Below are 115,343 nucleotides of genomic sequence, written 5' to 3'. Positions count from 1 at the left end.
TGAATGTTTCAAGTACTGGAGATGCCCGTGTCGCGTCAACTCACTCGGTGGTTGTCGGCCAAATTCACAGTGCCGATGGACATGAAAATGAACCGCTAAAAATATTCTACAAAAAATTCCCTGGTCATACCAAGGGCTCCGTATTCTGGAATTATGAAATCAATACCGCAGGTGATGATAATTCTAAAAGATGGGATTATTCCTATCCTATCTGGGGCTATGATATGTCGGTTGTTGGAGCGGATGAAAACACGTATCCACCAGAACCAGTAGATGGTATTGCCCTGGGTGAACAATTCAGCTATGAAGTGGAAATTAAGGATGGTATGATGTACTTGAAATTCACAAGTGAAGGGCACGAAACCAAAACATTTACCAAAAACCTGATTTCCTCCGAATATGCAAAACGATCAGATATACCTAAACAGACCCAACAGTTATTTTTTCCAATCGGGCAGGATGGTGTGGAACGCGACAGTGCGTACACCAAAGAAGGACTCTTTTTTAAATTGGGTACTTACAATCAAACCAACGGAAAAGACCCAAAAGTAAACAAAGTATGGTGCTCTGGTGCTGAAACCCATGGCGGTGATATTCAAAAACAATATGCTGATGGCAATTACGCTGAAGTTTGGTTCAAAACAGCGAGTATCGAGATTAGCGAAAATGCCTATTCCAATGCAGGGTATTTCGAAGCCAATGATGGCTTAAGCAAGAAAACAGTTTATCCCCATGAGGTGATTCCCTTCATGGATAAGTTTAAAATTCTATTGGGTAACGGAACGACTGTGGACGATCTTACCGAGTTTGAACATAAAGATTTTTTCTATACAGCAATTGATGGCACCAGGCGGTGGGTAGTATATAAAACACCAAACTTAGGAGTTACTTCAAAAAACTCCAGCAATACAAGAACAGAACTGCATGAAAAACGGGAATGGACCCCAGAACAAGGAGGCAAACTAACAGGCACCTGCAAGGTCATGCAGGTTTCCACTTCTGGTGATGCCAGAGTTGCCGCTTCTTATTCGGTAGTAGTAGGACAAATCCATAGCGGTGAAGGCCATGAAAATGAGCCTTTAAAAATATTCTACAAGAAATTCCCAGGCCACACTAAAGGCTCCGTTTTTTGGAATTATGAAATCAATACGGCCGGTGATGACAATTCCGGACGTTGGGATTTTTCGACCGCAGTATGGGGCCACGATATGTCAGTTGTAGGAACAGATAAGAACGACAATCCTGTAGAGCCTTCAGATGGTATAGAATTAGGTGAAGAGTTCAGCTTCGAAATAAATGTATATGATGGAATCATGTACCTCACATTCAAGAGTGATGGTCATGAAACAAGAAAATTCGTTAAAAACCTTGTCGCATCCGAATATGTGAATAAATCGGACTTACCAGAGCAGACAAAAAAACTATTCGTACCCATAGGAAGGGATGGTACAGAAAGGCCTACTGCCTATAAAGGAGAGCTAGGCTATTTTAAACAAGGTGCCTATAACCAAACCAATGGCAAAAGCCCAGAAACAAACAAGGTCTGGAGCGCCGGCGCAGAAACCTATGGTGGTGATATCGCCAAGCAATATGCCAATGGCAGTTACGCTGAGGTTTGGTTTAGGGAAGCTACTGTGGGCACAGGTACACCGCCGGAGTAAAAAGAATTAAGGAAAATATATAAACGACAAAATAATGAAACGATTCAGTGAGAAATACATCATGACAAAAGAAGTGGAATGGGAAAAACTTGGCGGAGGAGTATCAAGAAAATTCTTAGGTTACGATAATCAAATCATGATGGTAAAAGTGAAATTTGAAAAAGGAGCACTAGGTGCCCCACATCAACATTTTCACACGCAAGCTACCTATTGCATTTCTGGCAAATTTGAGTTTGAAATTGATGGCGAAAAGCAAATTGTGGAGGCAGGGGATGGTGTGTACATTGAACCGAATTTATTGCACAGTGCATTGTGTTTGGAGGAAGGGATGCTTATTGACACATTTAGTCCCGTAAGGGAAGATTTTTTAAGTGGTGATGGAGTGTCTTATTTTGGAGATAAAGAGGCATAGCAAAAAACTGGTCCAATTCGCGAAAATTTTATGGGCTAAAAGTGTTAAAATCAAGAAAATACTTTTTTTAACTAAAAATTAATATATATTTGGTAAACCAAATTGGTTGACCAGTTTGGAAAACCAATAAGCATACAACCTGGAACTAAATGAGACTTCATATGAGATGAAATTAGAAAAGGCATAAAAAAAGGACAGGTGCACGCCTATCCTTTTTAAGTAACAATACTTCTTATTGGAGGGAAGTAATTGTATGGCACATGATTTAATAACATGCTTCTTCAAAATTAAGAAAAATTCATTTGGAGGAAGCTAATGTGGGACTAAATCGAAATCCTAAAGAGTGATATTCTCGAGATATCCAAGGAAAGAGAAATTAAACTATTGAAATTAACTAAAGACAAATGAATTTAAAAACTAAACTTTTCATGGTTGCGATACTGCTGAGCAGTATCCAACTTTTTGCACAAGATGTTACTGTCACGGGTACAGTGACCGATGTAAGCGGTGTGCCTATCGTTGGAGCAAACGTATTGGTGGTGAACACGACCAATGGCACCCAAACCGATTTTGATGGTAATTATACCATTACTGTTGGGTCAGGGGCAACACTTCAGTTTTCTTACATTGGCTTTGCAACGCAAAGCTTAGCTGTAAGTGGTCAAAGTGTTATAAACGTAACCTTACAAGAGGATCTTGCTAAGTTAGATGAAGTGGTCGTTATTGGTTATGGTACCAGAAAAAAATCATCGCTGACAGGTGCTGTTGCCAAAGTCGACGGTGGCGAGATTGCTGCCATTCAGGCGCAACGTGTTGATGATGCATTGGGTGGTAAACTATCTGGTGTATTGATTCAACAACAAGATGGTGCACCAGGTGCAGACCCAAAGATTCAGATACGGGCGGCATCTTCTATTAATGGTGATGCAAGTCCACTGATTGTAGTCGACGGTTATCCCATTTCAGGAAGTTTGGCAACGGTAAATCCCAATGATATTCAAAGTTTGGAGGTATTGAAAGATGCTGCTTCAGCAGCTATTTATGGTTCTAGGGGTGCGAACGGTGTTATTTTGGTTACCACCAAAAAAGGAAGACAAGGCAAACCCAGTTTTTCCTATGACACTTTTTATAGCACATCAAACAGATACCTAAGGGATAATGAGATGCTCAAAACCGCTGGGGAATGGGCCGATATTTTAGAGGATGGTATAGCCAGTGGCAGGTTCGATGTTTCTGAATTGGACCCAGCGTTCGTTGACTATAAAATCAATGCATACAGAAATTCTCCTGGTGTTGTTGCAGTTGAAGATTGGCTTTTCCGGACGGGTTACACCATGAACCACAACTTTAGTATGAGCGGAGGTAGCGAAAACTCGAACTATTTTGCTTCAATTGGTTATCAAAATACCGAAGGCATTGCAATTACCCAAGGCTTTGAAAGGGTCAATGCACGTTTGAATGTCGATACCAAACTAGGAGATAAGTTCAATACGGGTTTGAGTTTTAATGGATTTGCCTCTAGAAGGGATATCGTAGGCCATGATATGAGAGATCTTTTGAGGGCCTATAGCATACACCCTATATATCACACGGAAGAATCCATTGCATTCGTACAACAATTGGATCAACAAGCACAGGCTTTGGGTCTTGCCCCTTTTGATAATGGTTACAGAGGCGGTGATGCACCATTTAACAATAGTATATATACTTTGGAACCTGGGGATACGGCGCAAGATTGGCATTACGGTAGGGTTGGTAACGGCATTGGGGGTTCTGGCGATGCTGGTCCCGCTACGAAGTTGGACAATACCGATGCATGGCAAAAAACCTACTTCGGTAATCTTTCGACCTATTTTCAATACAATATTTTGGATGGTTTGAATATAAAAACCGTTTTAGGTGCGGATTACAGAGATACCGAAGACTACGCCTACAGAGGATTGGAATTCGATTCCAGAGCCCGTGGCACACAGACATTTTTGGATAGGCAAAAGATTCGCCGCACTTCAATCTTGAGTGAGACCACATTAAATTATGCCAAAACCTTTGGAAAGCATGAAGTATCAGCAGTAGCCGGACTTGAATTCCAGAATTTCTTCATAACCGGTACCAGACAAGATGGAACAAACGTACCGTTCAGTGATATCATCAATTATAATTTGTTGGACCCGGCAGACATTACCGTCACCGAACGTGATGAGACCATAGCACGAAGAAGTGTTTTTGGTAGGATTAACTATGCCTATGATGATCGCTACTTACTCTCGGCATCCATAAGACGAGATGGTGATTCCCGTTTTGGAGCGAATAACAAGTATGCCACATTTCCAGCACTTTCCGTTGGTTGGAACATTCACAATGAAAAGTGGTACAATTCAGAATTTTTGAGCTTAATAAAACCAAGGTTCAGTACCGGTTCTTTGGGAACGACCTCTGATTTGGGAGCTTACAATTCGCTAAGTCTTTTAAATCCGCAAGCGACAATTTTCGGTACTGGGTTTTTAATTCCTTCAGATGTGGCCAACCCTGATTTGACATGGCAAACCAACACCGAGACCAACTACGGTATTGATTTGGGCTTTTTTAATAATCGTATTCGAATTGGTGCAGACTACTATACCTCGGACATCGAAGATATTTTGATAAACCAAAGTGTGTCTGAAGTTTTGGGAACAACATCGATAAGACTGAACGCAGGTGATGTAAGAAGTTCTGGTTTCGAATTTGAAATGTCTGCTTTGGTCTTTCAAAAAGATGATTTTAGCTGGGACTTTGGTGCCAACTTCTCCACAGTGGAAACGGAGATTACTGATTTACGTGATGTAGAATCATTGCCTGATGTGATTTATGGTCAGAGTGGTAGAGGACCTGTGTTCAGAAATTACGTCGGTGGTGAAATTGGCGAAATGTGGGGATTGGAGACCGCAGGCATAGTTGATGATGTCCACATAGCAGATCCGACAAGGGTTGTCGGTTTGAATAGTTCTGAATACTATGTAGTCGATCAGAATGGTGATGGTGTGATTGACAGAACAAGAACAGTTGAGGAAGGCGGTGATCTGGTCAAAATAGGTCAGAACACACCTGACTTTTACTATGGCCTGAACAGTTCAATTCGATATAAGGCTTTGGATATGTCATTCCAGTTTCAAGGGGCTCAAGGGGGTGATGTATTCAATATTGACCCTATTTATTGGCAATCGGAATTTGGCGGCAGGCTACGTGATAGTTTTGATGCCAACGATGATGGTATCGAAGATGCGACTGGTAGATTTTACACACAATCAAGAAATCAATTGGATGCCCAGATACAGGATGCTTCTTATCTAGCTTTACGTAACCTGACCATAGGGTATACCATAGACCCCGATGTAATTAGTAAAATGGGGTTGAACTCTGTTAGAATTTATGCTGCGGCTACAAACTTATTGTATCTGTGGGGAGATAACTATACCTCCTTTAACCCTGAAGGTGTCGAGATAACCAATGGGGGTTATTTAGGCCCTACAACTTATGGGGTTCAGGTAGGGGCGAGTCCTATCGTCAGAAGCTATACGTTGGGGTTAAATGTTAATTTTTAAAAGAAGAAAAATGAAAAGACTATATATCTTATTACTAGGGTCAATGTTGTTCATAGCGGCATGTGACAACGACTTGGATCAGGTTCCACCGAATATTGCAAGTTCAGATTCTTTGGAAGATTTTGATGGGGTTGTGAATGCTGCCTATTTCTACCAATTGGGTGCGGTTACCCCAATGGCGGTAATGGGCGATTTCAGAGCTGACAATGCGTTAATGGATGAAGAGCCATTTCCAGAATTTGATAGGTACGGTCCCGACTTGACCGTTATGGAAGATCAATTTTTTGGGCCTTTCTATACTGCTTTGTACAGAGCAATTTTAAGTGCAAATAATGTCATCGAAAATTCTACCGATGCCACTGATATTGGTGAGGCTAAATTTTTGAGGGCCTTGTCATATTTTAAGTTGGTATTGGTTTTTGGCGATGTACCTGTCAATTTAGTCGCCAATCCAGTTACTACAGACTTATCCATCTTTGAAAGGCAACCAGTTGCTGAGGTATATAATAATATTATAATTCCAGATTTTCAAGATGCCATTGCAGCTTTGGATAATTCAGATTTATCAGACGGTCGAGCTACTCAAATTGCTGCGCGTGCATTGCTTGGCAAGGTGTACGTTCACAGGGGTGAATTCGGAAATGCTGAACCTCTTTTGGCCGCGGTTGTCAATGGAGCTGCTGATGCCGGAATCACTTTACAGGAAAACTTTGCCGATATCTTTTTAGTTGATTTGAATCCAGAGGTCATCTTTGCAACTCAAGTATCCAGTTCGATAGTCGATGAATACGGTTTTTCTGAATTCTTTTCGTGGTTTGGAGGTCTAGATACAAAGTCCCTGATGCCTTTGGATCCTGATTTGATTGCAGCTTTTGATGCTAGCGAAGCAGGTGGTGACACTGATTTACGAAGAGTGGTAACCATTGATGAGACACTTATGGCTTCTCCAAAATACCCACAAACAGGCGGGGAAGACCTCGACTGGATTGAAATGCGATTGGCAGATGCCATTTTATTGTATGCTGAAACGTTGAATGAAAATGGGAATACAGCTGGCGCAATAACAGAATTGAATAAGATAAGAACTAGAGCAGGTTTACCAAATACAACAGCAACGGGGCAAACTGCGGTGAGACAGGCCATTCAAGACGAAAGAAGATTGGAGTTGGCTTTTGAGGGGCATAGATGGTTCGATTTGGTAAGAACAGGCACTGTGGAAGCTGAAATGGGTCAGACGATTGACAGTAATTTCTTTTTGTTCCCAGTTCCGATATCAGAGATTCTGGCCACCAACGGGGTGATTACACAAAACCCTGGCTATTAATATATAAAAGATTAAAAAGTTTCAATTGAGCATTGATCATTAACAGAGAGAGTAATTTGAGTTAGTTTAGTTAGATAAGAGAGACTATTGGTCGTCTCTGGCTTTGGCCAATAGTCCTCTTGACTAAAAACAACTTGCTTAATACGCGGATAATTTCATAAATTTAACAAACCAATCTGGTTAACCAATCTGGTTTAAAAAATGAATATGAAAGTCGAAATTCTTACCAAATCTGAAAATGGCGATATACAAAAGGGTATTATCTCAAATATTCGGGATTATATAGACTATAAGAACTTAGAACCTGGTGATAAGCTTCCATCCGAAAGAATGCTATCCGAAAAATTCGGGGTTAGCCGGAGCAACATAAGGGAAGCCATCCAAAAATTGGAGTTTTTTGGCATATTGAAATCCAGACCACAAAGTGGAACATTCATCGCCAATATTGGTCGGGTTGCCATGAGCGGAATGTTGGATGATATTTTGAGATTGGAAGATCCAGACTTTAAATCCTTAGTTGAGACCAGGATTTTACTGGAACTCAAAACGGTACGATTGGCAGCGCTAAGAAGAACAGACGATGATTTGGATAAAATGGAGCAAGCTCTTGAAGCCTATAAGACAAAAGTCTTGAATGGTAAAGATGCGGTCGAAGAAGATTTATTGTTTCATCTGGCCATAGCCAAAGCCAGTAAAAATGCAACCATGAATACATTTATGCTGGTCATTACGCCTGAGATTATCACAAATTTCAACAAGCACCATGTTTGTGATGCCAATCTTTCGTTCAAGGGAATCAAGGAGCATGAAGAAATTTTCGAGGCTATCAAGAAACAAGATCCACAGAAGGCCAAGCAGAAAATGAAAACACACTTTAGCGTATTGTACCAGTACTGTTACAATACTTAAGACGTTGATTTGCCAAGACAGAATTGCACGCTTCTGTTTTAGCTATTTGAAATAACATAGGAGGGAAGTAGCACTTACCGCATAGATTCCAAATCGGAATTTTTTAAGTCAGCTACCACTAATTGAGCTTGATTTTTTTTATTCAGGTGAACACATGATATTCCTAAACCTAACACAATTAAAAAACTATGAAGTTAAAAGGTTTACGGTGGTGGGTCATTGGGTTAATAGCGTTGGCAACCGTTATTAATTATATAGATAGACAGGCGTTACCGGTTTTATGGCCAGACATGGCAGAAGACCTGTACCCCAACAAGACCTCAGATGAAAGAAAAGGAATTTATGCGATTATCTCCACGATATTCATTTTTTCCTATGCATTCGGCCAAGCCATATTTGGGAAAATTTTTGACAAGGTGGGCACTAGAATCGGTTTTGCGTTGTCCATAGGATTTTGGTCGTTGGCAACCGCCTTGCACGCATTGGCAAAAGGGTTGGTCAGTCTGTCCATTTTTCGCTCCATATTGGGCATAGCAGAAGCTGGAAACTGGCCAGGTGCAGCAAAGGGAAACGCAGAGTGGTTTCCAACGAAAGAGCGGGCTTTTGCCCAAGGAATTTTCAACTCTGGCGCGGCCATTGGAGGCATCGTTGCCTTTCCGACGATAGGCCTATTATCCATCCACTTCAGCTGGCACTATATTTTCGTTTTGGTGGGCCTGGTGGGATTGCTTTGGCTAATTCCATGGTGGATTTTAGTAAAGGCTCCTCCATCAAAGCATCCATGGATTTCAGATAGCGAAAGAGAATATATTTTGACTGGTCAGCAAAACCAAGATTTAGATGGAGATGGAGTTCGGGACGAGGGATACAATCCACCAACTGGTAAAATGCTCTCCCACAAAGAAAGTTGGGGGGTCATCATAGCTTCGGCAGCAATTGACCCTATTTGGTGGTTGTTCATCTTTTGGATACCTATATATCTCAATGAGGTTTATGGCATGGATGTAAAGGCGATTGGGTTTTATGCATGGGTACCCTATGTTGGGGCAATGATAGGGGCTTGGTTTGGCGGTCTTTTGGCACAAAACCGCATTAAGGCGGGTTGGACGGTCAACAAAACCCGTAAACTGGTCATTACTTTAGGCTGCCTAATCATGTTGCCAACTTTGCTTGCCATGGCAAACCCAGGTGGGCCCGAAACTGCTGTAGTGCTCATGGCGATAATCTTGTTCGGTTTTCAAGTGGCTATTGGAAATGTGCAGACATTGCCAAGTGACTTTTTTGGTGGAAAATCGGTGGGCACGCTTGCCGGATTTGCTGGCATGGCTGCCAAGTTGGGAGCCTTTGGTTTGACCGCCCTCGTTCCATGGCTTACATCGGGAGGTAACTACACGCCGGCCTTTGTGATCGGTGCGGCATTGGCCATAATCACTATGGCAAGTGTATGGATATTGTGTCCAAAAATTGAACCATTAAGAGCGAAATAAATAGATTAAAAATTCAATCCAAATAATAAAATGAGTGATTCTAAAGAAAAAATAGCAGTAATAACCGGAGCAACCGGCGGTATAGGATTTCAAGTGGCCAAAAGACTAGGTAAGGATGGCTACACGGTCGTCTTGAATGGAATAGAGGATGATGCAGGAGCTGGCAGGGTCAAAGAACTCGAAGCAGAAGGTATAAAGGCCGAATATTATGGATTCGACGTAACGAACGAAGAAGCGGTCAATGCCAATATAAAGGCTATCGGAGATAAGTATGGAAAAATTGATGCATTGATCAACAATGCTGGTGGGCTTGGAGGTCGATCACGATTTGAAGAAATGACCACCGATTTTTACCGTAAGGTCATGGCGCTGAATTTAGATTCCACTTTTTTCTGTTCCAGAGCTGCTATTCCATACTTAAAGAAGGGAGATAATCCGTCGATAATCAATTATACCTCTATAGCTGGTTGGAATGCTGGCGGACCCGGAGCGGGAATTTATGGCACATCAAAAGCGGCTGTTCATGCTATAACACGTGCTTTGGCAAAAGATTTGGCAGAATATGGAGTACGGGTAAATGCTGTATCACCAGGCACTATTGACACTCCTTTTCATGCGCAAATTAAATCCACTAAACCAGAGGTTTTTCAATCTTGGAAAAACAACATTCTTTTGGGTAGGCTCGGTCAGCCCGAGGATGTGGCATCTGTTATCTCTTTCTTGGTCAGCGATAATGCTGCCTTTTTGACGGCAGAAACTATTCAAGTAGGCGGCGGACAAGGTTTGGGAATCTAAAAAACATCCAGAAAAATGGGTAATCTAAATGGAAAAATAGCAGTGGTAACCGGAGGCTCAAGGGATATCGGCCGTGCCATATCGATAAAACTTGCCAAGGAAGGTGCCAAGGTGGTTGTAAACTATTTTAATTCGGAATCAGCAGCTAAAGAAACCGTAGAAGAAATAAAATCTTTGGGACAGGAAGCTATCGCAGTCAAGGCAGATGTTTCCAACCTAAATGATATTGCAGCCTTAAAGGCAAAAGTTGTAGAGGTGGTTGGCGCTAAAATAGATATTCTTGTGAACAATGCAGGTGGACTTTTCGCCCGTAAAACGTTGGAAGAATTTGATGAAGCTTTTTATGAACTTGTCATGGGGGTAAACTTTAAGTCTATTGTGTTTGTTTCCCAGGCATTTGAACCTTTGATGCAAAAGGGTGCATCTATCATCAATATCTCGTCTCAAGCGGCAAGGGATGGCGGTGGAGGCGGTTCCGCATTGTACAGTTCGTCCAAAGGAGCGGTAACGACTTTTACACGGGCCATGGCCAAAGAATTGGGGCCAAAAGGCATTCGGGTGAACGCGGTTTGCCCCGGTTTGATAGGAACAAAGTTCCACGATGATTTCACTCAAGATGAAATCAGGGAAAAAGTAGCGGCAGGTACTCCTCTGAGAAGGGAAGGCAATGCTGAAGAAGTCGCTGATTTGGTTTCATATCTGGCCTCAGATGAGGCCTCTTTCATAAATGGAAACAATATTGACATAAATGGCGGTTTAGCTTTCAGCTAAAATCTAATCAACAATAAACAACAATTGAAGAATGAAGAAAGTAGTCACTTTTGGAGAGATAATGCTTCGACTGGCTCCTGAAGGATTTTTAAGGTTTTCACAAGCAAACAGTTTTGATGTCGTTTATGGCGGAGGTGAGTCCAACGTAGCGGTTTCATTGGCCAACTATGGTGTACCTGTGGATTTTGTCACTAGGCTCCCCGATAACGATATTGGCCATTGTGCTCTGATGGAGATGCGCAAAAGAGGAGTCGGTACTGATAAGATAATTTACGGTGGCAATAGGCTTGGTATTTATTTTCTGGAAACAGGTGCCGTAAGTCGTGGTAGCAAAGTGGTCTATGATCGAGCACATTCCGCTATGGCCGAAATTCAGGCGGGAATGGTCGATTGGAAATCGGTATTTGATGGTGTGGAATGGTTCCATTGGACGGGAATAACACCCGCAATCTCTCAAGGAGCTGCAGATGCCTGTTTGGAAGCGGTAAAAGTTGCCAGTGAACTCGGTGTGACCATTTCGACCGATTTGAATTACCGGGCAAAACTCTGGAAATATTGTAATGATGCGAAAAGGGAAGAGATTATGTCGGAGCTGACCTCTTACTGCGACATCGTTTTGGGCAATGAGGAAGATGCCGAAAAACATTTTGGTATCAAACCTGAAGGATTGGACATTACCACTCAAGGTGAACATGTAAAAGCCGAGGCTTTTCTATCTGTCTGCAAGCAGATGATGAAACGTTTTCCAAGGGCTAAAAAAGTAATCACCACTTTAAGAGGTTCATTATCCGCATCCCACAATACTTGGGCTGGGGTCTTGTATGATGGCAAGATAATGTATAAATCACCAGAGTATCAAATCACCCATATTGTTGACCGCGTAGGTGGCGGAGATTCTTTTATGGGTGGATTGATTTATGGATTGTTAAAATATCCAAAGGACGACCAAAATGCCTTGAACTTTGCAGTCGCAGCATCTTGTTTGAAACATACAATTAAAGGAGATGCTAATTTGGCGACGGTTTCAGAAGTGGAGAAATTAATGGGTGGTGATGCATCAGGTAGGGTAGCTAGATAAGTAGAATGACTTCAGAAAAATCCATATTGATCATTTGTGGTGGTGGCCCCGCCCCTGGTATCAATGCGGTAATCAGTACGGTTGCCAAGATTTTTTTGAAAGATGGCTATCGGGTACTAGGCCTTCATGAAGGTTTCAAGGGAATATTTTCTGAAAACCCTTCAATTAAGGAATTCGATTTTCCCCATGCCGACCGTATTTTCAGTCGAGGTGGCTCAACTCTTATTATGAGTCGGTTCAAGCCCAGTGATGAAAAGGTGAATACTGATTTGTTTAAGGACAACAACGTCAAGTTGCTCGTAAGCATCGGGGGTGATGACACCGCTTCCACGGCTAACAGAATAACCGATTATCTTTCAAAGGAGAACATTTCCATTTCAAATATTCATGTGCCCAAGACCATTGACAATGACCTTCCCTTGCCTGATCGCAATCCTACTTTTGGGTTTCATTCGGCAAAAGATGAAGGCGTTCGGATTGGAAACACCACTTATGAGGATGCACGAACCAGTAATAACTGGTTTGTCATGTCAACCATGGGGCGATCGGCGGGGCATTTGGCCTTTGGTATTGCTACCAGCTGCCATTTTCCGATGATGGTCATTCCTGAGATGTTTGATAAGACCAACATTACCTTCGATAAGGTGGTCCGCTTGGTGATTTCCTCAATGGTCAAAAGAAAAATAGAGAACATCCATTATGGAGTTGCCCTAATAAGTGAAGGAGTTTTTCATATTCTACCAGATTCTGAACTAAAGAATTGTGGCATTAACTTTACCTATGATGAACACGGTCATCCTGAATTGGGCAATGTAAGCAAGTCACACATTTTTAATGTACTTGTCCAGGCCCGTTTAAAGGAACTGGGTATTAAGATTAAGAGCAGACCAGTGGAGTTGGGCTATGAGCTACGTTGTTGTAGACCTATCGGTTTTGATTTGACACTGTGTACTTTATTGGGGCTAGGGGTAAAAAAACTGTTCGATGAAGGACTTAGTGGATGCATAGTCACGGCCAATTCGAGAGGCGAGGTAACACCACTTTTTTTGACCGATTTACAGGATAAGGAGGGCAAAATTGCCCCGCGGCTGGTGAATATCGATTCAGAATTTGCACGACTCTGTTTTCAGAACTTGAATTATTTGGGCGAAGCTGACTATGAACGCTCAAAAGCATACCTTAAGAACCCCGAAGCATACGATTTTAATAAAATCTTAAATAGAGCATAACGTACTATGGCACAATTTTCAAGAATTGAGGTAGCAAATACAATGAAAGAAACGGGTATGGTGTCCCTTTTTTACCATCCTGATATTGAACTGGGTAAGAAAGTCCTCAAGGCCTGTTATGATGGTGGCTCACGTTTGATGGAGTTTACCGCACGAGGTGATTTTGCTTTTGAGGTTTTTTCTGAATTGAACAAATATGCCATTTCCAAATTACCAGGAATGATAATGGGGGTGGGTTCTATTACTGATGCGGCAGCGGCCTCTCTGTTTATGCAAATGGGAGCAAATTTTATTGTTACCCCATCTTTAAGGGAAGATATTGCAATTGCCTGTAACCGCAGGAAAGTCCTTTGGTCTCCGGGGTGTGGTTCATTGGCTGAAATCAATAGGGCCGAAGAATTGGGTTGCGAAGTCATCAAACTTTTCCCTGGGTCAACCTATGGCCCTGGTTTTGTAAAGGCTATCAAAGGACCACAACCTTGGACGAGCATTATGCCTACGGGTGGCGTAAGTACTGAAAAGGAAAACCTTCAGGCGTGGTTTGATGCAGGGGTGATATGTGTCGGCATGGGATCCAAGCTAATTAGCAAGGAGATTCTGGCCAGTAAAGATTTTGAAGGACTAGAAAATTTGGTAAGAAACACATTGGGCACCATCATTAAGGTAAGAAACCGATGAAATGAGAAACCAGCAATCCTCAAAAGAATCGTTTTTTAAGAAATTGCTGGCATTGGTCTTGGCCTTTGGGCCAGGTATTTTTGCTATCGGGTATACCATTGGCACGGGAAGTGTCACCTCAATGATTGTTGCTGGTAGCACCTACGGAATGCAGCTGTTGTGGGTACTGTTATTGAGTTGCCTCTTTTCAGGCATTCTCATATATGTTTATGGTAACTATACATTGATAACGGGGGAAACAGCCTTATTCGCATTTAAGAAACACTTGAAATGGGGAAAGGTCATGGCGATTCTTATTATAATAGGCATCGCTTTCGGTCAGTGGAATTCCTTGATGGGCATTATGGGTATTTCTGCCAATATCATTTACGAGATGTTCGCCATTTATTTTCCACAGATTGCCCAGCACAAATATGAAACGGTGATAGGTATCGCCGTAGTGGTGACCGTTATTTTTTATGCTCTGCTTCTGGTTGGCAAATACACCTTTTTTGAAAAAATCCTAGTCATTTTTGTTACCATAATGGGATTGTCTTTTCTGATTTCCCTTTTTATGGTTTATCCACTACCATCTGATGTGTTAAAAGGACTTGTACCCAGTATTCCTGAAGTACAAGGCGGCAAAATGTTGGTTGCTGCTTTTGTGGGAACAACCATGGCGGCTGCTACCTTTCTATCACGCCCGCTTTTTGTTAAGGGCAAGGGTTGGAAAATCAGCGATTTGAACAAACAAAAGAAGGATGCCATTGTAGCTGCAATTTTGGTCTTTATTATTAGCGCCACTATCATGGCCGTGGCAACTGGGGCTCTCTTTTATGATGGTAAACCTGTGACTCAAGTGTTGGATATGGTTAACACCTTGGAGCCTGTGGCCGGCAAATTTGCCTTGACCCTTTTCTTTTTTGGAACACTTAGTGCTGGGCTCTCCTCTATTTTTCCCATATTGTTGATAGTGCCCATTTTGATTGCTGATTACCAATCTGGGGAGTTGGATACCAGTTCAAAACAGTTTAAGCGGATTACTGCTTTTGCCTGTCTATTTGCCTTAATTGTGCCAATCTTTGGTTCGAACCCGGTCGAGATGCAGATACTTTCACAAATCTTTAATGTATTTGTATTGCCCTTGGTCATTCTCGGAATTATTCTGCTGATCAATAACAAAAAATTGATGCTGGGTCATAAAACAGGTACCTGGGTAAATGTTGGGCTTATAGCCGCACTATTGTTTTCTTTGGTTATATCTTACAATGGGGTGCAAGCACTAATAAACTATCTTTAGATTAGATTCTCTTTAAAAAAATCCATTGTACGCTTCCATGCCAATTCAGCTGCATCTTTATCATATCGCGGTGTGCTGGTATTGTGAAATCCATGGTTGACATCGGGATAAGTATAGGCTATATAATCTTTTCCATGTTTTTTCAAAGCTTCTTCAAAAGCGGGCCATCCGCCATTCACACGTTCATCAAGTCCAGCGAACTGTAACATCAAAGGTGCATTGATTTGGTCGATATTCTCAGTAGGTTGGCCACCATAAAAGGGTACGGCTGCAGATAAATCAGGTACTTTTACAGCCATCATATTTGAAATCCATCCTCCAAAACAAAATCCAACAACTCCAATTTTGCCACTACAGCCTTCATGTGCTTTTAAGTATTCGAATGCTGCAATGAAATCTTGCAACATTTCATTTCGATCACGTTTGCGTTGCATGGCCCTACCATCGTCGTCGTTCCCTGGGTAACCGCCCAGAGGACTTAGGGCATCTGGAGCTAGAGTTATGAAGCCATCTAAAGCGGCCCTTCTGGCAGTGTCTTCAATATAGGGGTTAAGTCCGCGATTTTCGTGTACCACAACAAGACCTGGCAGTTTGCTCTCAATAGCTCTGGGCATTGAGAGCAATCCCTTGATTTCACCACCACCCTTAGGTGAACTATAGGTGATGTAATCTGAATTTAATCTGGGATTGTCACTAGCCACCAAAAAAGTGTTTTTGTAATTAGGCATCATGAAACTGAGCAATGATGTCACGGTGATGCCACCAACTGCATAAGCAGAGAGCTTTTCAACAAATTCTCGGCGTTGTAGCTTGTTGTGGGCATAGTCATCATATAAATCAAAGACCTCTTGTTTGATGTCTTCTTTCTGTAATTTTTTCATTGAATCTTATTTTAAGATAGACTTCATAAATTTTTCTTTGTAGGCCCTTCCGATAGGCAGCTTGATTCCTCCGAAAAGATATATTTGGTTGCCCACAATTTTTTCTATAGCCTCTATATTGACGATATGTGATTTGTGGATGCGGTAGAACAGTTTGCCTGGTAGCATCTCTGACCAAAAGCGCAAGGACTCGCTCGATAAATGCTTTTTGTTTTTGGTCGCTATTTGGGTATAGTCGGAATCTGCTGTAATGTGCAGGATGTCGTCAACATGAATTTTGATATGCTCGTAGCCCGACTTGATATAGATTTCCTTTCTCAACGATGTCGAATCGGTTTCATATTTGATTGGCAACCCCATTTTTTTTCTTTCAGATACTTTTGATATGGCCTTTACAAATCGTTGAAATGAAAAAGGTTTTAATAGATAGTCGACAACGTTGAACTCATAGCTTTCAAGTGCATATTCTGAGAATGCCGTGGTCAGGATGATACTGGGCGGGTTGGCCATGGTCTTCAAAAAATCAATCCCAGAAATTTTTGGTAGGTGAACGTCAAGAAAAAGTAAATCGACCGGTTCAGCTTCCAGAAATTCCATTGCCTGTATCGCATCTGAAAAGACCCCTTTTAGTTCTAAAGAGCCTACATCTTCAATATATTTCTTGAGGACGCGCTGCGCGGGAGGTTGATCTTCAACGATGATACAGTTCACGAGCTACTAATTTTACTTAATTCCACTGATAGTTTGACTTCATACCTCTTGTTATGTTCCTTGATTTCAAGATGATGCCTGTTGGGATAAAGGAGCTGTAAACGTTTTTGTACATTCTTCAGTCCGATTCCAGCATTCACTTTACTAAGACTTTCAGTAGCCTCGTAATTATTGCTACAGTTAAAATGCAATGTGTTGTTCTTCATGTGCAGCATGACGTCAATCTTGATGTTCTCACTTTGACCTGCTTGGCTGTGTTTGAATGCGTTTTCAATAAATACTATCAAAATCAGCGGGGCAATCTTGTACCTATTTTCAATATCATATGTGTCAAAAAGAACCGTACCTCTATTTTCAATTTGTAGTTTGCTCAGCTTAATAAAATTATGCAATTGCTCAATTTCTTTTTGAAGAGGCACAAACTTTTCTTTGCACTCATATAGCATATACCGCAGCAATCCGCTGATTTCCAGAATTATCTCAGGAGTTTTGGGCGAACCTTCAAGGGCATATGAGTATAAATTATTGAGATTGTTGAACAAAAAGTGTGGATTGATTTGAGACCTCAAAAATTGAAGCTCACTTTCTTGAACCGTACTTTTTAAAGCTTCTATCTGCTCTTGTTTTTGTAGGGCATCCCATCCAAACTTAAATCCAGAAAGAATCGTAATTACTGGTAATACTCCCAACAGTGAGAAAAATACTCCTGGAAACGACTTTGCTCTCTTGGTGCCCGCAAAGAAAATTTGTTCAAGCACCAATTCTTCCAATAAGATTACTATGGCAATAACTCCAAAGACAAATGCGAAAAATTTCCAATAGTTCCTTTTGTACAGAAAACGTGGCATGAGCCAATATCCTATAATAGCTGCAGCAAATACATAAGTACTGAAGAAAGCCAATTGGTGTATATGAAATCCTGGTTTTTCCCTATCAAATGAATAGAAAAGGAAAACCAGTACCAGAAGTACAAATTGAAAGACAAGTTCTCTTTTAGATATTGACATTTTTAAGGCATACTTCACTAAAGGTATCTGAACAGGGTAGCAAAAGAAAATAAATGTCGTCAACAACGGTTTTTAGGCCTTGAACAACATTTTCAATGATGGTTGTAAATACATTTGCTGGTTGGGGTAATAAGCATGTCGTTCACAGCAAATAATTTTAGGACCATTTTTATTTATTGGAGTTTTGAAAAAAATCAAAGAACCTTAAAATCAGCTATGAAAGGTCTATTGCTATCAAGTATCGCCCTGTTTCTTTTCACCACAATCGGATATGGTCAAAAAAACAGTACCACATTTATAGGCAAAGTGGTGGAAAAATCTTCTGGCCAACCCGTTGCTTTCGCTACAGTCATGGTCGCAGACAATGAAACAAAAAAGGCAATTGATGGAACCACTACTTTGGAGGACGGCACCTTTACTCTGGAAACCAATGCAAGTAACTATTACATCGAAATTAGTTTTATTGGTTTTGAAAAGAAAGTTTTGCAGGTTCCAACTTCGAAAAACAAAAAAACTGATTTGGGGACCATTGCAATTTCAGAAGATGCCCAGAAACTGGAAGAAGTGGTCGTTGAGGGTGAAGTCTCACAGACTGTTTTCAAATTGGATAAGCGCATATTCAATGTAGGAAAGGATTTGAGCACCACAGGTGCAAGCGCCCTTGAAGTATTGAACAACGTACCGTCTGTCAATGTGAATATTGAAGGGCAAATCAGTCTTCGGGGAAGTCAAGGTGTTCAAGTACTGATCAATGGAAAACCTTCCATATTGACTAGTGACGAGAACAATGCGCTTGGCACCATTACTGCAGATATGATAGATAGGGTTGAAGTGATTACCAACCCTTCTGCAAAATATGATGCAGAGGGCACTTCAGGTATTATCAACATTGTCATTAAAAAAGAAGAGCAAAGAGGGCTCAATGGCTCTATTTCTGTGAATACTGGTGCGCCCAATAATCACAGTATAGGGGTGAGCCTTAATCGAAGAACAGAAAAATTCAACCTGTTTACGCAGCTTGGAGCGGGCTATCGCGAATTGCCCAATGAAATCACCGTTCGAAATACAGATTTGACTACAGGTAATGTGATTCTATCCAATGGCGAAGAATTCAGAAACGAAGAATTTTACAACTTCATTCTGGGAACAGACTATTATTTTAGCCCGACCAGCGTACTTACACTTTCTGGAAATTTTGCCTTAGAGATTGAAAATCAACCCTCGACCACCGATTTTGTGGCATTAGATGGATCTGGAAACTTCACCTCAGAGTGGGAACGTACCGAGGTAACAGAAGCTCGAAACCCGAAGTTTCAATATGAATTACAGTATAAAAAGGATTTTGAAGACAATGAAGACCACGATTTGCTTTTCAGCGCATTGGGCAATTTCTTCGGCAAAGACCAAAGCTCCGAATTCTTGGATAATACCATTTCTGGGGAAGATCGTGATGCCGAACAAAATACCCGCACTGATTTTAAAGAATCTGTTTTTACATTCAAACTAGATTATACCAAGCCTTTTTCAGATAAATTTTCTGTAGAGACCGGGGCCCAGTACATTCTCAATGATGTCAGCAATGACTTTGAGGTACAAAACCTGGAAGATGGCATATTTGTTACAGACCCTGGTCTAACAAACATCTTCGAATTTGACCAAAATGTACTGGGTGTTTATGGAACTGCTGCGTACGAAGGTGAAAAATGGGGGTTGAAAGCGGGCATACGGGTTGAAAATACTGAAGTCGGAACTTTATTGGTAAATACGAGTGAGTCAAACGACCAAAACTACACCAATCTTTTCCCCAGCGTACACACCTCATACAAGTTTTCTGAAAAGATTTCCTTGCAGGCAGGATATTCCAAAAGGATATACAGACCAAGATTGTGGGATCTGAATCCATTTTTCAACATCCGAAACAATTTCAATATTCGACAGGGAAATCCGAATTTATTACCAGAGTTCACAGATTCCTATGAAGTGACGGGTATTTTCTTTGTAGGAAAGACACCTTTGAACTTGGGGGTCTACCATCGATATACTACCGATATTATCGAACGAATTTCTTTTTTTGAGGATAACGTGAATATTAGGAGGCCCGAGAATATCGGAACGAATAATGCATGGGGGGTGGAATTCAACACCAAGTACAGTCCAGCCAAATGGCTGACCTTTAATGTAGATTTCAACTATAATACGTTTTCCCGTCAAGGAAGTTTTGAGGAAACCGTATTCGATTTTAGTGCGAATCAGTGGTCATCAAAACTATTGACCAAAATAAAGATGCCCTGGGATATCGATTTTGAGGCTACTGGAAACTACCGATCAGCTTACCAGACCGTACAGGGTGAAATAAACGATATCGCATTCTTGGATTTGGGGTTGAGAAAGAAGATACTCAAAGGCAAGGCAGTTCTCAACCTAAGCGTTCGTGATGCCTTTGCATCGCGCATTCGTGAAAACCAAATTGCACAAAATGATTTTGAGGTTTTTAATCGAAGTTTTCGTGCCCGCTTTGTGTCCTTCGGTTTCAGTTATGGGTTCGGTAAAGGTGAAGCCATGCAGTACTCTGGGGGAAGGAGAAGATGATACTATAGATTTATCTCGAAAACTTCTATGCTCTTGACTATCTCTTAGCTATTTTCTGTATATCAATTAGTTTTATTAACGGCCCTTTTATAGGAGAAAAATTAATCCAATATTCATTTTTCCGACAAGTCCCATTCGCGGGCTTTTTTAGTTGTTTCGTCAATTTACCTTTTATGGGAAGTTTTGATGTAGGAAAACAGTCTTAAATACAAATGAATAATTGGAAGATAATGGAGCTTTTGAACCCGTATATTTAAAATACCTCATGCCCATTTTCAATTAAAATGGTTTCAATTGGAATCATTTCATATTTTTGCCCTCACGAAAGCCGGATGTTGTCGGTCAATATGCCCAATCCGTAGCCCTATTGGCAAAAAAATAGTGTAAGGGTTTTGTTTTCAGGGTAGTAGAATTCAAAATTGAATCCTGCCACCCCGACTACATAAAATCCCGATCCATTTGGATCGGGATTTTTTTTACCCCTCCTTTTATAACACTTGAAAAAGGCTGTGTATATTATAGTGACTTTCGGAGTGTTCCATTTTTTTCGTAATATTCTACCCTAACCATTACAAGATCTAGTGAAGCTTATTGATTTCATCAAAAAACTTGAAGGTATCAACTCCCTCTCCAAACATGAACAATTGGTCTTGGGAATAATGGATACCATTAATTCAGGCCATCTAAGGGTTGGTGATCAATTGCCATCAATCAATGTCATGGTTGATGAGGTTGGTTTTGCCAGAAAGACCATTGTCAAAGCTTACGAAGAATTGAAGGGTAGGGGACTTGTGGAATCGAAAAAAACCAAAGGATACTTCGTTGTCAGCAATAATACCGATCTCTACCTCAAAATTGCTTTGATCATGTATTCTTTTCAGCGATTTCAGCAAGAATTCTATAATACATTACGCAAGCAATTTGAAGACAGGGTTCAAATTGATGTTTTCTTCCACCATAATAACGAAGAGGTTTTTGAAACCATTTTTTCAAATATAAGTGGTAAATACGGCATGTATGTGGTGGCACCCATAGAAAGTGAAATCAGCAAAAAAGTATTGAAAACAGTTACACCTGAGAAGCTTTTGATTGTGGATAGATTTTTGAATTTAGGAGAGGGCTATACCTACATCGCACAAGAGTTTGAGAAAAGTACGTATTCGAATCTAAATACATTGCTGCCAAAAATTTCAAGGTATAAAAAGTGCATCTTATTTTTTAGAAACGATAGAGATTATCCTCAAGGAATATTAAAGTCTTTCAATGTGTTTTGTGACAAAAACAGTATTGCCTTTGAAGTACAAAAAAGCTACGAGCAAGACCATGTCGCCAAAGATAATTTGTATTTGACCATCAACGATGCCGACCTATGGCTATTATTAAGAGATTGTAGGAACAATGATTTTCGAATTGGCAAAGACGTTGGAGTACTTTCGTTCAATGATCATATCGTAAAAGAGATTATCTCTGGAGGTATTACCACGATATCAGCCGATTTTACACAAATGGCATTGATGACAGCAGAAAATATCCGTGAATTAGGATTCACAAATTTTGTAGTCCCCACAAGACTTATCGAACGCGATTCGCTATGATATGAAATCTTACCCCAATTGAAATATCCTTATCAGATTGGGTGTTCATTGTTAAATTCTAAAAATAGTTGTTATAAAAATTTTGCATTAACAATATTTTTGTATTTTTGAATAGTAGCATAGACTATCATAGTATACAAATCAATCTGAACTTTAAATCTATTCTTATGATGAAAAACCACTTCAAAGGGCTCTTGCTTACGATGGCCTTTTTATTCTCAGCTATAGTGGTAGGTCAAGAAACCACGATATCTGGTACGATTTCAGATTCTGAAGGCCCATTGCCGGGCGTGAACATTCTTGAAAAAGGTACAACCAACGGTGTCACTACAGATTTTGATGGCAATTACACAATTACTGTGGATTCCGATGCCGTTTTGGTATTCAGCTATATCGGATACCAAACCCAAGAAATGCCTGTGTCGGGCAGGTCGACTATAAACGTGACGCTACAAATTGACGCCCAGGCATTGGACGAAGTTGTTATCACTGGTTTTGGTTCACAGGCCAAAGTCGACGTTACCGGTGCCATAGCACAAATAAAACAAGAAGAAGTAAGGCAAATTGTTAATGCGGATCCGACCAATGCCCTCCAAGGGCGATTGGCTGGTGTTCAAGTTGAGAGTGGTGGTGGACAACCAGGTGCTCCAACAAATGTAATTGTCAGGGGTATCAGTTCATTGACCAATACATTTCCCCTTTATGTGGTCGATGGTACCATAGTTGATGATATTACCTTTCTAAATTCAAAAGACATTGTTGACATACAGGTGTTGAAAGATGCTGTTTCAGCTGCTATCTATGGTACTAGGGCCGCTAACGGTGTCATTATTATTTCTACCAATAGGGGCTCAATGAATACGGCTCCCAAAGTTACGGTTGATGTTAGAGCTGGCGTTAACACTGTAGGTAAAACGTTGGATTTTTTAGATGGTCCAGAATTTGTTGCCTTTCTTAACCAAAGAAGTATTAATGAAGGACAACCGGCGAACATTGTCGATCCTGGGGTAAACACCGATTTTCAAGATTTGACATTGAATTCTGGTTTTTTACAAGATTACGGTTTTAGTATAAGTGGTGGCGGGGAAGATGCTTCCTACTTTTTTTCAGCTAATTATTATGATGAGGAAGGCATCGTAACAAGTACTGGTTTTGAACGTACCAACGTTCGACTAAATACAAGGTTTAAAACGGGCAAATTTACTTTTGAGGAGTCATTGTCGTATAACCAAAGAGATTTGGATACCAATCCATTTTTTGGTAATGGCACTTTTACCGCACCAGTGGTACGCGCCTCTGCTCCTGAACGTTTGGGAGGTTTTGAAGCCATTGATTCTAATCTTTACAATGGGTCAGGTGGCACCAATAATTATGCATTGGCACAATTGTTAGATGACCAAACCACAGAACGAAACGTTTTGGGCAATCTTAAAGTAAATTACGAGATTATTGAAGGGCTGACCGCCAGCATCAATATCGGTGTGGATTATCGCAACACATATAGAAACTTTTTTCAGCCGACCTTTGATTTGAGTCCCACTGATCAACAAGACAATTTGAATGAGCTGAATGATTTAACAGAAGGGCGAGGTGAAATTATTTCAACCAATATCGAACCTACTATAAATTACAAAAGAACGTTCGGCAAACACAATCTAGATATTCTATTGGGTGGCGCACGTCAGCAAACTGATAACAATTCATTGGTCATTGCCGCAGAGGGCCTACCTTCTAATAACATTACCAATATTGCTGGTTTTGCCGATCAAATCGTAAACTCAGCCGGTGGACGGTTTTTGTCAAGAATATTCTCGGTCTTCGGTAGGGTCAACTATAAATTTGATAATAAGTACTTGTTTACGGCCATTGTGCGTCGAGATGCTTCTTCAAGATTTTCTCCTGAAAACGATTTTAACAATATTGTTCTTCCTGCGTTTTCTGCTGGTTGGGTGATCAGCAACGAAAGCTGGTGGCCAGAAGATTCACTGTTCAATACCTTGAAGTTACGTGCGGGGTATGGTGAACTGGCTTCGCAAAACATTGGTGATTACTTGTTTCAATCTGTTTTGAATTCAGCTTCAAATGTCAGTTTCAATAATGTGACCGCTGGTGGTTTTGCCATAACAGATTTGGTTGATCCCAATATTTCGTTTGAAACCGCCCAATCGACCAGCGTCGGTTTAGATGGTGCACTTTTGAATAATAGAATAACATTTGCCGCTGATTATTATGTCAGGGATAATGAAAATGTATTGGCACCTGTTGCAGTTCCTTCAACCACTGGTTCGGGTAATCCGGTTACCCAGAACGCGGCTTCCATCCGCAACTCAGGTTTTGAATTGCAGGCCAACTACAACCATAATTCCGGTGGTGACTTTGATTTTAATGTGGGTGTGACATTTGCAACGCTCAGCAATGAACTGACCGACCTTCCTAACCCATTGGTCGGCCCATCTATAGATGAAGAGGGCAATACACCAAATAGGTATGAAGTCGGTGAGGAAATCGGTTTCTTCTTTGGTTTTCAAAATGATGGTATTTACCGAAGCCAGGCTGATATTGATAGTGACCCGGGCGTAGCAAATGACCCAGAAAGACGTGCCATATTGCAACCTGGCGATTTTAGAAGGGTCGATTTAAATGGAGATGGTATAATTGACAATGATGATAGAACCAATCTCGGCTCTCCAATACCTGATTTTACTTATGGTATCAACTTCAATGCTACATATAAGAATTGGGATTTTGGGTTGAACCTAAATGGGGTACAGGGCAATGAAATATTCAATGCAACCCGCTTTACGGGTACCTTCTTTTTGGACGGCAACAAGTTCGGGTATGTTCGCGATTCGTTTGTTTTAGGGCAGAATGAAAACACGAATATTCCAAGAGCTTCGCTGCCCAATGCTGCTGGTAACCAATTGCCATCAGATTTTTACGTAGAAGACGGCTCATATCTCAGGTTACAAAGTTTTGAAGTAGGCTATGACCTTACCAACGCAGTAAACATGCCTTGGGTGAGCAGTGCAAGAATTTATTATAATATGCAAAACGTGTTTACCCTCACTGGGTATTCGGGTTACGATCCCGAAGTCGGTTCTACCCTTATAGGTACTGGTGGTGGATTCTTTGGAAATCCAAACAACACACCTCCAATTTTTGGTAGGGGTATCGATTTAGGTGCGCAACCAAGACCCAGAACTTTTATTCTGGGGTTACAGGTGGCTTTTTAAAATCGTTATGAATAAATGAAAATTATAAAGATGAAAATCAAGACTAACAAATTATTGATCTTATCGTTATGTGTGGCATTGCTTATGCCCCTTAACGGATGTGATGAGGATAAATTGGAGATTTCAAATCCGAATACCGTCTCTCAATTGGACTTTTTCAGAAATGAAGCTGATTTTAGAGTGGCCGTTAACGGAATGATTCACCCGATTACAGCCGTATTTTTCTGGGGTCGCGTTGTGCATACCGGGCCACTATTACGCTCTGATGCATTTAATGTGGTGCCCTTTGCCAACAATACCACAATGTCTACGCTTCAAGGGGTTCCTGGGGTAAGTCGTTGGGCAACGGATATGTTTCCCCAGCTATACCAGACTATATTTCGGGCGAATACAATTCTAGAAGAGGCCAATGAAGAAAATTTGCCTGCAGGCAGTGTGAGGGATGAAATATTGGGCCAAGCCTATTTTATGCGTGCATTCGCCAATTGGTATTTGGCTGCGTTTTGGGGCAATGTACCTTTAGTGCTCAATACACCTGAATCTGATGAAGATTTCTTTCCTTCCCAGGCAACACAAACAGAAGTTTTTAATTCGGTCATTGACGATTTAGGTATGGCAGCAAGCATGCTTCCCACTACTTGGTCCGATAATGATTTAGGAAGGCCAACAAGTGGGTCTGCTCTGGCCTTACGCGGAAAGACATATTTGTACATGCAAAACTATTCGGCGGCGGCTGCAGATTTTCAAGCGGTAGTTGATAGTGGGGTATATTCGTTACTGCCTGCAGAACAGTACAACGATAATTTTACAACGGAAAATGAGAATAATGCAGAGTCCGTTTTTGAGTTGCAATTTTCACCTCAAGACAATTTTGTCTGGGGTTCTGACACACCATTGACGGGTTCACAGAGCAACTTTTATATAGATTATTCACCACCAACGGTAAGTTTGGATCGTAGTCATTACATTAACCCCCATATTCTTCAAGTGTTTGAAGATAATGGTGATACCGTTAGGCGTAATGCTACCATTGCATTTGATTACCCAGGTGCAACAGGTTATGGGGGCGTTCCTTTTTTAGAAGATTTTGCTCCGGATATTGAGGCAGCCCAAGTTGCTGGTGTTGATCCTCTTTTTACCAGAAAATACGCCATGCTTTTTGCGGGAACAAGACAAGAGCTACCAGGATTTGGGCAAACAGTGGGCGTAAATTGGAGATTGGTACGCTATTCAGATGTACTGCTTATGTTGGCAGAAGCTGAGAATGAGTTGGGAAATACCGCAAATGCCATTTCATTGGTCAATCAAGTACGGCAAAGGGCCCAAATTGCTGATTTGGCAGCCGGCCTATCACAACAAGAAGTGTTTGATGCCATTGTTGACGAACGAATTATGGAGTTGACCGGAGAGGGCCATCGCTATTTTGATTTGGTGCGTTGGCAATTGGCTGATGATGTCATGGGTGAGGGCTCTACCATTGCGGGTGGAAGACATCCTAAATCATTGGCAGGTGAGTCTGCATTCTTTACGCCCGGACGTGATGAACTGCTTTGGATTCCCGTACCAGAATTGAATGCAAATCCGAATCTGGTTCAAAATCCTGGATATTGATAATACGTTTAGTTGTAAGTTTGAGTTAGTTTATTTTCACTAATCAAGAGAGAGCCAAGTAATGAATGTATTGCTTGGCTCTTAAGTTGAATCGAATAGTTTTTGAATGAGATGGTTCCTAATTTTCGGATCACTTTTTTTTCTTTTAATGACCTCTTGCAAGTCTAGGGGCGATGATTTTCTTTTTGAGTTGATGGATGTTTCAGAAACCGGAATCCATTTTCAAAACACCATTACGGTCAACGATAGTATCAACGTCATTGACTTTCAATATTGTTACAATGGCGGTGGGGTCGGTATTGGTGATTTTAATAGTGATGGCCTGCCAGATTTGGTCTTTACGGGCAACCAAGTAAGTGTTGCCATGTATTTGAACAGGGGTGGCTTCAAATTTGAAGAAATAACCAGACCCACAGGTATTCAAACAAAAAGGTGGATTACAGGTGTTTCTATAATCGATATCAACTCAGACGGTTTAGACGATGTGTATTTAAACGTTGGTGGTGCCGATTGCAATGATGATTGCGACAACCTACTTTTTATCAACCAAGGCCTGAACCCAAAGGGTATTCCTATCTTCATTGAAAATGCCAAGGACTATGGGTTGAATGAATCGGAATATGCCCAGCAGACTGTTTTTTTTGATTTTGACAACGATGGAGATCTAGATGCCTATATCTTAAGAAATGGTAATGTAAAATTTGATAAAAACGCTCCTATCCCCAAGCAATATTATCCAAGGCACCTGAAAGATGTACTGCTTGAAAATACACAGTCAGACAGTCTATCGCACCCCTATTTTATTGATGTGTCCAACAAATATGGAATTGACCATCCAGGTTTTGGGCTCGGGCTCGGTATCAACGATTTCAACCACGATGGTTTGGTAGATGTGTATGTGGGCAATGATTTTATAACTGATGATTTTTTGTACCTGAATCACAGCAATGATAGTATCAACCCGCATTTTGCTGAAGAAAGTGATGAATACTTTCCACACAACACCTACAACTCTATGGGGCTTGATATTGCGGATATCAACAATGACTCAAGGCCTGATTTGATGGTTTTAGATATGCTTCCGAATGAATACAAGAGACAGAAAACGATGCTAGGGGCTATGAATTATGACAAATATGAGTTGGCAACCCGTAATGGTTACTCACCTCAATACATGCGAAATACCCTTCATTTGAACTCTGGTTTTATTGATGGCAGCCCCATAAAATTTCAAGAGGTGGCCTTCATGACAAAGACAGCACAGACCGATTGGAGCTGGGCCCCTATAGTTGCTGACTTCGACAATGATGGTGACAGAGACATCTTTGTGACGAACGGCTACGGAAAAGACATCACCAACCTTGATTTTATTAATTACAACAATCAAAACAACATTTTTGGTACAGATGCGATTAGAGATAAACGCTTGAAAGAATTGGTGAAAGACCTTCCTGACGTGCCTATGTCAAACGTTTTCTTTGAGAACGAAAGCAGTTTGATTTTTAAAGATGTTTCCAAAAAGTGGAGCAACCAACCCAAATCAATATCCAACGGTGTTGCTTATGCAGATTTTGATTTGGATGGCGATCTCGATTTGGTAGTCAATAATATCGACCAAAAAGCCTTTATCCTAAAGAATAAATCATCTGAAAAAGAAGTATATAACTACTTGAATATCAAGATTAAAGGGCCAAAAGAAAATAATAAGGGCATTGGCGCCAAGATTTCTATTTGGAGCGATGGTTACGCACAGACACATTTTCAATCGGTCATTAGGGGATACCTCTCCTCTGTAGAACCGGGGGCATTTTTTGGCCTAAAGAAAAATTTAGTTGATTCGGTAGAGGTAGTTTGGCCGTCGGGCAAGGTTTCGACCCTAAAGAACGTATCGAGCAACCAAACCTTGACAATAGATTATGCTACGGCAGAAAAATCATCAAAAAAGAAGCCTTCTGAGATAGAATACCTGTTTCAAAAAGCTGATTCTGTCTTGAGGTATACCCATATTGAGAATCCTTCCAACGATTATTCATATCAACAATTACTGCTGACGCAACATTCAAAATCGGGTCCGTGTTTAACCACTTCAGAAAAAGACGGATTGCTTTTTATCGGGGGAAGCCATGGGCATTCTGGGCAACTATATCGATTTACAGAAAAAGGTGAATTTGAACTTTCACAAGAGTTTGAATCAAAACATGAAGATACAGCAGCCTCTTTTTTTGATATTGACGTTGATGGTGATGAAGACCTGTATGTGGCGAGCGGGGGCAACGAATACGAGCCAGGGTCCATTATGTATGCCGACCGTATTTATATCAACGATGGAGAGAATAATTTTTCAAAGACAGAAGAGATTCTGCCAAAACAGTATTCAAGTACAAGCTGTGTGCGCCCCTTTGATTATGATAAAGATGGAGATATGGATGTTTTTGTGGGCAGCAATATAATTCCATTAAATTACCCAAAACCCCCAGAAAGCATACTTTACGAAAATGAAAATGGAAGATTAAGAAAAGGTAATCATCCTTCTCTGAATAATCTCGGAATGGTTAAAGACGCCATCTGGGAAGATGTCAATAGCGACGGTTGGCAAGATTTGGTAGTTGTCGGTGATTGGATGCCGATAACCATTTTTATCAATGAAAAAGGAGAATTAAAGGATGCCGATACCTCTTTCATTGATGCGCTTTCAAACCAAGTGGAAACGGCAGGTTGGTGGAAAAGTATAGCTTCCGCAGATTTTGATGGCGATGGTGACCCAGATTTTTTGCTGGGCAACCAAGGTCTGAACAATTTTAAGAACCCATCCCAAGAACATCCTGTCTACATATACAAAGAAGATTTCGATGACAACGGCAGTATTGACCCACTGATTGGCACCTATTTTGAAATGGGTGAAAGAGCATCCTTAAAATTGATGCATTCAAGAGATGATATCATGAAACAACTGGTATCATTGAAAGATAGGTATACCACATACGAAGATTTTTCACAAGTTGATTTTAAAGACCTGCTACAGATAGATGACCTTGGCAATAAGACACTAAAAGTATCGATTTCAGAAAGTATGTATTTGGAAAATAAGGGAAATCTTCAGTTCAAGGTAAGAGAACTACCCAGATTGGCACAAATAGGCCCAATCAATGATATATTGGTGGATGATTTTGATGGAGATGGCTTTGAGGACGCTATTTTAGCGGGCAACGACCTTCATGCAGAAACCCACTATGGCGGCCACGATACCTTCAATGGGTTGTACTTACATGGCGATGGTCAAGGAGGTTTTGAGGTGCTGACAAGCTCAGAAAGCGGGTTTTATGCTTTTGGGCAATCAAGTGATTTGTTGAGTTTCAAGAGCGAGGACAAATTTTTTGTACTTGTAGCTCAAAATAATGATGTATTGAGAGTTTTTAATGTAAATCGATGAAATGGGCGCAATTGGCAAAGTTTTGAATAGCGCATACAGTGACGTTATCAAGGTAAAAAGAAACGAAAATTCGGTTGATTTTCATCTGGGTGTAGTTAGTGAAGATGATAATGTGTCCATCTATCGCTTTGAGATACAAAATGGTGAGGAATTCGTACCAAAACCCATTGTTCTCGAGTGGAAGATACCCGCCGTCAATATCAAAGGAGTCTGGAAGCCCACAGCAGATTTTTCAAAGCGTATTGAAGCTGATTGGGAACTCACAAATTTTGAATCACGTATTTCTATTGATGCCCCCGTTTTGTGTCTTTTTGGAAACAGCGACGAAAATGTTTTGTGTTTTTCATGTTCTAACCCTGTAAATCGTATAGAGTTAAGTGCCAAATATCGAGAAGAAGATGGTTTTTTCTATTGCCAGATCATTCTTTTTACAGAGTGCAAATATTCCATCAAGAATTTCAGTATTGATATACGCTTAGACTACAGAAAGATCCACTTTTCGGAAGCATTGAGGGGTACATCAAAATGGTGGGAAGACAGTGAAAACCTAAAGCCCATGGCCGTGCCTGACATTGCAAAGAAGCCCTTATATTCCACATGGTACCAGTTTCATCAAGACTTGGAAGAAGGCTTATTGTTGGCAGAATGTAGGTTGGCCAAAAGCATGGGCTTTGAATCCATCATCATTGACGATGGTTGGCAGACCAAAGACAATAATCGGGGATATGATTTTACGGGCGATTGGCATCCAGAACATTTTGCCGATTTTGGGAGCCTTGTCGCCGAGATTCAAAACATGGGCATGAAGGTGGGCATTTGGTATTCGGTCCCGTTTTGTGGCGTGAAATCAAATGCCTATCAAAAGTTTCGTGGTAAATTTTTAACTGAAAACCATCGATGGGCTCCCGTATTCGACCCTAGATATCCTGAGGTGCGACACTATTTGGTACAGACGTATGTAAATGCAGTCAAAAAATGGAATCTGGATGGCCTTAAACTCGATTTCATTGATGATTTTAAGAGCTATCCAGACACCAGTTTCGATATTGAGGGTAAAGATTTGCTGTCAATCAATGAAGCGGTAGATATATTGTTGGGTGAAATTAAGCATGAACTACAAAAGATAAAACCAGATATATTTATTGAGTTTCGTCAAAAATACACTGGCCCTGCGATACGTAAATACGGCAACATGTTGAGGGCTTTTGATTGCCCTGGGGATCATGTGATGAACCGTGTTCGTATTACAGATATCAAAATGTTGTCAGGTAACACAGCTGTGCATGCAGATATGGTCACATGGAATTTTGATGAGACCGTTGAAGTTGCGGCATTGCATTATATGAATACATTATTTGGTGTACCACAGATTTCAGTGATGTTGACCGAAGTGCCTACAGATCATTTAAGGATGGTTGAATTTTATACCCAGTATTGGCTACAAAATGCAAGCACTTTATTGAGTTCTGACTTTTTGCCGAAAGCCCCTCTTGAGAATTATCCTCTCTTGTGTGCAAAGAGTGGTACTAAATCTATTTTGGGTTTATTCGCTGACAACTATGTATTTCTCGATAAACCAGAACATCAAATTGATGTGCTCAACGCCAAGCTGAGTGAAGATGTAGTTGTTTTGTGTCAAAAAGATTTTGGGCAATACCACTACGGGGTTTTTGATTGCAAGGGCAATAGAATTGAACAAGATAGCTTGAGATTACAAAAAGGATGTAATCTAATAAAAGTTCCTGCCAGCGGTTTGCTACAATTAAAAAAGGCAACTGGCACCTAATTTGGCTGGGCCTTGTTCATTTAAATTCTTTTATCAATTCAATTCCTAATTTTCAAAATACAGGGTAATAATTGTATATTTGCACCCGCAAATTAAGGTCGCGTAGCTCAGCTGGATAGAGCATCTGCCTTCTAAGCAGACGGTCACAGGTTCGAATCCTGTCGCGATCACGACACTCAGCGAACCACGCCATTAGGCGTGGTTCTATTTTTCTAAGCGTGTTGAAAGTCGAAGACTATTGCAAGTGGTTAGAAAAATAGAGTTAGGGCGCCAGCCCGTAGTTTGCTGTTTGCAACATTGGGCTCAAAGGAAAATCGGAGATAATCCTGTCGCGATCACCAAAAAGAAAAAACCACCGAATTTTCGGTGGTCTCTTGTTTTAACTGTACACAGATCAGAAAAGTTTATCCTCCCTGTCTTGTTTTGGAATATTTGTTTGATGGCGTATCCGGAGGTAAAATATGCTTTTTACCATCATTGTTTGAAACATTTTGAGAGGATTTCATTGAACCACATCCAATAAAACAGCATCCTAAAATAATTAACAATATTGCTTTCATTTTTTACGATTTTATCTATTTGAAGTGTGATTTTCTACGAAATTAACAATTTTTATTAAATTTTGTGTTTAATGATTGTTAATCTTTTACTTCGTTTCAGAGAGAATTGGTTTTGGGATATTTGTAACCAATTTAACCTATTCGTAACACAAAAAGTGCCCACAGTAAGGGTTACAGCATCACTTTTGCAAAGTCTTTTTATTATTGTTGATGTTTAAACTTTACTTATGACCATTTTTGTTGATATGGATTAGGTCATCGCTGATGCCTATCAAGCCCATTTGGATATTTATGAAAAAGATTTTGGGGTCCGTTTCACAAAAGAAGATTGTCTGGGCAGAGAATTTTGGCACTGTGTGCCAGTGGATCATCAGGCCAGCGTTAAAGACCATGCATGGCAAGTTGGGTATTTCAGGAATTTGAAGGTGATTCCCGATAGTCAGGAAGTTTTGGCTGAGCTTTCATCAAGACATGATGTGTATATCGCATCAGCTGCGATGCAGTTTCCGAATTCTCTTCGTGAAAAATCTGATTGGCTCGATGAACATTTCCCCTTCATTCCTTGGCAGAAGAGGATTTTGTGTGGCCATAAACATGTTTTGAAAGGCGATGTATTGATTGACGATAGGGCCTATAATCTTGAAAAATTTGAGGGTCGCAGGCTTTTGTTCACCTCACCCCATAATACCGGCCTGACAGATTTTGAGAGGGTTTCCTCTTGGAAAGAAATTGCTTCGCTATTTTTATAGCATGCAAAAACTCATCTTGTTGGTTTTGGGGCTCGTTTTCATGCAAAGCTGCAATGCACAGGGCATGCTTGTTGAAGGTGAAGAAAAAACTGTGACCTCAGAAATCCTAAGATACTATTTATACTATCCTGAAGGGTATGATTCCAATAAAGATAAAGACTTCGGATTGTTACTTTTTTTACATGGTGGCGGCGAATCAGGCGGCACGCTTGATGAGGTAAAAAAACATGGGCCGCCCAAGATGATGGCCGAAGGTTATCCATTTCCTTTTTTGGTTTTGGCCCCGCAAAATCCCCATAAAAAGAAGTGGTGGAATGTACATGCGGTAAACCAGCTGTTAGATTCTGTCATCGCTGGAAATCGAGTGGATTCTGACCGAGTTTATGTAACGGGATTGAGCCGAGGCGGTAGCGCAGCATGGGACATGGCCGTGCAATATCCCCATAAATTTGCAGCTTTGGCCGTGGTCTGTGGCATGACCCCGACCCCTTATGCCCATTGGCTTGACAAAGAAATGCCGATTTGGGTGTTTCACGGTGCAGACGATGAAGTGATCCCTGTGTCAGAATCAGACCAAATGGTGGCAAAACTCAAAGAGATGGGCTACGATGTACAATACACCCGATATGATGGGGTAGGGCACAATTCATGGCTTAAGGCATATACCACCAAAGAACTCTACGATTGGATGAACCAACAAGAACGAAACTGATGCGACTGTCAATTATTCTCTTGCTGGCTATTTTTTGTTCCTGCAAACAAGCTTCAAAAAAACAAACGCGGCAATTGCCCGAGAAAAATATGGGGGTGATTCAAGATTCCCTAAAAATGGATATTCAGAAAACCCCCAAATTGAAATCTTTTGAAGGTCTTGCCGATACCACTTTTGTGCGACTGGCCGATTTCAGCGATGATTTTGAATATGATATGCGCTATGCCACCAAAAACAACTTTTTGAAGGCAAAAGTGTACGATTGTGCCGAATGTTACACCAGGGTCAAGACTGCCAAGGCTTTGATAGGGGCAAACAAAGAGTTTATGCAAAAAGGCTTTAAAATAAAGTTCTTTGACTGCTACCGGCCAAACTCGGTACAGTACAAAATGTGGGAGCTGGTACCGAACCCCCAGTATGTGGCAAATCCGGTGAAGGGCTCCATCCATAACAAAGGCGGTGCTGTGGATATTACTTTGGTGGATGTGGATGGAAATGAACTTGACATGGGTACTGACTTTGATTTCTTTGGAAGGAAGGCACACCATGATCACACCGATTTGCCCAAAAAAGTGCTTGACAATCGCAAAGTGCTTAAGGAAACCATGGAAAAACATGGGTTTTGGGGTATTCGCACCGAATGGTGGCACTACAACCTCTCCGCTGGCAGCAATGATAAGGTGGCCAATTTTAAATGGGATTGTGAGTAGCCTTACCGCAAACTACTACAATTAAATTGTTAGTGTAATCTGTGGTAAAAAAGAGATAATGATTGCCGCCATCCACGATTTTATGCTTCTTTTTGATAGTGGTCACTGCCTCTGGAAAATTACGTATGGCCACATTGGCTTTTTTAATGGGTAGCGTTTTCATGCTCTTTTTACTGTATGACCCCACTTTTTCGATTTTAAACACACGCCCAGGAAAATCAACCAAATCATCTGAAGTGTAGAGATGCGAGTGTTCGTGAAGTTTGTCGAGTCTGTATCGGTTGCCCACCAATTTAAATGCTCCAGCCTTTAAGATGGCGGCATTGGGCTCGTAAAGGTAATTTCTGGGTTCAGAAAGTTTGGGTCGGGCCGTTTTCTCATCCTCCAATAAAAAAGAAAATATATGTTGTTGGGTTTCCAGATTCACCGCGGTTATTTCAACAGCTTCCTTATACCCTTTTTCTAGTACCCAAAGCAATTCTTTGACCTCGTTTTTGACCGCCACCACATGAATTTTCTTCACCCAATTCAACTCTGAAATCCCTTGATGGATGTCAAGTAGGGGAGCGGTCTTTAAGAGTATATTGTCGGTCTTTTCAAAAATCAAGTTGAAATGTTCGGGAATATTCGGGGCACAATCTCTCAATCGAAACACACGACCCTTATCATCACGTCGGGAAGGGTCGGCATAGACCCAATCTAACTTTTCTTTATAATTATTTAGAAACGTAATACCATCTTGATTGACGATTTTCACGTTTGTGGCACCCAACATTTCAAAATTATGGGCTGCTATTTTTGAGAGTTCAGCATCGATTTCACAATGAAATATTTCTGCTAATTTTTTTGAAAAAAAGTAGGAGTCAACCCCAAAACCGCCGGTAAGGTCAACAAGTGATTTTCCGCTGACCAATTGTGCCTTGTAGGCCGCCGTTGTTTCTGATGAAGTTTGCTCAAGATTCAATTTTTTCGGATAGTAGATCCCTGATTTTTTGAACCAAGTGGGCAACTTCATTTTGCTCTTTTTTTTCCCTTCAAGCTGTTGGGCAAGCTCTGCTTGCGAAACATCGTCAAAAAAGGGTTTTTTGAGCGATACTGACACGATGTCAGTATTCCATTTTTTTTCTATAAAATTCTGTACACCAGTTTTTAATAGATTTTTATTCAAAGTAACACTATAAATTTTTTGTAAACTTTTTCACGAATGGGTTTTCGGCTAAAAACTCCTTCAAAATGACTTTTATTGCGGTATATCCTGGCACCGCGACGATCATTCCGACGATACCAAAAAGAAGTCCGGCAATGATGATGACCAAGAAGATTTCCAACGGGTGTGACTTGACGGAATTGGAGAAGATAAAGGGTTGTGAAAAAAAGTTGTCTATCAGTTGGCCGATGACCAAACCAATGAGCACATAAGCGGTCTTTGGCAAAATGACCGTACTGAAATCCATGCCCAAATGACTGGTCATGGTCAAGGTGATCATAATGGCCCCGCCGATGAGCGGCCCAACATAGGGAATGATGTTGAACAACGAGCATAAAAATGCAATGACGATGGCGTTTTCTACACCCACAATGAGCAGGGTAATCGTGTAAATGACAAAAAGGATGAAGAGTTGCAACAAAATACCGGCAAAATATCTTGAGAGCAAGCCATTGATTTTGTCAATCGACTTGATGGTATTTCCTTCTTTTTGGTCGGGAACAAATGTCATCAGCCCTTTTTGAAACAATTTACTATCCTTTAAAAAGAAAAAAGAAATAAAAAGCACCGAAAAAAGCCCGATACTGAAATTGCTCAGCGTGTTCACAAAAGAATTCAAAAAATTGGGGATGAAGTTCAGGTTGAGGCCCTTCAACACGTTTTTTTCAAGTTCGGTTTCTTGAATGACCTCGTTGATGTTGGCCGGGGTAGCGCCAAAATAGATTACGATTTGTTGGTACAGTTTATTGACGTCATCGCTGAGTTGGTCAATATCCAGCAGCGAGAGATTTCTGCTCTGTTCATTGATAAGCGGCACAAAAAGTGCAATGATGCCGACCACAAGGCCCAACATCAGCAGCATGGTAACAACGACACTCAAAGTGTTCGGAAACTTGAGTTTTCGTCTTAAAAAAAGTACGATAGGCCTGCCCAAAAGCGCGACAACGGCAGCGAAAGCGATGTAGGCAAGTACAGATTGAATCTTATACAGAAACAAGGCACCCAATACGATGGCCGCCAATATGCCCACGGCACGTAGAATGCCATTTGCGATCGTTTTTGAATCCATGGTCAGGTCTTGAAGGCGTAAGATACGATATTGGCCCCCATCTGCAACGCCTTTTCACGAACGTCTTGTGGGTCGTTATGTACAGATGGATCTTCCCAACCATCACCAAGATCACTCTCCAACGTGAACAATAACAACAGTCTGCCCTGGTGAAAGATACCGAGTGCCTGTGGCCGTTTGCCATCGTGCTCGTGTATCTTTGGCAAGCCTTCTGGAAATGGAAACTTTTGTTTGAAGACGGCATGGTCGCTTCCTACTTCTTCCAAATCCTTATCTGGGAATACTTTTTTCAATTCCCTGCGAAAATATTCTTCCATCCCATAATTGTCATCCACATGCAAAAATCCTCCAGACATGAGATAGGTGCGCAGGTTTTCGGCTTCCTCATCTGAAAAGAATACATTGCCGTGGCCCGTCATGTGCAGAAAGGGGTATTGAAAGATAGATGGGCTGCCGACTTCAACAGTTTCAGGTTTAGCATCGATTTTGGTATCGATGTTTGAGTTACAGAATTGAATGAGGTTGGGCAAGGCTGTGGGATTGGAATACCAATCACCACCACCGCCATATTTGAGCACCCCAATTTGTTGTGAGGCGACCGAGATTGTCATAAAAAGCGTTAAAATGGCCCAGATTTTGGTAAGGTAATGCATCAAACAGCGATTATAAAGTAAATCAAAGTTAAGGCATTCATGTATAAAAGAATCATAATACCAACAGTTGCATTTTTTCTAATGGGCTTTGTTTTCATGGCTTTCTATGGATTTGGCGATGCACAGAAACCAACCGAAACCAGCGAAACAACACCTGTTGATTTGTACGACCCCATTGTAGTTTTAGAACTGTTCACCTCGCAAGGATGCTCAAGTTGCCCGCCTGCGGACGCACTCTTGCGAAAAGTGCAGCAACAGCACCCCGAAAAGGTTTTTGCATTGTCGTACCATGTTGATTATTGGAATTATATCGGTTGGGAAGACCCCTTCAGCAATTCACGCTACACGCAAAAGCAAAGTTTTTACAACCGTAAATTGGGCTATCGGGGCAATTACACTCCAGAAGTCATTGTGAACGGACAAGAACATTTTGTAGGCTCGAGTGCATCGAAGATGAATGCCAAAATTTCGCACTACGGAAGCAAGAAAGCTGAGAATAAAATCAATCTCAGCAATGTAAATCGTAGTGATGGCGCCATTACCTTTGATTTTAATGTTCTGGGAAATCTTGAAAATAAAGTACTGCGAGCTGTTTTGGTGTTGGATGAGCGGACCACTTCTGTCAAGCGGGGCGAAAATCGTAATCGAACCTTGACAAATAGCAATATCGTAGTGGCAGAAAATTACGTTGACTTAAAGACTTCGGGAAGCGGAAAAGTTACCGTTCCAGCTTTGGTGGGTAAAAGTGATGGCATGACCCTAATGTTGATTGCCGAAACCGAGAATATGGATGTCACGGGAGCCACAAAGTCGAAAGTCTAACCATTCAGCATAGCGACCGTCGCCGCGGCAACGATGGCCGCGGTTTCTGTTCGCAATCTATTTTTTCCCAAAGATATGGGGGCAAAGCCCTGCGTTCTTGCAATTTTGATTTCGTCAGGTGAAAAATCACCTTCAGGGCCGATGAGAATGACGACATCTTTATCGGGCGCCACACGGCGTTTTAATTCTGCTTTTTCCTCATCCCCACAATGCGCAATAAATTTTAAGCCCTCATGGCCTTGTTCAACAAACTCCTTAAACGAAGTCAATGGATTCAACACCGGTAAAAAGGTCTGTAACGATTGCTTCATGGCCGATTGAATGACCTTTTCATAACGCTCGTGTTTGATGACTTTTCGCTCTGAGTGTTCACATAAAATGGGGGTGATGGTATTCACACCAATCTCGGTAGCCTTTTCCAATAGCCATTCGTATCGGTCGTTCATTTTTGTGGGAGCGACTGCTAAATGCAGTGAATGCAAGGGGGGAATAGACTTTTCTGTCGATATTACCTGTGCTTTGCAACTTTTGTTATCGGCCCGTAGTATTTTGGCGATGAAAAGATAGCCTTTGCCATTGGTGATATGCAACTCGTCATTGTCTCTTTTACGCAATACTTTGACAATATGGTGGCTCTCTTCTTTTGAGAAGGTAAACTGCTTGACACTGTTATCCAGCTTTGGGCTGTAGAAAAGTTGCATTTAAAAAAATTAGTCCAAAGATTCTCCGAAACAGATTCGATATCCATTGATATCCATTATCTCAAAATCTTTGTTATTGTATTCCGTAATGGTCAATTTTTTGGTGATTTCAACGCCGTTTTTTGTAAGCTGCCCGTACAATTCTTCAACATTATCAACCCAAATGTAGGCATCCCAAGCATCAACACCCTCTGTATGCCAACCAGATTTCAGAAAGGGTACTGCGTTTGGTCTCTTGAGGCTTGGCGTGCTCAGTTGCCGCATCATCAGGGTGACATTTCCTCTACTGATAATGGCAAACAAAGGGCCATCGCCCATAAAGTCTATTTTGAATCCCAATTTTTCGGAATAAAACGACGCCGTTTTATCCACGTTGTCAACAATCCATTGCGGGGCTATCCTATCCATTTTTGAGCTTTGATTTTGCATGCTCGACACCGAGTTCGATCCATTGTTGCAGTTGTTCTTCGGTTTGGCATCCATCCATAGCCACAAAGACAAATTCTTTCATGGGTTTGCCCGTGAAATCCATGGGCCTGACATGTTCTTGGTTCAGAACATTATTCATTTTAGTGCTAATTACCCTCACCATTAAATCATCATTGATGGCACCCACGGTCATTTTGCCCTCAAGCAAAAAAGCGATACCGCCAAACATTTTCTTTTCAGTAAATTTTTCAGGAAAAAGCGTCAATGCCCCACGTATTCTGTTTGCCAAAGTTTCATTATAGGCCATCTTTGATGTTTATGGGTTTGTACCACTCATAGCATATCGTGCCTTTGCAGCAATATTTTGGGCACTGAAATCACCTTCAAGATACTTCAAATACCCCACAATGCCTATCATGGCCGCATTATCGGTGCAGTACTCGAATTTTGGGATAAAGGTTTTCAACCCCAAGTTTGCCTCAGCATCTTTCAATCGTTGTCGAATGCCCGAATTTGCAGCCACACCCCCGCCGATGGCAATTTGTTTGATTCCGGTCTGATCTACGGCCATTTTTAGTTTGTCCATTAGAATTTCCAATATTGTGTATTGGATGGAAGCACAGATATCAGCGATATTTTCATCAACAAATGCGCCATTTTTTTTGGTTTCTTTTTGGAGGAAATACAGAATACTGGTTTTCAATCCACTGAAACTGAAATTGAGTCCATCTACCTTTGGTTTCGGAAAAGGGAAGGCTTTTTCATTGCCTTGCTGTGCATATTTGTCGACCAGTGGCCCACCGGGGTAGGGCAGTCCCAACAATTTGGCGCTCTTGTCAAAGGCCTCGCCCACGGCATCATCCAAGGTTTCGCCGAGCACTTCCAAATCAAAATAATTCTTGACCAAGACAATCTGGGTATGTCCGCCGCTGATGGTCATCGCCAGAAAAGGAAATCTTGGCATCGACCGCCCTTCATCAATAAAATGAGCCAGAATGTGGGCCTGCATGTGATTGACCTCAATCAACGGAATATCAAGACCCAGAGCCAGTGACTTTGCAAATGAAGTGCCGACGAGCAATGAGCCCATGAGACCGGGACCTCTGGTAAAGGCTATGGCGGCCAGTTGTTTTTTGTCGATATTTGCTATGGTCAACGCTTGGTGGACCACGGGAACGATATTTTGCTGATGCGCCCTAGAGGCCAATTCGGGCACAACGCCCCCGTATTCTTGATGCACTTTTTGTGAGGCCACAATATTGCTCAGTACTTTATTATTGCAAAGTACCGCGGCCGAAGTGTCGTCACAAGAAGACTCGATAGCAAGAATATATTTTTTTTCGTTTGCCAAGTGTGTTTTGGAATAAAAATTGGTCTTGCAAAGATAAATGCTATAGCCGTATCAGAAAACTTCGGAAAATACTACTTCGAATAGTGCTCACCATCTTGGTCATCGGGGTTTTGGGCACCATACTATTGTCTTTGCCGATGGTTCAGACCAGTATTGCCGATTATGCAACAAAGAGACTGAATGATGAATTTGGAACAAACATTCAAGTTGAACGGGTAAGTATTTCGCTGTTCACGCTGAACACGACGCTCAAAGATGTGTATGTAGAAGATTATCAGAAAGATACTTTGGCCTACATGCAAAAACTGTCCACTTCAATATTGAGCCTTCGCAATATGGCCAATGGCCGACTGGAGTTTGGCGACATAGAGGTCGACGGTTTGCTTTTCAATCTAAAGACCTACGAGGGTGAAAACGATACTAATCTTGATGTATTTGTGGCCAAGTTGGATGATGGTACGCCAAGAGATCCGAATGAACCTCCATTCTTTATGTCTGCCTCAGAAATTGAGATTTCAAACGGAAGGTTTCGATTGATAGATGAAAACCTTGAAAAGCAGGAAACCTTCGATTTCAAGGAAATGAACCTCGTGGCCGAAGATTTTCAAATAGTGGGCCCAGAGGTTTCGTTGAACATTGATGAACTTTCTTTAATAGGCAAACGCGGCATTGAATTGAGGTCACTATCTACCCAATTCAAGTACACCAAAGAAGAGATGCGTTTCAGGGAATTGAAAATTGAGACTGCAGAATCAAAAATAAATGGCAACCTCAGGTTTGATTATGATCGAGAGGATTTTCGATACTTTACCGACAGTGTCATCGTCAATGCCGATTTTAGGGAATCTGTTATCGCGTTCAACGAAATCAACCTTTTTTATGATGAGTTTGGCAGTGATAAGACCGCCGAGTTTTCAGGTGTCGTTTCAGGTAAGCTGAACAACTTACAGGTGAACGAATTGCTTTTGGTTTCAGAAGATACGGGCATACGGGGCAATTTTAATTTCCGAAATATCTTCAATGCGCAGGCTCCTTTTGTCATTGAGGGCGAAATTGACAACCTTACCTCAAGCTATTATCAACTCAGGGGATTATTGCCCAGTATTCTCGGTAAAAATATTCCATCATCCCTACAAAAATTGGGTCAATTTACCATTCGCGGCGATGCAGAGGTTACCGAAAGCTCACTTGATGTTCAAGTGAACTTGAACACGGCCATTGGCAGTAGCTATGCAGACCTTCAAATGACCAATATCAATAAAGCCGACAATGCAGCCTACATCGGGTTCATATCATTGATAGATTTTGATTTGGGAAGATTGATTGACAACCCTGATGTCGGCAAAACTACGTTGGATGTCAATGTTGAGGGAAAGGGTTTCGTGGCAAATTACCTGAACACAGAAGCCATAGGCGAAGTATATTCCATCAACTTCAATGATTATGAATACAATAATATCAAGGTGTCTGGCATTCTAAAAGAACAACTCTTTGATGGTTCGTTGACCATTGATGATGAAAATATTAAACTGAACTTCAAGGGCCTTGCCGATTTTTCAGAGGACCGTAGCGATTTCAATTTTTTGGCTTCCGTTGACTATGCCGATTTCAAGACATTGAACTTTATCAATGACAGCATATCCATTTTTAAGGGGGATGTAAATATGGATATCACTGGCAATAACCTTGATAATATTGTAGGCGACATCAAATTCTCGAACACGGTATACCAGAACAAAAACGATACCTATTCTTTTGATGATTTTGCGGTTTCGTCAACATTTGAAAGTGATTCCACAAGAACGATTCAGTTCATATCGCCAGATATCATTACGGGCTACATGAAAGGCGATTTCAAAGTGCGGGAACTTGGCAAACTGGTACAGAATTCCGTAGGAAGTATTTATACCAACTACAAGCCCTATGAAATTTCCGAGGGGCAGACCCTCAATTTCAATTTTAAGATTTACAACAAAATCGTGGATGTGTTTTTTCCTGAAGTAAACTTTGGGCCTGACACTTTTATCAGGGGCAATATCGTGGCCGATGAAGGCGATTTTAAACTGACCTTTAAATCCCCCGAAATAGAGGCGTTCAAAAATCATTTTGAAAATATTGAACTGAAGATTGATAACAAAAATCCGCTTTTCAACACCTTTCTTGCCGTAGAAAATATGGAGACGGTGTATTACGATGTTGAAGATTTCAGCCTCATCAACACTACCCTGAAAGATACCCTCTTCTTTAGAACCGAGTTTAAGGGGGGCAGTGATCTGAACGATAGTTACAACCTTAATTTTTACCACACGTTCAATCAAGAGAACAAGTCGGTGGTGGGCTTCAAACGATCTGAGGTGAGCTTCAAGGGCAACACTTGGGTGGTGAACCGTGCTGGTAATGCCCAGAATAAGGTGATCGTGAACAACACACTCGATAGTATCAGCATTCAAGAAATCGTGATGGACAATAACCGGAGCGAGCAAATACGGTTGCGTGGTGAACTGGCCGATTCAACCTATAAAGACTTACAGTTGCAGTTCAAATTGGTCTCATTGGATAAAATTACACCAGCCATAGACAGCCTTAAATTGAACGGTGAGGTTGATGGGTATCTCAATATTTTGCAAAAAGACGAGATTTATTTACCGTCGTCAAACTTGAACATCAAAGATTTCAGCGTCAATGAAATTCGATTGGGCGATTTGGAGATTGGCATTTTTGGCAACAATGACCTGACCGAGTTTGGCGTGACCACGTGGCTCAATGACAATGGTAAAGAGAAGATGAGCCTCAACGGTAAGATTTTGAACAGAAATGAGGTGCCGGTTCTGGATCTTATGGCCAATTTCAATGACTTTGATATGGCCCCTTTCAATCCACTGGGTGAAGATGTGGTCTCCAATATCAGGGGCTTGATCAATGGCAGCGTGCGTATTTCTGACGCAGCCCCAAACCCCAAAATAAATGGCCAACTCTTGCTTGAGAACGCGGGCATTGGTATTCCCTATTTGAATGTAGACTATGATTTTGGGCGTATTTCAAGGGTAAATGTGGTCGATCAGACCTTTAACTTTCAAAACATAGAACTTACTGATGTGGTCAGTGGTACAAAGGCCACGCTGAACGGTGGTATCAGCCATGACCATTTTGAGGAATGGGCGTTGAATTTAGACCTTGACACCAAGGGTCGTCGGTTTATGGTATTGAATACCGATTTTAATGAAGAGGCACTCTACTACGGCACAGGCTATATCAACGGTACAGGAAAAATTTTCGGCCCGACCGATGAGCTGACCATTACCGTAGATGCTGCCACAGCGAGAGGCACCTCATTGAAGATTCCCCTGAGTGATGTCACAAGCGTGGGTGATTATTCTTTCATCAACTTTATTGACAAAAAAGAGGGGAGCAGTTTTGAATCAGAAAGGGTTTTGGATGATTACAAGGGATTGGAAATGACCTTTGACCTTGCCGTGACCCCAGATGCCGAGGTAGAAATCGTTGTTGACCGTAGTTCTGGAAGCTCTTTGAAGGGAACAGGTGAGGGCATTCTTTTGATTGATATCAACACCAACGGCAAGTTCAATATGTATGGACAGTTTATCGCTGTCACAGGCGAATACAACTTTAAATATGGGGGCATCATCGATAAACGGTTTCAAGTTCGACCTGGGGGGTATATAAGTTGGGAAGGTGACCCCCTTGCGGCAACCCTGAACATGGAAGCGGTCTACAATCTCAATGCCAATCCAGCTCCATTGCTTGACAACGAAGGCTTTAGGGCCAGAATCCCCACAGAGGTTGTGGTTCGTCTTCAGGGCGAGCTCGAAAGCCCTGAAATTGATTTTGACATAGAGTTCCCCGGGGTCAATTCTGTGGTTCGCTCAGAGCTGGAGTACAGCCTTCAAGACCCCACAGTAGAAGAGCGAAATGCCTTTTTTCTTTTGGCTCAGGGTACGTTTGTCAATGAACAGACCGGCCTAAACCAACAAGCGGTCACGGGCAATCTCATTCAAACTGCTTCGGGGTTGGTGAATTCCCTTCTGGCGGGCAATAACGATAAGTTCAATTTCGGGCTATCGTATGAACAAGGCCTGTTGAATCCCAATGCAGATATTCAGACAGAGGATAGAATAGGTGTCACCGTATCGACCCAAATCTCTGATAGGGTACTGGTCAATGGCAGGGTAGGGGTTCCTGTCGGTGGCGTCAGCGAAACTGTAGTTGCTGGTGATGTTGAGGTGCAAGTGCTGTTGAATGAAGAAGGTACGTTAAGTGCCAAAATCTTTAACCGTGAAAACCAAATACAGCAATTTTTAGCAGAGCGACAAGGGTATACCCAAGGTGTCGGACTCTCATATCAAGTTGACTTCAACAGTTTTAGTGAATTGCTGCGAAAGGTTTTTGCAAAAAAAGAGAAAGAAGAAAAACCATCTGAAGAAGCAGATGAGCCAACAAATGTCATGGGGCGTGACAGCTTGGTAAAATTTTATTCAAAAACAACTTCTCCCCGCAAAGAAAAGCGATAAAAAATCGTAGGCTTTTCTCCCAAAAAATTACGAAATCGTTTGAGTTTTTGTTTGAAGGCAAATTAGTATTCAGGCAAATTAAAATTTTGGAATAAGTTTGCTAGTTTTGGGCTTCCAAAAAAATAATGACAAAAAAGATAAAAAAAATAGCGGTATTTACCTCTGGTGGTGACTCTCCCGGTATGAATGCGGCCATCCGTTCCGTAGTAAGAACCTGCGCCTATATGAAGCTTGAATGTGTGGCCATTTATCGTGGCTATCAAGGCATGATTGAAGGTGATTTCAAAGAGATGGATGCCCGTAGCGTGAACAACATTATCAATAAGGGAGGCACTGTATTGAAATCGGCACGTTGTGAAGAGTTCAGAACCAGAGAAGGCCGCCAAAAAGCCCATGAACAGCTGACAGAACATCATATTGATGCTTTTGTGGTCATAGGCGGTAATGGAAGTTTCGCAGGAGCGCAACTGTTCAACGAAGAGTATGATTTTCCGATCATAGGCATTCCTGGTACCATTGACAATGATATTTTGGGCACTTCATTTACGATAGGCTTTGATACTGCCATCAATACCGTGGTAGCCGTAATCGATAAAATTCGTGATACGGCCAGTTCGCACAATCGCCTGTTTTTTGTGGAGGTGATGGGGCGTGACGTGGGCCATATTGCCTTGAATGCTGGAGTTGGGGCAGGAGCCGAGGAGATTTTGATACCGGAACAAAATTTAGGTTTAGAGCGTTTGCTCGACTCACTTAAGAGAAGTAAAAAATCAGGCAAGTCATCAAGTATCGTGATCGTAGCCGAGGGGGATAAAATAGGTAAGAATGTATTTCAACTCAAAGAATATGTTGAAGAACATTTGCCGATATACGATGTAAGGGTATCTGTGCTAGGGCACATGCAACGCGGTGGCAACCCTACCTGTTTTGACAGGGTACTTGCCAGCAGAATGGGGGTAAGGGCCGTTGAGGCCCTGGTCGAGGGCAAGACCAACTATATGGTGGGCATTCGTGATACAAAATTGGTGTTGGTGCCCATAAAAGATGCCATCAGCGCACACACTAAAATAGATGAAGAACTCATACGGGTCTCAGATATCATGACAACTTAATTAATAACACGTAACAAAAAACAATATGTCAAATTTAAAAATAGGAATTAACGGATTCGGACGCATAGGCCGATTGGTTTTTAGGGCAACCGTCAAGCGCGACAATGTAGATGTTGTCGCTATCAACGATTTATTGGATGTAGAACATTTGGCTTACCTTTTGGAATATGATTCAGTTCATGGTCGTTTTGATGGTAAAGTCGAAGTGAAGGATGGCAACTTGGTTGTCAACGGAAAAACAATCAGAATTACCGCTGAACGTGACCCCAAAAATCTAAAATGGGATGAGGTCGGAGCGGATATCGTAGCGGAATGTACAGGTATTTTCACAACCTTGGAAACTGCACAATATCATATTGATGGCGGGGCGAAAAAAGTCGTTATCTCTGCACCATCAAAAGACGCACCGATGTTTGTCATGGGGGTGAACCACAGTCAGGTCAAAGATTCAGATACAATCGTATCAAACGCATCATGTACCACCAACTGCTTGGCGCCTCTGGCGAAGGTATTGAACGATGAATTTGGTATCGAAGAAGGTTTGATGACCACAGTGCATGCCACCACAGCCACGCAAATGACGGTTGATGGACCTTCAAAGAAAGATTACAGGGGAGGTCGTAGTGCAATGATCAATATCATTCCTGCGTCAACAGGCGCGGCAAAAGCGGTTACCAAGGTAATTCCAGCATTGCAGGGCAAATTGACTGGTATGGCATTTCGTGTTCCCACGGCAGATGTTTCAGTAGTTGACCTTACTGTGAGACTTGAAAAAGAGACTTCTTACGAAGAAATCAAAAAGGCCTTCAAAAAAGCATCCGAGGGAGATCTAAAAGGAATTTTAGGATATACCGATGAACCCGTGGTATCACAAGATTTTGTTGGCGATGCCCGCACCAGTATTTTTGATGCCGGAGCCGGCATTGAGCTGAACCCAAAATTCTTCAAAGTCATTTCATGGTACGACAATGAAGCAGGCTTCTCACACAAGATGGTTGATTTGATGCAACACGTGGGCAGTTTATAGGCCCTTTAACTTTAGAGCACCTTAAAGTCGGCTAAAATGCCTATTTTAAGGTGTTTCTTTTTTATAACTGACCAATGGTATTGATTGTAGATAGTGGCGCGACCAAATCTGATTGGATCGCCCTTAATGATAAAGGCGAACAATTGTTCACTACCCAAACCCTTGGGTTGAGCCCTGAAGTGCTGACACGTGAGGTCATCGAAGATCGTCTGGCCAACAATTTTGAGATTTCAAAGAACAAGGAGAAAGTCACCCAATTGTATTTTTATGGAGCTGGCTGCGGTACAGACCGCATGAAATTATTCTTAAAGGAAATTTTCAAGGATTTTTTCCCAAATGCCAAAGCTGAGGTTCGTGAAGATACGTTCGCAGCGATCTACGCTACAACCAAAATCGGTCACCAAGGTATTGTGTGCATATTGGGCACAGGCTCTAATTGCAGTTATTATGATGGGCATCAATTGTTTCAAAAGGTAACTTCTTTAGGTTATATCTTGATGGATGACGGTAGCGGTAATTTTTTCGGAAGAAAACTGCTCCGCGACTACTACTTTCACAAAATGCCCCAAGATTTGGGCATCAAGTTTGTCAAAGAATATGATTTGGATGCTGACAATATCAAGGAACACTTATACAAACAGCCCAACCCTAACACCTATTTGGCCACTTTTGCCCGCTTTATCGTCGAGAACAAAGAGCATGCCTATTGCCGAGGAGTCATCGATAAGGCTTTTCAGCAGTTTGTGAACAACTACATCATGCAGTTTGAGTTGGCCACCAAGGTGCCTATCAGTTTTGTTGGCAGTATTGCACATTATTTACGTGAAGAACTGGCCACGGTGATAGAGCGCAATGATTTGATACTCGGGGTCATCAGACAACGCCCCATCGATGGGCTGGTAGAGTTTCACAAAAGCACTATCTAGTTTAGAATTTTCATTTCCGCGGACCGGCCTTTCGGAAGACAGGGAGCGAAAAATCTATCAAATAGAAAATGTTTAGCTTTTTACCGCGACCATCGAGATCTCTACATTGACAAATTTGGGAAGGTTGGCCACTTCTACCGTTTCCCTAGCTGGTGCAGTGTCAGCATCAAAATAACTGCCGTAGATTTGGTTCACTTCACCGAATTGGTGCATGTCTTTTAGAAAAATGGTGCTTTTGGCCACATTTTCAAAGGTCATGTCGGCTTCTTCTAAAATAGCCTTCAAATTTTCCATTGATTGTTTGGTCTCGGCCTTGATATCACCTTCGACCAAGTTTCCAGTTGATGGATCAATGGGTATTTGGCCTGAGATATAAAGCGTGTCTTTGATAAGAACGGCTTGATTGTAGGGCCCTATCGGGGCAGGCGCTTTTTTAGTATTGATGATTGTTTTCATGGTCGAATGATTTTTACTTTTTTCAAATTATCTAACGCCTTCCCAATCTACGTTGGCTGCGCTGTTCCCATTTCAAATCTTGTAGTATTGAGCTGCTGATTCCAATAAAGAAATCCCAACGTTCATTATTTCCAAAAGGCACCCAATTGAAACGGAGGTCAAAACTACCCAAATTTCGTTGAAACCTGAATTGGGTCAATGTAAATCCCTTCCCCTTGAAATCATAACCAGAAGAAAAACCCAGCTGCCATTTTGGTGTCAGGGTGATATTGCCCGAAAACATCAACGAATTATTGGTGAACTCTCCTTGCCTGTTGCTGTTGTTATAGGTGGTGGCATAGGCCAATCGTAGATCCCATGGCAATTTGTTTCCATAGATGGGTGTTTCCGTATCCTCATCGTCTTTTTTCCGTTCATCAAAACCTCTGTCTATGGCCGTATCAAATCCTTCTCCAAAAAGGTCATCGGTTCGCCCACCACTGGCTGCTCTGTAATAATCGTTGCCGTCTTCATCATCTTCAACTTTTGCTCCTGCCTCCTTTTTTTTGAAAGTTTCGTTGCTCAACGAATAACCGACGTTCATACTGGCTCGGGTCAACCGTGCGATACCCCCACCGTTGTTGATGTTCAAAACATTGATGCGTCTACCATTGTTGTCAATGGCATAAGGGTCTAAACTGCCCGAAAAGTTTATCGACATTTTGTTTTGCAGCAAGGTGGTTCCACCATTAAAGCTTATCGGGGCCAACTTTAGTGAATCAGCTTCGAAATTGTAGGATGTCGCAAAATTGAGATTGCTCAACAATGAAATCTTTTTTGGTTCGGTGGCTGTTGAATCTTTGTCCCTAACCTTTGCCTCAAGGGTGTTCTGCAATGAAAAACTCAATGAATTGGATTTGTTCAAGCTTGGTGCACCGTTCAATGTGCCCTCAAAACGGCTGTAAAGCACATCTTCTCCATCTGAATTCTCATAAGTTTCATAAAACTGCTCGAATGAAGGGGTGAACCCCCAGCCAATTGCGGGACGCATCACGTGGCGGATGGCCTGTATTTTTTTATCCTCACCAAAATTAAAGGTTCCGTACAATGTAGTACCGATGCTCGCATTGAGACCGTAGCGATTGTAACGGTCAAAGCCCGAAATGGTATCTAACACCACTTCACGGTTGCTTTCGGGGTCTTCGGGGTCCAATCCCCTTTCGAAGGTTTCCAATGTCCAAATATCTTCGTAGTTGGCCCCAAGACTGACGCTGAAGTATTTGGCCACTTTAAAGTTTGTGCTCAATGGAACGGTGTGTCTGGCCCCAACCCTGGCATCATCGAACATTCTGGGGGTCAAGAACAACGAGTCGGTGGTGGTGATACGGTTTTCAGCCCTCAAATTGTATTGCAGGTTGACATTTTGGATAATGCCCCTTCTGATACCCTCACGTTTGGCAAAAGGAAATACACGTTCTACACTGGCCTGTAATGTGGGCAATGTCAGGTTAATGGCCTCTGTGTTGGTGTTTTGGTTATGCGTGGCAGAAATATTAAGGTTTACCGATGGATAACTGGGGAAGGTCTTTGAATAGGTGATGGAGGATGAAAGATTGTTGTTCTGTGTATTCGCCAAATTTATTTGATTTGCAGAAGCGGTAAAATAGTTACTGCTGCCCAGATTCACGGAAGCCGAAAACCTGGAATTCGGATTGGCCTTTGGATCCTGCGAATGTGAAATCTGCAGATTGTAGATGGTGGTTCTCGTAAAGTCTGAAAAGCCCTTTTGACTGACTATCAGATTTTCAAACCTGAAATTGATGTTACCCCGAAAGCGATAGCGTTTTGCATAAATGGATTGCGTTCTAAAACCATAGCTGCCATTGGTGAAAAAATCACCCAAAATACTGAAGTCCACATAATCACTGATAGGAAAATAGTACCCTCCGTTCTGAATGAAATACCCCCGTTGCGGGTCATTGCCAAAGGTCGGGAAAATCAGTCCTGCTGAACGCCCTGTCGTCAACGGAAAGTAGGCAAAGGGCAAGGCAATAGGCGTTGGCACATCAACCAAATAGAAATTGCTGAAACCGGCGATGACTTTTTTGCCCGGAACAAATTTTGCCTTTCGCACCCGAATATAGTAATCGGGATCAATGGTGTCTTTTGAGGTGGTGATTTTCGCATCCTTCATAAAATATACAGAGTCGTTTTCCTTTTTGGTGACCTCTGCCAAGACCTTCATGGCATCACTGCCAAAAGAGCCGGCAGCTGCTTGCTGCTCTGTTCTTGAATTCCATATCAGTGCCTTTTTGGTATCAAAATTGAACCGTATTGAGTCGGGTATGACCACTTGGTCGCCTTGAGAGAAAATTGGCAATTGTGAGAAGGTGCTATCAGCGGGATTTCTTATCCTTCCCGCATAGACCTCGTTTTTGACATAATCCATAACAATGATACCGGCCTTTAGCTCAGTATCTTGATAGTAGAGTTCAGCTTCGTTGTAGAGGTATATTTTTTGCTCTTTCTTGCTCAGCCGCACATAATCCTTGGCCTTGTACTTGATTTGATCAAGAATCAAAGGTTGTTTTCCTCCAGTGGAATCAACTTCAACAGTATCGGTCTGTTTCTTGCCCAAAATCGGATTGTACGTCAATATCGGCGCAGTGATGCTATCTCTTTCTGCCTTGACGGGCAAGGGTACAATTTGGTCTTCTTGGGCATTCAACCAACCCAAGCTGCTCATCGCCAGAAATAGGTAAAGAAAAAAGTGATTGTTTGATTGCAAGGCGATAAATCCTATTTTTGTGAAGGCTTGGCTCGGTTTTTGGTGACCAAACTTACATATATTTTTTGTTCCATTACTTTGGTGTTACCATAAATTTAACCTTGAAAATTCATTGGAAAAACAGTTTTTATATGATTAGAAAAGGGTTGTTTTTAGTCGCTTTTTTTCTTCTATTTTCCTTTACCAAAAATGATACCATACCACCTTTGGCGAACGAATTTGTTGTGGTTTTGGATGCAGGTCACGGGGGGCACGACCCTGGCAATTTGGGCAATGGCTATCTAGAGAAGAACATTGCGTTGAACATTGTGCTCGAGGTCGGTAAGATTTTAGAAAAAGAAAAAGGGGTCAAGGTCATTTATACAAGGGATGAGGATAAGTTCGTTGACCTTTTTGAAAGGGGTGAGATTGCCAATAAGGCAAATGCAGACCTATTTGTTTCGGTACATTGCGATTCACATAATTCTGATGCCTACGGCGCTGGAACTTTTGTATTGGGCCTGCACGCCAACAAGCAAAACTTTGAAGTCGCAAAAAAGGAAAACTCGGTCATTTATTTAGAAGACAATTATGAGGAGCGATATGCCGAATATGATATCAACTCCCCAGAGTCCGTTATCGGTCTGACCATCATGCAAGAAGAGTTTTTAGATCAAAGTATTCAACTGGCGAAGTTCATGCAGGATAATTTCACAGGCAGTCTCAAACGAAAAGACCGAAAGGTGAAACAGGCAGGTTTTATTGTATTGCACCAAACGTTTATGCCCAGTGTATTGGTTGAGACCGGATTTCTGACCAACAAAAATGAGGGTGCGTACCTCAATTCAAAAAAAGGCCAACAAGAAATGGGAAAGGCGATAGCCGAAGCGATTTTACAATACAAAAATAGCATTGATACCGGAACGGTACTAGAAGACGCCCCCAGCATTGCACAAGTTGAGCCTGAGGTAAAAGAGCAGCAGCCTATGGTTGAAAAAGAAGCGGTTGAGAAAGCAGGCACCAATGGTGAGGAAGAAAAATCCGATTCTGCGGAAGAGGCACTTCCACAGAAAGAAAATGAGGTTGTCGATACCACACCGAAGCCCAAAATCGTAAAAAAAGATGATGTCAAGATTGCTGAAAATACTGGCCCAAAATCAGAGGCCAACATTACTTTTAAAGTGCAGCTGATGGCAAGCTCAAAAGTGATTCCACTTGATGGTGACTATTTCAACGGATTGAATACGCTTTCAAAAGAACCCTTCAACAACCTTTTTCGGTATATGTACGGTGAAACCGACTCATATTTTAAGGCCAAACTGTTGAAATCCAATGCAGATGCCAAAGGGTACACCACATCATACATCGTGGCCTACAAAGACGGTAACAGAATACCTTTGAACGAGGCTTTGCAGATTGTAGGTGAGCAATAATTTTCTTCATAAATTATTTCTACTTTTGTTTAGAACTGTAAACCAACTCTTTTGAGACTATCCCGAGAAGTAAAGACTGCAATTATCGTTTTGGTGGGTATTTTTCTGTTCATTTTGGGATACAGTTACCTAAAATCGAACTCCATCTTTGATAACAGCAGAACATTTTACGCTGTTTACGATGACGTAGGGGGGCTTCAGCCCGGCACACAAGTGACCATTAATGGGTTGGCCGTAGGCAACGTAATGAGCATAAAGTTCAAGGATTCTTCAGGTAAGCTTTTAGTGACGTTCTCGGTGAGCAATGACTTTCCCTTCTCTAAAAACAGCAAGGCACAATTATACGATACAGGTATTATCGGTGGTAAGGGTATTCAGATAAAACCGGTTTTTGATGGGGCACCCAATGCCAAATCGGGCGACACCTTACAGGCTGATGTACGGCCTGGTATTACTGCTTTGGTACAAGAAAGGCTCACCCCACTTCAAACAAAGGTCGAGGGTGCGGTCTCACATGCAGACACGTTGCTGATGAATGTCAATGATATTTTAGATGAGCCGACCAAAAAAGAGCTACGTGAAGGTATCGCCGGACTCAATCAATTGATAACCAGCTTTCAAAACAGTGCCAATAAACTGAACCAGTTGTTGGGCGATAACCAAAGAGAACTGGACAGCAGCATCAAGAACTTCAGCACCATGTCGGCGAATTTTGCCAAGCTTTCAGAATCGTTGTCAAATGCCGGGATGGATAAAACCATTGCCGAGTTGCAGACATCACTGAACAATTTTAATGGGGTGCTTCAAAAAATTGAAAATGGGCAAGGGTCACTGGGTAAAATGGTGAACGATGAAGAGCTGTACAATAATCTGGCGGAAGCCTCTAGAGAATTGGATTTGTTGCTGCAAGATTTTAGGTTGAACCCCAAACGGTATGTCAACGTCTCCGTTTTTGGTAAGAAACAGAAAGAATATGCGGTTCCTGAAGACGACCCAGCCGAAAATTTGGACAACAATTGATGCAATACCTTCCCAACATCATATTTCTCGTAGCCCTAGTGATAGGCATTGGTTTTTTTACCAAAAACGTCAAGAAGTTGGTACGTAACATCAAATTGGGTCGTGACGTCGATGTTTCAGATAATGCTCCACAACGCTTTAAGAATATGGCCCGAATTGCTTTGGGGCAAACCAAGATGGTCGTTCGGCCCATTGCTGGGTTGATGCATATCATCGTTTATGTAGGCTTTATCATCATTAACATTGAAGTGCTTGAAATCATCATTGATGGACTTTTGGGCACGCATCGGATTTTTGCCTTTATGGGCGGATTTTATGATTTTTTGATTGCTTCCTTCGAAATATTGGCCCTTTTGGTTATAGTGGCTGTGGTCATTTTCTGGTTGCGGAGAAATGTCATACGCCTGCAACGCTTTATCAAGCCTGAAATGAAAGGCTGGCCCAAGACCGATGCCAACTGGATTTTATACATCGAATTGATTTTGATGGTCTTGTTTTTGACCATGAACGCTTCCGATTTGCAATTACAGCGTATGGGGGCCGAACATTACAGTGAGGCAGGCAGTTTTCCTGTTAGCCAGTATATAGTTCCGCTTTTTGAAGGAATGTCCGCGCAAAATTTGATTTTGGTAGAACGAACCGCTTGGTGGCTGCACATTCTGGGAATTCTGTTCTTTTTGAACTATCTCTATTATTCAAAGCACCTGCATATTTTATTGGCATTTCCGAACACCTATTATGGAAGGTTAAGACCGCAGGGTGAGTTCAACAACCTCGATTCGGTGACCCAAGAGGTGAAGTTGATGATGGATCCCAGTGCCGACCCTTTTGCGGCACCAGCGGATGATACCAATGCAAGCGAGCCTGAAAAGTTCGGAGCTTCCGATGTGATGGATCTAAGCAGGGTACAGCTTTTAAATGCATATACCTGTACCGAATGTGGGCGTTGCACTGCAGAATGCCCCGCAAACCAGACAGGCAAAAAGTTATCACCCCGTAAAATCATGATGGATACCCGTGACCGATTAGAGGAGGTGGGCAAAAATATGGACGCCAATAAGGGCACTTTTGAACCTGACGGCAAGCAGTTGTTGGATGATTACATCACTAGGGAAGAATTATGGGCCTGCACCACTTGCAATGCCTGTGTAGAGGCATGCCCCGTGAGCATAGACCCGTTGAGCATCATCGTATCGATGCGACAGTATTTGGTCATGGAACAATCTGCCGCCCCGAACGAACTGAACAATATGATGGGTAATGTTGAAAACAATGGTGCCCCATGGCCCTTTAATCAAATGGACCGATTGAATTGGGCACAAGAATCATAATCGCAAAAAATGGCAAATGATATGAACGTACCGACCATGGCATCACTTTTTGCAGAGGGCAAGAAGCCAGAAGTGCTGTTTTGGGTGGGCTGTGCAGGCAGTTTTGATGACCGGGCCAAAAAGATTACAAAGGCTTTTGTCAAAATTTTGAACAAGGCCAACATCAGTTTTGCCGTGTTGGGCACAGAAGAGAGCTGTACCGGTGATCCGGCAAAACGTGCTGGCAATGAATTTTTGTTCCAGATGCAGGCGGTGACCAATATCGAGGTGCTTAACGGTTATGAAATACAGAAAATCGTTACGGCATGCCCGCACTGCTTTAATACCATCAAAAATGAGTATCCGGGTCTGGGTGGCAACTATGAAGTAGTGCACCATACCCAATTTTTAAAGCAATTGATTGATGAAGGAAGGATTACTCTGGAAGGCGGCACCTATAAAGGCAAGCGCATCACCTACCATGATCCGTGCTATCTGGGGCGTGCAAACGGCGTTTTTGAAGTCCCAAGGGAACTGATTCAAAAACTGGATGCCGAACTGGTAGAGATGAAGAACTGCCGAAAAAGAGGCTTGTGCTGTGGAGCTGGTGGTGCACAAATGTTCAAGGAGCCCGAAAAAGGCGATAAGGATGTCAATATTGAAAGAACAGAACAGGCCTTGGATACCAAACCCGACATTATTGCCGCCGCATGCCCATTCTGCAACACCATGATGACCGATGGCGTGAAAGGCAAGGAAAAAGAGGCATCCATCGCAGTTTTGGATGTAGCTGAGTTGATTGCAAATGCTGAGGATTTATAAATTCAATTTTGTCAAGTTTTAAAATAATGGATTATCCCCTTGAGGGGACTTTAGGGGTGTAAACCTAAAAAACAGAACTATGCTTGTAGATTTCGATACCCTTCCCGATGATGCCAGAATCTGGATTTACCAGTGCAACCGAACGTTTTCTGAAGACGAACTTGCTGAACTGAAACCTGCAATCGGTGATTTTCTCAAGCAGTGGACAGCCCATGGCAGTGCTTTAAAAGCAGGGTTCGAGCTTCCATACAATCGTTTTATCGTCATTGGGCTGGATCAGTCACAGGCCAGTGCCTCGGGCTGTAGCATCGATGCCTCGGTACATTTTATCCAATCCATAGAAAAGAAATATGGGGTCGATTTGTTGGACAAAATGAACGTCTCGTACAAGAATGGTGAATATGTGGCCTACAAATCCTTACAAGACTTCAAAAAGATGGCCAAACAAAGAGCAGTGTCAAAAAATACTGTGGTTTTCAACAATTTGGTCGCTACCAAAGGCGAATTTCTTGAACATTGGGAAGTGCCTGCCTCTGAAAGCTGGCATGCCCGGTTTATGTGAGATAACGTATCAAAAACGGCCATACACCACATTTTTAGAGCGAAGTTCGATGAAAAACCTATTTTTGGTATCCTAATTGCATACCCCAAACAAACAGATTAGTTCAATGAAACGAGCATGGATTTTTTTAATCAAAAATTACACACAGTGTGGTGATTAAAACAAATTCATGGGAGAACGAGTGTAACGAGTGGTCGCATGGGTTCTCAAATTTTTAAACAACTTATTTATAGTAGGTTAAAAATTTTAAACACATGAAAAAACTCGTATTCGTTTTTTTTCAGCTTTCCGCAATATTTCTATTCCCACAACATAATCCGTTACAGGCGAAGGATTCTTTGGCGCAGATGAACTGGGTCGAAGCCAAGTACGCCACCATGTCTCTCGAAGAGAAAATCGGGCAATTGTTCATGGTCAGTGCGGCATCAAACCAAAATAAATCAGCTGTTGACCGCATTAAAGCACTGATTGAAAAGCACCATCTTGGCGGGGTGATTTTTTCAAAGGGAGGCCCAGTACGACAGGCCCAGCTGACAAATAAATTTCAGACTGCATCAAAATTGCCCCTTCTGATCGGGATGGATGCCGAGTGGGGGCTGGCCATGCGGTTGGACTCTACCTATGCTTTCCCTTGGAACATGACCTTGGGTGCCATTCAAGATAGCAGTGTGGTTGAAGAGGTCGCCTATCAAATTGGAAAGCACTGCACAAGAATAGGGGCCCACATCAATTTTGCCCCGGTGTTGGACGTGAACATCAATCCTGATAACCCAATAATAGGAAACCGCTCTTTTGGCGAAGATCCCCAGAATGTGGCCGAGAAAGCATTAGCTTTCGTGAGGGGTTTTGAACGCGCGGGCATCCTTTCAAGCGGTAAGCATTTTCCCGGGCATGGCGATACCGCAACCGATTCGCATCAGGCTCTTCCTTTGATTGATTTCACTAGGGAACGGTTGGATAGTGTTGAACTTTATCCCTACAAAAAAACATTGGATAGCGGTTTGAGCAGCATCATGGTGGCACACCTGAATGTACCGGCATTGGAAAACAAGCCTGACCACCCATCCTCCTTATCAGGCAACATTGTCACTGATTTGTTGAAAAATGAACTAAACTATCAAGGGTTGGTTTTCACGGATGCCCTGAACATGAAAGGCGTTACAAAAACAACTGAACCAGGTGATGTAGAATTGATGGCATTCTTGGCGGGCAATGATATGTTGTTGATGCCGCAAGATGTTGAAAAATCCATAGTAAAGCTTAGACAGGCACATGAACAAGGAGTTTTGAGCGAACAACGACTTGAAACTTCGGTCAAGAAAATATTGATGGCCAAGTATAAGGCTGGGCTACATCTTTACAAGCCGATAAAATTGGAAGAATTATACGAAGAATTAAATGGGGTCAAGAACGATGTGGTTTATGAACGGGCAATTGAAAATGCCTTGACTTTGGTCAAAAACAAGATTTCACTGATACCGATCAGAAAATTGGATAACAAGAAAATTGCCTATGTAAAATTTGGTGATGCCTCGGGAGACACTTTTTTACAAGCATTGAAGCGCTATGAAGACATCACGTTCATTGAGGCCAAAGATATTGCTTCATATAAACAAAAATTAAGTGATTTCAACTTGGTTATCATAGGTCTTCACGAAAGCAATGAAAATCCGTGGAAGAAACATCAGCTTACCGAAAATGAGCGTTTTTGGATTCAGGAAATTGCGAAACTGAGAACCAGCAACTCCATTTTGGTCTCATTTGCCAAACCATACATGCTCTCAGAAGTTTTCGATTTCAACTACATTGATGTGGTGGTTTCCGCCTATCAAAACAGTGCTATTGCCCAGCAAAAAGCTGCTGAATTGATTTTTGGTGCCATTGCAGCGAGGGGTAGGCTTCCAGTGACCATCAATTCAGAGTTCAAAGTTGGTGGCGGAATCGATACAAAGGCCATTGCCCGATTGGGCTACAGCTTTCCCGAAAGGGTCGGCATGGACTCTGAAGGACTTTCCCTAGTGGATACCCTAGTGCAACAAGGCATGGATTCGTTGATGTTTCCCGGTGCACAAGTGTTGGTGGCCCGTAAGGGCAAAGTGATATACCATAAAAATTTCGGGAAGCCCACCTATGACTCCAAAGACAGTATTACAGAAGACCATATCTACGATTTGGCCTCGCTGACCAAAATACTGTCCACTCTTCCCAACATCATGAGAATGGAGGAGGAAGGTAAAATTAGGTTGAACGATACGTTTCAAGATTTGATTCCAGAATACGGTGAATCAGAACTGAAAGACGTGACGGTGCTCAAGTCACTTTCACACTATGGTAGATTGCCCGCTTGGATAGCTTTTTATGTGGATACCCTGAACAAAAACCGAAAGCCTTCAGAAGAGTTTTATCGCTTTCGACCAGAACCTGGTTATTCCATTAAAGTGCATGAAAATCTTTATTTGACGGATGCCTATAACGATTCCATCTACAATCGTATCGGTAGGCAAGAATTGAAGTCGAACCGTTACCGATACAGCGATGTCGCCTACTATGTCTTCAAAAAGTATATTGAAGATACCTACGGACAACCTTTGGATAAGTTGACGGACAATTTTTTGTACACCCCATTAGGAGCCACAAAAACGATGTTCAATGCTGCTGAAAAATATGACAAGTCACTGATTGTTCCTTCTGAGGAAGACAATTATTACAGATATCAAACCGTTCAAGGCTACGTTCATGACATGGGCGCGGCCATGCAGGGTGGAGTAGGGGGGCATGCCGGACTTTTCAGCAATGCCAACGATGTGGCCAAAATTATGCAGATGTACCTGCAAGGCGGATATTATGGCGGTCAACAATATTTGGATGAGCGCACCATACAGAAGTTCAACACCTGTTATTTCTGCAACAAAGAGGTGCGGCGGGGTGTCGGCTTTGACAAGCCACAGCTAAAAGACAAAGGCCCGACCTGTGGGTGTGTTTCCCGCAAGAGTTTTGGCCATAGTGGTTTTACGGGCACCTATACATGGGCAGACCCTGATGAAGAGCTGGTCTATGTGTTTTTATCCAACAGAACCTACCCAAGCTCTAGCAATCGATTGCTCGTGAAATCTGGTCTCAGGACACGGATTCAGCAGGTGATTTATGATTCCATTATCAATTAACCTCAAAATATTGGGCTAGATTTGTTAACATGAAAATAGCTATCGTCTGCTACCCAACCTTTGGCGGCAGTGGTGTTGTGGCCACTGAATTGGGAATCGCCTTGGCCGAAAGAGGCCATGAAGTACATTTTGTAACCTACAGACAACCTGTTCGCCTTGAGTTGCTGAACAACAACATACACTTTCACGAAGTACATGTACCTGAGTATCCTCTTTTTCATTATCAGCCCTACGAGCTTGCACTCTCGAGCAAGTTAGTGGATACCATCAAAAACCATGAAATAGAACTTTTGCATGTTCACTATGCCATTCCCCATGCCTACGCGGGCTACATGGCCAAGAAAATGTTACAAGTAGAGGGAATATTCATTCCCATGATAACCACCTTGCACGGTACGGACATCACCTTGGTGGGCAATCACCCGAATTATAAACCAGCGGTAACGTTCAGTATCAACAAATCAGATATTGTGACCTCGGTTTCAGAGAGCCTGAAGCAACAAACACTAGAGTTTTTTGAAACGGATAAGGAGATCGAGGTGATACCCAATTTTATTGACATCAAAAAGTATCCGCAAGACTACACGGATTGTCAGCGCTCGATGATGGCAAACGAAGATGAGCGAATCTTGACGCATATCAGTAATTTCAGAAAAGTCAAGCGAATACCCGATGTGGTAAAGATTTTTTATGAGGTTCAGAAAGAAATTCCTGCCAAACTCATCATGGTCGGTGAAGGGCCAGAAAAAGAGCATGCCGAACAGTTGTGCGCTGATCTCGGCATCAGCGACAAGGTACTTTTCTTGGGCAACAGTACTGAGATTGATAGAATCTTGTGCTTTACTGACCTTTTCTTACTGCCATCAGCATCTGAGAGTTTTGGTCTGGCGGCCCTTGAAGCCATGATCAATAGGGTAGCAGTGATTTCAAGCAATGTAGGCGGCATTCCAGAAGTCAACAAACATGGTGTCACCGGCTTTTTGAGCGATGTGGGCAATGTAGAAGAGATGGCAAAGAACGCGCTGCATATTTTGAAAAGCGACAAAGTTTTAGAAGAGTTCAAACAAAATGCTTACGAACAGGCCACCAAGTTTGATATTCTGAATATCCTTCCACTATACGAAGAGGTTTACGAAAGCGCTTATAGGTCACGGTTCAAAAACACCTATTGATGATTGCAAGATATATATGTTTGTTGGGTGTTTTGATTGCTTTTTCTTGCAAAAGCCAGAAAGCCAATACCAAAATGGAAGCTTCCAACAATGAATTGCAACTTGTACTTGAAGATTCTTATTTTCCGGTGGAAGAGAAGCAAGCAATGGTAATAAGGGATGAGAAAAGTTTGATGGCGTTTTTCTCTAAAGTGAATCAAACCCGAAAACCTGGATTGCCTGTGCCAGACATCGATTTTGACAATGAAATGGCAGTGATAGTTTGTGCGGGCGCTCTTAAAGGGAGTCGTATGCCACATCCTGAAAAAAAGCAAGAATCAGAAGAATCATACGATATTGTGATAAAGAACAGACCCGCAAATCAAAATGTCGGCAAAGAGGTTGTGATTTATCCTTTTTCAGTGTACAAAATGCCCAAAACGGACAAAAAAATCGATTTCCATTGGCAGTAAATAAACTGCTCGCAATTTATCGAAGTATTCGTCTTTTCAGAGACTCTTTTCCACTCTTTTGTGAATTTGCGCTACCTTTGACATTTACAACCCCAAATGACTGTTTATGAGAGCTTTGCCGATTTTTTTGGTTATTTATATCTTCTTTTTGACCGTATCGGTCCATGCGCAAGAGATTCCAACACTCACTAAAAAGGACAGCATGGTCGTCAGCTCTTGGATTATTGGCGTTGGTTTTAACGCCGTTGATGATGCAGGTTCAGAATTTGAAAATGTACTCAACATCAGCGACAATTGGAACATCGTTCCCCACCCTTCAAGATTGAGTGTCGGCAGGTATTTCAAGGGAGGTTTTGGTTTAGAGGCCATAGGAACCTATAATAAATACCAAGAAGGAAAAATTGTTGATGGCGTGGTCAATGCAGAGGAAATAGACTACTATGCCATTGACTTTCGCGCCAGCTACGACCTCAATCAAATTTTAGGACAGACCGGATTTTTCGACCCCTATGTTGGAGTGGGCGTTGGATATACCGATGCGAATAATGAGGGTCGGGGCACTTATAACGCAGTTGTCGGTTTTAGAACTTGGATTACCGATAACTGGGGATTGGATTTTAACTCCTCCGGTAAATGGGCCATGAAAATCGAGGATGGTGTCACCAATCATATTCAACATGCAGCGGGCGTCGTGTATCAATTCGGAATCGAAAAAGAGTTAACCAGAAAGGGAAAGGAAAAATTGGCCCAAATTCAAGAAATGGAAGCAGAGCAACAACGTATTCAAGATTCCATTGCCGAAGCCAAAAGGGCAGAGGAAGAAGCCAGAAGACTGGCTGAAGAGCTTGAAAGGCAGCGGGAAGCAGAGCGATTGGCTGCAGAAGAAAAGGCCAAGAAAGAAGCTGAAGAAGCCAGAAGAAAAGCTTTACAGGAGCAGATTGATGGTCTGGGTAAGGTCTATTTCACTTTGAACTCTTCCTATCTAAGTACCGAGGATAAAGACTTACTTGACAAATTGATACAGATTTTAAAAGATAATCCTACCCTTAAAATTGAAGTAGCTGCCCATACTGACGCCCGGGGGACGGATGAATACAATCAATGGCTTTCTGAGCGTAGAATGGCTCGAACGGTATCTTACATTTTATCAGAAGGCATAAAAGAGAGTCAGATAGCTCAAGAGGCTTTTGGCGAACAACAACTAACCAATGAGTGTGATGATGGAGTGTCTTGTCCAGAAGAAAAGCATCAGAAGAATAGACGATCTGCATTTAAAATAATCTCATTTTAATATTTATATGTTATTTCAAAATATCTCGAAAAAGGTATAAGCTATACTGAGTAATAGAACTGAAAAGAGTATTTATTAAATCTTCTTTTTGATTCTTTGTGTGAGTTTTTGAAATGTCTATTTTAACGGGTTTTCTATTGACCTCAATCATTAGGAGACCTGTTGCGATATTTTCACATCACAGCCAAATCTGAGGTAAGGACATTTTTATTTTTTTTGTTCAAGAATGGAGACTCTTAATTTTTTTCAGGTAATGTGTTGTAATTGTCGACTGAGAAAATCGCCAAGTATGATAAAATATAACTATTGAAATGACAAATATTAAGTGGGCATTTCTATGCAGTTCATGGGGAAGGAATGCCAAAGATGTTATACAAACCTATGAAGAGCAAAAACAAATCCATAAGATTGGGCTGGTATTGTATGAATCTGAGCCGTGTGGGGCAGCCGATTTAGCTAAAAAAAATGGTGTGAATACACTTTTAATTAAACCGGAACAGTTTGAAACTAAGCGATTATATCAGTTGAAGATTTTGGAAAAACTGAAGCTTCATGACGTTACGCATATTTTTTTATTAGGATACGCCCATCTGATTCGAAAAGACATCTTAAATGCTTTCCCCAATAAAATAATTAATGTACATCCTTCTCTTCTTCCCAGTTTTCGTGGAACAAAAACAGCTATTCACGATGCCCTGGATTACGGTGTCAAGGTGACCGGTGTAACTACGCATATTATTGACGAAGAATATGACCGAGGTATCATCCTATTTCAAGAAGCCATGGGAATCGAAGATGGGGATACTTTCGAAACGCTATATCCCAGATATTCGAAAATCGCTCTTTCCACAATTTTGAAGACCATGGATTTTATCGAAAACCAGGATTAATGCTACGTATGAAGGGAGACTCTTACTTGTAGCATCGATACTGAGAAAGACCTGATATACTATCTTCAGAAATCAGCAGTCGATTCATAGGATGATGATTCAACTACTTGCATAAATATCAAAGAGCATGGTTATTTAAAGTATTCTCCTATCAAGAGAAAACAAATGTTTTCACCTGTTTTCAACCCCTAACGCCCTCTAGTCCTTTGTTTGCCGGAATTAAGATATCGATAGGCAAAAAATGACCCAAACCTTAACAGTTTTGATATTAGAGTGGCTTCTTTTCAATCAAAATGACGTTATAAAATGGGTTGAAACCACCCTTTCTGTATTGAACGGCCCCGACTTGATTACATTTTCTTTCTCGCAGTACATATATAAACAAACTCATATACTTGATGTACTTGAACATCCTCAAGGTTATCCGGTAGCAAATCGACAGGACATCCTATAGTTGTGTTGTGATAAGCAAATACCTTTTTAAAATAAAAATGTTCCAACCAATTGGCCGCTTCATATTCTTGTTCGTCCAGGAAAAGGATTTTTCCACCTTTTTTGGTCACTCTAACCATCTCTGCCAGAGCAGTTTTTGGGTCTGAAAAACCATTAACTGCCCCATAATTTGTGCTAATATCAAACGTATCAGACTTAAAGGGAAGGTTTGTTGCGTCAGCCAAAATGAAATCTGCGGGAGCCTTCTGCTTGCTCATTAGACGTCTTCCTTGTACAATCATACCTTCAGCAAGGTCTACCGCAGTATACTCCGCATTTAACTTCATATAACCATGCCTAAAAAGAGAGTTGCCACTACCACTGGCAATATCAAGCGTTTTTACTTTTTGGTCCGATTCTAAATATTCTTTTAGAAAATCGGCATGTACAGCGGCATGGGTTTTCTGAGGCTTGAAATTACGTATTGCCAGTGAAATCTTTATGGGTATTGCGAGTAAAAACAAGTAGCCATATCGTGGGTCTCTTATTTGTAAAAACACAAAAATCGCTAAGGGCAACAACCACAGAAAATCAAAGATTGTAATATTGGAAATGCCGCGAAATCCGATTAAATTTATCAGATTATATACAGAGAAAACCAGACAAAAAACTATTAAAAAATAAACAATCCAATAACGTACCGATACTTTGATTGGTCTAACAGGAAGCATAAAGAAAGGGTTCCAAAAATTATAGAACCATGACAAATATTTATAGACATTGTCCATAAGTTCTTTATCTGCCTTACCCAGAGAATCTTCTAAATAAAGTCTTGGAATGCCACTGACACAAGAATATTTTTCGCCACATTCATCACACTTCCAATAGGTTTGGTAACGCTTACTTATACTGCTGTTTTTGCAACAGGGGCATATCACATTCGATTCTATCATAATCAGTATTTTTTATTGATGGTTGATTTTCTACTTTCTTTTAATTCCCATTTCAACATTTCGAACTGCAATGTAATCACCTTTAACAGATAATGACACTAATGTTTAAAACTGGGGATTACAAATAGGTAAATTACAAATGGGAGATTAATTTAACGGTTCTTTAAATCTGGGACAATAATAGGAATACCTAGAGCCAGTGTAAAAGAAATACGTTTATCTATCATTAATTTAGATAAACGACATTGCGCTACCAAAGTCAATTTGTTCTTTAAACAGCTCTTCTATGAGCTATGGGTAGTTTAATGGAAAATCAGAAAAGTCTACTCTAAAAACATTTTGCCTTTTCACAAATGCTGGTCATAAGTAATATCTTTGTCACTATAAAAATTTATTTGTCTACATGCTTCATTTTTTTTCCAGCAAAAATTTTTTAGTTGATTGTTTGGAAGGCTTTGTAGATATCCATAATCACATTTTACCAGGTATTGACGATGGTGCAAAAACCGTTGAAGAATCTATTTCACTGATTAAGGAATTTGCAGAATTAGGTATTTCGAGCTTTATAGCCACCCCGCATATAATGCATAATTACTACCATAACAATCGGGGAACAATCAACAATTCGCTAATGATTCTTAAAGACGAGTTGTTAAAAGAAAACATGAAAGCTATTTCATTGCGAGCAGCCGCGGAGCACATGATTGATGACAATTTTGAATCAATTCTGGAGAGCGATGATATTATGCCAATAGAAGGTCATCATTTGCTAGTGGAAATGTCTTACTTGCAAGCATCAATTAATTTTGACCAAGCCATACAAAAAATAAAAAAACAAGGGTATTTTCCAATCTTGGCCCATCCTGAAAGGTATCTATATTTACATGAAAACCTATTAAAACATAGCGAGTATAAGAAGCAAGGGGTTTTATATCAATTGAATTTATTGTCCCTTGGTAAATACTATGGCAAAGAAGTAAAGCGAATGGCCTTTAAATTGTTGGAAGAAGGTCTAATTGACTTTGTTGGTTCTGATATTCATAACATTGGTCAATTGAACGGTCTGAAGGAGGTACAGGTGAATGCCAAAACAAAAAAGATTTTACAACCAATTCTAGAGAAAACCAACCTTACTTTTAACGACAATTAAAATTCCACCAATTTTTGAGGTTTTGCCTTATTGTCCGTTTATTAGAATGCACTAATACCATACATTCCCACTATTCTTAAATGGGATACAAAAAGCCGATGAATTGAATTAATCGGTTTTGGGAGATAGTAGCCCCCAATTAGATGTGTAAGCTCATGATATTTATAACCGTGTGACGCAATAGTTTATCTTTAAACAAGATATACAGACCATCCTAAACAAACCATTGGGAATACCTCAAGAAGTTTAATGGCCAAAAGGGGAAGTGAAGCTAAAATACCATATTAGTAAATAATCGATAAAATCAGTGATTGTATACGATTACCTTTGCGTAGGTGATTACAATCACAGCAAATCATGATCGTGTATGCCAATTGGGATAATCTTAAATGATTTTGTGATGAACGCATTATTAGACCATTAAAAAACACTGAAATATTTGCATCGGGTAAAGATTGATTTGTAAGAAAATTGTGCAAATCATATCATTTTTAGGTGTTTAATCGAAAATTAGAGTACAAACCTGTTTAAGTACAATATCTTCGACTCAAGTTTTCTTAAAATTTATCGATTTTTGTTGTTAACTGGCTATTGAGGAAAATGTATAAACTCAAACAAAATTCCATCCTATCCATTGTTTTTGCCAATATCATGCGTAAAAAACGTCTGATAAAATTAAGTTTGAAAATACAAACACAGTAATGTATAATTCAACGGAATTGTTTAAAAATGATTGATAAAACCATTTCAAAAAAGAACATATTGATTACCGGGGGAGCTGGTTTTATCGGATCCCATGTTGTCAAAAGATTTGTAAATAAGTACCCAGCGTATCATGTTTATAATTTAGACGCTTTGACCTATGCCGGCAATTTGGAAAATCTAATAGAAATAGAAGGAAAGGATAATTATACGTTTCTCAAGGGCGATATCACAGATGAAAATTATATTAAAACCATTTTCAAGAAATACCGTTTTGATGGAGTGATTCATTTGGCTGCGGAATCTCATGTTGACAGATCGATAAACGATCCTCTGGCCTTTGCCAAGACTAATATTTTGGGCACTATGATACTCTTAAATGCCTTTATAACATTATGGAAGGAAAATTGGCTGGGGAAGCGATTTTACCATATTAGTACCGATGAGGTTTACGGCACACTTGGCGAAACCGGCCTGTTTGGAGAAACGACCCCGTATGACCCCAATTCACCCTACTCTGCCTCTAAAGCCAGTTCCGATCATTTTGTCAGGGCTTACGGAGAAACATATAATCTGCCTTACGTGATCACCAATTGTTCAAATAACTACGGAGCTAACCAATTTCCTGAAAAACTGATACCATTATTTATAAATAATATAATTCACAATAAGCCATTGCCAGTTTACGGAGATGGGAATTATACCCGAGATTGGTTGTATGTTGTTGACCATGCCATTGCGATCGACCTTGTTTTTCACAAAGGTATAGACAAGGAAACCTATAATATTGGTGGTTTCAACGAATGGAAAAATATTGATTTGGTAAAGCTACTTTGTCGGCAGATGGACGAAAAACTAAATCGTAAAGAAGGGAGCAGTGCGCGACTGATAACCTATGTCAAAGACCGTCCCGGACATGATTTGAGGTATGCCATAGACGCCACTAAAATCAACAAAGAATTGGGGTGGTCACCCAGCGTGACCTTTGAAGAAGGACTTTCAAAAACTATTGATTGGTACTTGGCCAATGAGAAGTGGTTGGGCAATGTGACCAGCGGTGCGTACCAAGAATATTATGAATTACAGTACAAATAAGGCATGAAGGGAATAATATTAGCCGGGGGTTCAGGTACAAGATTGCACCCATTGACATTGAGTGTCAGTAAGCAATTGCTACCCATCTATGACAAGCCAATGATATATTATCCATTGTCAGTCCTGATGCTTGCTGACATAAGGGAGATATTGATAATTTCAACACCGCAAGATTTACCAAATTTTAAAAAATTGTTGGGGACTGGTAAACAGTTTGGCATTCAATTATCGTATGCTGAGCAACCATCACCGGACGGTTTGGCACAGGCTTTTACAATTGGAGAGGAGTTCATCGGCGATGATGATGTTTCCTTAATCCTGGGAGATAATATATTTTATGGGGCCGGATTACAAAAACTGTTGCTCAATGCAATTAAAATCGTAGAGGAACAAAACAATGCTGTGGTTTACGGTAATTATGTAACGGATCCTGAGCGGTATGGTGTAGTAGAATTCAATGAAAATAAAGACGTTTTAAGTATTGAGGAAAAGCCAAAAAATCCCAAATCCAAGTATGCCGTTGTTGGGTTATATTTTTATCCCAACAGTGTCGTAGAAATTGCAAAGAATGTAAAACCCAGTGATAGGGGGGAGCTTGAAATTACCTCTATAAATCAAGAATATTTAGATCGGACACAATTAAAACTGGAAATTTTAAGTCGTGGTTTTGCTTGGTTGGACACAGGTACCCACGAAGCTTTAACAGAAGCAACTGAGTTTGTTAAAGCAGTTGAAAAAAGAACAGGGCTAAAGATTGCCTGTCTGGAAGAGATTGCCTTAAATTATAAATGGATAGATAAGAAACAATTAAAGCAAAGAATTTTTGAACTAAAAGGAGAATATTACAATTATCTCCAAAATTTGTTGGATTAATGTCCTTGAAACAAAAAACGATAGCCGGGGTTGTATGGAGCTTAGCCGAGGCGTTTTTTTTAAAAGGACTTTCATTTTTAGCGATGATCCTTTTAGCACGTTGGTTGGGGCCGGTTGATTTTGGGCTTATGGGAATGATTGCGGTATTTATCGGAATTGGTAAATCATTGGTCGATAGCGGGATGTCTGCTTCACTAATTAGGACCAAAAATGCGAATGATTCCGATTTTACTACAGTATTCTACATGAATATGGCCATGAGTTTGCTGGTATATGCCATCATGTTTTTTGCAGCACCCTATATTGCATCTTTTTTTGGACAAACAATACTTATTGACGTCATTAGAATTTATTGTTTAACTTTTATCATATCCGCCTTTTCCGCTATACAATTAGCGATATTAAATAAAGAAATGCTATTTAAAAAGTTGGCGCTTTTAAACGTCCCAAGCATTATTATCGGGGTTAGTGTGGGTCTTTTTCTTGGCTATAATGATTATGGCGTTTGGAGTATCGTTTTGATGTATATGACCACGCAAGCCATTTTTTCTATATTACTTTGGGGAACAGGGTCATGGAAACCCAGCTTAAACTTTTCTAAGGAAAAATTGAAACTCCATTATAATTTTGGCTACAAGTTGATGCTAGCGGGATTGATGGATGTAATTTTTAAAAATAGTTACAATATCATCATAGGAAAATTTTTTCCGGTGCAGACCTTGGGTTATTATGAAAGGGCAAGGCGATTTAGTCAATATCCCTCGCAAACGATTACCGACATCGTAGGTAAGGTTACCTACCCCATGTTGGTCCAACTGCAGGACGATACGCCAAAATTGGCAATAATCTACAGGAGTTTGCTTCGAGTGGCATTTTTTATTATTGCGCCCTTGATGTTGGGCATGGCAGCTATTGCCGAACCTTTGTTTGACTCAGTGCTCGGACCTGAATGGATACCCGCAGTGCCCTATTTCCAAATATTAAGCTTAGCGGGTATGTTATTCCCAATTCACGCGTTTAACGTCAACGTGTTTAAGGTATATGGTAGAAGTGACCTGTTTTTGAAAATAGACATAATTAAAAGGTCAATCCTTATTCTAGCCATGATAGTAGGCTTTCAATTTGGTGTGCTTGGTCTCGTTTGGAGTAGTGTAATCGTTTCTCTTGTCAGTCTGCTGATCAATACCTATTATGCCGGAAAATTAATCGATTATAGCACAAAGCAGCAATTATTGGATATGCTACCCATTTTAGTCGTGGCCGGTCTTACTTTTTTATTGATGCACCGTTCGGTAAATGTATTTACCGACTATGGTAATTTCGTTCAATTGATAGTAGTTTCGTTAATCGGAATTGCTTTTTATCTATCGATTCATTCTTTTTTTAAAGCCAGTCCTCTGTACGCCCTGATAACAATTATAAAAAACCGTAAGTTATGATACCAGTAACCTTACCCTTTATACCTCCCAAAGAGGACTATGATATTTTATTGCATGGTATTTGGAAACGTCAATGGTTAACCAATATGGGGCCTTTGGCCAGTGATCTTGAAATGAAACTGAAAGACCATTTGGGCGTTGACCATCTATTGTTCGTAACCAATGGTACGGTAGCACTGCAGATGGCTATTAAGGCATTGGATTTAAAAGGTGAAATTATCACTACACCGTTTACGTATGTAGCAACTACCAGTAGTATTGTTTGGGAAAATTGTAAACCCGTTTACGTTGATATAGATCCAAAAAGCTTAAATATAAATCCCAATAAAATTGAAGCTGCTATTACCGCTAAAACTTCAGCCATTGTGGCAACCCATGTATATGGCAATCCCTGCGACGTATTAGCCATTGAAAAGATAGCAAAGAAACATAAGCTCAAAGTTATTTATGATGCTGCCCATGCCTTTGGCGTACAGGTTAATGGCACTTCTATTTTTAATTATGGCGATATTTCTACCTGCAGCTTACATGCAACCAAGTTGTTTCACTCGGGTGAGGGAGGTTTGGTAATAACCAAGGAATCAGAGTTGTTAAAAGAACTGGCGCATATCCGAAATTTTGGTCACTCCGGTCCGGAAACGTTTCACAATTTGGGAATCAACGGTAAAAACTCAGAGTTTCATGCCGCAATGGGTTTGGCCAATTTCAATCACATTCAAGCCATTCACAATCAACGTAAATTGTTGACAGAGCGTTATGATAAAAACCTAAAGACTTTCAAGGCATTTAAGCCTTTGTGGCATAAAGCATCAAAAGAAAATTACGCCTATTATCCCATTGTTTTTGATAATGAGGAATTGCTGTTAAAATGTATTGATGAGCTCAAAGTCCATGAAATATTCGGCAGACGTTATTTTTACCCATCTTTATCGCACTCCTTACCATATATGGAATCAAAACCATTGAAATGGGCGGATGATATATCTAAACGTGTATTTTGTTTGCCGCTTTACTTCAATCTTACGGTAGAAGAAGTAGACATGATATGCAGGTTGTTGTTAAGGGTGCAAAACAATTGATTTGAGGCATGAAAGTAGCCATGATGCAGCCATACCTTTTTCCCTATTTACCATATTTTCAATTGGTTAATTCGGTTGATGTATTCATTTTCGCAGATGATGTAAATTTTATTAAGGGAGGTTTTATCAATAGAAACAAAATTCTGTTCAAAAATGAAGAACGTTATTTTACGGTACCGTGCTCTAAAAAAAGTCAAAATAAGTTGATAAACGAAGTGGGTATCGCCAGTAAATCCAAAGGGTATCCTGATAATATATTGCTCACCATGAGGCAAACCTATTCAAAAGCACCCTTTTTCGGCGATGTCTTTCCTTTGTTGGAAACAGTTTTCTATTCTGAAATCGACAACATAGCCGAGTTAGCGGCATTTTCAGTTAAGTTAGTTTCAAAATACCTGAACATAAACGTAGATTTCAAGTTTTCTTCAGAATCGTTTCATCACACCAAGGGTCAAGAAAAATCAATTCGTCTGATAAACATTACAAAAGAGCTAGGTGCTTCCACCTATATGAACCCTGTTGGGGGTAGAGCTATATATTGCAAAAAATGTTTTGAGAGCAAAGGTGTTAAACTATACTTTTTAGAGCCTGCGGATATTCAATATTCTCAGTTTAACAAAGATTTTATTCCAAGTCTATCGATAATCGATGTTCTAATGCATAATTCCATTGAAGACATTCATAGGCTTCTTAACAAGTATAGACTTTTATGATCGCAAGCCGTAACTATTTGGGATTAAAGCTTTGTATGGCTCGAAAATTTGTTTCGGCAAGCAACATCTTTTGAACTGCCATCGTGTTTTGAAAAGACAACTAAATTTAAAGATAAAAAAAGTATTTTTTTGAAAAAAAGGGTTCAATAACTTGATTGCGGACTATGGCTTGTATTGAGCACATTATGAATTGAAAATGAATGACCCTTGAACCCCAAACTTTATCATATTGCCACCATTGTAACCAATAAAAAGAAAAACAAATGAAAAAAAGTCAATTTTTTGGAGGATTACCAGGATCTTTATACAAGAGGTTAATACTGCCCATTGTGAGAAAAGCAAACACTAAAGCTTCGCAGGCTATTCCTAAATTCGAGCTCAGTGAAATGCATATAAAAAACGCCAAGCTCCTGACAACACGGGAAGAACTGTTGCGAATATTACCACAAAAAGGTGTAGTGGCCGAGCTAGGAGTTGACGAAGGTGATTTTTCAGATTCGATTTTAACAATAAACAAACCAAAAAAATTACATTTAATCGACTTTTGGGGGAGCAAACGGTATAATCAAAACAAAAGAAAAAAAGTTGAAGGTCGGTTTCAGAATTATACCGAAAACCAAGCGGTCGAGATTAACTTGGGGTTGTCGACAACGGTAGTCGATGATTTTAAGGACGATTATTTTGATTGGGTGTATATCGATACCTCTCATTCCTATAAAACCACCTTTGAAGAATTAGAGCGCTATAGCAAAAAAGTAAAAGCGGGTGGCTATATTGCCGGACACGATTATATTGTCGGTAATTGGGATGGATTGGTGCGCTATGGCGTGATTGAGGCGGTTTATGAATTTTGCGTTAAACATAACTGGGAAATAGCATTCTTGACTTCTGAATTAAACAATAGTCCAAGCTTTGCTATCAGGCGGATTGCCGATTATAACAAGGGATGAAAATTACAGGGGCCCAATACGTTCGGGGCTGCTGACCGTACATAGTCGCGTAGTTCGACAATTTACGACCAACAGCATTTTCAATGCAATGCTGACTGTCTACATAGACAGCATTTGTGGTCGGAATAGACAAAGCGTTACAGATGATTTATTCAAAGTCACTGAATCAAATATCTACTATATCTTGAGAAAACATGCTTCAAAACCTCTAGTCGGGCTGCTTGCAGCTAGAGCGGGTCAATCAATTTAAAATAGTCACTTTTGGTCAGGTCAAATTTAAGAACCCGATTTCTTGATGACCCCTTCAACATTTCACCCTTTTTCAATTTCCATTCAAATCTTGATAAACTAATTAAGATTCAAAGTTATTAGATTCGGCGTTTGAGCACTCTTGCGTTTATAGAGGTATTGAATGGGGCTAACTACAAATTGACTGGCATGCATGCGTATTGCAGTAACCTTTATCGTTCATACGCTAGCAGTTGGTAGGGTTGGTTGCAATATAAGAACGTCAAATACAAAATCAATTATGACTTTAGTGCTATATGTACCACAATATCTGTTGTTAATCAATAAAATGGGTGAATTACGTTTGAAAGAGTTTAATTTAGTGCTCTTCTAGGTGTTTTTTAATAATAATTTATGAGAGGATTCAATATTTCAATAGGTTCTTCCAATGAAGAAATTAGTAGGTCATGGAAAACTCAAACTAATCCGCATAATTGCATTGCCTACAAGGATATCTACCTCGAAAATTTTTCCAACAATAAATTTGAGAATGATAGTCTATTTACTGAAACAACTGACTATATCATAGTACTGAAAGGCGTGATTTTAAATCAAAAAGCCCTTTTAAAGCCTAACTTAAATTGGGAAGAGACCCTAATAGAACTATACCTAAGGGAGGGAAATGAGTTTTTTAAAAAGTTCAAGGGTAGCTTTTGTGGCGCACTATATGATAAGAAGAAAGAAAAATGGCTTGTTTTTACGGACCATATCGGCTCTAGAGATCTCTATTATTATAAAAAGGGAGATACCTATTTTATTTCAAGTGAAATAAATGAAATATACGCTTTTCTAAAGGCCAATAATCGTTCTTATGGTTTCAATATTGCGGCTGCGTATAATTTGTTGAGTTACGGATATATGTTGGGAAATAAAACTTTGTGTGAAGATATTCATAAAATAATGCCCGGAAACTATCTACGTGTAGAAGACGGCAGCACCGATATGACAAATTATTATCAGCTACCGAAATCGAAACTTGAGGGAGATATAAATGAAGATGAAGTAATTGAAATACTGGACACTAAATTTAGGGAAGCTATACGCCTTCAATTTGACAAGGATAGGGAATACTCATACAAGCATCTTGTCACTCTAAGTGGCGGATTGGATTCCAGAATGGTTGCTTGGGTAGCACATGAGATGGGTTATGTGAATCAAATAAACCTCACATTTTCCCAAAGCGATTATTTGGATGAGACCATTGCAAAAAAGATTGCCGCCGATTTAAAGCACGAATGGATTTTTAAGGCACTCGATAATGGTAATTTTTTAAAGGATATTGATGAGATCACCAAGATATCGGGAGGGCATGTGTTGTATTACGGACTTGCGCATAGTCATAGCATTTATAAATATATTAATTCCGATATCTTAGGAATGACCCATTCTGGACAATTGGGCGACGTTGTAATCGGCAGTTATATAGGCCGTTTGAACAATGAGGATTTGAAAACTTTGGGAGGGAAATTTTCTAAGGGTATCGAAGGAAAAAACCCTACTAACACATCTTTCGATTCGTTCGAAGATCTTGAATTGGCCATGCTGTATCAAAGAGGATTAAATGGGATCAACGAGGGGCTAAAAATCGGTCAGATCAATTCAGAAACCATATCTCCTTTCTATGATGTCGATTTTATGGAATTTTGCCTGGACATACCGATTAAAAACAGGATGAATCACGGCATTTATTTAAAATGGCTTTTATCTAAATATCCAGAAGCCGCCAACTATAAATGGGAAAAAATTAATAGAAAACCATCCACCAAGCAAGTTTCAATCAATTACAAAGGCAGGCAGATGCCATTGAGAAATGCCACGTCGGCCGTATTGCATAAATTGGGTTTGAAATCATCTGCTAGATCGACCAAAAATCACATGAATCCGTTGGAATATTGGTATAACACAAACAATGACCTTAGAACGTTTCAGGATACCTACTTTAAGGTGAATATTGAACGTATAACCGATAGAGAACTGAAATCTGATTGTCAGAATCTCTATAATTCTGGGAACGCCATTGAAAAGAATCAGGTACTGACCCTTCTTTCCGCAATAAAACTTAACTTTTAAATACAATTTTAAATTTCGTATCCTACCAATAAATGGTAAATCGAACATCGTTAGACCCAATGAAAAAAATTATTCATGTCCATTCGGATAATAAATTTATACATGATTCCGAAAGGTATACTGATGAATCATTTATCAACGAGATCATGATTTTGGACAGTAAAAATTCATCAAATAAGGAATATCATAATAAGGCCCTTTTCTATGAACCCATTCCAGATAACTTGAACAAAATTTTAGCGGTCGCTAATTCGGCGGATGCCCTAGTCATATATAATTTAGATTTTTTCAAAAGCCAGATTGTGAATCGTGTGGATAAAAGGGTTAAGATTATCTGGAGGTTTTTTGGTACTGAATTGTATTCGCGTAAACCACATTTATATCTAAGTACAAAATCTAAATCTTTTTTTGTCTCCAGAATAGTTAAAAGCAAAGTGAAGTCTACTTTTCCGTTTTTTTTTCATTACGAAAAGTCGTTTTATAGGGCGATAAAGCGTTCAGATGCAATTACCTGTACTTTTAAAGATGAGTACGAACATTTGACAAGACATTGGAATCATCTCCCCACGCTTATCCCTCTTGCTTCTGAACATCATCGTAATTATTCCAGCAAAATTGATTTTAAATTGGACTATCCCAAAAAAAATATTGTAGTCATTGGCAATAGTAGGGCGTTTTACAACAATCATTTAGACAGTTTGGAATTGGTTCAAAGAAGTAAACATGCCCAGAAATTGAATATAAAAGTCTTGTTTAATTATGGCACTGAGAATACATATACACACGAAGTCCGTAAAAGGGCAAAATTAGCTGGGGTGGAATTAATAGATTCTTTCATTGCACCCAATAAATTTATTGATTTTTATGGGCCCGTAGCTGCCTTTATAAACAACAGTTATAGACAGTTGGCACTTGGCAATGTCTTTATGGCCTTGCATAAAGGCGTCAAAGTATATCTTAACAGCAAAAACCCTACCTATCAATGGCTTGAAGGAGAGGGGCTTTACATCTATAATATGGAGATCCTTGAAAACGATTTGAAAACCGGACAGGTGTACTTGGCGAAAAGCGAAATAGAACACAACCTAAAGGGCTTAAAAAAACTTAAAGAAGGACAGTCTAAAAGTGATTTTACACTCCAAGTGCTGGAATTACTAAACGAATAACATCTTTCTGATAGTTTAGAGCACAAACGAAGCTTTCATGATTAATGCATTGGTTGTATTGAAAGATGTACCTTTTAAGCTTGCTGTTGAAAATCTCTTTTCTATAGGTGCCAAAAATATTCATATTACAATTGATGCAACAATAAAACTGATTGGCAGTACTTTTATGGGTAAGGTAATATTAATTATCTAGTTTTAGAAAAAAAGCCTAATTTTTAAATGCATATACTCTTTAACCGATTATTTTATTTAGTGTTATTCTTTGGTTTCTTTTTACCATCGAACAGTACCTTCTATTTACCATTGCCCGGGGTGCAACTAAAAATAAGCGAATTCGCCTTTTTTGTATTGCCCATCATCAATTTATTTTGTTACTCGCCCTCTAGTGCTACTTTCAAAAGTCCCCGCCTGAAAAGGAATATTGTTCTTTTGATTATTGTGGTTGTTTTTACAGAAGTTATTGCCAAAAAATTTATGTACGGTCAATCGTTGGGAGATGCTTTTAAAGCTATACGGGTTGGATTACCCTTATTTTCATCTTTAATTCTGATAGCTCAAGGGATAAGGGCCGATATTAGAATTGTATGGAAAATATTATTACTCGCAGTCAGTGCTTCGGTTCTAATAGCGATTCTGTCTATGTTTGTCAGCCTACCTATTTACCCTAATTTCGAGGGCGCTGACATATTGAGAGAACAGGGTGGTAGATTGGGCAATGCCAATTTTCAGTTCGGTTTAATAGGTATGTATCTCTTGATCCAAGAAAGCAATCAGTGGTACAGCAAGGGTAGATTGGTTAAAATCACTGCTATTCTTAGTGTTTTCGCCATTATTCTGAGTTTTAATAGAACTCTGCTGGCACTGATGTTTCTAGAGGCCGTCTATCTACTATGGAATAAATTCAATTTCAAAAAAATCAGGAAAATTATATTTTATGGCATACTGGCTTTGGTGGTCTTTTTCGGGGCTTATGCGAATAGCCAAACGATGAGAAATCAGATTGACAAGAGAATCTTTTCAATACTGGAGGGACAACAGACCATCGCAGAAAATACCGTAGAAGGCAATAGGGAAGTAATATATGAAGCGGTGGAAGAAAAACTGATTTCTGGATATTATGTTTTGGGATTGCCCTATAAAACCCCAATATTTACATGGGTTGCACGCTGGTCATTTCTTGATGATAGACACATGACAGTCACTGATACATCTGCTTTTACAATCATTCTAAGATATGGCATTATACCTTTGCTATTGATAGCAATAATATTAAGACAACTCTATGTGCTTTCAAATAATCTATTCTTTAAAACTATTCTAATCTTATTCTTAATTGCGTCTTTAAACCTTGATCTTTTATTGCGACTAAATTCGACTTTATTCCTTGCATTCATTTTTTTGATAACAAAAGCTAAAATTCATGAACAAGATAGTATTCATAGCAAAGACCAATATTAATACAGACGGAAGGATTTTAAATGAATTAAGGGTTTTAGAAGAGTGGAATAAGGATTTAATAGTCGATTTTATACTATTTCCTGATAAAAAGGTGACCATTTCTTTTGATGATTCTGTTAGATTACATCAAATTAACAACAGGTTAAGACACAATAAACTTTTAAGGCTATTTACAGTGCTTGAGTTCACCTTTAAAGCCTTCAGATTGTTAAATAGATTGAAGCCAAATATTATTCATGCACAGGATTCTGCAGTAATTTTACCAGTATTACTGTTCAGATTGATAGGCAATAGGTTCTGGTTGATATATGATGATCATGAAGTACCAAATGAAAATGGGCCTTTCATAAATAAAATTTGGCATGCATTTGAAAATTTCTTGATGAAAAAATCTGATGCCGTAATAATGGCCAATAAAGAAAGAATGTTGTATTTGATAGAAAAACAACAATTACCAAACAATATATTTTACTTTTTGAACTTGCCCTATTTTGATGTTAATCCGAGCACAGCCCCATCATCTTTGGTGCAATCAAAATTGGATGAACTGGAACAACATAAAAAAGGGGGGACTAGATTTATAATTCATCAGGGGCCTTTAAAAACCGAAAGAGGGAGGCAGCATCTCGCCGATTTTTGCAAAAGCCTGCCCACTCCCTATGTAATCCTTTTATTGGGGGGTACAGAAGCTGACTTTTTTAAATTTAAGAAGGAGAATGGGCTACAAGATGATAAATTATTTTTTATCGGCAATGTCAATTATGAAGTGTTGCCATTATTTTGGAAAAAAGGATGCGCTAGTATTGTTATGTATTTGCCTACATATACCAACAATAAGCTTTGTGCCCCAAATAGGTTGTATCTATCTTATTTCATAGGTCTGCCGATTATTGTCAATAAAGATAATCCTGTGCTATATAGTTTTACAAAGAATTATGAAGCAGGAGCATTCATTGAGGACTTTTTAGCGAATCCTACTGTTGAATTTCTTAATCAATTGAATACTCTTGTCATTGATGATTCGGCCAAAGAAAGCCTATTGGCCATGGAAAAAAGCAAAATAATCAATCTGTATTCCAGTATAATCCATAAAGTACCTCATTCGGGAAACAAAATCGGCTAACCATATAAAGCTAGACGCAATTAACATGATTTGTTCAAGAATATGGTAATATAGACAAAACGAGATTAAAAGGAATGCGCATGAACGCAAAAGAGTGCTCAAATAATAACTTAAATAAAGAAACACTAACAAAAGAATATCTTGATAGCATAGACTGCTTATGATTTCTTATAAAAATCACATAAAAGTAATATTGGACTTTTTAGTAGCATTCTTGCTCGTATCCCTATTCAGTCCCATCTTGATTATTTCAACTATTGGGTTATATTTTATCAACGATGGACATCCATTTTTTTTTCAACTTCGTCCAGGACGAAATGAAAAGGTTTTTAGCATTATTAAGTTTAAGACCATGACAGACAAAAGAGATGCCCAAGGAAGGCTTTTGCCAGATTCAGAGCGGCTAACACCTTTGGGAAGATTGGTACGGAAATCTTCTTTGGATGAACTCCCACAGTTATTCAATGTCCTAAAAGGAGACATGAGTATTGTTGGCCCTAGACCTTTACTGCCAGAGTATTTACCCCTTTATGCTAAAAATCAGGCGAGACGTCATGAAGTACGGCCCGGTATTACCGGTTGGGCGCAAGTCAATGGAAGAAATAGTATTTCTTGGCCACAAAAGTTTGCTTATGATGTAGAATACGTTGACAAACTATCATTTTTGTTTGACATGAAAATTTTATGGTTGACCTTTATCAAGGTTTTGAAAAGAGAAGGTGTAAATCAAAGTGATGAGCGGCCAATGGAACGATTTAAAGGCAATAATTAGAGAGCAATGGTTACTAGGTTGTTATATTTAGGATATTACCTGAGAAAACTCGATCAAAAAAAATTCAAAACATTTAGTGGTTTCGTAAGTGGTAATTATGGCATATCAAAAACTAAACTCATTCGTGATAGTATAGGAGCTTCTCTAAAATATAATATTTCTTTGATGGACTATTTTTATTTTAAGTTCTATAACCTTACTAAATCAGAAAAACAGACGTATGCCGGTACAGGATACATGTACGAGTATCAATTACGAATGAACCCTAAAAGTGAAAGAAAAATATTGGAAAATAAATTGATATTTTTAGATAAGTATGCACCGTTCATATCCCATCAATACGCAAGTAAAGAACATTTCTTAAATGATTCAAAAGTTTCTGATTGTTTATTTAAAAACCCTGCCCGCAAATTAGTGGTAAAGTCTTCAGATGGTCAATGTGGAGAAGGCATTCTTCTGATGGATATTGATGAATTGGGAGAAAAGGAAATAGTTTCAGCAATCAAGAAAACAAATAATGACTTGATAGAAGAATATATAATGCAGCATGATTCACTCATGAAATTGTCTCCTTCTGGCCTAAATACCGTTAGAATTTTTACGCAATTGGATGATAATGATCAGGTTAATATTTTGGGTTGTAGACTGAGAATTACGATTAATTCTTATGTTGATAACCTGGCAGCCGGTAATATTGCCGCTCCAATAGATGAAATTTCTGGAATTGTAAATGGAGCCGGTGTATATAGCGATATTACGAAAACCGAGGAGTATAAGCACCCTATTACCGGAATTGACATCGTTGGATTTCGAGTTCCTTTTTGGAAAGAGACTCTTCAAATGGTTAAGGAAGCCGCCTCACTGTATAAGGGGAATAGATCAATAGGTTGGGATGTGGCAATTACCAATAAAGGACCTGAACTCTTAGAGGGTAACCATAACTGGTGTAAATTATTATGGCAACTACCAGTAAAAAAAGGCCTTAAAAAAAAATTGGAGGCATATAGATGAAAGAAAACTTAATTATTGTAGGTGCTGGCAACGTTGGGGGTTTTTTGGTATTGAATCAAGAACTTTTTAATAATCAATACAATATTATCGGATTTCTTGATGACGCGGTTGAAAAAATAAACAAAACTTTTTGGGGTATCCCGGTATTAGGTGCTGTAGATGATTTGTATAAATACCCAGATGTGGCATTGGTTATAGGAATTGCAGATCCAATAGTTAAAAAGAAAGTACTTCAAAAAGTGGGAGATAATCATAAGTTTCCGAACTTTATATCTGAAAATACTTGGATTTCCAATGATGTTAATTTCGGAAAAGGAATTATCATTTATCCGGGAGTTTCAATTAATTATGAAACAGAAATAGGAGATTTTGTCATAATAAATATGAACTGCGCAGTAGGTCATAATACCAGAATTGAAAAATGTTGTTCATTGGCTCCTGGTGTAAATTTAGCCGGTTTTACACACGCAGAACCTTTTGCGGAAATCGGTATTGGAGCTACCACTATTCAACAAGTTAAAATTGGTGAAGGTTCTATTATTGGTGGACAGAGTATGGTCATTAAGAACACTGAAGCATATCACACCTATGTTGGTGTACCCGCAAAAAAGAAAGGATTTTAAAGAACCTTTGTTGACTTAGTAAGTAAACAATCTCCTTCAAGATCTGTTGCTTTGATTTTTATGCTCAGCTTAAGTGTAGTCTACTACTTTTTCTGGGAGGGCCACAATTCTTTTCTTCGGAGGGGCCGCTCTACTTTTGGGTGGCAACTGGTCTTAGGAAGGGGAGCATATTGTGGGGACACTATCTTTTGGAAATCAACTCATGGTCTTACGTTAGTTAACATTTCCTTGCCAATAGGATGATTTCGATAACCTTTATGATATATTTCTCCTAAAAGAAATCCAGGTCTAGTATTGCCCTCGATTACGATGGGGCCTTTTGGGGTGATTGCTATATCCCAACCAATCAGTCTACTAGGAAGATGTTTCGTAAGTTGTAGACATAAATCTTTGGCTTCTTCAAAGAAGGGTATTTGGAAATCTAAAAACTCAACCTTTGTATCTGGATGATGTGTGTATTTTTTTCCACCATGAATCATAGATTGAAAAGAATATTTCCCCAACTTGCCAGTTGATGGATCGGCAGGGACAAACACACCACCAGAAGAAATATTGTCAACGTAGTTGTTGCCAGTTCCTATGCGTATTCCAGAACTCAGTATATTGATTTGGTTGCGATTGTCAATATAGGTATCGATTCTTATCGTGTTTATGCTATTAGCATACAATAAATTTAGATTTTCATGCTGAATAACACCTTCCTGGTATATACAAACGCTTTTCATTATTTTTTCTACCTGGGCGTTGGTTATTGAATCTAGGTTTTCTCTTGTAAGAAGATAGACACCTTTACCCCCCGACCCAGATACTGTTTTCACAAAAATTCTATCACAATTGATTTTTTCGAAAATACTATGAATATATTCTATAAAACTTTCCCGAGTTTGAATTTCGTTTTTCTTTTCAAACCCCAGGAACATGCTTTTCATATTGTAGCATATTGTTTTGGGGGTAGGTAGGTTGTTTTCCTTACAGAAAAGAGCAAAACAAAGCTTATTTTCAAGAATGTATGTATATTCCTTTGTATTGTAAACTTTTGAATTTAGTATGGCATAGTATTCCTTAAGACTCAAATAGTCCTTATAGTTGGTAATATTTTTTCTGTATAGGAATCTACCAAAATAATAAAGAGGGAAATGGCCTTTTGATAAAGAGAGTACCGTTATTTCTTTAATGACAGTTGGAAAGCTTTTTTTTTCCTTATCCCTCAGAAATACATTTATTCTTTGAATATTTTCTCTTAACTGGCCCACCAAAAGATTGATAAAATATTTTGTTAAACATTTGCACAGTAAATTACAACAAGCGTGCTTTCCATTCAGTTTTAATTGATTAACCTATAATTTTATCAGATAAAATGCATGTCCCTGCCCGTCCTCCAGAGACCAGATGCCGCCCAAAAGTATTTTTCATTCATTTCGATATAATCGTTGTATGATAGCCTTGCCAAAGAATAGGGCAGTATAAAATTCAGGGATAGGCACTCTAAATTTTATTTGCCAGATGAAGAAAAGTAAGTTTGCCAAGAGTCAGATTATCAAGGCACTCAAAAGGGAATACAAGGCAGCATGGTCAGATTACATCTCTTGGGGGACAGAGCCTATACAGAAACCGACACTAAAAGATTTTTTGAGTAAATATGGAAACGCAAGTTTCTACATATCAAACAATGAACTAGTTTGTAAAACCTAAGCAGTAGCTAATATATAGAGGTATTTACAGTCAGAGAAAGAGTAATCTAACCTATTTACACTATTAAATAAATCGAGAAATTCTGCTTGATGGGGCGAATTGATTAAGTTGTTTGAATTTTTTGCGGTGAATGCAATACCTAATTAACCTTTGGAATGGCCATTATTCTTTCTTTAAAACGATAAAATACCGTGGTATCATCTTCCACAGATTTGCTGACCACCATTCCTGCCATGATGATATTGTTATCTCCTATGCTCACGTGTGGTATAATGACTGATCCAAGACCAAAATAATTATTGTTGCCTACCTTCGTATGTCCGGCTATCCCTGCTTTTGAAAAGAAATTTCCACTACCAACGCTGCTGTCATGGCTAATAAAACTGTAGGGGGTCAAAATATTGTAATCTCCAACTTCACTGTTTGGTTCAATTTCGCAAAAGGGCATAACAATATTGCCATTGCCAATTTTTTGGGATTTGGAAATAATAACTGTTGAGTGAATAAAGCTACCGATTTTGGCATTTTTTTCACCTAAAATCTCAATCATTTTATTTCTAAATTTAATATCCGAAATTGCTAGCAGAACTTCTTCATCTTTGGGAACATACGAATCAATATCACATAATACGGGGGCTTTGAAGTTATATCTTTTCCAGTGCTTTTCGATATTCTCTTCGTAATCAATATATCCTAATATATTGAGCTTTTCGTCATTTTCCACCTTAGAATTATTGTCTTCAATATAAAAAGTTAATTGGGCCGCCAACCCGCCAGTTCCTAGTATAATTACGTTTTTCATGGTATAATGTGATTAATTGATTTTATGAATTGAAATTGTAGCAAATTACATTTTACTTTCAATAAGTTTTTGCAATCCCAGAACTGTACCCGACCCCTCAATTTCCTCTGCAGATAGCGCAACGTCATATTCCGAGTCACAAAATGCAATGATTGATAGTATGGTCAATGAGTCCCAGGCATCAAAAGATTGAAGCTCATCACTAAGCTCAATTGAGTCTACTTCTAGAAGTTCTGCCATTGACGATTCAAAGTTCTCCATAGTCTAAATCTTATAATCTAAAATTCCACAAAAATCCAAATCACCAATGTTCATTAGTAAAGAGGACCAACTTAATCCGGCACCAAAACCGGCCAGACATATTAATAATGAATCTTTCGTCAATGTATCACCTAAATTATAGGTTATATTGGTAGGTGTGGAAACGCTATTGGCGTTTCCGAAATTTTCAACAACATTGTTTGGCATTTTCTCATAAGGAACCTCCATTTTATCCGCCAACTTTTTTAGCATAAACTTATTGGGCTGATGAAACATGAAATAATCCACATCCTCTTTTCCACATCCTGCCTTGTTCAATAGATTCTCAATCATTGGGGGCACTGCTTGCTGTACGAAATTAAATACATCATCTCCTTTCATCACCAAATGATTCAGAGATCGTGTGTTGCCCTTACTATCCGTTTTGAGCTCTGCTGTTTTTTCACTGGACGGAAGCTTAAACCCACCAGCCGGAATTATAAGCGCATCTGCCCCTTTTCCATCCGTGTTTATTGAACCATAAATTGTACTAGGTGAAGAATCCTTTTCTACAATGGTAATAGAAGCAGCATCGCCAGTCAACGGTCTACTTCCTCTATCTTGCTTTGATACTTTCTGGCTAAAGATATCGGCGTTCAATACTACCACTTTATTTATCTCTTCTTGCTCCAATAGCATGAAGGCTTGTATAAGGCCTATAGGGTAGCCAGCACATGCTTGGCTGAGTTCATCACATATAATGTCATTTCTTAATCCTAAGCGGCCATGGATTACTTGACTGGTATTGGGAATAAAATAATCGGGTGATTGGGTGACCATAATAATGGCATCGATTTCATTTTTATCAAGCAAACCTTTTTCAAAAAGATGCTCCAGGCCGAATACGCATAAATCTGAAATGGTGGTTCCCTCTTTAATAACGCGTCTTTTATCATATCCCATGATTAGCTTAAGTTTCATGCTCTGACTTCTAGAGAACGCATAATTATCTACTTCATCCTCAAACTTTATTTCATTTTCTGGTAAAATGGTTAGGATGCCAGTTATTTTCTTATTCTGAAATTTTAAGTTCATGTTTAATCACTGGTTTTTAGTTGATGATATGGAAAATAAATTCATAAGGACAATTAGAAACAAACTTTTAAACGATGAACACTAATCCGATGAAAAGTGTATTTGGTTGCTATCGGATTCATGTGCCATCAAAAATTTCGACTCTTTTGCCTATCAAACAATCGTTTTTAGTTGGGGGTTTTTTAATCCTTGGATTAGTATAAAACTACTTTATTTTCTTCACATTTTGGCATTTCAGCGAGTTTTCGGATTGGCGTCAAAAAAAACCGTTGTAATACCATTTGCACACTAGATATATTAACTTTTTTAAGCAATAGTTCTTCTTTTTCACTTATGAACCACCATTTTTTTCGTTGACGGGCGAATCGATTTAAGGAAAAAAGAACTGAATTTTGTTAACCCCTGGTATGATACATTGGTGCTAAAATATTTCTGGATTAAACCAATGGTCCACCAAATGTGCTCCATCTGACCATGCGCTCCATTAAGAAAATTCCATCCCACGGGGATTCAAAATTTAGCATTCGACCCATTTCCGGACAGCGCATCACACCTTTTTCTACTGCTTTCTCAGCAAAATTCAAGGCTTTTTCGCCAATTGAGGCCAACCCGATGGTTTGAATGTTGTCATCTATGTGCTCTAATGTCTCATCAATATGGTCGACAGGATGTACCATAATAACCCTTGAATATACGGGAGGTTTTAAATTTTTGTCCTCAGAATACACTACGGTCCACGTGGTATCATCGCTGGCCCAGACCTCACCCTTGAAATCATACAATCCCCTGATGGAATGTACCGCTGATATTTGTTCTACCGAGGTTTCTCCTTTAGGAATTTGAACTGAAGCCTTTTCCATGCCTTCAGCCAAAAATTTGCAGAAGTCTTTTGGAGATACTTCGCCACCTTTTTCAATATATAGGTTATGTGGCGATGCACAACCGGTTTGATCGAACACACTAGAATCTACTGCTACTTTTCTGGCTAGTTTTTTGGCTCTTCTTTCCGTACCCAATACTTCTTTGGAAATTGCTGAAAACGATATTTTCGGACCAAATATGATATCTTCGGTGTCATACATTGAAGGATAGTTGGCCACTGTTTCTACCGCCTCTCGCCCTCCCCAGGCTATTCTGACATTGGCTGATTTCGACATTAACTCGCCAATTTGTCTATCGTTGCTAGAGAAATAAACAACGGCTATGGTTTTCAATACATCATCACCTGTAATCGTATAGCCGCCAGGAGTAGTGTAACTTAGTCCTTCAAATGTTTTCAACAGTTTTGAAAATACCCCATCATCCCTAGATGAAATTTTAAGCAGATTAACATTTTTGGTCAATATCGACTGCAATAGTGCGAACATACCCAAAACCTGCACGTTACCTGCCAGCCAGTGGCAAACCAAACCTCTTTGATTTGCCTTCAAAAACTGCTTTCGAGAATGGTTCAATGGTAAAAACCCATCCATGTGCTGTCTATTGTTTCGAAGCCCGATCGTCGCTATCCTGTTCAGATGGACAGGTTTGGACCAATTGGCAAGAAACGCCAAGCCCCTTTCTTTCATCGGAGCCAGTTCACCTTCTGCTGAAAGCCATATTTTAGAAGCTTCTCCTATCAAGCCTATCAACGCATCTATGGGTTGGCTTCTCAGCCATTGCTGCTTTTTATTGAGTTCAACGATAAGCTCTTTAAGCTGTGACTCAGCTGATTCAGAGGCATCCAATTTTTTACCTTTCCAATAGTGGAGCTCCAATTTTGAAACTCTATTTTTTTCTACTTCTATATCTGCACCTGAGAATTTAAGCTTGCTGCCCAAAATGTCACCACAACCTCTTATTTCAGCCTTTTTTAATCGCCCAAGGATTTTAAACCTAGTGCCATTTCTGCCATTAGGGCAAGGTTCAGGGTTGATAACCCCGACATCATCGGTAAGAACCACATTGCCGGGGTAGGAGTGTGGTATGGGGGATAAAAATTGCATAACACCCTCTTTGCCATGTGGTAGAACCTCTCGGGTGGCGGGATCTCTGATAATCAATTCTGAATAAACCGGAGCGTGTTTCCATCCGCATTCGCAATCCGGGTAATTCAATCCCATTTGTTCAGTGAAGCCATAAATATCGATGACATGCTGCTCTTTGACAGAAAACAATTTTGACATTGCAGAGTTGAATTGTGATTTGCTGATTTTTTCACTCTCCAATTTTTTCCACCCTCCTATGTGTATGATTTTTGACCCTTTGGGCAGGTCAAACTTTAGGCCCTCGTCCAAAAGTGGTTTTACAACTTGGGCATAAAGCATATAGGTGAATCCGAAGACCACCATAGGTGTATTCTTATCGATTGATTTGATGAATTCCTGGGTCTTTTCGACATTGAAAGAAACCTTTTCATCATCATCTTTTTCTAGTGCATAGTTTACCTCGCTGGCGAAGTTCAGATAACCACCGATGGCCGCATATCGAGCACCCAAAAATTTGATATTTTCGGGGTTCGGAATCACATCAACCACGATGAAAGGTTTTCTTTCAGACCCTATGAAGTCTTTAATTACCTTGACCATTACCTTGGCCTGCCGTTTTGCGGTCGTTTTGTCAAGAACAACAGTACTGGGAATGCCTGAAGTCGCAGAAGACTGTAATGATAATTTCACTTCATTATCGGGGATGGATTTCAAGTCCTTTCCCAAATCCTTGAACACGCTTACAGCAATAGGTGGGATCTGTTCAAGATTATCCGTGAATGTGTGAGGGTCGAAATCTTTGTTGTCGCAAAAGTGTCGGTACTGTTCGTTATTTTCATAGTGGAACTTGATTTCCTCTAGCAACGCCTTTGAAAAAAGCTCACTCTTCTGTTCTGAACTCAATTCATACGGATTATTTGCAATAAGATTGTCAGTCAGTGTGCTCTGTTTCATGAGGAAGCTTCTTTAAAGATTTCTAGTAAAAATTCCTTATTCATTGGCACGGGGTTGCCTTGTCCGCCTTTATCGCTCAATGCCTGTTCAAAGAAAGCGTTGTCTGAAATAATACGTTGCCTATTTTTTTTGAGGGTATCTTTTTCTTTCGTCAAGTCAATACCAGCGATGAAACTTTCGACAAAGTTCAACAAATCTGCTCCCTTAGTGAAGCCTGAATGCTTTGCCAATTGGTCAAATCTAGCTTTTGGGTTTGGTGAATCGATATTCTTTCTGATTACGGCAGGTAAAAACAGTGCAATGGCACCGGCATGTGACAGACCGTATGACGACATTTGATGTGCCAAAGCATGTGTTGCCCCGACTATACAGTGATTTTGTACCAAGCCTGCAAACAAAGATGCCAATTGTAGTTTATTGATGAATTCTTTCTCAGTGCCACTGGTGATGACATGATGGTATTCAGCTATTATTTGAATGGCTTTTTCTGCATAGCTATCAACCAAAAGGTTGTCTATCGTTGACATGTATCCTTCAATTGCATGAGACAATGCATCGACCATTGAGGTCAATAGCACCCTTTTAGGGGCATTTTCAATGAGACTGACTTCAAGTACAATGATTTCAGGTATGAACTGATGGCTAATGACGAATTCTTTTGTTTTTTGGCTTTCACTGTACATTACTGACGCCGAAGAAATCTCTGCCCCGCTGCCAATAGTGGTTGGTATAGCCACGAAAGTTGTTTTCCAGTTCAGCATTGAAAAGCTCGTCTCCCTCACATCAAAAAAAGGAAACTCGTAATACGTTCTGACCATTTTGGCCCCATCGATCACACTACCGCCACCAATGGCGATAATAAGGTCAGGTTGAAACTCCTCTATCTCTTTTATGGTAGAATGTAGAGACTTTAGGGTAGGTTCACCATGCCATGTTTTCTTAACAAAAGAGATTTCAAAAGAAGATAGAGCATTTGAAACCTTTCGTTTATACTCATCATCCAAGCTGGAACCATAAATTACTGAAACTCTCGTGCAGGCATAAGTCTTAAGACCCATCAAAGCATTCTCTCCAAAAAGAATGGTAGGTTGTTTCAATAAAAACTTAGAATACATTCCCTGTGGTTCCCAATTCATCTATGATAGTTTTTGTCGTTGTATTTTACCTGACTTTGTTTTAGGAATTTCTTCTACCCATTGAAAGGCTACAGGTACTTTATAAGACTCTAGGCTTTTCTTGAGATATTCCCTGATATCCTCTAAAGTCTTTATGGAATTGTTCTTTACGATAAACGCTTTGACAACTTCTCCCAAAACTCCCTCAGGGTCTTTAATCCCTATGCATGCAGATTCTAGGAGTGGGTCAAACTCGTTGATTTTGGTCTCTACCTCGATAGGGGACAATTTTTTGCCTCCAACGTTGATGATTTCTTTGTAGCGGCCTTTGTAATAAACATATCCCTCAGAGTCCATACTTCCAATATCGCCTGTTCTAAAATAATCACCATGGAAAAAGTTGGTCTTAGGTAAATCAAGATATCCTTCGGTTACGTGATGGCCCTTGACACAAATTTCACCCTCACAATTGGGGTTCATCACTTTTCCTGACTCATCCATAATCTTGATTTCTACATTTGGGCTTGCCTTGCCTATTGAGTCTAAATAAGATACATCTGCCGAAAACTCAGTGAAAGTTGAGCGAGAAGCCTCTGTGAGACCATAGTGCATACATATTCTTGTCTGAGGAAAAAGCGCCATCATGGTTTCTTTGTCTTTAGGAGACATATACGCACTGCCCAATTCAATATACTTCAATTGTTGGGAAAAATCAGCCAACCTATTGCCGCTCATTTTCTGAATGTATTCCCAGCTGGCGGGTACCATGCCGAAGCCAGTGATTTTATGTTCTTCAAACGCTCTGAACATTCTTTTCATATTAACGATACTTCCCAATAGAACCAAGGTGCCTCCCACTGATAAAACACACTTGATTCTACCCAAACCAAAAGAATGGCTTATGGGTAGGGCCAAAAGTTCAACATCTTCATTATCATTTTCTACAAAAGTATTGATATTGAGTGCACTTGCAGCAATATTTCCATGTGTTAATACTACACCTTTTGGCTCACCAGTGGTCCCAGTTGTAAATAAAACATCCGCTGGACAATCAGAAAGGGGAAACTTTATTTTATCAGGAATCTCTTCCAATCTGGTGCCCTCAAGGGTTTGAAAACTAAAACATTTGGCATCATTCTCAAGCGTAAGTCCTATAATCAGCTTGGGATTGGTTTTTTGTTGTATTAAATCAAGTTTTTCAGCCTGTATCTGTTCATCTAGAGGAACGACCCTAGCGCCTATGAGGTGAATCGCGAAGTACGCATAAATGAAATGCACATTTTTGTTCGCGGCCAATAAAACATAATCTCCCTTTTCTAGAGAGAATTCGCTTTCAAGCCTTACCTTGGTTGACCAAATATTTTGAACAAGTTCTTTATAAGTGATTGATTTTTTCTTATCAATCAAGGCTATTTTTTCAGGCGTTTTCTGGGCCCAGTCAAATATCTTTTCTTCAAGTGAAATATAAGGCATGCAAGAAAGCTATTGGGGAATGCGCTCCTCTACGGCTTCTATCATATCACCAACATCTTCCAAGTCCATTATGACCTCTGGGTCAAACTTGATTCCAAATTCTTTTTCAAGGGAAGATATGATGATTACTTGCCCCATCGAATCCCACTTAGGAAAATCACCGATTGCTGTATCCTCTTCTATCTGTGACACCTGCACCTCAATGGCTTCCGCTATAATTTCTTTTATCTTGTTTTCTGTACTCATTTTCAAAGTTAATTACTTCCAACTTTAAAGGTTATATTCCAAATAGTTTTAATCAATCAAAATGTTCCGCAAAACTACAATAATTCACCAGCTTGAAAACCTCAATTCTTCTTTTACAACAAATGTTTGTTCAAAGAAGAAAACATAAATCCGTATGTTCTTTTTTAACGTTGTTGAAATGTTAATCCAACACGTAAATAATATTAATAATTGCTACAAAATTAGGGGAATAAAGCTCTAGTGGATACTTTTCTAGACAAACGGCAACATCCCCCCGTTTATTGTAGTTTTAAACCAGTATGAGAGAAGGGGCAAGGCCTAAGAGTTTTCGTTTGTTGTAAAAAAAGGCACAATTCTTTAGATTATAAGATGATTTTAAAAAATACTTCAACAAAGGCCGATTGTTTTCCAAAACCTTCTTCTTCTTGGATTATTTCACAACCATCATTGTTAAAACGGATTCTTTTTAAACGAATTGCAAAGAGTATAAAGTTAGGATGTCATTTCACTTTTTTTTGGACTTGGCATTTATAGACTAAAGAAGCTATTTAAAAACACCACAAAAATCAAGAACTACTTTGTCATCAGAAATATTAAGGTTCTTGAATTCATCATGGGCCACTAACAAAGCGACAATGTCTGCATTCTCAACGGCATCTTCGACAAGTGTAAGTTTGAATACTTTATGGGTGTCAATATTAGGTTCTACGATATAATATTCCTCATTGTTTGCATTTTGCAACACTCTTTGGACAATATATTTTGCAGGAGACTCCCTTAAATCATCAATATTGGGCTTAAAAGCCAAGCCCATAAGAGCGATTTTGGGTTTTCTCCCATGTTGTAATTCAAATTGGAGCTTGGTATTTTGGATTTTTTCGGCACACCAAAATGATTTGTAATTATTTACTTCCCTAGCAGTTCCTATGATTTTGGATTCCATGGGGTAATCAGACACAATGAAGTAAGGATCTACAGCTATACAATGTCCTCCGACACCACAACCAGGTTGCAAGATATTCACCCTGGGGTGCTTGTTGGCCAATGTAATCAATTCCCATACATTGATATCGGCCTTATCGCAAATTAATGATAATTCATTGGCAAATGCGATTTGTACATCTCTGGATGAGTTTTCAACCAATTTGCACATTTCGGCGGTTCGGGCATTGGTCTTGTGCAGTTCACCTTTTACATATTTGGCATAAAAAGCTGCGGCCTTTTCAGTCGAGGCTTCATCAACCCCACCAATAACACGGTCATTGTGAACCAGTTCATACATTACATTACCAGGTAATACACGTTCGGGACAATATGCAATATGTAACTTTCCATTTAGCTCCGGGCGTTCTTCATATATATATTGCATCATTTTCTCCGTGGTGCCTACAGGCGAGGTAGATTCAATAATAAAAAGATCACCTTCCTTGAGCAAGGGCAGTATAGCCGTGGTAGCGGCATGTACGAAAGAAATATCGGGCTCATTTTTGTCCTTAAAGGGAGTAGGTACAACTATTAGGTAGGTGTCTGCTTCTACAGGAGTCGTAGCCGCTTTTAAAAATCCTTCTCCCACAGCTTTGGACACCGCGGTGTCCAAAGAGGGTTCCACGATATGAATTTCACCCCTATTTATGGTGTCGACTACATGTTGGTTGATATCGACACCGTGCACATGGGTTCCCCCTTCCGCAATCAATGCCGCTGTAGGCAGGCCAATGTAGCCTAAGCCTATCATTACTACTTCTGGATTGTTCATTAATTCAAGTTTTTTATAAATTTTACAATTCGTTGGCAGGCTTTTCCGTCTCCATAAGGGTTGTGTAATTTGCTCATTTTTTTATAACGCTCGGGATTCCCCATTAAATCTATGGTTTCGCTTATAATTTTCGCTTTATCGGTACCAACGAGTATTACCGTACCGGCATCAACTGCCTCAGGCCTTTCGGTTGTATCTCGCATTACCAATACCGGTTTGCCCAAACTGGGCGCCTCTTCTTGAACGCCCCCACTATCGGTAATCACTAGCTCGCATTTATTCATTAACCAAACAAAGGCAGGATAGGCTAAGGGATCGATCAATTTTATGTTATCTTGTTTTCCAAGTATTTCATACACAGGTTTTTGCACTTTCGGATTTAAATGTACCGGGTATACGATTTGCACATTTTCAACGACTTCCCCTATTTTCTTTAATGCTTCACAGATATTAATGAATCCCTGTCCATGGTTTTCCCTTCGATGGCCCGTAACCAAAACAATTCGTTTTGTGAAATCAAGTTCGTTCTTTAGCTGTATTATTTCAGGATCTTCAATGGTATCTACCCTAGAAACACTCTCGAAAAGGGCATCAATTACAGTATTGCCGGTAATTAAAATATTGTCCTTTGAAATTCCTTCATTCCGTAAATTATCAAACGAAGTCTGTGTAGGGGCAAAATGATAGTCGGCAATATGCCCTGTAATGGTTCGATTTATTTCTTCTGGAAAAGGGGCCAGTTTATTAAAGGTCCGTAATCCCGCTTCAACGTGACATACCTTTGCACCGGAATAGAACCCTGCAATACTGGACCCCATTGTAGTGGTGGTATCTCCGTGAACATAAACAAAATCCGGTTTGAATTCTTCAAGAACAGGCTGTAACCCTGTGATGATAGCGGCTGTCAATCCATATAAATTTTGTCCCGGTTTCATAAGGTTCAGGTCATAATCTGGAGTAATCTCGAAAAAATCCAGTACCTGATCCAACATTTCACGGTGCTGCGCAGTGACACATACCTTGGTTTCAAAAGACACATCCTTTAAAAACGATTTGACCAATGGTGCCATTTTTATCGCTTCAGGACGTGTTCCGAAAATGATTAGGTTTTTCTTTTTCATTCTAGAATTATATAAAATTATGGTGTTTCAGGAATATTGCTTAAGGCTTATCTTAATGAAATTTGTAAGTTTAATGCCCATTTCAAACAAATGGGATTAAATTGTAAGTCTTTGCATTTCCTTTAAATATTTATTTGCCAATTCTTCTCTGTCAAAGTGTTCCTTAGCATGTCGATAACCATTTTCTCCCTGTTCTTTCATGTTATAATCACCTCGTATATACTGTCTAACTTTCTCTGCGATATCGTCTGCATTTTCTGGTTCAGCAAATACACCACATTTTGCCTCTTCAACTACCAATTGTCTCGAAACACCATCGATTGCCAACAAAATGGGTTTTTTGCAAGACATATAGTCAAAGGTTTTGTTGGAATATATGGTTTTAAAAGTATCAACCTTCTTTAACACCGAAGTTCCGATATCTGATGCTAGAATGTATTTGAAAGCCATAGTTTTATCAACTCGGCCAACAAAGCGAACATTTTGTAAATTTCGGGCTTTAGCCTCTTTTACTAAAGCGTTTTTGGTCATACCCCCTCCAATGAGTTGAAATAAGACGTTAGTGTCTTGCAGCTTTTCTGCCGCTTCAATGATTTGAATCAAGTGGTTTGCAATACCATGGGCGCCAATGTATGTTACAACAAACTTATCATCAATACCTTCCTCTTTCCTAAATTTTTTAGCATCAAAATTTTTGGCTGCTTTTTCTGCAACGGAAAAGTCTGCTGCATTTGGGATATATATAATCTTATTGGCTGGTATATTTTTGTTTTTTATTAATTTTTCCCTAAATGCCGGTGTCAGCACATTGATCAATTTTGCTTTTTTATAGATTGTCTTTTCGAACCAATAAGAAAATCTTATCAATAAGGGATTGCTTATCATACCTGTATCTATGGCCGATTCGGGCCATAAGTCCCTTACTTCAAAGATTAAGGGAATGCGTTTAACGGATGACAAAATATAAGCCGGAATCGCAACAAATAAAGGGGGGGAAGAAACAATCATTAAATCATATTTCCCCTTGACTTTAAACAATCCTGCCCAGGTACTCGAAAAAACAAAGGAAAAGTAGCCCCACATTCTACTTAAAAAACCGGGTTTATGGGATGAATCTGACATATAACATCGGTGAACGTCGGTATTTTTGTAAAAGTCTTTTTCAAAAGCATACGATTTCCCTTTCCATTCAGGATATTCTGTGTCTGAATAACTGCGTAACCCAGCAATCACGGTAACTGAATGACCCTCATCAGCCCATACCTTGGTCATTTCATTAAATCGGGCCCCACCGCCTTGATTTTTACCTAAGAAATATTGATGAAGTAAAAGTATTTTCATACTGGCTTTATTTTGATTGCAGTTTTGAATCCGGTTTTTGAAAAATACGTATATCTGATGGAGGGTTCAATTTCACCATAGTAATTGGAGCACCATTTTTCCTCTATCTTCGGATGTAAAACATTGCCTTCACCATCTATACAGTTGATACGGATTTGATCATAAGTTTTTGGATTAAAATGCCAATATTGTTGCGACACGTAAACATTGGCATTCTTTATGGTATCGACAATTTCCCAATTGTTCGTCTTTTTCGCTTTTACCACTTTTCTATGGTGGACAATTTTATTTCCGAGTTCAGGAAAACCTGTGAATTGGCCATTGAATTCAAAACTGTCTTCCTTTTCAGTTATGGTGGCATGCGCTTTTTTGTTCCAATAATTCCAAATAAATCTGGATCCTTTTAGCATTTGATTCTTGTTATCAACAGAAACGGTATTGTGGCCATAACAATGGCTAAAAAATTGACTATACTTTTTTACTGTATTATACTTGTAAGATCCCGTGTCCCATATATAATTAGTGCCATTCAACCATATATCCAAGTGTAAATTATCTGCATGTCCGGGCCGATCTTTGTATTTGGCGCACTTGACAAAAGTTTTTGAAGGGCCGTCATTTATAACATAATGCCCACCGATAGGATATGACGCTAGCTTACCTTGTGCAAAGGGCTTTATTTCGCAATTGGCGATACCATACCACAACTGACTTTCATCATGTTCGGAAACTTCACGATGCAATACAGCACTTAAATCATTGATTTGGGAGGTGTATATGCGATAGTCGTCATCTGTCAGCTTAAAGAAAAGTGCGCCATCATTGGCTCCATAATTGGGTAACCTGCCACTTTTTTGGTCTTGACATGTCCGTAAATAGTTTAACGATTTTTCGGCTCTATCATATACGGTAGAATTAAAGGGGTTCTTATGGATTTCTGCAAGTCTGATACCCCAAGTAAGCAATTGGATGGCAACCCGATGATAATTCATTGAGAATTGTAAGAACGTGCCATCCTTGTAAATTTGATATCCGATTTCTTCCCCGAACCATTTCTTGCCCTTTTTAGTCCATTTTGTCGTGTTTGGTAGAAAAGGAAACAATAGACCACTCAAAAAAAGCATAAGGGTTTCTGTCAGGGCATGATTGTTTCTAACCGCTATCCTCGAAAAATTTATATTGTGATATACATGATGAAGTTGCCAATAGATGGAGTTCATAATCTTATCAAATCGCTCTTCAGACAACTCCTCAGAATTTCTATAGTAGTACAATGCAAACGTCCAATTCAAGACTCTTAAACTTATTTCCTGGCTGCACTTATAGTTTGGTCCCAAGTTAATCGGGTTGTGGTCTATAAACGAATCGATTTCACGGAAAACAAGAGCGGCACAATCTTCTTCAAAGTGATAATCATAGCGAATTAAGTCGTACAAAAATGAAAAACGGGCTTTCTCCCAAACATATTTTATGTCACCGGCCTCTTTTGACAAGTCCTTGATCTTAGACCAATGTTTCAGTCGATACCTATACTTCGTTACCGGATTGGTCAACCAATCATAATTTTCACCCAAAGAGATTTTTGTTTTACTAAAGTAAGTGTAGGTATTGACTTTGATTTCATCGAAAGATCTTTTCAAATCTGAATTTCTGTTTTTGGGTACAACCAATGATTCCTTTGAATCAAAAAAGAACAATGGGGCTTCTTTGCGCCATTGATTCCTTGTCATCGAAATATTGTTAGGCTCAGGGTTACTGGGAAACTTAACGGTCATAACCCCGAGCTTTACAGCTATTTCGTGAAATAAACGAAATCGGGTATAGCGCATACCCATATTCCGAATCGTATTAAATAGTCTGAGGATTTTCAATTGACACTTATATTTATAATATTAAATACCTTTTAAACTAGAACCAAGATTTAAACAGAGACCCAACTCTTTGTTTTTAAGCTCTCAATTGCCGCAATCGAAGCTCTGGAAGTATTCATTATGGATTCAAAATCTATCAACGAGCCATTTCCTTCTGCAATACCAGCGATATAATTTTCAAACTGGGACAAATGTCCCTTATCCATTTTGGTTTTAAGTTTACCAAAGCCTTTAAATCCGTATCCTTTTGTAATTCTGAAGTTATCCATAATGATCGTTCGACCCTGGGAATAGACCTCTAGTCTTTCTTTTGAATAGCTTTTTGAACCGTTTGCAAAATAATTGATAACAGCATTTGAGCCATTTTCAAATCGTAACAATATGCTTGCGTTATCGGTATTTTCTTTGGGGTGATTCCCCATGGCGTTTAGACATACGGAGGTCACGCTGGATCCTGTTAGAAAACTGAGAAGGTCAATGTAATGGCAGGCTTCACCGATGATTCTCCCTCCACCAATTTCCATATCATGCACCCAAACATTTTCAGGTATAAAACCTGCATTCATGGTTGCAATTACATTAATGGGCGTTTCAGACGAGCCTAATAAAGATTTCATTTTTCTGATATGGGGAGAAAATCTTCGATTGAATCCAACCATCAAACTCCCTTGTGAATTTTTGTATGCCTCTTCTATTTCATCCAATTGGTTATGATGTATGGCCAAGGGTTTTTCAACAAAAACATGCTTATTCGCCTTAAGACCATCTATGGCCATTTGGCTATGCAGGTTATGCCGGGTCGTAATAATGACAATATCCACTTCAGCATCTTCCAAAACATCTGAATATTTCGTTGTGCTCCTGGCAATCCCATATTTTTTTGCCAAACCTGTGCCGCTTACCCCTGCGGAGCTTGTAATGTATTTGATTTTTGCATTGGCCTTTTTAAGATTGGGCAATAACGTCATGCCGGTAAAATTTCCCGCTCCTACAATCCCTATGACTCCCTTCGAATTTGGAGAATACCTTGGTTCAGAAACAACAACGGTAGTGGCATTGCCCGCAGATGAACTATATTCCAGAATACTGGCAATAGCTTCCTTGGATTGCATGTTATCATAAATTTCAGAAAAGTTGTGAAGAGGAATTCTTTGGGTGATTAAGGATTCGACGTCAACAGATTTATTTGAGATTGAGTTTAAGATGGCTTCAAAATTCCGTTTTTCAGTCCATCTTACATATCCTATAGGATAGTCTTGACCTTTACTCTCATAATTGGCATCATACCGTCCTGGGCCATAGGAGCAGGATACTTGGAACTCGAGTTCTTTTTCGTAGAAATCTGCTCTAGAAAGATGAAGTCCGATGACCCCAACCAATACTATTTTACCTCTTTTTCGACTCATTTTGGCAGCGTCAGAAATGACCACGTCAGATTTTGTTGATGCCGTTATGATAACGCCATCACATCCAACGCCATTCGTTTTGTCCATCACAAATTTTACGGGCTCAGAACCTTCCCCGGGATTAAATGCAGTGATGCCAAAAGAAGCCGCCAAATCTACCTTGTCCTTGTCCAAATCATAACCAATAACTTCACAGCCATGGGCCTTTAGCAATTGCGCGGTGATAAGACCGATAAGGCCCAGACCAATAACTACAACGGTTTCCCCGAACGTGGGTTTCAATAATCGGATACCTTGCAACCCAATGGATCCTATGACCGTAAAACAAGCCTCCTCATCAGTGACATTTTTGGGTATGGCTGCCACTAAGTTTTTTGGAATACAAACAAATTCGGCATGGGATCCATTGGATGCCACCCTATCTCCAATCTTGAACTCGTCGACCCCTTTTCCAATCGCTTCCACAACACCCACATTGCAATAGCCAAGTGCAAGGGGCTCACTTAATTTATTGAATACAGCGTTAACAGTGGGCATCAAACCATCTGTCTTTACTTTGGTGAGAACTTCTTTTACTTTGTCCGGTTGTTGTTTGGCCTTTTGTAGAAGGTTGGCCTTTCCGAAGTTGACCAACATTTTTTCCGTTCCCAAAGAGACCAAGGTTTTGGAAGTTCTGATTAAAACATGACCGGGTTTTACCTGAGGTTTTGGTACATCTTCAAGGATGGTTTCACCTGTTTTGAACGATTGTATGATTTGTTTCATAATTTTTCTGATCAGTTTTAATTGAATCTACGCTACTGAATGTTTCTATTTATTGGGTTCATTTCCTTTCGTAAAAATCTTGTGAATTAATTTGACATTAACATACACGCCTAAAAAAGACTATCGACAAGATTTACTTGATAATTTGGATTATAGTACTCATCAATTATCTTGTAGCAATCCTTTCTCAGTTGTAACTTCGATTTCTCATTTGAAATCTTTAATAGAATTTTTATTTGTTCTTTCAAATCAACAGCATCGTCATATTCAAAAAGGACGCCATTGGTATTTGGTAAAATTGCTTCAAATTCAGGCATTTGCCTATTTCTATCGTTATGGGAAATAACAGGAACACCAAACATCAATGAATGCATTGCGGTTAAACCTATTTCCCCAGGTGCAACGCAGCAATCACTTGATGCTATCAATTTGTAATTTTGTGTCTCATCATAAGAAGCGCCGTAAAAACAAATCTGATTGGCAATTTTGTATTTATCTATCTGAGATTGTAATTCTTTTTTTTGATTTCCATCTCCAACAAATAGTAGATTGACATAAATCTTTTCGTCTTTAAGCAACTTAATTGCCTTAATAAGGAGATTTAGTTTTTTTTGGACCGTAAGACGGCCAATGAAAACAAGTTGGTCATTGTTTGGATTATCAAACAAACTTGTCCTGATTTGCTGTCTCTCATTTTCATCTAATGTTTCTCGTAATTTAATTTGCTCCTTATAATTCAAAGAATTGTAAATGACCTTTATTTTATCTTTATCAAACCCTAGGTTCATAAGATTTTCTTTGGCTATATTTCCATAAAGCAATAATCCATCAAAGAAAAATTTGTAAAAAATAAGATAAATTCTATTCTTTAGATTTCTATGGTTCGTAAGTATTCCATGCGTCCAATTATAGACTTTTACCCCTTTAATTCGAAATATAAGAGCAGCAATGATTATGGAAATCCAATTGGGAGGGGAATGTACTATGGCACCATTGGGTTTTTGGGAAATCACATAACGGATTAATCCTTTATTGAAGTAAAAAGGACCAATTTTATAAGCAGGAAAATCTTTGAAATTGGCTGAATCTTTAAAATTATATGGCTTCAGTTTATTGTAACCTCTTTTGTCCCCCAAAAAAAGGTAATGGTTTTGGGTAGAATTCATTAGGGCTTCAATAATACCAACTCTGTAATGTGGAAATCCAGGGTAGATGACTAATATTTTGTTCATTGACTACAGTATAGTTATGCTAAACATTCAATATAAATACTAAACAATACAAAAGATTCATATAACAAGTTTCAGTTAATTTGGCTTGTACAAATTGTATGTAATTTTCAGTTATGTAATAAACTTGTTCTTTTTCATTTTTGTGTTTTCGCCCAAAACAGATATAATAAAAATTGTGTATAGATTTCTTTTTCAAAAGATGCCGTTTGCTATTGGGGTGTAAATAATTTGAGTCTATTTTATTATTTTTAAATCCACTAATTTGTACCGAGCAAATTAATGATATGTAATCGCTAGGGTTTTTATTGAGTTGTCTGATTTTTGTGTCACTCTGCTTTTCTCATAAATATCGCGTTCTCATTTTTCTGTTGTCAGATAGTGGTTTGACTTTTTTCGCAATCATAGCAATCTCGTTTGTAAGACAACAGTACCGGAATCAGGGGCTGATTATGTTATAATCTATTCTTTTTTTGCCTATTTGATGGTATTCAAACCCTAATTCTACCATACGGTCATCGTTATATTGATTACGGCCATCAAAAATTATCGGTGCTTTCAATTTATTTTTTATCTCCATAAAATCTGGGGAACGGAATTCTTTCCATTCCGTTAACAAAAGCATCGCATCTGCATTGTTCAACGCCTCATATTTTGAGTTGGTATACGTAACATTGGAAACCCCTTTCAGATAGAATTCTTTCGCCTCATGTACTGCTTTGGGATCATAGGCATTGATTTTTGCACCGCATTCCGTAAGCCTTTTAATGATGTATATGGAAGGAGCTTCACGCATATCATCGGTGCCAGGTTTAAAGGCAAGCCCCCATATTGCAAAGGTCATCCCATCAAGCTTTTCTCCAAAACGTTCGATTACCTTGTCGGCAATCACCAATTTTTGACGGTCGTTCACATCTTCGACAGCATTTAATAGTTGGGCTTGGTATCCTGCTTTTTCAGCTGTTTTTTTGAGGGCCTTTACATCTTTAGGAAAACAGGAACCCCCATACCCACTACCTGGATAAATAAAGCTGTATCCGATACGACTATCAGAGCCGATACCAACACGCACCTTGTTTACATCGGCCCCGACCAATTCACAGATATTGGCCACTTCATTCATAAAAGAAATTTTTGTCGCCAGCATGGCGTTGGCTACATACTTGGTCATTTCTGCAGAGCGAACGTCCATTACCAACATGCGGTCCATACTGCTCCTGAAGAAAGGTGCATATAGGCGGCGCATTTTTTCTGCGGTCTCTTTATCGTTGGTTCCCACAACAACCCTATCTGGTTTAAGAAAATCATTGATGGCATCTCCTTCTTTTAAAAATTCTGGGTTGGAGACTACATGAAAATCAACTTGCAGCCCCCTTTTTTGCAATTGCGCTTCAATCGTATTCCGTACTTTATCCGCAGTTCCCACGGGTACAGTTGACTTGTCTACCACTATGAGGGGTTGGGTCATATTGTCGCCAATGGTCTCTGCAACTTTTAGCACATATTGCAAATCTGCTGAACCGTCTTCACCCATGGGTGTACCGACAGCAATGAAGGCCATGTCAGCACCGTCAAGACAATCTTCAAGTTTTGTGCTAAAACGCAGGGTATTGTTAGCTACGTTACGTTTGACCATGGCTTCAAGCCCGGGTTCGTAAATGGGAATGATTCCATTTTCAAGATTTTCAATCTTTTTTTTATCAATATCGACACAAGTGACTGCATTGCCCATTTCGGCAAAACAAGTACCGGTGACCAAACCAACGTAACCAGTACCTACTATAGTTAATTTCATATCGCTCTATTTCTTCTGTTATAAATATTAATGCCATTGCTGGCGATAGGCTCATTTATTGACTGGTATACAGAGCCCAACGTTGCTTGATGCAAAACATGGCCAATGCTGTCACACGCTTTTCTAAAGTCTTGTAGGTCGCGTATATCTCCTTCGATTGATGAAAATCTTGGATTATCCAGAAACTGTACAATATTTTCTCTTTTACCTGCTGAGAAATTATCAAGGCATGTCACTTGATTTCCATCATCAAGAAGAGCTTCACATAGGTTAGAACCTATAAACCTTGAGCCGCTAGTGACCAGGATATGAAAATTAGAATCAAAGCCAAGAGACTTCAGATGCATCAAAATTTAAATTTTAGAGCGCAAAGATGTACAAAACAAATTAGAATTTTCCTTTTTAAATTTAAGATGCGGGTTTCATCGATAAAAAACAATCAACGGGTATTATTTCACATAAAAGATTTGTGATACATCATGGAAATATTCTAATTTTTGCAATATGATTTGTGCCATTCCACAAATTTCTCCACTCCTTTACGAACAGGCGTACTAGGATGATAACCATAGTCTTTTGACAAATTTTCTACACTGGCCCATGTTCTCGAAACATCACCTGGTTGCATGGGCAGCATGTGTTTAATTGCCTTGATTCCAAGGCTGTCTTCCAAAGCGTCAATAAACTCTAATAAATGAACAGGTTTGCTGTTTCCAATATTATATATTTTGTAGGGTGTCTTTCTTACTTCCTCATGCTCTGCCCGATCTTCAATTATTCGCACTACACCTTCGACAATATCATCAATATATGTGAAGTCTCTCTGCATGTCACCATTGTTGAAGACCTTAATTGGTTTTCCATTGACAATGGCTTCGGTAAAGAGGAATAAAGCCATATCAGGTCTTCCCCATGGACCATAAACAGTAAAAAAACGTAATCCGGTAGTGCGTAAATTAAATAAATGGCTATAGGTGTGTGCCATCAATTCATTGCTCTTTTTTGTAGCTGCGTATAGACTAATAGGATGATCGACGCTATCTGATGTTTTAAATGGCACACTTCTATTCTGGCCATATACACTTGAACTGCTGGCATATACCAAATGATTGACATTGTAATGGCGGCAACACTCCAAAATATTTAAGAACCCAACTATATTGCTGTCGACATAGGCTTCAGGGTTTTCTATACTATAGCGTACCCCAGCTTGAGCAGCCAGATTGCATACCACATCAAATTTTTGCTTATTGAATAGGTTTGGCAAAGCATCACGGTCTTCTATATTCATTCTCACAAACTTGAAATTTGTGGAATATATTGAGCTTTCAGAAATATGATTGAATTTTTCCGCTAGAGCACTATCTATCCCTAGATACTCGAGACGGTCATATTTGAGGTCAACAGTATAATAATCGTTGAGATTATCAAGACCAACGACTTGATGGTTTAGTTCCATCAATTTAGTCACAGTATGAAATCCTATAAAACCAGCTGCTCCCGTTACCAATACTTTCATTCAGTTTTTGTTGATATTATACTACATCATCATACTTTAAAAAAAGAGTACAATGTCAAATATGAAGTTTACACGTGGGCAATTTAAATAATCCGGCAGAAAGAATTACGTGTTGTGTTCAATACTTGATATAATCTACGATGTATTTAAACAGATTGGTGTTGATAAGGCAGAATTAATTTTCTTTGAAATGATGCCATCAAAAAAGGGGTAATGGCATTCAATCGATTTTTTATACAAGTTTAGCGAAATATCTCATTAATTTTACCTGTACTCAAGGGATAAGAGTAACTTTAATCATTTTATGGGTAAAACTATATTTTCAAGCAGTTTGCTAGCCCCAACAATTTGATTGCATTCTATCAGATTTCATCGATAATCTTAAAAGAATGCCAAAAATAGATGACAATTGAACTTGAAAACCGAAACGCAATCTAAAATATGGCTTTCATCTCCGCACATGGGTGAAACAGAGCTTTCATACGTTCATGAGGCATTTGAGACGAATTGGGTAGCCCCGCTGGGCCCCAACGTATTGGGTTTCGAAAACGACATAGAACACTATCTGGGCAATGATGTTCATGTAGCGGCTTTAAGTTCTGGAACAGCAGCCATCCATTTAGGGCTTAAACTCTTGGGGGCAGGCAGGGGAGATGAGGTACTTTGCCAAAGTTTTACATTTTCTGCATCGGCAAATCCTATTACTTATTTGGGAGCCTCACCAGTGTTCATCGATAGTGAGCAAGAAACTTGGAATATGTCTCCCCAGCTTTTGGAAGAGGCGATAGCCCAGAGACTGTCAAAGGGTAAAAAACCCAAAGCCATTATAGTGGTTCATTTATACGGCATGCCCTATAAGGTCAATGAAATACACACCATTGCTAAGAAATACGAGATTCCTGTACTTGAAGACAGTGCTGAAGCCCTGGGAAGCACCTATGGCGAAAGGCCTTGTGGGACTTTTGGTGATATAGCAATCCTTTCTTTTAATGGAAACAAAATTATAACCACTTCTGGGGGAGGCGCGTTGGTTTCCAAAAACAAAGAGTATCGAGATAAGGCGGTTTTTTTGGCTACTCAGGCTCGGGATAACGCCGTTCATTATCAACATTCTGAAATTGGACACAACTACCGCATGAGCAATGTGCTGGCCGGAATTGGAAGAGGACAAATGGATATTCTGCAAGATAGAGTACATGCCAGGCGCAGAAATTATAAGTATTACACCGAAGAACTACAATCTTTTGACGGAATCACATTTCTTGAAGAACCTAGCGGAATGTTTTCCAACAGATGGCTGAGCTGTATACTCACACCTTCTTATGAAATTAGAGAAAAGATTCGTATCGCTTTGGATGATGAGAATATTGAGTCAAGACCTTTATGGAAACCGATGCATTTACAGCCTGTTTTCAAAAAAGAGATTAATTTTATAGATGGCACCTCAGAAAATCTCTTTGATAGAGGGTTATGCCTGCCGAGCGGTTCAAATCTATCGGTGGAAGACTTGGAGCGTATTGTAGAAATCATAAAAAGTGCACGTTCATGATACAAAATTATCTGACCAGTACTGTTGGGAGATACGCGTCAAAATGGTTAGTCTTGGCAATTGATGTAATCATTGTGGCAATTTCTTTTGTGCTGTCCTACTTTATCCGCTTTAACCTGACATTTGACTTTGATGTTGACAAACTTTTTGTGCAATTGCCTTGGGTTTCGTTGATTGCACTGATTTCTTTTTTGATTGTCGGTTCATATAAGGGGGTGGTCAGGCATACCGGTATGCGAGATGTCTACAATATTTTCAATGCTATTTGCTTGGCTAGTATATTGACGATTTTCTTGGTTCTCGCAAATAGAGAGTTTCAACTGGTAGACAATTTTACTATTCCTTTATCCATTATAATAATCAATAGTTTAATTGCTTTCATAGCCCTGGTAACGTCAAGGTATATCTTCAAATCGCTCTTTCATAGTTTTGTCAATGAGAATGGTTATACTGTATCTAAAAATGTATTGATTTACGGTGCAGGTGAATCAGGAATTTTAACTTATGGAGCCCTTACCAATCACTCTAAAAGCAATGTCAAGGTTGTCGGCTACATAGACAAGGACAAAAAGAAGATAGGCAAGCTGATTAATGGCGTCACCGTATACGGCCCTGAAACTTTGACCGAAGGCTTTATTTCCAAAAAAAGAATTTCTGAGGTAATTTTTTGCATCCAAAATATAGACCACAAAAGATTAAAGAAATTGGTGGAGGGATTGGTTGATTTCCCAGTTTTAGTAAAGATAGTCCCTCCCGTGGAGGACTGGATCAACGGGGAACTTAAAGCCTCCCAAATCAAGAAGATCCAGATTGAAGATTTGCTAAATCGAGCCCCTATTGACATTGCCAATTCAAAAATAGGTGATGAGGTTAAGGATAAAGTCATATTTGTCACAGGTGGAGCAGGGTCGATAGGAAGTGAAATAGTACGACAAATATGCAACTATGATTGCCAATCACTTGTAATAATCGATCAAGCAGAGTCTGCACTCTATGACCTACAACAGGAATTGAAACAAAAAGGGCACCATAATTTTATTCCGATTGTCGGTGATGTACGGGATAAGAACAGAATGAATGCCATTTTTCAGGAATATAAGCCTGATATGATTTTTCATGCCGCTGCTTATAAGCATGTACCTCTAATGGAGTATAATTCATACGAAGCAATAAAAATTAATATTGCAGGCACAAAAAACATTGCAGATCTCGCTTTGCAATACAACATTGAAAAGTTTGTGCTTATATCTACTGATAAGGCCGTCAACCCAACAAATGTTATGGGGGCCAGCAAAAGGATTGCAGAAATCTATGTGAGTTGTATGCAACGAGAAAAAAAGACCAAGTTTATCACCACTCGTTTTGGAAACGTTCTCGGGTCTAATGGTTCTGTGATTCCATTGTTTAGAAAGCAGATAGAAAATGGTGGCCCACTTACTGTCACACATAAAGAAATTACGCGATATTTCATGACTATCCCAGAAGCCTCACAGTTAGTGCTGGAAGCGGGAGCTATGGGAAAAGGAGGGGAAATTTTTATTTTCGATATGGGAGAATCGGTAAAGATTTACGATTTGGCCAAGAACATGATCAAGCTTTCCGGACTTCAGTATCCTGAAGATATTGATATTAAGTTTACAGGATTGAGACCTGGCGAAAAATTGTATGAAGAATTGTTGGCTGATGGAGAAAACACATTGCCTACCTACCATAGAAAAATCAAAATAAGTAAGGCGAGAGAACTGGATTATATAGACTTAAGGTCAAAAATAGATGAACTTTGTATCACCAATATGTTCTTTGGCGAAAATACGGTAAGATTAATGAAAAGTATTGTGCCAGAATATGTTTCCAATAACTCCAAGCTTTGCGAATTGGATGAAAACCCGAAGTCCGAAGTAGAAAAGAATACAATCATCTTAAAAGTTGTGGAATCCTAATAAATCTCTTATTTTGAGAAATTTTAATCAATAAATAAACAAGTCATCTGATGCTAAAGACAGGTATTTCTATCAGAAGCGTTCTTCTATTTTTTGTTATTGCAATGGTCATTGCCTCCTGTGCTTCCAGGAAAGAGGTGGTATATTTTCAAGACACTGGTGACTTCGAGACCTTGGTAAACGACAGTGGGTTTACATCAAAGTTCAAGGTCGATGACCTAATAGATATCCATGTTTCTTCCTTAAATCCTGAGGCCAGTGGCCCTTTTAATTTGTTTAGGGGCATGCCGGGAGCGGGAGGCCAGCAGGAACAAGTAAATTACTTAGTGGATCAGGCAGGGGAGATTGATTTCCCGGTCATCGGAAAATTAAAAGTGGAAGGGCTGTCTCCAGATGAACTGCGAATACTTCTAAGGGAGCGATTATCGGAATATCTGAAGGACCCTATCATAAACATAAGATTAAGAAACTATACGGTTACTGTCTTAGGAGAAGTGAATAGGCCAGGAACATACCCCGTTAACGGAGAGCAAATTACCATATTGGAAGCATTGGGGTTTGCAGGTGATTTGACGATCAGGGGTGTCAGGACTAATGTTTTGGTCATCAGAGATTTTAACGGCACCAAGGTTTATAATCGTATTGACCTTACTTCAAAGAATGTAGTAAATTCTCCGGTATATTATCTTACCCAGAATGATGTGGTCTATGTAGAACCGAACAAATCGGGAATTTCGTCCTCTAGTCTCGATCAAAGGGCCAGTATTGCCATTTCCATTGCATCGATTTTGATAACTTCCACAATTATTCTTATTACCCGTTTATAAGAAATTGATTTATAAATAAATATTGTATGAGTTCTGAGCACTCAAATCTTTCTCAAGAAGGTCCTGACTATAGAGAACTTTTGAAACCATATATAAAAAATTGGAAATGGTTTGCAGTCTCGGGATTAATTGCCTTAATAATAGGATTCGTTTATAACCGTTATGCAGTTCCGCGATATGCCGTACAAGCTAAAATCCAAATATTGGATAACAACCAAGGCTCTTCCCAACTTAATGTTTTTGAAGATTTAGGTATTCTCGGGGAAGGAGGCATAGAAATAGAGGATGAAATCGAGATTATAAAATCTAGGTCTAACCTGATAGAATTGGTTAAGCGCTTAGGCCTCAATATAAATATCACTGCGTTAGGTAATATTAGAAGTTCCGCTATTTACCGCAACCCAGACCCTCCATTCAACATCAATTTTCTTGCCCCAGATTCCCTGGTTTATAATTCAAGAGCAAGTTTTTTTATTACGTTGGCCTCGAAAACAACTTTTGAGTATGCTGAAAATGAAAAGGGCCCTACTGAAGTGCATTCGTATGGAGAAACATTTTCTTCACCGGTTGGCGATATCATCGTGACTCCAAATAATTTGAACTCACATAAATTTGGAACAAATTATGTCGTGTCTGTCAATACGTTATCTGCTGTCGCTGCATACTACCAAAAAGCCCTTGATATCTCGGTTGAGAATCATAGGTCCAAGATTCTTACACTCTCGTTGAATGATGCCATTGTTCCAAGGGCGCAAGATGTTATCAACACTTTAATAGCAATCTATAATCAAAATGATATTGATGATAAAAAGGCACTTGCCGATAGAACATCTGAGTTTATTAATGATAGAATAGCACAGATTTCATCGAATCTGACCAGTGCAGATGAATCAGCCGTAGAATTTAAATCTGATCGGGGTTTGACAGACATTGCCACCCAAACAAATCTCAATTTAAATCTCGGCGCTCAAAACCAACAACAATTACAGGATGCAGCCATCCAATTGGATATTGCTTCCTCGATGAAGGATATCATCGATAATGATGATGGCTATGACTTACTCCCTTCGAATATTGGGCTGCAAGACCGCTCAATAGCCACTACCACTCAAAGATACAATGAGTTGGCTTTGGAACGTAAGCGGCTGTTAGAAAGCTCCAATGATAAAAACCCGATTATTGTAAACTTGGATCAACAACTTGACGGACTAAAACGTAGTATGCGGACCAGTTTAAATGGCATGACCAATAGTCTGAGCCTTCAGGTTAATGACCTTAGCAGTCGACAATCAAGAATCAATTCTAGAATCTACTCGGCTCCAAAAAATGAACGGGCTCTAAGGGACATATCAAGACAGCAAGAAACTACCGAGTCGCTGTATTTGTATTTGTTGCAAAAACGAGAGGAAGCGCAAATTGCATTTGCGTCCTCAGAGCCAAAGTCCAACATTCTGGATGATGCCTATGCAGTCAGTGATTTTCCGATTTCCCCGAAAAAGAATATTGTGCTGTTGGCTTCTTTACTTGTTGGCCTATTGGTGCCATTTTCCATTGTATATGTAAATTCTTTGTTGGACAATAAAGTTCATAATAAGGTTGGTTTGGAGAAATTGACCGAGGATATTCCTGTATTGGCCGAGCTCCCTAAAATTTCTAAGAAAGAGAATAAACTGGTTAAGCTGGGTGAGCGAACGGTATTGGCAGAGTCTTTACGTATTCTTCGGACCAACCTCGACTATTTATTAAAATCCAAAAACAAGAAAGATGGTAAAGCCAATATCATTTATGTGACCTCCAGTGTCTCGGGCGAAGGTAAAACGTTGGTAGCTTCGAATTTGGCTATGATTTTTGCAAACACCAATAAAAAAGTATTGTTGATCGGGGGGGATATTCGAAATCCCAAAATATATCAGTTTTATTCTGGGAAGAATGTTGACAAATTGGGGAAAGCTACTAGAAACAAAGATGATAATGGGCTTACCGAATACTTGGTAGATCAAAATTTGGAGGGGAAAGATATCATTTCTACTATGCTGGCCAACGATCAAATGGTTGATGTTATCTATTCGGGGAAAATACCGCCAAATCCTGCAGAACTATTGATGAACGGCCGAATGAAAGCGTTATTGGAGTCTATGGCCACTCAGTATGACTATATTATTGTCGATACTGCGCCGTTAATGGTGGTGACCGATACGCTATTGATAAGTGAATACGCAGACCGAATCTTATATGTGACCAGAGCAGGAGTGACCGAAACGAAGGTACTGGAATATCCCTTGAAGCTTTATAAAGAAGGTAAGCTGAATGGATTGTCTTTTGTCGTGAATGGGGTCAACGATTCCAACCTTGGCTATGGGGGAAAATATGGTTACGGTTATAATAAATCAATAAAAAAGTGGTGGAAGTTCTAAGGCCATTGATACTCTTTAAATAAGTTGTCTTTGAGGAATCAAAATTTGAAAAAGACCAGTTCAAAGTAAAAAGTGCAGGACTAGATTCCATGAAGTCAATCTCTTCGTGATAGGCTGGATTTAATGCTTTTTAGGGCTGACTGCTATAAGGCAGCAACTTCAATAACTACTATGGAACAGCCACTATTTATCTGACACTAGATTAAAATAATATCTCTATACTTAACTTTAGTTTTCTACAATAGCTACAGTGGCATCATTTTAGATACAAGCCAAAAATATTAAAAAGTCTATATTAAAAGGAAAGGCCGAATCTCGCGTTGGTGTATTGGTCTGTTGCATTGTACTTCTTCAAAATTCATTGCTTTAATAGTTCAGAACCAGTTTATGCCGCCAAAGAGATATCAGAACTGATATTCTCAACTTCTAGCTGATAAACATAAGGGTCAAAATATTCCACATTTGATAAGCTCGGTATTGTTAGTGATGAAATCTCATCCAAACATGACCTATCCTAAAATTGTAAAAAGAATTGTGAAAAATATTCCTTTGTGCCATCTATTGGTTTGTCTTGCAATGTCGTTTCAATGATGTCTTACTGACCTTCGCAGGCCATATCATTGAGGTAATGAATTGAATTACTTCTGTGCTAAAAAAAGAGTGGCCACCCACCAAACAAATATCTGAAGGGGCAAATGGAAAGCAAGCACAGACCATACATTTTGTGAAACAAATGTTAAAAAAAGTGCAGTTCATCGAATAAAGAATAAGTAGACATCCAAAACAACAGATCCATCCGTAGGATAATCATAGCAAAAAATGCAGTTCATCGAAAAAAACGTGAATTTTATCGAAGACTTTGAATTTTTAAATAGTTTTGTTAAACCCAAATGAAGAAATAAACCATAGAAATACTTAACCCCTTATGATACTAGGCACTCATTCCCCACTGAAAGTGTTAACCCTTCTTGTTTTTTTGTTATTAAGTTTATCTTGCTCCAAAGACTCCGACCTGTTTGCAGACTATGTGCTTACGGATGGCCAGGACGCTATTGTTGAAGACGATTCCAGAAGTTCTGATGAGGACGATTCCGATAGTACTACTGAGGACGATTCCGATAGTACTACTGAGGACGACTCTGAAAGTAATGCCAATGCAGTGAGTCTACAATCCTATGGTGCCGTTGGAGATGGGGTTACGGACGATACTGTCGCAATACAGAATGCATTTGATAATGAAGAGCACATAACCTCAGACCCTAATAAAACTTATCTGATAAGCAAAAGTGTTACCCTTGATCAAAACATGGCACAGACCATTAATTTTAGGGGTTCTACTATCACAAGGAATGGACGTGTTCATTGGATGCTTAATATTGATAAAAGAAATTACAATAATTCACTGACCACGATAAGAAACTTAAAAGTTGATGGTAATGATAAATCCGGTAGTACAATTGATATTAAGTCAAGAGTACATTTTGAAAACATCGAGATATACGATGTCATCCACGACAACGCCAATGGGATAAGGATGTTGGTATATAACGTTCCTGGCGTTTATGGCCAATCAGTGTTCGACAACGTTAACATACATAATTTAGAAAGTTTGAATTCTGATGGAAGTTCAGGGAACAACCCAGGAATGGTGCATGGTTTTTTAGTAAGTGCCCAAGAAACACCAAGCCAGACCACGCAGATAGTTTATAAAAATTCAGAGTTATATGAACTTTGGGGTGAGGACGCAGGTGGCATAACCCTTAATTCACCTGGTTTTGATACAAGTAATTCACCCCTGTCATTTTGGTTCGAGAACATTTCTGTAAGAGATGCACAAAGAAGGACCGTAAAGAATTTTATAGGAAATACCACTTGGATAAATTCCACTTTTACAGCAGCAGCCAACAATAACCCAAAACTGGTTCCCGCATCAGAAGGAGGATTAAATCCTGCAGGGTTGTTCGTTATTGCTTCAAGCAGTAGTGCTACCGGGTCAACCAATAATTTGGTCTGTGGGTGCACTTTTCAAGGCCACCCCGACGACCCATTTGATTCATGGTATACTCAAGTTATTGTTCAAGGCCAGAATGGGCCTGCTGGTGCAGAGATACGCAATAGCACTTTTACAGGTGGACATGGTGGTAGATGGGGTACAAACGGAATAACTTTGATTGGTATTTTGGACGACATAACTATTGCCAACACAACTTTTGGCACGACCAATACGATTCTTGGGGGCGGCTCTCAACAACAAGGCACTCTATTAATAGATGCCAATAATGTTTATGCTGATGGAAAATCAAAAGCATTCTCTCGCGTTGGTTTAAAATATTCAGAACCGTCTATATCTTATTCTCCGTGCCCCACAATAGATTAAACTGACAGTACAAATAAGTGTGTTCCAAAAAACAGTTCCGGTCAAAATTGAGAGTATGACCATAAGCTTAAGGGCATGAAGAGAAATAGGTTCACCGAAGCCCAAGTATAGTCAAGATTACAAAACTGCATTAAGCCGGCATTTCAGTAAAAGAGCTTAGAAGGCCTTTGATTATCATCATCTGCAATTGGGAGGGAAAGTATGGGCTTTTTAGACGAATCACAACTCAAAAGTCTCAAGGAGGTGGCCCCAATCCAATGTAAGAGTGAATTCAAATGAAATTAGAAAACCAACTTATTTATTTACCGATGCAGAAGTTGGAAAAGATGTTGCCCAAAAGATCATCTGTTGACACGCTCCCTGTAATTTCGCCAAGGTGAAAGAGTGCTTGACGAATATCTATCGCCATTAAATCACTTGAAATTTCTGCTGACAAGCCTTCTTTTACGTTTTGAATTTCTTCAAGGGCCTTCGACAACGCATTATAATGTCTACTATTCGAAACGATGACATTGTTGGTGCCCAAATTCCCTTGAATTGCCAAATTCAACAGTGCCTCTTTCAGTTTGTCTACCCCTTCATGTGACTTTGCAGCGATAAAAAGAGCATCTGAATAATTTGATTGCAGGTGTTTAACCGTTTTATTCGCTACGGAATCCACTTTATTGATAATCGTCAACACTTTCTTGTTTGGAAATCTCTTTTTGATGGATGCTATTTCCTCACCTTCAATATGGTTTGCATCTACCATGTGGACCACCAGATTGGCCTGTTCAATTTTTTCAAAGGTTTTTTTGATGCCAATTTTTTCAACGGTATCATCGGTATTCCGTATTCCGGCAGTATCAATGAATCGAAATGTTATTCCACCTAGAACGATTTGATCCTCAATGCTATCACGGGTGGTGCCCTCAATTTCACTTACGATGGCACGTTCTTCGTTCAATAAAGCATTCAAGAGTGTTGATTTTCCAACATTGGGTCGCCCGACAATAGCTACTGGAATACCATTTTTCAACACATTGCCCAAAGCGAAAGAATCAATCAATCTTTTGAGTGTCTCGGAAATTTTTTCCAATAGCGCTGAAAATTGCTCCCGATTGGCAAATTCTACATCTTCTTGAGAAAAATCAAGTTCCAGCTCTATTAGCGATGCAAAATTCAAAAGTTCTTCCCGTAGTTTTTTGATTTCATCACTGAAACGGCCCCGCATTTGGTTCATCGCAATTTCGTGTGATGCGGCGCTATCGCTGTTGATAAGGTCAGCAACTGCCTCTGCCTGGCTTAAGTCCATCTTACCGTTTAAGAAAGCTCTTAAGGTAAATTCCCCAGGATTCGCCATGCGGCAGCCCTTTCGGATAAAAAGCTGGATGATTTGTTGTTGAATATATGTGGATCCATGGCACGAAATCTCAACCACATTTTCCCCTGTATACGAATTCGGAGCCTTGAATACAGAGACCAACACTTTATCCAATGCTTTATCACCGTCCATGATATGTCCCAGATGGATAGTATGGCTTTTTTGGTCCGAAAGTTTTTTTGAATGGATGGACTTAAAATAGGTGTCAACCACACTAATGGCATTGGGTCCAGAGATCCTGATTACGGCAATGGCCCCAACCCCTGATGCGGTCGCTAGTGCGATAATATCATCTGATTGCAACATGGGTGCAAAAGTAAGCATATCGCTCGGCTTGTAACATTTTTCAATAAACCCCGACATATCAGTATCATCATAAATCAATCAAAAATGGAAGTCGTTAATCAAACTGTTTTAAGAAAAGACAACACGCTCTTGTCAATCACCCATTTGACACAGTTGTTGCATTATGTCACCGGATTCGGTGGATTTATTGTTCCCTTGATCATTTGGCTTAGCTCACGAAATTCTGTGGAAGGAATGAACGAACACGGCAAGTCAATCATCAATTTGCAATTGAGCCTTTTGCTCTACATCATTATCAGTATTCCTGCTATTCTTTTGTTAGGGCTGGGATTATTGGGCCTACTCGGAGTTGCTGTTGTTG

At 39.8% G+C, this 115,343-nt stretch carries 89 protein-coding genes and 1 tRNA gene (2 of these 90 only partly in view); 58 read left to right on the top strand and 32 right to left on the bottom strand.

Features of this window, described 5'->3' with window-relative positions:
* The 12 genes from AAAH86_RS06315 to AAAH86_RS06260 all read left to right on the top strand — a co-directional run.
* Positions 1–1,661, top strand: partial view of a polysaccharide lyase family 7 protein gene (locus AAAH86_RS06315; protein ID WP_343486671.1) — the 3' portion only. Its footprint begins 349 nt before the window's first position; the window shows 1,661 of its 2,010 coding nt (coding positions 350–2,010); its start codon lies beyond the left edge, outside the window; its stop codon occupies positions 1,659–1,661.
* A gap of 34 nt (positions 1,662–1,695) precedes the next feature.
* Entirely contained in the window at positions 1,696–2,073 is a 378-nt protein-coding gene (locus AAAH86_RS06310; RefSeq protein WP_343486670.1) for a cupin domain-containing protein, read from the top strand.
* Between the two features lie 428 nt (positions 2,074–2,501).
* Complete coding sequence (locus tag AAAH86_RS06305) at positions 2,502–5,654, top strand: TonB-dependent receptor (RefSeq protein WP_343486669.1); 3,153 nt, start codon at positions 2,502–2,504, stop codon at positions 5,652–5,654.
* A gap of 10 nt (positions 5,655–5,664) precedes the next feature.
* A complete protein-coding gene (locus tag AAAH86_RS06300; protein ID WP_343486668.1) occupies positions 5,665–6,978 on the top strand; it encodes a RagB/SusD family nutrient uptake outer membrane protein in 1,314 nt (437 codons plus the stop codon).
* 207 nt (positions 6,979–7,185) lie between these two features.
* On the top strand, positions 7,186–7,887 hold the full coding sequence (locus AAAH86_RS06295) for a FadR/GntR family transcriptional regulator (protein WP_343486667.1): 702 nt from the start codon (positions 7,186–7,188) through the stop codon (positions 7,885–7,887).
* Between the two features lie 188 nt (positions 7,888–8,075).
* The gene (locus AAAH86_RS06290; protein ID WP_343486666.1) at positions 8,076–9,374 is read left to right on the top strand and encodes an MFS transporter; all 1,299 of its coding nucleotides are present in this window, start codon (positions 8,076–8,078) and stop codon (positions 9,372–9,374) included.
* A 30-nt stretch (positions 9,375–9,404) separates the two neighbouring features.
* Positions 9,405–10,169 carry an SDR family NAD(P)-dependent oxidoreductase gene (locus AAAH86_RS06285; RefSeq protein ID WP_343486665.1) on the top strand — a complete coding sequence of 255 codons (765 nt, stop codon included), beginning with the start codon at positions 9,405–9,407 and terminating at the stop codon, positions 10,167–10,169.
* Positions 10,170–10,184: 15 nt separating this feature from the next.
* Entirely contained in the window at positions 10,185–10,940 is a 756-nt protein-coding gene (locus tag AAAH86_RS06280) for a 3-oxoacyl-ACP reductase family protein (protein WP_343486664.1), read from the top strand.
* 31 nt (positions 10,941–10,971) lie between these two features.
* Positions 10,972–12,018, top strand: coding sequence for a sugar kinase (locus AAAH86_RS06275; RefSeq protein WP_343486663.1), 1,047 nt, complete (start codon positions 10,972–10,974; stop codon positions 12,016–12,018).
* 5 nt (positions 12,019–12,023) lie between these two features.
* Complete coding sequence (locus AAAH86_RS06270) at positions 12,024–13,247, top strand: 6-phosphofructokinase (RefSeq protein WP_343486662.1); 1,224 nt, start codon at positions 12,024–12,026, stop codon at positions 13,245–13,247.
* Between the two features lie 6 nt (positions 13,248–13,253).
* Positions 13,254–13,925, top strand: a complete 672-nt coding sequence (locus tag AAAH86_RS06265) for a bifunctional 4-hydroxy-2-oxoglutarate aldolase/2-dehydro-3-deoxy-phosphogluconate aldolase (protein WP_343486661.1) — start codon at positions 13,254–13,256, stop codon at positions 13,923–13,925.
* Between the two features lies 1 nt (position 13,926).
* Complete coding sequence (locus AAAH86_RS06260) at positions 13,927–15,204, top strand: Nramp family divalent metal transporter (RefSeq protein WP_343486660.1); 1,278 nt, start codon at positions 13,927–13,929, stop codon at positions 15,202–15,204.
* Here the strand turns inward: AAAH86_RS06260 and AAAH86_RS06255 are convergent.
* From AAAH86_RS06255 to AAAH86_RS06245, 3 genes are read right to left on the bottom strand one after another with little or no spacing between them, the layout of a single operon-like run.
* Positions 15,201–16,085 carry a dienelactone hydrolase family protein gene (locus tag AAAH86_RS06255; protein ID WP_343486659.1) on the bottom strand — a complete coding sequence of 295 codons (885 nt, stop codon included), beginning with the start codon at positions 16,083–16,085 and terminating at the stop codon, positions 15,201–15,203. The genes AAAH86_RS06260 and AAAH86_RS06255 overlap by 4 nt on opposite strands.
* 6 nt (positions 16,086–16,091) lie before the next feature.
* Positions 16,092–16,796, bottom strand: coding sequence for a response regulator transcription factor (locus tag AAAH86_RS06250; RefSeq protein ID WP_343486658.1), 705 nt, complete (start codon positions 16,794–16,796; stop codon positions 16,092–16,094).
* Positions 16,793–17,803, bottom strand: a complete 1,011-nt coding sequence (locus tag AAAH86_RS06245) for a histidine kinase (protein WP_343486657.1) — start codon at positions 17,801–17,803, stop codon at positions 16,793–16,795. Before AAAH86_RS06245 ends, AAAH86_RS06250 begins: the two co-directional genes overlap by 4 nt.
* Positions 17,804–18,019: 216 nt before the next feature.
* Between AAAH86_RS06245 and AAAH86_RS06240 the strand changes: the two genes are divergently transcribed.
* From AAAH86_RS06240 to AAAH86_RS06210, 7 genes are all read left to right on the top strand, one after another.
* Positions 18,020–20,392, top strand: a complete 2,373-nt coding sequence (locus AAAH86_RS06240) for an outer membrane beta-barrel family protein (RefSeq protein ID WP_343486656.1) — start codon at positions 18,020–18,022, stop codon at positions 20,390–20,392.
* Between the two features lie 581 nt (positions 20,393–20,973).
* A complete protein-coding gene (locus AAAH86_RS06235; RefSeq protein ID WP_343486655.1) occupies positions 20,974–21,987 on the top strand; it encodes a GntR family transcriptional regulator in 1,014 nt (337 codons plus the stop codon).
* A gap of 167 nt (positions 21,988–22,154) precedes the next feature.
* Positions 22,155–25,220, top strand: a complete 3,066-nt coding sequence (locus AAAH86_RS06230) for a TonB-dependent receptor (protein WP_343486654.1) — start codon at positions 22,155–22,157, stop codon at positions 25,218–25,220.
* Positions 25,221–25,250: 30 nt separating this feature from the next.
* Positions 25,251–26,831, top strand: a complete 1,581-nt coding sequence (locus AAAH86_RS06225) for a RagB/SusD family nutrient uptake outer membrane protein (RefSeq protein WP_343486653.1) — start codon at positions 25,251–25,253, stop codon at positions 26,829–26,831.
* A 106-nt stretch (positions 26,832–26,937) separates the two neighbouring features.
* On the top strand, positions 26,938–30,261 hold the full coding sequence (locus AAAH86_RS06220; protein WP_343486652.1) for a VCBS repeat-containing protein: 3,324 nt from the start codon (positions 26,938–26,940) through the stop codon (positions 30,259–30,261).
* Between the two features lies 1 nt (position 30,262).
* Complete coding sequence (locus AAAH86_RS06215) at positions 30,263–32,047, top strand: glycoside hydrolase family 36 protein (RefSeq protein ID WP_343486651.1); 1,785 nt, start codon at positions 30,263–30,265, stop codon at positions 32,045–32,047.
* 96 nt (positions 32,048–32,143) lie between these two features.
* A tRNA-Arg gene (locus tag AAAH86_RS06210) sits at positions 32,144–32,217 on the top strand.
* 234 nt (positions 32,218–32,451) lie between these two features.
* On the opposite strand, the gene AAAH86_RS06205 is transcribed toward AAAH86_RS06210, so the two are convergent.
* On the bottom strand, positions 32,452–32,607 hold the full coding sequence (locus tag AAAH86_RS06205) for a hypothetical protein (RefSeq protein ID WP_343486650.1): 156 nt from the start codon (positions 32,605–32,607) through the stop codon (positions 32,452–32,454).
* A 257-nt stretch (positions 32,608–32,864) separates the two neighbouring features.
* Between AAAH86_RS06205 and AAAH86_RS06200 the strand changes: the two genes are divergently transcribed.
* Genes AAAH86_RS06200 through AAAH86_RS06190 form a run of 3 tightly spaced genes read left to right on the top strand, consistent with a single transcriptional unit; the run spans position 32,865 to position 34,778 of the window.
* Positions 32,865–33,356 (top strand): 5'(3')-deoxyribonucleotidase, encoded by a 492-nt coding sequence (locus tag AAAH86_RS06200; RefSeq protein WP_343486844.1) that lies wholly within the window; start codon positions 32,865–32,867, stop codon positions 33,354–33,356.
* 1 nt (position 33,357) lies between these two features.
* A complete protein-coding gene (locus AAAH86_RS06195; RefSeq protein ID WP_343486649.1) occupies positions 33,358–34,068 on the top strand; it encodes a PHB depolymerase family esterase in 711 nt (236 codons plus the stop codon).
* Entirely contained in the window at positions 34,068–34,778 is a 711-nt protein-coding gene (locus AAAH86_RS06190) for a M15 family metallopeptidase (RefSeq protein WP_343486648.1), read from the top strand. The genes AAAH86_RS06195 and AAAH86_RS06190 overlap by 1 nt, the downstream gene beginning before the upstream one ends.
* On the opposite strand, the gene AAAH86_RS06185 is transcribed toward AAAH86_RS06190, so the two are convergent.
* Genes AAAH86_RS06185 through AAAH86_RS06175 form a run of 3 tightly spaced genes read right to left on the bottom strand, consistent with a single transcriptional unit; the run spans position 34,759 to position 37,707 of the window.
* Positions 34,759–35,946 (bottom strand): class I SAM-dependent methyltransferase, encoded by a 1,188-nt coding sequence (locus tag AAAH86_RS06185; RefSeq protein ID WP_343486647.1) that lies wholly within the window; start codon positions 35,944–35,946, stop codon positions 34,759–34,761. The two genes, AAAH86_RS06190 and AAAH86_RS06185, sit on opposite strands and share 20 nt — an antisense overlap.
* Before the next feature lie 7 nt (positions 35,947–35,953).
* Positions 35,954–37,054, bottom strand: a complete 1,101-nt coding sequence (locus AAAH86_RS06180; protein ID WP_343486646.1) for an AI-2E family transporter — start codon at positions 37,052–37,054, stop codon at positions 35,954–35,956.
* Positions 37,055–37,056: 2 nt separating this feature from the next.
* A complete protein-coding gene (locus AAAH86_RS06175) occupies positions 37,057–37,707 on the bottom strand; it encodes a DUF4159 domain-containing protein (RefSeq protein ID WP_343486645.1) in 651 nt (216 codons plus the stop codon).
* 39 nt (positions 37,708–37,746) lie between these two features.
* Here AAAH86_RS06175 and AAAH86_RS06170 point away from each other — a divergent pair, with 39 nt between their 5' ends.
* Positions 37,747–38,529, top strand: coding sequence for a DUF1223 domain-containing protein (locus AAAH86_RS06170; protein WP_343486644.1), 783 nt, complete (start codon positions 37,747–37,749; stop codon positions 38,527–38,529).
* Here AAAH86_RS06170 and AAAH86_RS06165 read toward each other — a convergent pair.
* The 4 genes from AAAH86_RS06165 to tsaD are packed head-to-tail and all read right to left on the bottom strand — an operon-like array spanning position 38,526 to position 41,010.
* Entirely contained in the window at positions 38,526–39,230 is a 705-nt protein-coding gene (locus AAAH86_RS06165; protein WP_343486643.1) for a 16S rRNA (uracil(1498)-N(3))-methyltransferase, read from the bottom strand. The two genes, AAAH86_RS06170 and AAAH86_RS06165, sit on opposite strands and share 4 nt — an antisense overlap.
* A gap of 9 nt (positions 39,231–39,239) precedes the next feature.
* Complete coding sequence (locus AAAH86_RS06160) at positions 39,240–39,638, bottom strand: VOC family protein (protein WP_343486642.1); 399 nt, start codon at positions 39,636–39,638, stop codon at positions 39,240–39,242.
* A complete protein-coding gene (locus tag AAAH86_RS06155; RefSeq protein WP_343486641.1) occupies positions 39,631–39,966 on the bottom strand; it encodes a TfoX/Sxy family protein in 336 nt (111 codons plus the stop codon). Before AAAH86_RS06155 ends, AAAH86_RS06160 begins: the two co-directional genes overlap by 8 nt.
* Before the next feature lie 9 nt (positions 39,967–39,975).
* Positions 39,976–41,010 carry a tRNA (adenosine(37)-N6)-threonylcarbamoyltransferase complex transferase subunit TsaD gene (gene tsaD, locus AAAH86_RS06150; RefSeq protein ID WP_343486640.1) on the bottom strand — a complete coding sequence of 345 codons (1,035 nt, stop codon included), beginning with the start codon at positions 41,008–41,010 and terminating at the stop codon, positions 39,976–39,978.
* 83 nt (positions 41,011–41,093) lie between these two features.
* On the opposite strand from tsaD, the gene AAAH86_RS06145 reads away from it, so the two are divergent.
* From AAAH86_RS06145 to AAAH86_RS06130, 4 genes are all read left to right on the top strand, one after another.
* Positions 41,094–45,539 carry a translocation/assembly module TamB domain-containing protein gene (locus AAAH86_RS06145; RefSeq protein ID WP_343486639.1) on the top strand — a complete coding sequence of 1,482 codons (4,446 nt, stop codon included), beginning with the start codon at positions 41,094–41,096 and terminating at the stop codon, positions 45,537–45,539.
* Positions 45,540–45,664: 125 nt separating this feature from the next.
* Positions 45,665–46,651 carry a 6-phosphofructokinase gene (gene pfkA, locus AAAH86_RS06140; RefSeq protein WP_343486638.1) on the top strand — a complete coding sequence of 329 codons (987 nt, stop codon included), beginning with the start codon at positions 45,665–45,667 and terminating at the stop codon, positions 46,649–46,651.
* 25 nt (positions 46,652–46,676) lie between these two features.
* Positions 46,677–47,678, top strand: a complete 1,002-nt coding sequence (gene gap / locus AAAH86_RS06135) for a type I glyceraldehyde-3-phosphate dehydrogenase (protein WP_343486637.1) — start codon at positions 46,677–46,679, stop codon at positions 47,676–47,678.
* Positions 47,679–47,752: 74 nt separating this feature from the next.
* Positions 47,753–48,604, top strand: coding sequence for an N-acetylglucosamine kinase (locus AAAH86_RS06130; protein WP_343486636.1), 852 nt, complete (start codon positions 47,753–47,755; stop codon positions 48,602–48,604).
* A 72-nt stretch (positions 48,605–48,676) separates the two neighbouring features.
* Here AAAH86_RS06130 and AAAH86_RS06125 read toward each other — a convergent pair whose 3' ends face one another.
* Positions 48,677–49,060, bottom strand: a complete 384-nt coding sequence (locus AAAH86_RS06125; protein ID WP_343486635.1) for a RidA family protein — start codon at positions 49,058–49,060, stop codon at positions 48,677–48,679.
* A 31-nt stretch (positions 49,061–49,091) separates the two neighbouring features.
* The gene (locus tag AAAH86_RS06120; RefSeq protein WP_343486634.1) at positions 49,092–51,785 is read right to left on the bottom strand and encodes a putative LPS assembly protein LptD; all 2,694 of its coding nucleotides are present in this window, start codon (positions 51,783–51,785) and stop codon (positions 49,092–49,094) included.
* Between the two features lie 173 nt (positions 51,786–51,958).
* Here AAAH86_RS06120 and AAAH86_RS06115 point away from each other — a divergent pair, with 173 nt between their 5' ends.
* The 10 genes from AAAH86_RS06115 (at position 51,959) to AAAH86_RS06070 (ending at position 63,922) form a co-directional block, all read left to right on the top strand.
* Complete coding sequence (locus AAAH86_RS06115) at positions 51,959–53,239, top strand: N-acetylmuramoyl-L-alanine amidase (protein ID WP_343486633.1); 1,281 nt, start codon at positions 51,959–51,961, stop codon at positions 53,237–53,239.
* A 51-nt stretch (positions 53,240–53,290) separates the two neighbouring features.
* The gene (locus tag AAAH86_RS06110) at positions 53,291–54,259 is read left to right on the top strand and encodes an MlaD family protein (RefSeq protein ID WP_343486632.1); all 969 of its coding nucleotides are present in this window, start codon (positions 53,291–53,293) and stop codon (positions 54,257–54,259) included.
* Positions 54,259–55,590, top strand: a complete 1,332-nt coding sequence (locus AAAH86_RS06105) for a (Fe-S)-binding protein (protein ID WP_343486631.1) — start codon at positions 54,259–54,261, stop codon at positions 55,588–55,590. The genes AAAH86_RS06110 and AAAH86_RS06105 overlap by 1 nt, the downstream gene beginning before the upstream one ends.
* Before the next feature lie 9 nt (positions 55,591–55,599).
* Positions 55,600–56,391, top strand: a complete 792-nt coding sequence (locus AAAH86_RS06100) for a (Fe-S)-binding protein (RefSeq protein ID WP_343486630.1) — start codon at positions 55,600–55,602, stop codon at positions 56,389–56,391.
* A 79-nt stretch (positions 56,392–56,470) separates the two neighbouring features.
* On the top strand, positions 56,471–56,953 hold the full coding sequence (locus AAAH86_RS06095) for an ABC transporter ATPase (protein ID WP_343486629.1): 483 nt from the start codon (positions 56,471–56,473) through the stop codon (positions 56,951–56,953).
* A 254-nt stretch (positions 56,954–57,207) separates the two neighbouring features.
* Complete coding sequence (locus AAAH86_RS06090) at positions 57,208–60,117, top strand: glycoside hydrolase family 3 N-terminal domain-containing protein (protein WP_343486628.1); 2,910 nt, start codon at positions 57,208–57,210, stop codon at positions 60,115–60,117.
* Positions 60,118–60,146: 29 nt separating this feature from the next.
* The gene (gene bshA / locus AAAH86_RS06085) at positions 60,147–61,289 is read left to right on the top strand and encodes an N-acetyl-alpha-D-glucosaminyl L-malate synthase BshA (protein ID WP_343486627.1); all 1,143 of its coding nucleotides are present in this window, start codon (positions 60,147–60,149) and stop codon (positions 61,287–61,289) included.
* Positions 61,289–61,741, top strand: a complete 453-nt coding sequence (locus AAAH86_RS06080) for a hypothetical protein (protein WP_343486626.1) — start codon at positions 61,289–61,291, stop codon at positions 61,739–61,741. The genes bshA and AAAH86_RS06080 overlap by 1 nt, the downstream gene beginning before the upstream one ends.
* Positions 61,742–61,847: 106 nt before the next feature.
* Entirely contained in the window at positions 61,848–63,032 is a 1,185-nt protein-coding gene (locus AAAH86_RS06075; protein ID WP_343486625.1) for an OmpA family protein, read from the top strand.
* Between the two features lie 311 nt (positions 63,033–63,343).
* Entirely contained in the window at positions 63,344–63,922 is a 579-nt protein-coding gene (locus AAAH86_RS06070; RefSeq protein ID WP_343486624.1) for a formyltransferase family protein, read from the top strand.
* A 350-nt stretch (positions 63,923–64,272) separates the two neighbouring features.
* On the opposite strand, the gene AAAH86_RS06065 is transcribed toward AAAH86_RS06070, so the two are convergent.
* On the bottom strand, positions 64,273–65,307 hold the full coding sequence (locus AAAH86_RS06065) for a class I SAM-dependent methyltransferase (RefSeq protein WP_343486623.1): 1,035 nt from the start codon (positions 65,305–65,307) through the stop codon (positions 64,273–64,275).
* A gap of 403 nt (positions 65,308–65,710) precedes the next feature.
* Here AAAH86_RS06065 and AAAH86_RS06060 point away from each other — a divergent pair, with 403 nt between their 5' ends.
* From AAAH86_RS06060 to AAAH86_RS05990, 15 genes are all read left to right on the top strand, one after another.
* The gene (locus AAAH86_RS06060; RefSeq protein WP_343486622.1) at positions 65,711–66,457 is read left to right on the top strand and encodes a CpsB/CapC family capsule biosynthesis tyrosine phosphatase; all 747 of its coding nucleotides are present in this window, start codon (positions 65,711–65,713) and stop codon (positions 66,455–66,457) included.
* 729 nt (positions 66,458–67,186) lie between these two features.
* Positions 67,187–68,254: a dTDP-glucose 4,6-dehydratase gene (gene rfbB, locus AAAH86_RS06055; RefSeq protein WP_343486621.1), complete on the top strand. Its 1,068-nt coding sequence runs from the start codon at positions 67,187–67,189 to the stop codon at positions 68,252–68,254.
* Positions 68,255–68,257: 3 nt separating this feature from the next.
* Entirely contained in the window at positions 68,258–69,127 is an 870-nt protein-coding gene (gene rfbA / locus AAAH86_RS06050; RefSeq protein ID WP_343486620.1) for a glucose-1-phosphate thymidylyltransferase RfbA, read from the top strand.
* A complete protein-coding gene (locus AAAH86_RS06045) occupies positions 69,127–70,566 on the top strand; it encodes a lipopolysaccharide biosynthesis protein (RefSeq protein ID WP_343486619.1) in 1,440 nt (479 codons plus the stop codon). Before rfbA ends, AAAH86_RS06045 begins: the two co-directional genes overlap by 1 nt.
* Complete coding sequence (locus tag AAAH86_RS06040) at positions 70,563–71,645, top strand: DegT/DnrJ/EryC1/StrS family aminotransferase (protein WP_343486618.1); 1,083 nt, start codon at positions 70,563–70,565, stop codon at positions 71,643–71,645. Before AAAH86_RS06045 ends, AAAH86_RS06040 begins: the two co-directional genes overlap by 4 nt.
* A gap of 8 nt (positions 71,646–71,653) precedes the next feature.
* Positions 71,654–72,358, top strand: a complete 705-nt coding sequence (locus AAAH86_RS06035) for a WbqC family protein (RefSeq protein ID WP_343486617.1) — start codon at positions 71,654–71,656, stop codon at positions 72,356–72,358.
* Between the two features lie 263 nt (positions 72,359–72,621).
* On the top strand, positions 72,622–73,308 hold the full coding sequence (locus tag AAAH86_RS06030) for a class I SAM-dependent methyltransferase (protein WP_343486616.1): 687 nt from the start codon (positions 72,622–72,624) through the stop codon (positions 73,306–73,308).
* Positions 73,309–73,950: 642 nt separating this feature from the next.
* Entirely contained in the window at positions 73,951–75,666 is a 1,716-nt protein-coding gene (locus AAAH86_RS06025) for an asparagine synthase-related protein (protein WP_343486615.1), read from the top strand.
* Positions 75,667–75,725: 59 nt separating this feature from the next.
* Positions 75,726–76,832, top strand: a complete 1,107-nt coding sequence (locus AAAH86_RS06020; protein WP_343486614.1) for a hypothetical protein — start codon at positions 75,726–75,728, stop codon at positions 76,830–76,832.
* Positions 76,833–76,869: 37 nt separating this feature from the next.
* On the top strand, positions 76,870–77,025 hold the full coding sequence (locus tag AAAH86_RS06015; protein ID WP_343486612.1) for a hypothetical protein: 156 nt from the start codon (positions 76,870–76,872) through the stop codon (positions 77,023–77,025).
* 236 nt (positions 77,026–77,261) lie between these two features.
* Entirely contained in the window at positions 77,262–78,290 is a 1,029-nt protein-coding gene (locus AAAH86_RS06010) for a hypothetical protein (RefSeq protein WP_343486611.1), read from the top strand.
* Positions 78,253–79,413 (top strand): hypothetical protein, encoded by a 1,161-nt coding sequence (locus AAAH86_RS06005; RefSeq protein ID WP_343486610.1) that lies wholly within the window; start codon positions 78,253–78,255, stop codon positions 79,411–79,413. The genes AAAH86_RS06010 and AAAH86_RS06005 overlap by 38 nt, the downstream gene beginning before the upstream one ends.
* Positions 79,414–79,573: 160 nt before the next feature.
* Positions 79,574–80,185, top strand: a complete 612-nt coding sequence (locus AAAH86_RS06000) for a sugar transferase (protein WP_343486609.1) — start codon at positions 79,574–79,576, stop codon at positions 80,183–80,185.
* 6 nt (positions 80,186–80,191) lie between these two features.
* Positions 80,192–81,196 carry a sugar-transfer associated ATP-grasp domain-containing protein gene (locus tag AAAH86_RS05995; RefSeq protein WP_343486608.1) on the top strand — a complete coding sequence of 335 codons (1,005 nt, stop codon included), beginning with the start codon at positions 80,192–80,194 and terminating at the stop codon, positions 81,194–81,196.
* Entirely contained in the window at positions 81,193–81,819 is a 627-nt protein-coding gene (locus tag AAAH86_RS05990; RefSeq protein WP_343486607.1) for an acetyltransferase, read from the top strand. Before AAAH86_RS05995 ends, AAAH86_RS05990 begins: the two co-directional genes overlap by 4 nt.
* A 200-nt stretch (positions 81,820–82,019) precedes the next feature.
* On the opposite strand, the gene AAAH86_RS05985 is transcribed toward AAAH86_RS05990, so the two are convergent.
* From AAAH86_RS05985 to AAAH86_RS05905, 17 genes are all read right to left on the bottom strand, one after another.
* Positions 82,020–83,072: a sugar-transfer associated ATP-grasp domain-containing protein gene (locus AAAH86_RS05985; RefSeq protein WP_343486606.1), complete on the bottom strand. Its 1,053-nt coding sequence runs from the start codon at positions 83,070–83,072 to the stop codon at positions 82,020–82,022.
* Between the two features lie 578 nt (positions 83,073–83,650).
* Positions 83,651–84,313, bottom strand: a complete 663-nt coding sequence (locus AAAH86_RS05980; protein WP_343486605.1) for an acetyltransferase — start codon at positions 84,311–84,313, stop codon at positions 83,651–83,653.
* A 45-nt stretch (positions 84,314–84,358) separates the two neighbouring features.
* On the bottom strand, positions 84,359–84,553 hold the full coding sequence (locus tag AAAH86_RS05975; protein WP_343486604.1) for an acyl carrier protein: 195 nt from the start codon (positions 84,551–84,553) through the stop codon (positions 84,359–84,361).
* 24 nt (positions 84,554–84,577) lie between these two features.
* Positions 84,578–85,648: a ketoacyl-ACP synthase III gene (locus AAAH86_RS05970; RefSeq protein ID WP_343486603.1), complete on the bottom strand. Its 1,071-nt coding sequence runs from the start codon at positions 85,646–85,648 to the stop codon at positions 84,578–84,580.
* Positions 85,649–86,085: 437 nt separating this feature from the next.
* Complete coding sequence (locus tag AAAH86_RS05965; protein ID WP_343486602.1) at positions 86,086–88,569, bottom strand: acyl-CoA reductase; 2,484 nt, start codon at positions 88,567–88,569, stop codon at positions 86,086–86,088.
* The gene (locus tag AAAH86_RS05960) at positions 88,566–89,705 is read right to left on the bottom strand and encodes an iron-containing alcohol dehydrogenase (RefSeq protein WP_343486601.1); all 1,140 of its coding nucleotides are present in this window, start codon (positions 89,703–89,705) and stop codon (positions 88,566–88,568) included. The genes AAAH86_RS05965 and AAAH86_RS05960 overlap by 4 nt, the downstream gene beginning before the upstream one ends.
* The gene (locus tag AAAH86_RS05955) at positions 89,706–91,157 is read right to left on the bottom strand and encodes a class I adenylate-forming enzyme family protein (RefSeq protein WP_343486600.1); all 1,452 of its coding nucleotides are present in this window, start codon (positions 91,155–91,157) and stop codon (positions 89,706–89,708) included.
* 9 nt (positions 91,158–91,166) lie between these two features.
* Entirely contained in the window at positions 91,167–91,403 is a 237-nt protein-coding gene (locus AAAH86_RS05950) for an acyl carrier protein (RefSeq protein ID WP_343486599.1), read from the bottom strand.
* A gap of 544 nt (positions 91,404–91,947) precedes the next feature.
* The gene (gene wecC, locus AAAH86_RS05945; RefSeq protein ID WP_343486598.1) at positions 91,948–93,159 is read right to left on the bottom strand and encodes a UDP-N-acetyl-D-mannosamine dehydrogenase; all 1,212 of its coding nucleotides are present in this window, start codon (positions 93,157–93,159) and stop codon (positions 91,948–91,950) included.
* A complete protein-coding gene (wecB, locus tag AAAH86_RS05940; protein WP_343486597.1) occupies positions 93,159–94,280 on the bottom strand; it encodes a UDP-N-acetylglucosamine 2-epimerase (non-hydrolyzing) in 1,122 nt (373 codons plus the stop codon). Before wecB ends, wecC begins: the two co-directional genes overlap by 1 nt.
* A gap of 96 nt (positions 94,281–94,376) precedes the next feature.
* The gene (locus AAAH86_RS05935; protein WP_343486596.1) at positions 94,377–95,621 is read right to left on the bottom strand and encodes a glycosyltransferase family 4 protein; all 1,245 of its coding nucleotides are present in this window, start codon (positions 95,619–95,621) and stop codon (positions 94,377–94,379) included.
* Positions 95,618–97,351, bottom strand: coding sequence for a heparinase II/III family protein (locus AAAH86_RS05930; RefSeq protein ID WP_343486595.1), 1,734 nt, complete (start codon positions 97,349–97,351; stop codon positions 95,618–95,620). Before AAAH86_RS05930 ends, AAAH86_RS05935 begins: the two co-directional genes overlap by 4 nt.
* A gap of 191 nt (positions 97,352–97,542) precedes the next feature.
* Entirely contained in the window at positions 97,543–99,663 is a 2,121-nt protein-coding gene (locus AAAH86_RS05925; RefSeq protein WP_343486594.1) for a bi-domain-containing oxidoreductase, read from the bottom strand.
* A gap of 110 nt (positions 99,664–99,773) precedes the next feature.
* A complete protein-coding gene (locus AAAH86_RS05920; protein WP_343486593.1) occupies positions 99,774–100,895 on the bottom strand; it encodes a glycosyltransferase in 1,122 nt (373 codons plus the stop codon).
* Between the two features lie 436 nt (positions 100,896–101,331).
* Positions 101,332–102,687 carry a UDP-glucose/GDP-mannose dehydrogenase family protein gene (locus tag AAAH86_RS05915; RefSeq protein ID WP_343486592.1) on the bottom strand — a complete coding sequence of 452 codons (1,356 nt, stop codon included), beginning with the start codon at positions 102,685–102,687 and terminating at the stop codon, positions 101,332–101,334.
* Positions 102,684–103,034, bottom strand: a complete 351-nt coding sequence (locus tag AAAH86_RS05910) for an NAD-dependent epimerase/dehydratase family protein (RefSeq protein WP_343486843.1) — start codon at positions 103,032–103,034, stop codon at positions 102,684–102,686. Before AAAH86_RS05910 ends, AAAH86_RS05915 begins: the two co-directional genes overlap by 4 nt.
* A 143-nt stretch (positions 103,035–103,177) precedes the next feature.
* Positions 103,178–104,206 carry an NAD-dependent epimerase gene (locus AAAH86_RS05905; protein WP_343486591.1) on the bottom strand — a complete coding sequence of 343 codons (1,029 nt, stop codon included), beginning with the start codon at positions 104,204–104,206 and terminating at the stop codon, positions 103,178–103,180.
* 460 nt (positions 104,207–104,666) lie between these two features.
* On the opposite strand from AAAH86_RS05905, the gene AAAH86_RS05900 reads away from it, so the two are divergent.
* The 5 genes from AAAH86_RS05900 (at position 104,667) to AAAH86_RS05880 (ending at position 113,313) form a co-directional block, all read left to right on the top strand.
* Positions 104,667–105,755, top strand: coding sequence for an aminotransferase class I/II-fold pyridoxal phosphate-dependent enzyme (locus tag AAAH86_RS05900; protein ID WP_343486842.1), 1,089 nt, complete (start codon positions 104,667–104,669; stop codon positions 105,753–105,755).
* Positions 105,752–107,695 (top strand): nucleoside-diphosphate sugar epimerase/dehydratase, encoded by a 1,944-nt coding sequence (locus tag AAAH86_RS05895; protein WP_343486590.1) that lies wholly within the window; start codon positions 105,752–105,754, stop codon positions 107,693–107,695. Before AAAH86_RS05900 ends, AAAH86_RS05895 begins: the two co-directional genes overlap by 4 nt.
* Positions 107,696–107,745: 50 nt before the next feature.
* Entirely contained in the window at positions 107,746–108,522 is a 777-nt protein-coding gene (locus tag AAAH86_RS05890; RefSeq protein WP_343486589.1) for a polysaccharide biosynthesis/export family protein, read from the top strand.
* A gap of 26 nt (positions 108,523–108,548) precedes the next feature.
* A complete protein-coding gene (locus tag AAAH86_RS05885) occupies positions 108,549–110,936 on the top strand; it encodes a polysaccharide biosynthesis tyrosine autokinase (RefSeq protein ID WP_343486588.1) in 2,388 nt (795 codons plus the stop codon).
* A 925-nt stretch (positions 110,937–111,861) separates the two neighbouring features.
* Positions 111,862–113,313 carry a hypothetical protein gene (locus AAAH86_RS05880; RefSeq protein ID WP_343486587.1) on the top strand — a complete coding sequence of 484 codons (1,452 nt, stop codon included), beginning with the start codon at positions 111,862–111,864 and terminating at the stop codon, positions 113,311–113,313.
* Positions 113,314–113,611: 298 nt separating this feature from the next.
* Here the strand turns inward: AAAH86_RS05880 and mnmE are convergent, their stop codons facing one another.
* Complete coding sequence (gene mnmE, locus AAAH86_RS05875) at positions 113,612–114,982, bottom strand: tRNA uridine-5-carboxymethylaminomethyl(34) synthesis GTPase MnmE (protein ID WP_343486841.1); 1,371 nt, start codon at positions 114,980–114,982, stop codon at positions 113,612–113,614.
* Positions 114,983–115,066: 84 nt separating this feature from the next.
* On the opposite strand from mnmE, the gene AAAH86_RS05870 reads away from it, so the two are divergent.
* Positions 115,067–115,343 carry the 5' portion of a DUF4870 domain-containing protein gene (locus AAAH86_RS05870; RefSeq protein WP_343486586.1) on the top strand. Its footprint extends 83 nt past the window's final position, so 277 of the gene's 360 nt are visible here — the first part of the coding sequence; the start codon lies at positions 115,067–115,069; its stop codon lies off the right edge, out of view.

The organism is Allomuricauda sp. d1, from assembly GCF_039592695.1.
GTDB lineage: Bacteria > Bacteroidota > Bacteroidia > Flavobacteriales > Flavobacteriaceae > Flagellimonas_A.
This window is presented reverse-complemented; position numbering and strand designations above follow the sequence as displayed.

Excerpts from the sequence above, each read along its gene's own strand:
- AAAH86_RS06310 (WP_343486670.1), top strand. The coding sequence starts at position 1,696 with ATGAAACGATTCAGTGAGAAATACATCATGACAAAAGAAGTGGAATGG.
- AAAH86_RS06305 (WP_343486669.1), top strand. The coding sequence starts at position 2,502 with ATGGTTGCGATACTGCTGAGCAGTATCCAACTTTTTGCACAAGATGTT.
- AAAH86_RS06300 (WP_343486668.1), top strand. The coding sequence starts at position 5,665 with ATGAAAAGACTATATATCTTATTACTAGGGTCAATGTTGTTCATAGCG.
- AAAH86_RS06295 (WP_343486667.1), top strand. The coding sequence starts at position 7,186 with ATGAAAGTCGAAATTCTTACCAAATCTGAAAATGGCGATATACAAAAG.
- AAAH86_RS06290 (WP_343486666.1), top strand. The coding sequence starts at position 8,076 with ATGAAGTTAAAAGGTTTACGGTGGTGGGTCATTGGGTTAATAGCGTTG.
- AAAH86_RS06285 (WP_343486665.1), top strand. The coding sequence starts at position 9,405 with ATGAGTGATTCTAAAGAAAAAATAGCAGTAATAACCGGAGCAACCGGC.
- AAAH86_RS06280 (WP_343486664.1), top strand. The coding sequence starts at position 10,185 with ATGGGTAATCTAAATGGAAAAATAGCAGTGGTAACCGGAGGCTCAAGG.
- AAAH86_RS06275 (WP_343486663.1), top strand. The coding sequence starts at position 10,972 with ATGAAGAAAGTAGTCACTTTTGGAGAGATAATGCTTCGACTGGCTCCT.
- AAAH86_RS06270 (WP_343486662.1), top strand. The coding sequence starts at position 12,024 with ATGACTTCAGAAAAATCCATATTGATCATTTGTGGTGGTGGCCCCGCC.
- AAAH86_RS06265 (WP_343486661.1), top strand. The coding sequence starts at position 13,254 with ATGGCACAATTTTCAAGAATTGAGGTAGCAAATACAATGAAAGAAACG.
- AAAH86_RS06260 (WP_343486660.1), top strand. The coding sequence starts at position 13,927 with ATGAGAAACCAGCAATCCTCAAAAGAATCGTTTTTTAAGAAATTGCTG.
- AAAH86_RS06255 (WP_343486659.1), bottom strand. The coding sequence starts at position 16,085 with ATGAAAAAATTACAGAAAGAAGACATCAAACAAGAGGTCTTTGATTTA.
- AAAH86_RS06245 (WP_343486657.1), bottom strand. The coding sequence starts at position 17,803 with ATGTCAATATCTAAAAGAGAACTTGTCTTTCAATTTGTACTTCTGGTA.
- AAAH86_RS06240 (WP_343486656.1), top strand. The coding sequence starts at position 18,020 with ATGAAAGGTCTATTGCTATCAAGTATCGCCCTGTTTCTTTTCACCACA.
- AAAH86_RS06230 (WP_343486654.1), top strand. The coding sequence starts at position 22,155 with ATGATGAAAAACCACTTCAAAGGGCTCTTGCTTACGATGGCCTTTTTA.
- AAAH86_RS06225 (WP_343486653.1), top strand. The coding sequence starts at position 25,251 with ATGAAAATCAAGACTAACAAATTATTGATCTTATCGTTATGTGTGGCA.
- AAAH86_RS06220 (WP_343486652.1), top strand. The coding sequence starts at position 26,938 with ATGAGATGGTTCCTAATTTTCGGATCACTTTTTTTTCTTTTAATGACC.
- AAAH86_RS06215 (WP_343486651.1), top strand. The coding sequence starts at position 30,263 with ATGGGCGCAATTGGCAAAGTTTTGAATAGCGCATACAGTGACGTTATC.
- AAAH86_RS06205 (WP_343486650.1), bottom strand. The coding sequence starts at position 32,607 with ATGAAAGCAATATTGTTAATTATTTTAGGATGCTGTTTTATTGGATGT.
- AAAH86_RS06195 (WP_343486649.1), top strand. The coding sequence starts at position 33,358 with ATGCAAAAACTCATCTTGTTGGTTTTGGGGCTCGTTTTCATGCAAAGC.
- AAAH86_RS06190 (WP_343486648.1), top strand. The coding sequence starts at position 34,068 with ATGCGACTGTCAATTATTCTCTTGCTGGCTATTTTTTGTTCCTGCAAA.
- AAAH86_RS06180 (WP_343486646.1), bottom strand. The coding sequence starts at position 37,054 with ATGGATTCAAAAACGATCGCAAATGGCATTCTACGTGCCGTGGGCATA.
- AAAH86_RS06175 (WP_343486645.1), bottom strand. The coding sequence starts at position 37,707 with ATGCATTACCTTACCAAAATCTGGGCCATTTTAACGCTTTTTATGACA.
- AAAH86_RS06170 (WP_343486644.1), top strand. The coding sequence starts at position 37,747 with ATGTATAAAAGAATCATAATACCAACAGTTGCATTTTTTCTAATGGGC.
- AAAH86_RS06165 (WP_343486643.1), bottom strand. The coding sequence starts at position 39,230 with ATGCAACTTTTCTACAGCCCAAAGCTGGATAACAGTGTCAAGCAGTTT.
- AAAH86_RS06160 (WP_343486642.1), bottom strand. The coding sequence starts at position 39,638 with ATGGATAGGATAGCCCCGCAATGGATTGTTGACAACGTGGATAAAACG.
- AAAH86_RS06155 (WP_343486641.1), bottom strand. The coding sequence starts at position 39,966 with ATGGCCTATAATGAAACTTTGGCAAACAGAATACGTGGGGCATTGACG.
- pfkA (WP_343486638.1), top strand. The coding sequence starts at position 45,665 with ATGACAAAAAAGATAAAAAAAATAGCGGTATTTACCTCTGGTGGTGAC.
- gap (WP_343486637.1), top strand. The coding sequence starts at position 46,677 with ATGTCAAATTTAAAAATAGGAATTAACGGATTCGGACGCATAGGCCGA.
- AAAH86_RS06130 (WP_343486636.1), top strand. The coding sequence starts at position 47,753 with ATGGTATTGATTGTAGATAGTGGCGCGACCAAATCTGATTGGATCGCC.
- AAAH86_RS06125 (WP_343486635.1), bottom strand. The coding sequence starts at position 49,060 with ATGAAAACAATCATCAATACTAAAAAAGCGCCTGCCCCGATAGGGCCC.
- AAAH86_RS06120 (WP_343486634.1), bottom strand. The coding sequence starts at position 51,785 with ATGAGCAGCTTGGGTTGGTTGAATGCCCAAGAAGACCAAATTGTACCC.
- AAAH86_RS06115 (WP_343486633.1), top strand. The coding sequence starts at position 51,959 with ATGATTAGAAAAGGGTTGTTTTTAGTCGCTTTTTTTCTTCTATTTTCC.
- AAAH86_RS06105 (WP_343486631.1), top strand. The coding sequence starts at position 54,259 with ATGCAATACCTTCCCAACATCATATTTCTCGTAGCCCTAGTGATAGGC.
- AAAH86_RS06100 (WP_343486630.1), top strand. The coding sequence starts at position 55,600 with ATGGCAAATGATATGAACGTACCGACCATGGCATCACTTTTTGCAGAG.
- AAAH86_RS06095 (WP_343486629.1), top strand. The coding sequence starts at position 56,471 with ATGCTTGTAGATTTCGATACCCTTCCCGATGATGCCAGAATCTGGATT.
- AAAH86_RS06090 (WP_343486628.1), top strand. The coding sequence starts at position 57,208 with ATGAAAAAACTCGTATTCGTTTTTTTTCAGCTTTCCGCAATATTTCTA.
- bshA (WP_343486627.1), top strand. The coding sequence starts at position 60,147 with ATGAAAATAGCTATCGTCTGCTACCCAACCTTTGGCGGCAGTGGTGTT.
- AAAH86_RS06080 (WP_343486626.1), top strand. The coding sequence starts at position 61,289 with ATGATTGCAAGATATATATGTTTGTTGGGTGTTTTGATTGCTTTTTCT.
- AAAH86_RS06075 (WP_343486625.1), top strand. The coding sequence starts at position 61,848 with ATGAGAGCTTTGCCGATTTTTTTGGTTATTTATATCTTCTTTTTGACC.
- AAAH86_RS06070 (WP_343486624.1), top strand. The coding sequence starts at position 63,344 with ATGACAAATATTAAGTGGGCATTTCTATGCAGTTCATGGGGAAGGAAT.
- AAAH86_RS06065 (WP_343486623.1), bottom strand. The coding sequence starts at position 65,307 with ATGATAGAATCGAATGTGATATGCCCCTGTTGCAAAAACAGCAGTATA.
- AAAH86_RS06060 (WP_343486622.1), top strand. The coding sequence starts at position 65,711 with ATGCTTCATTTTTTTTCCAGCAAAAATTTTTTAGTTGATTGTTTGGAA.
- rfbB (WP_343486621.1), top strand. The coding sequence starts at position 67,187 with ATGATTGATAAAACCATTTCAAAAAAGAACATATTGATTACCGGGGGA.
- rfbA (WP_343486620.1), top strand. The coding sequence starts at position 68,258 with ATGAAGGGAATAATATTAGCCGGGGGTTCAGGTACAAGATTGCACCCA.
- AAAH86_RS06045 (WP_343486619.1), top strand. The coding sequence starts at position 69,127 with ATGTCCTTGAAACAAAAAACGATAGCCGGGGTTGTATGGAGCTTAGCC.
- AAAH86_RS06040 (WP_343486618.1), top strand. The coding sequence starts at position 70,563 with ATGATACCAGTAACCTTACCCTTTATACCTCCCAAAGAGGACTATGAT.
- AAAH86_RS06035 (WP_343486617.1), top strand. The coding sequence starts at position 71,654 with ATGAAAGTAGCCATGATGCAGCCATACCTTTTTCCCTATTTACCATAT.
- AAAH86_RS06030 (WP_343486616.1), top strand. The coding sequence starts at position 72,622 with ATGAAAAAAAGTCAATTTTTTGGAGGATTACCAGGATCTTTATACAAG.
- AAAH86_RS06025 (WP_343486615.1), top strand. The coding sequence starts at position 73,951 with ATGAGAGGATTCAATATTTCAATAGGTTCTTCCAATGAAGAAATTAGT.
- AAAH86_RS06020 (WP_343486614.1), top strand. The coding sequence starts at position 75,726 with ATGAAAAAAATTATTCATGTCCATTCGGATAATAAATTTATACATGAT.
- AAAH86_RS06015 (WP_343486612.1), top strand. The coding sequence starts at position 76,870 with ATGATTAATGCATTGGTTGTATTGAAAGATGTACCTTTTAAGCTTGCT.
- AAAH86_RS06005 (WP_343486610.1), top strand. The coding sequence starts at position 78,253 with ATGAACAAGATAGTATTCATAGCAAAGACCAATATTAATACAGACGGA.
- AAAH86_RS06000 (WP_343486609.1), top strand. The coding sequence starts at position 79,574 with ATGATTTCTTATAAAAATCACATAAAAGTAATATTGGACTTTTTAGTA.
- AAAH86_RS05995 (WP_343486608.1), top strand. The coding sequence starts at position 80,192 with ATGGTTACTAGGTTGTTATATTTAGGATATTACCTGAGAAAACTCGAT.
- AAAH86_RS05990 (WP_343486607.1), top strand. The coding sequence starts at position 81,193 with ATGAAAGAAAACTTAATTATTGTAGGTGCTGGCAACGTTGGGGGTTTT.
- AAAH86_RS05980 (WP_343486605.1), bottom strand. The coding sequence starts at position 84,313 with ATGAAAAACGTAATTATACTAGGAACTGGCGGGTTGGCGGCCCAATTA.
- AAAH86_RS05975 (WP_343486604.1), bottom strand. The coding sequence starts at position 84,553 with ATGGCAGAACTTCTAGAAGTAGACTCAATTGAGCTTAGTGATGAGCTT.
- AAAH86_RS05970 (WP_343486603.1), bottom strand. The coding sequence starts at position 85,648 with ATGAACTTAAAATTTCAGAATAAGAAAATAACTGGCATCCTAACCATT.
- AAAH86_RS05965 (WP_343486602.1), bottom strand. The coding sequence starts at position 88,569 with ATGAAACAGAGCACACTGACTGACAATCTTATTGCAAATAATCCGTAT.
- AAAH86_RS05960 (WP_343486601.1), bottom strand. The coding sequence starts at position 89,705 with ATGAATTGGGAACCACAGGGAATGTATTCTAAGTTTTTATTGAAACAA.
- AAAH86_RS05955 (WP_343486600.1), bottom strand. The coding sequence starts at position 91,157 with ATGCCTTATATTTCACTTGAAGAAAAGATATTTGACTGGGCCCAGAAA.
- AAAH86_RS05950 (WP_343486599.1), bottom strand. The coding sequence starts at position 91,403 with ATGAGTACAGAAAACAAGATAAAAGAAATTATAGCGGAAGCCATTGAG.
- wecC (WP_343486598.1), bottom strand. The coding sequence starts at position 93,159 with ATGAACAATCCAGAAGTAGTAATGATAGGCTTAGGCTACATTGGCCTG.
- wecB (WP_343486597.1), bottom strand. The coding sequence starts at position 94,280 with ATGAAAAAGAAAAACCTAATCATTTTCGGAACACGTCCTGAAGCGATA.
- AAAH86_RS05935 (WP_343486596.1), bottom strand. The coding sequence starts at position 95,621 with ATGAAAATACTTTTACTTCATCAATATTTCTTAGGTAAAAATCAAGGC.
- AAAH86_RS05930 (WP_343486595.1), bottom strand. The coding sequence starts at position 97,351 with ATGACAAGGAATCAATGGCGCAAAGAAGCCCCATTGTTCTTTTTTGAT.
- AAAH86_RS05925 (WP_343486594.1), bottom strand. The coding sequence starts at position 99,663 with ATGAAACAAATCATACAATCGTTCAAAACAGGTGAAACCATCCTTGAA.
- AAAH86_RS05920 (WP_343486593.1), bottom strand. The coding sequence starts at position 100,895 with ATGAACAAAATATTAGTCATCTACCCTGGATTTCCACATTACAGAGTT.
- AAAH86_RS05915 (WP_343486592.1), bottom strand. The coding sequence starts at position 102,687 with ATGAAATTAACTATAGTAGGTACTGGTTACGTTGGTTTGGTCACCGGT.
- AAAH86_RS05910 (WP_343486843.1), bottom strand. The coding sequence starts at position 103,034 with ATGCATCTGAAGTCTCTTGGCTTTGATTCTAATTTTCATATCCTGGTC.
- AAAH86_RS05905 (WP_343486591.1), bottom strand. The coding sequence starts at position 104,206 with ATGAAAGTATTGGTAACGGGAGCAGCTGGTTTTATAGGATTTCATACT.
- AAAH86_RS05900 (WP_343486842.1), top strand. The coding sequence starts at position 104,667 with ATGGGTGAAACAGAGCTTTCATACGTTCATGAGGCATTTGAGACGAAT.
- AAAH86_RS05895 (WP_343486590.1), top strand. The coding sequence starts at position 105,752 with ATGATACAAAATTATCTGACCAGTACTGTTGGGAGATACGCGTCAAAA.
- AAAH86_RS05890 (WP_343486589.1), top strand. The coding sequence starts at position 107,746 with ATGCTAAAGACAGGTATTTCTATCAGAAGCGTTCTTCTATTTTTTGTT.
- AAAH86_RS05885 (WP_343486588.1), top strand. The coding sequence starts at position 108,549 with ATGAGTTCTGAGCACTCAAATCTTTCTCAAGAAGGTCCTGACTATAGA.
- AAAH86_RS05880 (WP_343486587.1), top strand. The coding sequence starts at position 111,862 with ATGATACTAGGCACTCATTCCCCACTGAAAGTGTTAACCCTTCTTGTT.
- mnmE (WP_343486841.1), bottom strand. The coding sequence starts at position 114,982 with ATGTTGCAATCAGATGATATTATCGCACTAGCGACCGCATCAGGGGTT.